We start from the raw sequence: 108,950 nt of genomic DNA on the forward strand, positions 1-108,950 counted from the left end.
CCAGACCGCCGAGCGGGATGACCCGCAGGCCGTTCTCGGGGAGCTCCGGCGGGGCGGACAGCTCGGGGTGCGGGTGCGACATCACAGGAGTCCTGCCGACGTCAGGCCGGCCCGGAGTTCGGCGACTTCGTCGTCGTCCAGTGCCAGCAGAGGGGAACGCACGGTCCGGTTGGACAGCACGCCGGTCAGCTCGAGGGCCGCCTTCGCCGTGGTGGCGCCGTAGTTGGCGACCCCCATGATCGACTCGAAGGCGGGGATCAGCGAGGTGTGGATCCGCAGCGCCTCGGCGTGGTCGCCCGCGAGGAACGCCTCGATCATCGCCCGGAGCTGGGTCCCGGCGACATGGCCGACGACCGAGACCAGACCGGTCGCGCCGTAGGCGAGGTAGCCGAGGGTGTTGGCGTCGTCACCGGAGTAGACGGTGTAGCCCAGGTCGACCAGCTGCGCGGTCCGCGAGAGGTCACCGCTGGCTTCCTTGACCGCGACGACCGACTCCCACTGGCGGGCCTGGCGGTAGGTGTCGAGCGCGATCTTCGTGCCGGTGCGGCTCGGGACGTCGTACAACATCACCGGGACGGCGGTGGCCTCGACGACCTGGCGGAAGTGCTGGAGCACGCCCGCCTGGCTGGGCTTGTTGTAGTAGGGCGTGACGAGCAGCAGGCCGTCCGCCCCGACCTTCTCGGCCTGGCGGGCCAGCTCCACGGAGTGGCGGGTGTCATTGGTGCCGACGCCCGCGACGATCTTCGCGCGGGTGCCGACGGCGTCCCTGACGGCGGCGAGCGTCTCGCCGTCCTCGGCGCCGGTGGTGGTCGGGGACTCACCGGTGGTGCCGGACACGACGATGCCGTCGTTGCCGTGGTCGACCAGGTGCTTGGCGACCCTCTGCACGCCGTCCAGGTCGACGGTGCCGTCCTCGTTGAACGGTGTGACCATGGCGGTCAACACGGTGCCGAAAGGTGCAGATGTCATGGGTCCCAGCCTATCGCTACAGGCTCGGCATGACCTCAGCGGCGACGAGGCGCAGGTGGTCCAGGTCGGTCAGGTCGAGGGTCTGCAGGTAGATCCGCTGGCTGCCCAGCGCCTCGAACCTCTTGATCTTCTCGACGACCTCGGCGGGCGTGCCGGCGAGGCCGTTCTCCCGCAGCTCGTCCGCGTCGCGCCCGATCGCCGCGGCCCGCCGGGCGATCTCGGCCTCGTTCTCCCCCACGCACAGCACCAGTGCGTTGGACCAGACCAGGTCCTCGGGGTCGCGACCGATCTCCTCCGCGGCGCGCCGGACCCGCCCGAACTGGAGCGCCGTGAACTCCTCGTCCACGAACGGCAGGTTGAACTCGTCGGCGTACTGCGCCGCGAGGGCGGGCGTCTTCTTCGGACCCTTGCCCCCGATGAGCAGGGGTACGCCGCCCCGGTGGCCCTCGGTCTGGGCCGGCTTCGGCAGCGCCGGGCTGTCACTGAGCTGGTAGTGCTGACCGTCGAACGCGTAGCGCCCACCGACGGGCGTGGTCCACAGCCCGGTCACCAGCTCGAGCTGCTCGGCGTACCTCTCGAACCGCTCCCCCGTGTCGGGGAACGGGATGCCGTAGGCGGAGTGCTCCTGGCTGAACCAGCCGGCACCGATCCCGAGCTCGACGCGGCCGCCGCTCATCTGGTCGACCTGGGCGACCTGGATGGCGAGCACGCCGGGGTGACGGAAGGTGGCCGAGGTCATCATCGTGCCGAGCCGGATCGTGCTCGTCTCGCGGGCGAGACCAGCCAGCGTCGTCCAGGCGTCCGTCGAGCCGGGCAGCCCGTCCCCACTCATGTGGAGGTAGTGGTCGCTGCGGAAGAAGGCACCGAACCCGAGGCGCTCGGCCTCGAGGGCGACGGCCAGGAGGTCGTCGTAGGTGGCACCTTGTTGGGGTTCGGTGAAGACACGGAGCTCGACTGCCATGGTTCCCACCCTGCCAGCAGCGCTCAACCAACGGACCGGCGACAACGGGCAGGTGGTTGCTCCCGCCACTCGGGAGCAACCATCTGCCCGACCTCGACGGATCAACTGGCCTGCCAGCGGAGGAACCGGGCCCGCTGTCCCGTCGACAGGGCCCGCCGAAGGTCGACGGTGTGGGTCTCCACCCAGCCCGGCGGCGGTACGAGGGTCCATCCGCGCGGTGAGGTGCCTGTCCGGGCTCGCGCGTCCAGCGTGCGCCGCGCGAAGTCCGTCATGTCCCGCTGGTCCGCGGCCACCATCTCGACGTACTCCAGGCCGACGCGACGGAACGCCCCCTCGCGGCGGATGTCCTTCGCGCGCTGGTGCCCCGCGAGGTGGAGCGATCCGTCGTACTCCCCCACCAGCCCGGTCTCGACGTCCAGGAGGTCAGGGGTGCCCAGGAAGGACCCGTCGAGACCGAAGACCGGCCTGTTGCAGACGACGTCGGTGACACCGAGGTCCCGCCAGCACAGGCGCATCACGGACTCCATCGGCGACCAGACGTTCTCGTCGGCGAGCTCGATCGCCGCGTCCAACCGCCTCACCCACCGCGTTCCCGACGACTCCCTCCGGTGGGCGCGGAGCTCGTCCAGCGACACCAGGTCCGCTGCGCAGGCGCGGTCGATCATGGCCACCGCCTCCTGCAGGGAGGCTGCATGACGCACCTCGAACGCCGTCGCCGCCTCGTAGGACGTCAGGGTCAGGCCGTCGACCTCGATCAGACGAGACCGCAGACCCGCCTCCGAGGTGAGGTCGATGCCCGGCCGTCGGTCGCGGGTCGACGGCGGTACGGCGATCGTGACGGAGAGGACCGATCCGCGACGGTGACCGTCCAGATGGCGCGCCCCGCCCCATCTCAGGGCCGCCCAGCCGGTGATCGCGCCGCCCTGCGGCATCACCGCGGCGGCGGTCACGATGCGCTGGTCGACACGAAGCCTGGGCTCGAGTCCGGTCGGGAGGTAGAGACCGTGTGCCTCACGGACCCAGTGCCTGCCGCGCGCCTGTGCCCGCGTCGGACCAGTGATGCCGTCGGGGTCGATGGCGACCGGCCAGAACAGTCCCGGGCGGCTGCCATCCACGGCCGGTGGAGTCATGTGATGGGTACGTCGTGCCACGGGTCGACCCTCCCCGATCCTGTGCGGTCGGGTCGGCCTTCATCCACAGCCTCTCGAGGACGGGCAGGTGGTTGCTCATGAGCCCGACGAGCAGCCACGTGCCCGATGTCGAGGCGTGTCGACCGGCGACGACCGGCGACGATCAGTCGGCGGACCCGCCGCAGGCGAAGACCCGCTCCCACCACACGATCGTGAACCCGGCCCGCGGGTCGCGACGCACCTCGCGCCAGCGCTTGCGGCTGAACTCGGGGTAGTGGGTGTCACCCTCGGGGGACATCGGGATCTCGGAGAGGATCTGCTCGTCGGCGTACGGCAGAGCAGCGTCGTAGACAGCTGCTCCCCCGCCGATCATCACCTGGCGGTCAGCGGGCTGGTCGGCGAGGATCTCGTCGGCGAGCTCGAGGGCAGCGGTGATGGAGTGGGCGACCCGGACGCCGTCGGCGGTCCAGTCGGTGTCGCGGGTCAGGACGATCGTCGTGCGGCCCGGGAGCGGACGGCCGATGCCCTCATGGGTGGTGCGGCCCATGATCAGCACGTGGCCGGTGGTCGTCGCCTTGAAGTGGGCGAAGTCCTCGGAGATCTTCCACGGGATGTCGGCGTCGGCACCGATGACGCCGTTCTCGGCGACGGCGGCGACCATCGTGACCCGCCGTCCAGCAGGGGTGCTCATACGGCGATGGGTGCCTTGATGGCGGGATGGGGGTCGTAGCCCTCGACCGCGATGTCCTCGAGCTCGAACGCGTCGATCTCGGTGATGGCCGGGTTGAGGACGAGCTTGGGCAGCGGTCGCGGCTCACGGGTCAGTTGCAACCGGGCCTGGTCGAGGTGGTTGGAGTAGAGGTGCGCGTCGCCGAGGGTGTGCACGAAGTCGCCGACACCGAGACCGGCGACCTGGGCGACCATGTGGGTGAGCAGGGCGTACGACGCGATGTTGAACGGGACGCCGAGGAAGACGTCGGCCGAGCGCTGGTAGAGCTGGCAGCTCAGGCGTCCGTCGGCGACGTAGAACTGGAAGAGGCTGTGGCACGGCGGCAGCGCCATGTCGTCGACCTGGCTGGGGTTCCACGCCGAGACGATGTGGCGACGGCTGTCGGGGTTGGCCCGCACCTGCTCGATGACCTGCGCGAGCTGGTCGATGTGGCCCCCGTCGGGCGTCGGCCACGAGCGCCACTGTGCGCCGTACACGGGACCGAGGTCGCCGTTCTCGTCCGCCCACTCGTCCCAGATCGAGATGCCTCGCTCCTGGAGCCAGCGCACGTTGGTGTCGCCGCGCAGGAACCACAGCAGCTCCCCGAAGACCGATCGCGTGTGGACCTTCTTCGTGGTGACCAGTGGGAAGCCCTCGTTGAGGTCGAAGCGCATCTGGTGGCCGAACACGCTCAGCGTGCCGGTCCCGGTGCGGTCCCCCTTCTCGGCACCTTCGTCGAGGATTCTCTGGACGAGGTCGAGGTACGCGCGCACGCGATCAGCCTAGTTCTCTGGCGGTGGTCACAGGGAAAGCGTCCCCTGGATGGTCGTCAGGGTGTCGCCGCCCACCCAGATGGTGCCGTCGTCGGCCGTGTGGACGTGGACCCGCCCGCGCCGGCCGAGCGCGGTGCCCTGGGCGGCGACGTACGACGACGGGAGTACGCCGCCGGCGAGCCACTGAGCGAGCGAGGCGTTGAGGGAGCCGGTGACCGGGTCCTCGGTGGTGCCCGCGGCATGCGGGCAGAAGGCGCGCACCTCGACGGCGCACTCCGAACCCTCCGGGTGCGGTCCGATGACGCCGACGTCGACGGGCATCGCCATGAAGTCCGGGGTGAGGGCGAGGACGGCGTCGGCCGAGGCCATCCGGACACCGACCCAGCCCGGACCGTTGTCTGCCCACGCGATGTCGAGCACCTCGGCCCTGGTCACGCCGAGGGCCGCCACGATCTGCGCGGTGAGGTCGTCCTCGACGGGGCCCGACCGGAGCAGGTCGGGTGCGGCGAAGGAGAGCCTGCCGCCGCGACTCGCGATCTCGACCAGCCCGATCTCGCACTCCTGGACGATGCGCTCCCCGGTGGCGACACCGCCGGCCGCGAGCCAGGCGTGCGCCGAGCCGAGCGTCGGGTGGCCGGCGAAGGGCAGCTCCTGGGCCGGCGTGAAGATCCGCAGGCGGTAGTCGGCCGCGGGATCGGTCGGCGGGAGCAGGAAGGTCGTCTCGCTGAGGTTGGTCCAGCGGGCGAACTGCTGCATCTGCTCCTCGCCGAGTCCCTCCGCGTCGTGGACGACGGCGACCGGATTGCCCAGCAGTGGAGCGTCGGTGAAGACGTCGACCTGCCGGAACGCGCGGGTCTCCCCGAGACCGGGCATCGTCAGGCGCTCAGCGACATCGGGCCGTAGACCTCGCGGTCGAGCTCGAAGAGCGTCACCTGGGCCACGCCGAGCTCGGCCAGCTCGGACCAGATCTCGCCGACCCAGGACTCGGCGTCACCCTGGTTGGGGAACGTCTGGCCGGCGTACGTCGTCGCTGCGTCGCCGGTGAGCGTCACCTCGGCACCGGAGGCGTCCTCGAGGCGCCAACGCCAGGAGTGGTCACCGGCACTCGAGCGGAGGGGAGCTGCGGGCTGCTCGGGAAGGTTCATGGTTCAGGACTCCCTGACGGAGGGCTGGACGAACGGCGGCTTGGTGATCTGGAAGACCTCAGGACGGCCACGGACATCGACCATCACCTCGGCCTCGTCGTTGACGGAGGTCGCCACGAGCGCGAGCGCGATGCCCTTCCTGAGCGTCGGGGAGAAGGTTCCGGAGGTGACCTCGCCGAGCGGGACGTCGCGCAGCAGGCGCACGCTCATGTGCGGGCGCGGGATCGCGCGCCCGGTCGAGACGAGGCCGACGAGCTTGCGCCGCGGACCGGCCTCGCGCTCGGCGAGCAGCTTGTCGCGGCCCCAGAACGCGGGCTTCTTCCAGCCGACCGCCCAGCCCAGACGGGCCTCGTTGGGGGTGATCGACGCGGAGATGTCCTGCCCGTGCAGCGGGTAGCCCATCTCGGTCCGGAGGGTGTCGCGGGCACCGAGGCCCGCAGGCACCAGGCCGTGCTCGGCGCCGGAGGCCATCAGCGCGTCCCAGAGGGCCGGTGCGATCGCCGAGGGCGCGATCAGCTCGTAGCCGCGCTCACCGGTGTAGCCCGTGCGGCACACGATGACGAGCGCGTCGGGGTCCGGGTCCGCGTCGCCGGCCTCCCACGGGGTCTCGGCGAAGGTGAGGTAGTCGTGCCCGACCGGCAGCCCGACCGACGCGACGACCTCGTCCGACTTCGTGCCCTGGATGGCCAGCACGACGTAGTCGCGGTGGTGGTCGACCACATCGACGCCCTCGGGGGCAGCGGCCACGAGGCGGCGGCGTACCTCCTCGTTGTTGGAGGCGTTCGGCACGACCAGGACGTGCTCGTCGTCGCGGTAGTAGGTGAAGACGTCATCGATGATGCCGCCGGTCTCGTCGTCGACGACGAGGCTGTACTGCGCCTTGCCGGGGCCGATCCGGTGGAGGTCGTTGCTGAGGGTCGAGTTCAGGAACTCCACGGCACCCGGCCCGCGCACGACCAGCTTGCCGAGGTGGCTGACGTCGAAGATGCCGACGCCCTCGCGCACGCTCGTGTGCTCCTTGACGACGCCGGTGGGGTACTCGAGCGGCATCAGCCAGCCACCGAACTCCGAGAACTTGGCGCCGAGCGCCTCGTGCCGGTCGTGGAGCGGGGAATGCTGGGGGGTCGCGTCGGCCATGGCCGGAATCTATCCCGTCGGTGGTCTGGATAGCCTGAGGTGGTGACGACCTTCGCGCTCCGCACCGCCAGTCCCGCCAAGACCAAGGCGGAGGCGGTCGTCGTCGGCGTGCTCCCGGGCGGCACGCTCGCACCCGGCGGCGAGGACGTCGCGGCCGCCTACGGCCGCAAGCTGTCCGGCCTGCTCGCCACGATCGGTGCGGCCGGCAAGCCCGGCGAGGTCACCAAGGTCCCCACCGGAGGCACCATCGGCTCCCCGCTGCTCGTCCTGGTCGGCCTGGGTGCCGAGGTCGACCCGGCCAGCGTGCGGCGCGCGGCCGGCAACGCCGCCCGCGCCGTCACCAACGCCGCCTCCGTCGCCCTCGCGCTGCCGGCCGACTCCCCCGAGCTGCTGCGGGCCGTCGTGGAGGGCTACCGCCTCGGTGGCTACTCCTTCACGGCGTACAAGAGCAAGCCGGGCACGCCCACGACCCCCGCCGAGGTCGTGGTGCTCACGCCGGCCGCGCGCCGCTCCGAGATCGTGGAGGCACTCACTCCCGCCCAGGTCCTCGTCGACGCCGTGGCCGCGGCCCGCGACTGGGTCAACACGCCGCCGGCCGACCTGACCCCGCCGGCCTTCGCCGACTCCATCGCGGCAGCCGTCAAGGAAGCCAACAAGCACCTGCCCGCCGGCGGTGCCAGGATCCGGGTGACCGTGCTGGACGAGGTGCGCCTGGCGGAGCTCGGCTGCGGGGGCATCCTCGCCGTCGGCGCCGGATCGGCGGCCCCGCCGCGCCTGGTCGAGCTCACCTACCAGCCCAAGGACGCCGTCGCGCACATCGCGCTCGTCGGCAAGGGCATCACCTTCGACTCGGGCGGCCTCTGGATCAAGCCGGCGGGGAGCATGGCGACGATGAAGGAGGACATGGCCGGTGCGGCGGCCGTCGTCCAGGCCACCATCGCCGCCGCGCGCCTCGGCCTGCCGGTGCGGATCTCGGTGTTCGCGGCCCTCGCCGAGAACATGATCGGCGACTCGGCCATGCGCCCCGGCGACGTCCTGACGACGTACGACGGCACGACGGTCGAGGTCAGCAACACCGACGCCGAGGGCCGCCTGGTCCTCGCCGATGCCCTCGGTCGTGCGGTGGCCAGGAAGCCCGACACGATCATCGACATCGCCACGCTGACCGGCCACATGGTGCTCGCGCTGGGCGACAAGATGGCAGGCGTGATGGGCGACGACGACATCGTCGCCGAGGTCCTCGCCGCGGGCGTGAAGGCCGGCGAGGACGCCTGGCCGATGCCGCTGCCGGCCTCGATGGACGAGCGGATCCGCAGCAGCAGGATCGCCGACCTCGCACAGTACGACGGGATCCGCTGGGGCGGGGGCCTGTTCGCAGGAGCGTTCCTGCGCGAGTTCACCGGCGGACTGCCGTGGGGACACCTCGACATCGCCGGCCCGACCTTCAACAAGGGCGGCCCGAGTGGCCACCTCGCCACCGGTGCGACCGGCTACGGCGTGGCGACGCTGGTCGAGCTGCTGCGTGCGCGGTCCGAGGTCACAGCCCCGGCGGACGCTGCTTCTTCTGCTCCTGCCTGACCCGCGAGTTGTAGTCGCGCATCCGCTGCGGCACACCGACCACCGCGGCGTCGTACGACGGCACCTGGTGGCGGTTGCAGAAGTCGTGCGCCCACTTCACCGCAGGCACGCGACGGCGGGTCCACTCTCCGTCGTGCGCGACGAGCAGCAGGGTCACCTCGCTGACCGCGGTCCGGGGCTCGACGAACCCCTCCACGCCACGACGTTCCTGCACCCACGTGCGCAGGTGCTCCTCGTCGGTCCGGTCGGAGGCGCGAACGCGCGTCGAACCCGTGCGTGCGCCATCCTTCGCGGGGTTACTCATGCGTACCTTCGAGCTGCCGCGGAACCGGTCGAACAAACCCATGCGCCCAGTTTGCCCGATCCTTGGGTGACCCGTTGCGTCTTGCATCACCCGGAGTGCAAGGATGAGTCCCATGGCGACCGAAGTCACTCTTCCCGCGCTGGGCGAATCCGTCACCGAGGGCACTGTCACACGCTGGCTCAAGCAGGTCGGCGACACCATTGCGATCGACGAGCCGTTGCTCGAGGTCAGCACCGACAAGGTGGACACGGAGATCCCGAGTCCCGTTGCCGGGACGTTGATCGAGATCCGCGCGAACGAGGACGAAACCGTCGAGATCGGTGCCGTCCTCGCTGTCGTCGGTGAGGCCGGCGAAGGCGGTGGCAGCGCGGCCGAGGAGCCTGCTCCGGCAGAGGAGAGCGCCCCCGCGCCCGCCGCCGAAGAGGCCCCCGCAGCACCCGCCGAGTCGCAGCCCGAACCCGCCGCCCCGGCCCAGGAGCCCGCTGCTGCGGCTCCCGCGGCCTCCGGCGGTTCCGCCGAGGGCACGGCCGTCACGCTCCCCGCACTCGGCGAGTCGGTCACCGAGGGCACCGTCACCCGCTGGCTCAAGCAGGTCGGCGACGCGGTCGCCGTCGACGAGCCGTTGCTCGAGGTCTCCACCGACAAGGTCGACACCGAGATCCCCTCCCCCGTCGCTGGCACCCTGCTGGAGATCAAGGCCGCCGAGGACGAGACCGTCGAGGTCGGCGCCGAGCTGGCCATCATCGGCTCCGGCTCCCCTGCGGCCGCTCCTGCTGCACCCGCCGAACCCGAGCCCACCCCGGAGAAGGCGCCCGAGACCCCCGCGGTCGCCGAGACCCCCGCGGTCGCCGAGGCGCCCGCCGCCGAGGAGGCTGCGGCTGAGGAGGCTCCGGCCGACCAGAAGGCCCCGGAGCCCGAGGCCGTCGACAACGCGCCTGCCCCGGCTGCCTCCGAGCCCGCCACCCCCTCGTCCCGCGTCACCGAGGCCGCCGCCGCCAGCACGGCCGAGGACGGCCCCGGCTACGTCACCCCGCTCGTGCGCAAGCTCGCTGCCCAGCACGGTGTCGACCTGTCCGGTGTCACCGGTTCGGGTGTCGGTGGACGGATCCGCAAGCAGGACGTCCTGGACGCCGCTGCCGCCTCGAAGGCATCGGCACCGGCCGCTGCTGCCGCTGACCCGGCTGCCGCAGCCCCGAAGGCCGCCGCACCGAGCGCCGCGCCGTCGCCGCTGCGTGGCCAGACCGTCAAGGTCACCCGGCTCCGCAAGATCATCGCCGAGCGGATGGTCGAGTCGCTGCACGTCTCCGCGCAGCTGACCCAGGTCGTCGAGGTCGACGTCACCAACATCGCCCGCCTGCGCGAGAGCGTGAAGAACGAGTTCCACGCTCGCGAGGGCGTGAAGCTGTCGTACCTGCCGTTCTTCACCAAGGCGGCGATCGACACCCTCAAGCAGCACCCGGCGCTCAACGCCACCCTCGACCTCGAGGCCGGCGAGATCACCTACTACGACCGCGAGAACGTCGCGTTCGCCGTCGACACCGAGAAGGGCCTGCTCACGCCGGTCGTCAAGGACGCCGGCGACCTGTCGATCTCGGGCCTGGCCAAGAAGATCGCCGATGTCGCCGAGCGGACCCGGACCAACAAGATCGGTCCGGACGAGCTCTCCGGCGGCACCTTCACGATCACCAACCTGGGCAGCTTCGGCGCCCTGTGGGACACGCCGATCATCAACCAGCCGCAGGTCGCCATCCTCGGCCCGGGTGCGGTCGTCAAGCGTCCCGTGGTCATCGACGACGAGGACCTCGGCGAGACGATCGCTGTGCGCCACATGGTCTACCTCGCCCTCACCTACGACCACCGTGTCGTGGACGGCGCGGACGCCGGTCGCTTCCTGCGCGACCTGAAGAAGCGCCTCGAGGCGGGCAAGTTCGAGGTCTGATCCCGCGTCACGCTGACCATCGGCTCAGCAGCACGAAGCCCCGGCCACCCGCCCCCTGCGGGACCGGGGCTTCGTCGTGCTCGGGGACGTCAGCGGGTGGTGAGCTCCATCGTGACCTCGAAGGACGTCTCCACCTCCTGGCCACCGACCTCGACGGCAGAGGTTCCGGTCGAGGAGGACTCGACCCGAACGGGCGCGACGAACCCGCTCCTGCCGGTGACGGTGCCGGTCGACCTGGTCGAGCCACCGAGGACCTTGCCGGCGGGCGTGTCGCCGGGCGCGCTCTCCTGGTCGGCGACGACGGTCACGGTGTAGCCGTCGTCCGTGAGCTCGGTGAGGGTGTAGGTCGAGGTCACGGTCGTGCTCGCTCCGCCCACCTCGAGCTCGGTTGCGGCGCGCCAGCGGGCACCCACCCCGACCTCCTCCTCCGGGAGGGGTACGGCGACCGCGAAGCTCTGCGACGCGATGTTGTCGAGCAGCCGGGCCACCAGGTCGGGTGCGTCGTCACCGAGCTCGAGCTCACTGGACTGCAGGATCCCGTTGCGGGCGTACTCCACCCGGGCGGTCGTGCCCTCGATCAGGTCGAGGGCCTGCGAGATCATCGGCCGGGCCACGGCGGGCAGGCCGGAGGTGTCGACGCTCGCCTTCCCGTAGACGACGTCGGCCGTGTAGCGATCGGACTCGGCGCCGGTCACGGTCGTGGTGAAGGGCATCGAGACGGGGATGGTGAGCTGTCCGGAACCGCCGATGTCGGTGGTCATCGTGATCTCGACCGAGGTCTTCTCGACGTGGCCGGAGTCGACCTCCAGCTCCAGCTGGCGGCGCGTTCCCGTCCCGGCCTCGAGCAGCTCGACCTCGGACGTTGCGGGGAAGCCGGTCGAGGACCCCGACGGGTCGCCGGAGGAGTCGTTGGTGGCAGCACCTCCCACCGGTCGGGAGCCCTGCTCCGGCTCCGGGTCCTCGGAGCAACCGGAGAGTGCGAGGACGGTGACGGCGGCCAGGGCAGCGGCAGCTGCCCGGCGGTGAGGTGCGGTGGACATGGGTCTCCCTCCCGGAGATGTGGTGCCGGGACAGGGTGCCACGCCCACCGGTGCAGTGGCAGGCTTTCGGACATGGCCCTCAACGTCGTCGTCGCCGGTTCCTCGGGATTCCTCGGACAACACCTCGTCGCCGCACTGCGCGACCGGGGCCACGCGGTCACCACCCTCGTGCGTCGACACGCACGCAGTGGCGAGTCGACCTGGGATCCGCAGGGAGGATCGGTCGACACCTCGCTCGTCAACCGCGCCGACGTCGTCGTCAACCTCGCCGGCGCACCGCTCATCGGCAACCCGCACTCGAAGAAGTGGGCGCGCGACGTGAAGCAGAGCCGGATCGCGACCACGTCGCTGCTCGCCACCACGATCGCCGGGGCCGAGGTGCCGCCCGCCCTGGTCAACGCCTCCGGCATCAGCTGGTACGGCGACCACGGGCCCGCCGAGCTCACGGAGGCCTCCGACACCCGTGGCCACGCCTTCCTCACCACGGTCAGTCGGGAGTGGGAGGCTGCCGCCCAGCCGGCAGTGGACGCCGGCGCACGCGTCGTCCTGCTCCGCACGGCGCCGGTGCAGGACCGGAGCAACCCGCCGCTCCAGGCTCAGCGACTGCAGTTCAAGGCCGGCCTCGGCGGACGGATCGGCTCCGGCGAGCAGTACTACCCGCTCATCTCGCTGCGCGACTGGGTCGGCGGCGTGCGCTTCCTCGTCGAGCACCCCACCGCCTCAGGTCCGTTCAACCTCTGCGCGCCGACCACGCCGACCAACGCCGAGTTCACGAAGTCCCTCGCCTCCCTGGTGCGACGCCCCGCCTTCTTCGCGGTGCCCTCCCCCATCATCCGCGCGGCGGCCGGCGCGATGTCGCCCGAGGTCCTGGGCTCGATGAACCTGCGCCCGCAGGCCCTGCTCGACCTCGGCTACTCCTTCGCGGACCGCGACGTCGACGCCGTGCTGGCGACGGGCCTGGCCACCTCCTGAACCGCGGCGAGCACCCAGCGCCCACCGACCTTGCGGAAGGACAGGCGCCGGGTGGTCTCCCCGTCCCGGGGCAGGCTGACCTCACGACCGTCGCCGATCGCGACAGCACCCACGAGCCGGTCCGTCACGACCAGCACCAGGCGACGTCCGGTCCGCTCGTGCAGGGTGAGGGCCACCACCTGCATCGCCATCCCGCGCACCCGAAGGCCCCGCTCGGTCCAGCGCCGCAGCATGGCCACGTCGCGGGCGCCGGCCTCCGAGCCCCGGACGTAGAGCCGGCGCAGCGCCCGGACGTCCCCGTGCTCCCACGCCCCGGCACGCGCCCGGTCCCAGTCGCGCAGGACCACGAGCGAGCTCACGGCACGAGCGGTCCCGACATCGCCCGCGCCCGGAGCGACCACCGCGACGGGAGCAGCGGGCGTCGTACGTGAGGGAGGGGTGGGGCGGTCCTGGAGGGCCGCCCAGGTGACGAGCAGGCAGGCCACGACGACGAGCACGACGGTGCCCGCGAGCACGCGGTGCGATCCCGAGATCGACATGCCCCGATCCTGTGCCAGATCGGATCGATCCGCATCCGCTCGTCCACAGGCCCGCGGGTAGTCTGGAGCCCGTGACGCTCGAGTTCCGCGACGCCGGCATGGGTGAGGACGCGATCGACTACGTGACCGCGTGGGAGCTGCAGCGCGACGTGCACGCGCAGGTCGTCGCGGGCGACCTCCCCGCCACGGTGCTGCTGCTCGAGCACCCACCCGTGTTCACCGCCGGGAAGCGCACCAAGCCGCAGGACCGCCCCGCCGACCCCGGTGGCGCCGACGTCATCGACGTGGACCGCGGCGGCCAGATCACCTTCCACGGTCCCGGCCAGCTCGTCGGCTACCCGATCATGCGGCTGCCCGACCACGTGAAGGTCGTCGACTACGTCCGCCGGGTCGAGGAGGCACTGATCGCGGTGTGCGCCGAGTTCGGTGTGACCACGGCCCGCGTGCCCGGCCGCAGCGGCGTCTGGCTCCGTGCCGACGACGCGACGGGGCGTCCGGAGCGCAAGATCGCCGCCCTCGGCATCCGGGTCAGCAAGGGCGTCACGATGCACGGCTTCTCGCTCAACTGCGACGTCGACCTGGGCTGGTACGACCGCTTCATCCCCTGCGGCATCGACGACGCTGGCGTCACCTCGCTGAGCCACGAGCTCGGACGCGACGTGCCGGTGGCGGAGGTCCTCGACACCGTACGCCGCCACCTGGCCGACCTGCTCGCCTGGGGCGACTATGAGCCCACCCCCGACTACGAACCCCGCCCCGACCCGGCGAAGTCCGCCGGTATCGCCGCGCCGGTCGGCGTGGCGGTCCTCACCTACCCTGCCCGCTGACCCCATACTCGGTATCTACCTGGCCGACTCAGGCCACTGATGCCAAGGGGCAGGCAATGAGCGATCTCGTCATCGAGACCAGCGGGCTGCGCAAGGAGTTCCGCACCCGCAAGGGCGGGATGCGCGTCGCCGTGCAGAACCTCGACCTGGCCGTGCCGGCCGGCGGTGGCGTGCACGGCTTCCTCGGCCCCAACGGATCCGGCAAGACCACGACGATCCGGATGCTGCTCGGCCTGGCCCGCCCGACCCGGGGCACGATGCGGCTCTTCGGTGAGCCCGTCCCCGAGAAGCTCCCGCAGGTCATCGGCCGGGTCGGCGCGGTCGTCGAGTCGCCGAAGTTCTCCCCCAACTTCAGCGGCGCGCTCAACCTCCGCCTGCTCGCCGACGCGATCGGCGCGCCCCGCACCCGCGTCGAGGAGGCCATCGCGACCGTCCAGCTCGACGGACGCGAGAGCGACCGCTACAAGTCCTACTCGCTCGGCATGAAGCAACGCCTGGCCATCGCCGCAACGCTGCTCAAGGACCCCCACCTGCTCATCCTCGACGAGCCGACCAACGGGCTCGACCCGGCCGGCATCCGCGAGATCCGCGAGACGATCCGCGGGCTCGGCGAGGCCGGCGTGACCGTGCTCCTGAGCTCGCACATCCTCGCGGAGGTCCAGCAGGTCTGCACCTCCGCCACCATCATCGGCAACGGCAAGCTCCTCGCATCGGGCCGCGTCGAGGACCTCCTCGGCTCCACCACGGCCCACCGGGTCGTCGTACCCGACAGCGCGCGAGCGGCCGAGGTCCTGGGCCGCGCCGAGCTCGCGGCCACCGTCGAGGGCGACGGTGTGCGGGTCGAGACCGAGGACGCCGCCCGCGTCACCCAGGTCCTCGGTGAGGCCGGGATCTGGCTCACCGAGCTCACGCCGTTGCGACCCGACCTGGAGACGTTCTTCCTCGCGTTGACCGACGCCGAGCGACTCGGAGGAGACAAGTGAACGGCTTCGGACGCCTCGTCCTCGTCGAGCTCAGCCGGCTGGTCCACCGTCGCGCGGCGCTCGTGCTGGTCGCGGCCTGCCTGATCGTGCCGACGATCATCGGCGTGGTCCTGGTCCTCGACACCCGGCCCCCGTCGGCAGCGGCTGTCGCCGAGGCCGAGCGAATGGTCGAGCAGGACCGTCAGAACCCGCAGCTCGAGAAGGACGTCGCCAGCTGCATCGCCGAGCCCCAGAACTGGGGCGTCGACCCGTCCGTCGAGGACGCGGACGAGATCGAGGAGTACTGCCGGGTCAGCATGGAGCCGCAGCTCGACTGGTACCTCTACGATTCCCAGCTCGAGATCGCCAGCGAGCGGGACTCCGGCAGTGGGATCGCCATCACGCTGCTGCTCTCGATGGCGATGATGCTGCTCGGCACCACCTTCACCGGCCACGACTGGGCGAGCGGCTCGGTGAGCAACCAGCTGCTGTTCGAGCCCCGCCGGACCCGCGTGTGGTGCGCCAAGGCCCTGGTGGTCGGCGGCGTGGCCGCACTGCTCGCAGGGGTCGTGCTCACGACGTACTGGCTCGCCATCGGCGCTGTCGCCAGCGCCCGCGACCGACTCGGCGACGGCGTCCTGCTCGACTGCCTCCAGATGGGGTGGCGCGCTGCGGCCGTGGCCGGCGTCGCCGCCCTGCTCGGGTTCGCGCTGACGATGCTGTTCCGCAGCACCGTGGCCACCCTCGGCATCCTGTTCGGCATCGCGCTCGCCGGCGGCATCGTGCTGGGCATCCTCGGCTTCGAGGGCCGCTGGAATCCCGCGTACAACGTGGCGGCGGTCGTCTCCGACGGCGTGGAGTACTACGCCGAGGTGGACTGCTCACCCCAGCAGGCCGAGGAGATGGGCGAGGAGATGGGCTACGGCTACTGCTCGGAGGAGCGCACCCTCACCTTCGCGCAGGGAGCCGGCTACCTCGGTACGGCGGTGCTGGCGACCGGTCTCGGATCGCTGCTGTGGTTCCGCCGTCGCGACGTCCCGTGATGTCGGCCCGGCGAGGACTGCGGAGTACGCTGACGGGGTGACGGCAACACCCGAGGGACGCAAGCTCCTCCGCCTCGAAGTCCGCAACGCCGAGACCCCGATCGAGCGCAAGCCGTCGTGGATCAAGACCACGGCGAAGATGGGTCCGGAGTACACCGCGCTGCAGAAGCTGGTGAAGTCCGAAGGGCTCCACACGGTCTGTCAGGAAGCGGGCTGTCCCAACATCTTCGAGTGCTGGGAGGACCGCGAGGCGACCTTCCTCATCGGTGGTGAGCAGTGCACCCGACGCTGCGACTTCTGCCAGATCGACACCGGCAAGCCCGACGCCCTGGACCGTGACGAGCCCCGTCGCGTCGCGGAGTCGGTGCAGAAGATGCAGCTGAAGTACGCCACCATCACCGGCGTCGCCCGCGACGACCTGCCCGACGGTGGGGCCTGGTTGTACGCCGAGACCGTGCGGATGATCCACGAGCTCAACCCCGGCATCGGCGTGGAGAACCTGATCCCCGACTTCAACGGCAAGCCCGACCTGCTCACCGAGGTCTTCGAGTCACGTCCCGAAGTCCTGGCCCACAACGTCGAGACCGTGCCGCGGATCTTCAAGCGCATCCGCCCCGCGTTCCGCTACGACCGCTCCCTCGACGTGTTGACCCAGGCCCGGGCGTTCGGTCTGGTCACGAAGTCCAACCTGATCCTGGGGATGGGCGAGACCCGCGAGGAGGTCTCGCAGGCGCTGCGCGACCTGCACGAGGCGGGTTGTGAGCTGATCACGATCACGCAGTACCTGCGTCCCTCGCCCCGTCACCACCCTGTCGAGCGGTGGGTCAAGCCGGAGGAGTTCGTCGAGCTCGCGGCCGAGGCCGAGGAGATCGGATTCGCCGGCGTGCTGTCCGGACCGCTGGTCCGTTCGTCGTACCGGGCGGGACGTCTGTATCGTCAGGCGATGGACGCGCGCGACGCGCGCGCCGAAGCCACCGCCTGAGGAGATCGCAGCACCCATGTCGAACACGCCCGTCGACCCCTCCACGATGAGCCGTCGCAAGCAGATCGTCGAGACCTACAAGATGTCTCGCGAGGTCGACCCGGCGATCCGCTGGTGGATGCTCGGTTCGTTCCTCGTCGCCGGCGGTCTGGGCTTCGCGCTCTTCCGTTTCGTCCTGCCGCACAGCGACTCCGTCTTCAGCTGGATCCTGACCGGTCTCGCGACGTTCCTGATCGGCCTGCTGGCCCTGATGGTCGTCTTCGGTCGCCGCGCCCAGAAGGCCGCCTTCAAGCGCCTCGACGGCCAGCTCGGCGCGGCCGCCCGCGCGCTCACGATGCTGCGCCGCGGCTGGGTGATCGAGGAGGTCGTCGGCTTCACCAAGCAGCAGGACATGGTCCACCGCGTGGTCGGCCCTCCCGGCATCGTCCTGGTCGCCGAGGGCAACCCCGGCCGGATCAAGCCGCTGCTCATCAGCGAGCACAAGAAGCACGAGCGGGTCGCCGGGGAGTACCCCGTGCACGACGTCATCGTCGGCAAGGAGGCCGGCCAGGTCCCGATCGACAAGCTGGTCAAGCACGTCCGCAAGCTCGGCCGCCAGGTCAAGCCCGCCGAGATCACCGAGCTGCGCCAGCGGCTGCGTGCGCTCGACGCCCAGCGCCCCAAGATCCCGATCCCCCGCGGTCCGGTTCCCAACTCGATGAAGGGCCAGCGCGGCAACCTCCGCGGTCGCTGACGCACCGCAGCCCTTCTCCACAACCCCGCCACCTCCCGGTGGCGCACGTCGCCCGGATCGGGATAGCGTCCACCCACGCGTCCCCGGTCCGGGCGCTGTCATTCTCGGGAGGACCCATGCGTGTGCGCTCCGCGGCAGCCGTCGTGCTCGTCGCTGCCCTGGCCCTGGCGGGCTGCTCCGACGACGACCCGCCGGATCCGCAGCCCTCGGCCGGCACCAGCGGTACGCCGTCCCCCTCGCCTTCGGCGACACCCACGGCCGAGCCGAAGGAACCAGCGCTGCCCGACGCGGCGACGAAGGCCACGGAGGCCGGGGCACGGGCGTTCATCACGTACTACTGGGACCTGATCAACTACGCGCAGGTCACGGGTGATGTGAAGGCGTTGAAGAAGGTGTCGGGGCCAAACTGCACTGGATGCTCTGCGGGGCTGAAAGGGATCAGCGAGGTCTATCGAGAGGGTGGAAGGGTCGAGGGGGGTGAGTACTCGGTGCAGATCAAGAAGCTCAACGAACTCGACGGGCCGTCCACGACATACCTCCTCGAGGCACTTCTCACTGCAGACAACCAAGCCCAGACCATCGTGAACGCCGATGGATCCGAGCATCGTTCCCGCGCAGGATCTGCCGACATCGCTGTCGCGGTGTCATGGTCGGCTGCGGCTTGGCGCATGGAAGTCATGGATCCACGATGATGCTCCGTGACGCCGCAGTTGCGATCGCCACCGCGTTTCTGCAGATCTCAAGCACCGCCACGGTTGCTGACGACACCGACTCAGGAACCAACGACAATGGGCTGTGGGTAAGTCAGTCGAGTGAGGGGCAGCCGAGCGATCCCCGAGGGCAGGACAGCTCTGAAGGGCATTCGCCGGATGCACCGTTAGCCGACCCTGTCGGACAGGCGGCCTGCGCAGGGGCAAGTCCAGTCGCGGGCGAGATTGTGGCTTTCACGTTCTGCCCCGCCACCCAGCAGTACGCCTCCCCCGTCCTCACCACCGGTCTCATCCGCCGCGCCTTCGCCGAGCTCCCACTGCCTGCGGGCGAGCTCGTCGTCCAGCCACCCGACGGGCTGACGCTGGTCAACTTCGACACGAACTTCTACACGACCAGCACCCGCCCGATCGCGCGCACCGTGACCCTGCTGGGCCAGCAGGTGACCCTGGAGGCGACGCCGGCAACGTTCCACTGGGACTTCGACGACGGGCGGAGCCTGTCCACCGACGAGCCCGGGGCGCCGTACCCACGCCTCGACGTCACCCACAACTACCTGCGCACCGGTACCTACCGGCCGAGCCTCAGCACGACGTACACCGGGCGGTTCCGGGTGGGCGGGGGCGCGTGGCGGCAGATCCCCGGGACGGTGACGATCGACGGCACCGGGCGAGCGCTGCGCGCGATCGAGGCCGAGCCCAAGCTGGTCGGCTACTGAGCCTGCCGCGCGTCCCCTACTTCGAGAGCTCGCGCAGCCGGGCGAAGGTGACCGTGGAGGTGCCGGCGAAGAGGTCGTGCAGGCCACGACCGTCGTTGCGGAAGACCAGGGGCGGGATCACGAGGGCGACGAGGACCTGGCGCCCGAACGCCTTGACCGGGTTCAGGCGGCGCAGGTGACCGTCGGCCGGGACGACGCAGAGCCCGGTGAGCAGCTTGCCGATCGAGCCACCGGCCAGCCAGGTCAACAGGCCGGACTCGACGACGTACACGACCAGCACGATCACCGAGGCGGTCGAGCCGGGTTCGGTGTACTCCTCCAGCCCGAAGATGGCGATGACCACCAGGGTGCAGAGGAGCCAGTCGACGAGCAGGGCGACGATCCGACGGCCCCACGATGCGTTCTCGATCACCCCCCAACGCTACCGGGGCCCCTCGAGCAACCTGTTACATGCCTGAAACATAGGGGCAACCCTGCGAAATGTGGACCTCCTACGGTCTGAACCGTGCCGCTCGTGCGGCGGCACCAGACACGACCACCAGGAGCTAGACATGACTGCGAACCCGACCCGCCTCGGTGCGATCCGCACCATCGAGGCCAGCGAGGCGCCCGCCGCGTTCTTCGACGTGACCGAGAAGACCGGCGCCATCTTCGGCGAGAACGTCTTCAGCCTCTCGGTGATGCAGAAGCGCCTGCCCAAGTCCGTCTTCAGGTCCGTCTACGCCACCATCCAGCGCGGCGAGAAGCTCGACCCGGCCGTGGCCGACATCGTCGCCTCCGCCATGAAGGACTGGGCGATGGAGCGGGGCGTGACGCACTACGCCCACGTGTTCTACCCCCTGACCGGCCTGACCGCCGAGAAGCACGACTCCTTCATGGAGCCGGTCGGCGACGGCACTGCTGTGTGGGAGTTCTCCGGCAAGACCCTCGTCCAGGGCGAGCCCGACGCGTCGTCGTTCCCCAACGGCGGCATCCGCGCGACCTTCGAGGCCCGGGGCTACACCGGCTGGGACGTCCAGTCCCCCGCCTACATCCTCGAGAACCCCAACGGCAACACGCTGTGCATCCCGACGATCTTCGTGTCGATGACCGGCGAGGCCCTCGACCACAAGACGCCGCTCCTGCGCTCCGAGGCCGCGATGTCGGAGCAGGCCCAGCGCGTGCTCGCGCTCTTCGGCCACGAGGACATCGACAAGGTCGTGTCCTACTGCGGCCCCGAGCAGGAGTACTTCCTGGTCGACTCCGCGTTCGTGAACTCCCGCCCCGACCTGCTCAACGCCGGTCGTTCGCTGTTCGGCGCGAAGCCGCCGAAGGGCCAGGAGTTCGACGACCACTACTTCGGTGCCATCCCGGAGCGCGTCCTCGGCTTCATGCACGACACCGAGCGTGCGCTGTTCCGCCTCGGCGTGCCGGCCAAGACCCGCCACAACGAGGTCGCGCCCGGCCAGTTCGAGATCGCTCCGGTCTTCGAGCGCGCCAACCTGGCCTCCGACCACCAGCAGCTGCTGATGTCGACGTTCCGCTCGATCGCCAAGCAGCACGGCTTCGAGTGCCTGTTCCACGAGAAGCCGTTCGCCGGCGTCAACGGCTCCGGCAAGCACGTCAACTTCTCGTTCGGCAACGGCAACCAGGGCAACTTCCTCAGCCCCGGCGACAACCCGCACGACAACGCCCAGTTCCTCGTGTTCTGCGCCGCGATCATCCGTGCGGTCCACCTGTACGGCGGCCTGCTGCGCCTCTCGATCGCGTCGGCCGGCAACGACCACCGTCTCGGGGCCAACGAGGCTCCCCCGGCCATCATCTCGATCTTCCTCGGCGACCAGCTGCAGGACGTGTTCGAGCAGATCGCCGGTGGCGGCGCGACGTCCTCGAAGCAGAAGGGCGTCCTCTCGGTGGGCGTCGACACGCTGCCTGACCTGACCAAGGACGCCGGCGACCGCAACCGCACCTCGCCGATGGCCTTCACCGGCAACCGGTTCGAGTTCCGCGCCGCTGGCTCCAACCAGACCGTCGCCGCGTCGATGGTCATCATCAACACGATCATGGCCGAGGCGCTCGACTTCCTCGCCACCGAGATCGAGACCTCCGTCAAGGGCGGCACCGAGTTCAACGCGGCCGTCCAGGCGGTCCTCGCCAAGGTCGTCGAGCAGCACGGCGCGGTCGTCTTCAACGGCAACGGCTACTCCGAGGAGTGGCACGTCGAGGCCGAGAAGCGTGGCCTGAAGAACCTGCGGACGACGGTCGACGCCCTGCCGGAGTACCAGTCCCCCGAGGCGCGCAAGCTCTTCACGACGTACGGCGTCTTCAGCGAGGCCGAGCTCGAGTCGCGCTTCGAGATCGGCCTCGAGCAGTACGTCATGACGATCAACGTCGAGGCCAACCTCACCGGTGAGATCGCCAAGACGACGATCCTCCCCGCCGCGGTGCGCTACCAGACCGAGCTCGCCACGAACGTCTCCGCCCTCAAGGCTGCCGGTGTCGACGCCGACACCGCCGACCTGCTGCGGGTCAGCGAGATGATCGCCGCCCTCCGTGCGGGCATCGGTGCACTCGACGACGCCAAGGCAACCGGGCACGACCACGAGGGTCTGGCCGAGGCGGCGTACTACCGCGACTCCGTGCTGCCGGCGATGCTGCAGATCCGCGAGGCCGCCGACGAGATCGAGACGTTCATCGCCGACGACCTGTGGCCGCTGCCGACGTACCAGGAGATGCTCTTCATCCGCTGACACCCAGTGGTTGCCGAACGGCCTTCGTCCCCGTCAGGGGGCGGGGGCCGTTCGTGTTCGCGGCGTTGTTTACACGGACGAAACATGGCGGGGCTGTGCGGACCATGGGCCATTCGATAGGTTGCCGGAGAAGCGGGTGTCGGCACCTCCGCCGTGCCGAGGCCCCTTGATCGTCACTGTCTGACCGATGGCTGGGCGCGTCTGCCCCCGCCGAGGAGGAACGAACGAATGTTCAACAACAGCGAAGAGCTGCTCAAGTACATCAAGGACGAAGGCGTCGAGATGGTCGACGTCCGCTTCTGTGACCTGCCCGGCATCATGCAGCACTTCACCGTGCCGGTCTCGTCCTTCGACCAGTCGGTGTTCGACGACGGTCTCGGCTTCGACGGTTCCTCCATCCGTGGCTTCCAGGCCATCAACGAGTCGGACATGTCGCTGTTCCCGGACCCGACCACGGCGTACATCGACCCGTTCCGCAAGGCCAAGACGCTCAACGTCAACTTCTTCATCCACGACCCGATCACGGGTGAGGCGTACTCCCGTGACCCGCGCAACATCGCGAAGAAGGCGCTGGCCTACCTCTCGAGCACCGGCATCGCCGACACCGCGTTCTTCGCGCCCGAGGCCGAGTTCTACATCTTCGACAACGTCCGTTACTCCACCGGCGTCAACGAGGGCTACTACCACATCGACTCCGTCGAGGGCTGGTGGAACTCGGGCAAGGAGGAGGAGAACAACAAGGGCTACAAGACCCGCCTCAAGGGTGGCTACTTCCCCGTCGAGCCGTACGACCACTACAGCGACCTGCGCGCCGACATGGTGAAGAACCTCGAGGCCTGCGGCCTCCAGGTCGAGCGCGCCCACCACGAGGTCGGCACCGCCGGCCAGGCGGAGATCAACTACCGCTTCGACACGCTGCTCAAGGCCGCGGACGACGTGATGAAGTTCAAGTACCTCATCAAGAACACCGCCTGGGAGCAGGGCAAGTCCGTCACGTTCATGCCGAAGCCGATCTTCGGTGACAACGGCTCGGGCATGCACGTGCACTCCTCGCTGTGGAAGGACGGCACGCCGCTGTTCTACGACGAGACCGGCTACGGCGGCCTGTCCGACCTGGCCCGCTGGTACATCGGCGGCATCCTGAAGCACGCGCCCGCGCTGCTGGCGTTCACGAACCCGACGGTGAACTCCTTCCACCGTCTGGTCCCGGGCTACGAGGCACCGATCTCGCTGGTCTACTCCTCGCGCAACCGCTCCGCCTCGATCCGGATCCCGATCACGGGCACCAACCCGAAGGCCAAGCGCGTCGAGGCCCGCTTCCCCGACCCGTCGGCGAACCCGTACCTCGCCTTCTCGGCCCTGATGCTCGCCGGCATCGACGGCATCCAGAACAAGATCGAGCCGCCAGCGCCGGTCGACAAGGACATCTACGAGCTCCCGCCGGACGAGATGGCCGAGATCGCCCAGGTCCCGACGTCGCTCAACGCGGTGCTCGAGGCCCTCGAGGACGACCACGACTTCCTCACCGTGGGCAACGTGTTCACCCCCGACCTCATCGAGACCTGGGTGGACTACAAGCGGGTCCACGAGATCGCGCCCGTGCAGCTGCGGCCGCACCCGCACGAGTTCGAGCTGTATTACGACATCTAGCAGGTCGCCCCGTGGAAATGGGGCCTACTGTCCGATTACTGTCCGGACGGCTTGCGAACGAGGCTCCGAGGGCATCACGCCTTCGGGGCCTCGTTGCCGTTTTCGGCCTTCTCCTGTGCTTCGGCGCGCGCCCGCATGACCTTCTCGCCTGCGGCCCTGATCACCTCGTCGGAGTTCGGCCAGAGGTGGCTGTAGGTGTCGAGCGTCGTCTTGGCCGACGCGTGCCTGAGCGCGGCCTGCACCTTCTTCACGTCGGCCCCGTCCTCGATGAGCATCGAGGCGAAGTAGTGGCGCAAGTCGTGGTAGCTGAAGCCCTCGGGCAGGCCCTCGACTTTCGGTCGAGCCGCTTGCAGCGCTCGCTGGATCGTCCAGGGCGACAACCGGTCACCCCACTGATTCGAGAGCAGCCACTCCCCCTTCCGCTGGTCGCTGGTTGCTCTGATGTGGGCAGCGAGCTCGAGCGCGAGTGATTGCGGAAAGGAGACCGGGGTCTTCGACGTCTCGGTCTTCAGCGGCACGGAGGGGTACTGCGCGGCCGGGGTCCACACGCCACGCATGAGGTCGAGGTCGGCGATCATCAGACCGCCCGCCTCCGCGAGCCGCGCACCCATGAAGGCGCCGATCAGCACGGCTGGCTTCATGTGATCGCCGACCGCGTCGTACAGCGCCCACATCTGCTCGGTCGTGGCGACGTAGGCCTTCTGCTTGCCAGCCGGCGGTGCCGTCTTCCTGGAGCACGGGGACCGCGGCAGCAGCCCGTCGTGAACCGCGTCGTCGAGGATCTGCGAGAGCCGGGCATGGAGGGCGTAGACGTAGGAGTCCGCAAGTCCCTCGGCCTTGAGTCGGGCACACCACGCCTTGACCTGTGATGGCCGCACCGCTCCGAGTTGCTGGGTGCCGAAGGCCGCCTTGATGCGGACGATGTGTGTCTCGGCCTGGCGCACCGTCGACTCACGGTGTGTCCGGTAGCCCTCGATCCAGATGTCGCACCACTCGGTGACTGTGGTCCGCGCGCGCCGTGGCGACACGTGCGTGCCGGTGACGAGCTTCGAAGTCTGCTCGTCCAGCCAGTCCTGGGCGTCTCGCTTCAGCTTGAAGTCCCGGGCGTACTCCTTGCCCGCGTCGTCGACGTAGCGGACCTGCCAGCGCTGAGCGGTCCGCTTCTCCCCCGACCTGGTCGTCCACCGCGCGGTGCGCTTCTTGATCGACGCCATCAGAGCTCCTCAAGACGTCGAGCCAGGTAGTGCCGCTCCGCCGGGTGAAGCCACCGCAGACGATCGCGCAAGACGTCGACGTCCACCATCAGCTCGTCGGCGCACTCTTCCATCGGCCACTGCGATGAGGCCGACCACGCAAGCGCTTCTCCGACGTCCTTGATCCAGGGCAGCATGAGACGAGCCGTCGTCCGGCGTACGACGAGCTCCTCCCGCTCGTAGAGCACACCATCGAGACTCGGGCCGCGTTCGGCGTGCAGCGTCTCGTGCAGCACGGTGCATCGTCGTTCCGCCCACGTCAGGTCCGTACGCAGACTGATCTCGCGAGGGGCATGGCGCGTGACGCCCATGCGGTCGTCCTCGTCAGGGTGATGCCAGAGCAGAGTCCAAGCGTCACCCAGCGCCCTCAGTCGACGCCACGGATGAATCGTTGCCACGACCGGGAAGGTAGGCGCAGGGGCCGACGCAACCAGTCCGGTCACGTGTCTTCCGATCGAGCCTTCTTGCCCGTCGGGCGGGCAGCCTCTTGGACGGGTTGGGCGTATGTCCGCTTCGCGGCACGTTTCTGCCCCAGGGTCGGCAAGCCGGAAACCACGCCGGCGGACGTCCGGATCAGTTCCCGAGCGGCGCGAATGGCCTCCGCTTCGGTGTCGTGGTGAGAGATCTCTTCACCGCGGCTGTTCGTGATCACCCAGTCGCGCGCCGGGTAGTGCCGCAGTTGCGCGACAGCGTGCCGGCGATCCGACTCAGTGGCGACTTTGGCGTCGACGAAGTGCATCGAACCGTCATCGCCCATGTAGAAGAGGTCGACCTCAGCCGGGTTGGCCCTCGCCTCTTCAGCCATGAGGCGATCCATGTGGTTCTCGTGGGCGCGGCGAATCAGCTCATGAGCATCCTCTTCGAGGTAGGCGCAGATGAGCTCGATGTCGTCGAGCGTGAAGGCTTTCTCGTCGCGCAGACGGATGGCCAAGTAGTTGTGCGACTTGAAGCCGGCAGCCAGCGCGAGCTCTCGTCCGGTGATCCGGCGAGCGGCCATAACCGCCCGGATCTCGGCGGAGACGGAGCGCGCGAAGGCAGTCGCTGTGCCGTCGGGGAAGGGAGGCATGGGGACAAACTACTCGAAAAGTGAGTAGATGTCTCTAGGTAGTTGCTCGCGTACCGACCCTGTGCCTACTGTACCGACATGGGTACACAGTCACTCACTCTCCGGCAGGTTGTCGCCGCTGAACTGCGAGCCGAGATGGCCCGCCAGAGGCGTACTGGTGTCGAGCTCGCAGTCGTCCTCCAGTGTAGCCAGCAGTCGGCCTCCCGCCGGCTCAACGGCGGGCAAGGCCTCGACCTCGACGACCTGCCGCTGATCGCCGAGTGGCTCGGCATCAGCGTCATGGATCTGATCGCCCCTGCCCGCGAACGAGTGGCGTCGTGACCGAGCTGCTGCGCATGAACGAGGTGTCGGAGCGCACCGGCGTGCCGCTCGAGACGCTCCGCTACTGGCGCAAGCAGGGCCGCGGCCCGAAGGCAGCGCGCATCGGACGGCGAGTGGTCTATCGGGCCGCCGACGTAGAGACCTGGATCGACCAGCAGTTCGCGGAGTCGGCATGAACACCGACGAGCGCGAGGGCTGGGACGACTGGACCCGCGAGGTCGGCTTCGGCCTGGTTCTCCTCGTGGCCAGCCCGGTGCTCGCGGCTGGTCTCGCCGCCTGGTTCGTCGCCAGGGCGCTCGGTCTCAGCACTCCCTGACTTTCACCACCCGCAAACGCCAGCGGGTCCGGCTCATCGCCTGGCAGCGACCGGACCCACCAACACACGAAGGATCCCACATGTCCCACACGCACATTCCCCGCCGCTCCGGATCGGTGGGCACGCTCCGTGACCTGGGCGCCCGGCAGGTCCTCGCGCCAGCCAAGTCGACAGTGAAGCGGCGCCAGCGAGGCTCCCTGCTGCCGAGCTACGTCAACGACGACAAGGACCGCTCGCTCCCGGGCAAGGCCCGGCGTCGGGCACGCAAGGCGGCTCGGGCATGAGCGCCGTCGACGTAACGGCGGCGCAGGACGAGCTCGGCAACCTGAAGTCGAACCTGTGGCAGGCAGTCCGTGACCTCCGCAATGCGCCCACCGCCGACAACTACGACGCAGTCGCGGGCATCGCCCGGGCGCTCGAATCGGCCTGCGAGGAGTTCCGCAAGACGAACGTGCCGAACGCCCTCGAGGTCTTCGTGACCTGCGACCACAAGATCGGCCAGCCGCTCTCCATCTGGGCGCGCTTCGCGAGCGGCGTCGAGTGCATCTACGAAGCCGCGGTGTCGGCATGAACGGCCCGGATCACTACCGCGAGTCTGAGCGGCTGATCGCCGCGGGCGAGGCTGTGGTCGAGGAGATCCGCGCTGCCAAGGGCGACGAGGCCCGACGCGACGCGCTCGGCAAGCAGGCAGGCGGGATCTGGGCTCAGGCTCAGGTGCACGCGACGCTCGCGCTCACCGCTGCAACGGTCGCACCGACCGCAACCTTCGACGGCGGGGACGGTCGCACCGAGACGTTCACGGGCGTCGAGTGGTCGGAGGCGACCTCGTGACGACCGCCGAAGTGCAGGACGTCCGCTACTGGCTGACGCCCGAGGGCTGCACGGCGGCCGGCGGCCACGTCCTGGTCGTCAGCTCCTGGGCCTGCCTGTCCTGCGGCACCTCGCTAGGGCCGATGTGCCCCGAGTGCCGCAACGGCAAGCACGCCAACTGCGACCAGATCGCCATGGACGAGAACGACGAGCTCACCGAGTGCACCTGCACCGATCCCACCCACTCCCCCGACCCGTCCACCGAGAGGACCACCCCGTGACCACCCCGACCACGCCCGAGCCGGGCGCCTTCGCCATCGAGCCATCGGCCGAGTCCCGGCTGGCCCAACTGCACGCGTCGTACGCCGACGCCAAGGCTGCCGCCGACGCAGCGGCCGAGCGGTTGAAGACCATCACCGACGGCATCAAGGCCGAGCTCACCGCTCTGGCACCCGACGGCACGACACGCGTCGACCTCGGCGGCGCCTTCGGCCCGACCCTGCGCCTGGCCTACGCCGAGCGCGTCACCTTCGACAGCCGCAAGCTGAAGGTCGACGACCCCGAGCTCTACGTGCGCTACGCGAAGTTCGGCGGCGCCTGGTCCCTGCGCGCTGTCTCGGGTGAGCAGCCGTGATGCGCGCCTACCTCGCGGCGCCGTACGCCGCCCGGGAGCAGGTCTTCAACTACGCCCGCGACCTGGTGCGGCTCGAGTTCGACGTCACCGCGTCGTGGATCGAGGAGCTGCACGACATCAACGCCGGCACGATCGGCGCGGCCAAGGACCTGCACCCCGGCGAGGTCGCCGGGCACGCGCTGACCGACCTCGACGACATCGAGCGCTGCGACGTGCTGGTGGTCTTCACCGGCAACTACATCGAGTCCTTCGGGTTCGACGCCGCGCTGCTCCACACCGGCGGCCGGCACGTCGAGACCGGCTACGCGCTGGCCAAGGGCAAGCCCGTGTTCGTGGTCGGCGAGCCCGAGAACGTCTTCCACCGCCTGCCCCAGGTCACCGTCGCGGACTCGTGGCTCGAGCTCGTCGGCGCGCTGGTCGAGCACCGGGATGCGGGGCTCGCGACGTGAGCGTCCCGACAGTGCTGGGCGCTCAGGGCAGGCGACGACGGAGCGCCCGAGTTTGCCGCCATCTCGGCAGTGAGAAGCGCCGAGAATGCGCCGGAAGCTGCGGCTTGCGTCCGTCCGGAAGTCCCGTTTCCTCGGGTTCGTTGCCCTCGATCATCTTCGAGTACCCGTCATCGCCTGTGGTCTGGACCATGTACGTGGGCCGCGGCGCCAACTGTGTCAACTTGATGCGCTCGACCCTGCGTCGATTCCGGATGCTCGGAGTGGGCCTCCATGTCACAACGACTTCGGCGTCGTTCCATGCACTGGCCTCGGAGAGCACCACGACATGCACCTGGTCTCCGGATCGCATCGCCGGCACCAAGCTGACATCGCTCCGCGCGACGCCCCATGACGCACTCCGAGCCTCGCCCTGGAGTTGCACCCAGCACCCCGCGCCGACGACTCGCACTGCCAGTGCTGCTCCGCTGCCGACGTTGGCCAACTCGAACGCCGCGAACGGCTCCTGCGTCGGGCCGCGGTCCGTTGTCCCGTGCCACTCGCTCTTCTCGTCGAAAGTGATCCAAGCAGCCTGTTGCCGATCGATCAGCCGCCATAGCCAGGAGAAGCCAACAGCGGCCGCAGTGGCTATCGCCGTCGCGATCGCCGCGACAACGCCGACGATCTGCCATTGCTCGGTCGTCCAGTCCTGCCAAAGGTCCACGGCGCGCAGCCTAGGCGGTGCGGCATGACTGCGCCGGCGATCACGGCCTCCGAGTTCATGTCGGCGGCGCCGAAGTCGGTGTCCGGCTCGTCGCCCTGGGCGTCGCGCTACGCCAGCGAGCTGCGCCGGGTCCTGCACGAGCACGCCGCCCGCGCGCCCCGCACGCTGCAGCAGCACCTCGGACCCTCGGAGATCGGCGTGGAGTGCGACCGGCAGGTGGTCGGCAAGCTCGCGGCCCTGCCCACGACCAACCACGTCTCGGACCCGTGGCCGAGCATCGTCGGGACGGCCTGCCACGCCTACGCCGAGGAGGCGTTCAAGGGCGACAACCACCGCCGCAACGTCCTGCGCTGGGTGGCCGAGACCCGCGTGACGCCGCACCCCGACCACCCTGGCACCGCTGACCTCTACGACGCCCAGGAGCAGGCGGTCGTCGACCACAAGTTCCTCGGTGAGTCGAGCATGGCCAAGATCCGCAAGGAGCCGCCGCGCAAGTACCAGGTGCAGCTGCTGCTCTACGGGCTCGGCTACTACAAGCTCGGCCTGCCCGTGCGCCGCGTCGTGGTGGCGGCCTACCCCCGCACCGCCGGGTCCCTGGACGGGATCTACGTGTGGGAGCGCGAGTTCTCCGACGCCAACGGGATCAAGCCCGACGTCGTCGAGCTTCTCGGCACCGTGTTCGACCAGACGGCCGAGCGCAAGCGACTCGCGTACCAGCTGCTCAACCAGCAGATCCGCATCGAGGACGTGCCGGTCTCGCCCGACGACGGCGAGTGCTACTTCTGCCCGTTCTACCGGCCCCAGTCGGCCCGAGATGGCGGCCCTGGCTGCCCCGGGACGGTCGCGCCCACCCTCTCCCCCGCCTGACGCGGGGTCTGTCAGCCCTGCCTGGGCTGGCCGCTTCACCGATCACCCATCAACCCAAACCAGAGATCGAGAGACCCATGACCCAGCAGCCGTTCTACCCGCAGGCCCAGCAGCCTGCGCAGCCGCAGTACGCCCAGCCCGTTCCCCAGCAGCAGTACGCCCCGGTCCAGCCGGGCTACCCGCAGCAGGCGTACCCGCCGGCACAGCCGCAGCAGTACGCCCCGCAGGTGCCCCAGCAGCCGGCCGCTCCGCTCGCTGACGGATCGCTCGACGCGTTCTACTCCCAGCCGACCATGGGCGGCGGCCCCGGGATCTCGTGGAAGGGCAAGCCCGACGGCTACACCGTCCAGGGTGTCGTCCCCCGCGACGTGACCAACGCCGACGTCTCGCAGGAGGTCGGCGCGCCGAACACCCGCGACGCTGGAGTGCCGCAGTTCTACCGCGATGGCCGGCCGAAGTTCGTCATGGCCGTGCCGCTCCAGGTCCCCGCCTCGGCGGAGTACCCCGAGGGCGAGGCCAAGCTCTACATCCGTGGTCAGCTTCGCGAGGAGCTCACCCGGGCAATGGGCGAGGCCGGCGTCTCCGGTGCCCCGACGGCTGGCGCGATCATCACGACCACGCTGGTCCAGCGCAAGCAGGGGCGCGGCACGATCCCGCAGAACATCTTCGCCGTCACCTACACCCCGCCCGGGGTTCCTGCGCCGCAGGTTCCCCAGGCCCAGCCCCAGCCCGTGCAGCAGCCGGTGCAGCAGTACGCCCCGGCGCCGCAGCAGCAGTTCGTGCAGCAGCCCGTTGCGCAGCCGCAGTACGCCCAGCACGTTCCCCAGCAGGCTCCCGCTCAGCAGCCGGTCCAGCAGTACGCGCCCCAGGCGCAGGCCCCGGTCCAGCAGTCGGTGCAGCAGCCCGTCCCGCAGGACCCGAACGCCTTCGCGGCGGCCGGTGCCCCGGGCGTGCCCGCCGGTCTCTCCGACCAGCAGGCGCAGCTGCTCGCCAAGCTGACGGGACAGCAGGGCTGATCCATGGTCCCCATCCACGGGGAGCTGACCGCCGGCGGGGAGTCCATCGTGCTCCTCGCCGGCGGGCCGGACTTCGCTGTCGCGGTCGCCGCGAAGTCGCTCCAGACACTCACTCCGCTCTTCTCCAAGAGCGACCCCCCGGGCGCGCTGACCGTGCCCGCGACCTGGCCCGCCGTCGTCCAGCTCGCCGCCTGCTTCGGTGACTTCTGGCTGCCGGGCCCGCGGCTGCAGGCGTGGATCAACGACCGCGCCGCCGAGCGGGTCGCTCCCGCCCTCACGATCTCCTACGTCCCGCCCGCCGGCCTGACGCCGTACCCCTGGCAGACCGAGGGCGCCGCGCTGATTGCCGCCACCGGCAAGGCGCTCATCACTGACGAGCCCGGGACCGGCAAGACCATGACCACGATCCTCGGTCTGGTCGAGCGCGCCCTGCACGCTCCAGGCCACAACCCGGTCTTCCCCGTGCTGGTCATCGCACCGGCCTCCGTCGTCGATCCGTGGGTCAGCGCGTGGAACGCCTGGGCTCCGATGCTCACAGCTGTCGCGTACCGCGGCCCGAAGCGCAAGGCCCTGCTGGGCACCGCCGACGTCTACGTGACGTCCTACGACACCGCCCGCATCGACGCGACCGAGATGAACGGCAAGAACATCTCGCCGCTGCGCGACCTGGCACCCAGGGCCGTGGTGATCGACGAGTGCCACATGATCAAGAACCAGCAGGCCGCGCGCTCGAAGGCGGTACGCCGCCTGACCAAGCATGCTGACGCCGTCGTCGCGCTGTCCGGCACGCCGATCACCCACCACCCGGGCGACCTGTGGCCGACGCTGGCCGCGATCGAGCACGACGCCTGGCCGGCCCGCGAGCGCTGGGTGCGCCGCTACTGCCAGGTGCTGCCCGGTGAGTACGACGACGACATCCTCGGGCTGCTCCCCGCCCACGAGGACGAGTTCCGCCTGGCGCTGCTCGGCCAGCTGCGCCGCGTCTCGAAGGCCGACGTCCTCGCCGACCTGCCGCCCAAGGTGCACAGCGTGCGAACGGTCGAGCTGCCGGCGAAGTGGCGCAAGGCGTACGACGACATGGAGACGCAGATGCTCGCCGAGCTGCCCGACACCGGCAACGGCGTGGAGGAGCTGGCCGTCATGTCGACCCTGGCGAAGATGACCCGGCTCAACCAGCTGGCCAGCGCGCCGGCCAGGGTCGACGTCACCACCGAGACCAAGCTCAACGAGCAGACCGGCGAGCTCGAGGACCGCGAGCACGTCACCGTCACGCTGCAGGCACCCAGCTGGAAGGTCGACGCTCTCCTCGAGATCCTGGCCGAGCGCCCCGGGCAGCCCGTGGTCGCCTTCGCGCCGAGCAAGCAGCTGATCAAGCTGGCCGGCGCCGCTGCGGCCGCTGAGGGCCTGAAGGTCGGCTACCTCACCGGCGACGTCACCGGGGCCGCGCGCTCGGAGGTCGTCGCGTCCTTCCAGCGCGGCGAGCTCGATCTGATCTGCGTGACTACGGGCGCCGGCGGCGTTGGCATCACGCTCACGGCGGCCAGCACCTGCGTCTTCCTCCAGCGGCCCTGGTCGTTCGTCGAGGCATCGCAGGCCGAGGACCGCCTGCACCGCATCGGCGCCGAGGGCCACGCCTCCATCGAGGTCATCGACATCGTCGCCAAGAACACCATCGACTCCCGCGTGCGCGCCGTTCTGCGCGAGCGCGGTCAGCAACTCGCCGACCTGCTGCAGGACCCGCGCATCGCCAGCGAGGTCCTCGGCGGCACATCGACCGCCACCACCGACAACGCCGCGGCCTGACCGCGCACGAGAACGGAGACACCCATGCCTGACCTGAAGCCCGGAGAGTTCCGGGCGACCTGCCGACGCTCGACTTGGGTGCCGCTCGACGTACTCACCCCGGTCGAGCGGGCCGAGATCGACCGCCTCGAGGCGCAGCGGGCGATCGACCGCTTCACGGTGAGCCTGTTTCGGTACGACTCGAAGCTGAAGTGCGAGGTCGTCGCACTGACGTGCTCGCTCGAGACGACGGACCGCGACGAGTACCTCGCGCACATGAAGCGGATCCACCCCAAAGAGACCGCAGCTCGTCTGCGTGACAGCCCTGACCTCGCGTTCTGCAAGCGGATCAAGGCCGGGTGGCCGAAGCTGCGTCTGCCCAACGAGGGCAAGCCCTTCAAGGCGACCAAGTCGGACGCCTCGATGCTGGTGACCTGCGGCTGCGGCCTCGTGATGGAGCGCGGCACCTCGAGCGCCGAGCTCTACATCCGGGAGCACCTCGAGCGCTGTGTCGCCCAGGCGGGTGCAGCGTGAAGACCCCGCCCGTCGTCGAGGGACACCGCGTCACCGTGACGCCGGTCGGCCCTCGCCACGTCACCGAGTGCTCGTGCGGGCTGCCCGTGCGGCGCTTCGCCAGCAAGCGTGCGGCGAACGACTCCGGCATCGCTCACCTCGAAGCCCTGCAGCGCGGTGAGTCGTCGTGACTGTTCAGCACCTCGCTCAGAAGCGCCACCGCCTCCGCAAGCTCCGCGGCGAGACCGCCTACATCGACGCCGCTGCTGCGCGCCTGCACCTGGCGACCCTGCTCGGGGCAGGCTGGTCCCTGCGCTCGATCGCGGGAACGTCTGGCGTCTCGGCCACCACGCTGTCGCGGCTCAACCGAGGCGGTCAGACCAACGCGTCCCCGCAGACGATCACGGCAGTGCTCAAGGTCGACCCGAAGACGATCGCGAACCTGACCAACCGCCGGGCTGCGGAGCCCTTCGTCTCCCGGACGGGCACCACGCGCCGCCTGCAGGCGCTCCTCTTCCTTGGCTGGGGCCACCAGCAGATGCGCGAGCACTGCGGACTCAACACGGCCGCTCTGCTGCACCAGCAAGGCCGATGGGTCACCCGCTCGACTCACGACGCGGTCGCCACGATGTACCGAGAGCTGTCGTCACGCCGGGGGCCCTCGACCAAGGCGAACGCCTTCGCGGTGAGGCTCGGTTACCGCGGACCGGCCGACTGGTCCGACATCGACCGTGACGTCGAGCCCGACACCCTCGAGGAGATCGTCGGCGACGTCGACGAGGTCGCAGTCGAGCGCGTCCTGGCAGGCGACACCCACCTCAGCCTGACCCCCGCAGAGAAGCGCCTGGTCGTCGCCCGATGGCACGAGACCGGTCGACCCCTGGCTGACCTCGAGCGCGCGGGCTGGAACACCAGCCGATACCGGGCGGAGGCGTCATGAGGACCCGGCACTTCATCGGCATCGACCCCGGCCCGATCCCCGGCATCGTCATGCTGACGCCCCGCGGCTTCGAGACCCGCTACGACGTTGACGTCATCCAGTGCTCTGCCCACACCGCGCCGCTCGTGCTCGAGGCGCTGCTGAGCGACAACCGGGCCGACCTCGGCACTGCGCCCGTCGTCGTGGCGCTGGAGCGCTTCGTCATCGGCAAGACGTCCATGAAGTCCGGCGGCCCGGGTGCGGTCACCCGCGACCTGGTCGGCCAGCTGGAGAACGTCGCGCGCCGGCACGAGGGCGTCTCGATCGCCAAGCGCTCGGCGGCCGACGTGAAGGCCTGGGCCACCGACATCCGCCTGGCTCACGCCGGTCTCCTCGAGCCGACCAAGGGCATGCGCCACGCCAAGGACGCCGCTCGCCACGCGCTGTACGCCGCCGTGAAAGACGGCGGGCTCCCCGACCCCCTCTCCCGAAAGGCACACCGATGACCACGCCCAGCCCCGCAGAGTTCCTCGCCGCGTCGTACCCCGACGACGAGCACGAGGAGCCGATCACCCTCGACGACCTGGTGCACGACCTCGAGCGGCGCGTTACGGCACTGGAGTCCAGCACGCCCACCTGCGATGACCCGGTCTGCTCACCGGAGCAGTCGAACGAGATCGAGGCCACCGGCCTCCGCACCCGCGAGGACTGGCTCGACGAGCACCTGGCTGACCTCGAGGAGAAGCACCGCGTCGTGCTTGAGCTCGTCGGGGAGATCGGCGGCATCGTCAAGAAGTCCACCAGCAAGGTCTCGCTCGAGGTCAAGGCCGCGATCGATGCCTGGGCGGACCCCCAGACCCCCTCCCCGGCGCCGGGTGACGACGCACCCGAGCCTGCTGTTGACGAGGCCGCGGCGGTTGAGATCCAGCCGCAGGACGTCCAGCAGCGCGCCGGGGAGGGCTCGCAGACGATGGGCGGGTTCGACGGACAGCCGACCCACGACGCCGACGTGGAGGCGTGGCGCGCCTACGCCGGGGGCCAGGGCTGGTCTGACGTCGATCACTACAACCGCTCGCAGATCCGCACTCTGCTGGGCATCGAGCAGCCGGCGGGTGCGTGATGGCTACCAGTGAAATCCAGATCCACGTCTGCGATCGCTGCGGAGCTGAGCGGCAGCAACCTGTTCGTCAAGAATTCCCTGCCGACTGGAGCAGGATCAGCCGGCAGCGGGTGGCCGGCGCTGCGCTCGAGCGCTGGGACCTGTGCGGGGGCTGCTCCGCCGGCTTCAGAAGCTGGATTCAGAGCCCTCCTCAAGGTCCGTCGTGACCTGCCTGCTGAGCCATCAAGGCGTCGAGCTCGTAGGCGAGGACCAGCAACTGCTCGGTGAAAGTGGCTACGTCCGTTGCCAGCTCGAGCGTGATGGGGCTGAGCTCGTGGTTAGCGTCGTTGCCGACGTCCTTGATCCGATCGACCCATGGGCGCATCTTGGGCGTGACCAGACCCTGCTCCTGGAGGTGCTCGACCGCTTCGTAGAAGGTCGGGGATCGATCCTTGTCGTTCTTCGCTGGGAGGTCGTGCGCCACGGCGATGTGGAAGAGCAGTTTGCGGCACAGCATCACGGTGGCCGCATAGGCGCCCGAGCCCAGGCAGGTCCGGACCTCAGTCCAGATCTGCAGGTCGAGAGGCGGCAGACCGGCCGGGGTGCGCAACGGCTTCGCCGACGGGCTGACGATCTCGTCGTTCTTGACAGCTCCCTTCAGGCAGGTGACGCAGCGGTACCACCGAGTGCCGCCGCCGCCGCCTTCGTTGACGTAGGCGACGCACAGCGCCTGATTCCCCCCACAGTGAGGACATGGCGTCGACGCCCATGCGCCGGGGACGTCGAAGCTGCCGATCGATTGCGAGTTGTGGAGAGCCTTGAGATTCGATGTCGCGCTCATTACTCGTCGTCACTCGCCCGACGCGGAACCGCCCGGCTGGGGCCCGCCTGCTGCGTGACGGTAGGCCGCGGCCAAGTCCCGGAGGGCCGCGGCCTTGCTGGGTGCGCCGATACCCACGGTGCTCATCGCGCTCACCTGTCGCTTGATCTCGGAGAAGAGGGCAGCCTGCGTGTCAGCGGAGGTGGCCATGTTGGTCCCTTTCGTCTGAGCGGCCCGTCGCCGCTCGCTGTGCCGGACCGTACGCCGACCCCCCGACTTTGGCGAGCCGTCTCATGACCGCCTGCGCCGACAAGGTCGCCTACCTCTCCGAGCACCTGGCCACCAACGCCGCCACGCTGCACGGCTTCGTTCACCCGGACTGTCCCGGGATCGAGGCCTACGCGTGCCCGGACTGCCCCGACTGGCACATCGGCCACCCGCACCGCGGCGCGTCGTGCAAGACCGAGGCGCCCATCCGCCCGAAGTGGCCGAAGAAGCGGCTCTACCGAGCCAACCCCCACACCCAGAACCGTCCCAGAGGAGCAGCGTGAGCATCCCCTACCCCGAGCAGGCCGAGGTCAGCCGATCAGGCCCAGGACTGGCGGCGCACCGCGAAGTAGGTCTGCCCCTTGTGCTGCTTGAACTCGAGCGCGAAGCGGGCGCTGCAGGTTTCACACCAGCCCGTCAGCGAGATGACGTGGCGGCGCCCGATCTGGCCCTCCGGAATCGGGAGGTCGACCGAGTGGTCAGCGCGCACCTGGCCGCTGTCGTCCACGTGGACCGGGAACACCTCGCTGTCCTCCCGCGGCCGACCGGCGACGTATGCGTTGTCGACGTGCACGTAGTCGCCCTTGCAGTGGGGGCAGAGGAGGCGGCTGTCCTCGTCGAACGCGAGGCCCTGGGGCGCGAAAGCAGTCATGGCGTTTTGAACTCCCGTTCATCAGTGTCGCCGGCACCCGCCGGCGAGGTCATCTCCGATTCTACTCCCGAGGAGCACGCCGCGTGAGCGTCCAGCCCCATCAGCCCATGCAGGTCTTCGCGGACCACGTCGCCGACTACGCCTTGGCCGGCTGGCCCTGCGTCTTCCCGGTGCCCAGCCAGGAGAAGCACCCGCCGCCGGTCGGCTTCACCGGCGCGGCCGGGCGCGACACCGAGCCCGCGCAGCTCGTCGCGTGGGTTGGCAGCCACCCAGGTCACTCGATCGCGCTGCGGATGCCGGACGGTGTCCTTGGGATCGATGTTGACCAGTACGTGAAGAAAGGTGTCCAGAAGCGCGGAGCCGAGACGCTGGCCGCCTGCGAGCAGCGCTGGGGACCACTGCCGGCGACCTGGTCGAGCACCGCCCGCGGCACCGAGGCTGGCCCGGGGCTGTCCCGGATCATGCTGTTCCGGGCACCGCCCCAGCGCTACGCCACCAAGCTGCAGGGCACCCAGCCCGACGGCACGGTGACCGGCGACATCGAGATCATCCAGCGCCACCACCGCTACACCGTCGTGGCCCCGTCACCGCACGAGGTCGGCGGCGCCTACCGCTGGTACGACCCTGCCGGTCGGCCCGTCGACACTCCCCCGAGGCCCGAGGAGCTCGCCGAGCTGCCCGCCACCTGGGTGCAGGGCCTCCTCGAGCACGCGACCGAGCAGGGACCGGCCGCTGCGGACCATGCCAGCGGTCACGCCCTGCTCGACCAGCTGCTCGACGACTGGCGTCCGGAGTGCGCCGAGATCACCGACGTCCGGCTCATCGCGCTCGAGGAGCTCACCCGGGCCGACGCTGGTTCCCGCCACGACGCGATGACCGCGAGGGTCCACCACCTGGTGCAGATCGCTGCGTCGGGACATGCCGGCTTCGCGAGCGCCGTGCTCGAGCTGCGCACCGTGTGGGACCGGGTCACCGAGGGTGAGGACCGCAGCGCCGAGTTCGACCAGATGCTGCTCACCAGCGCCCGCAAGGCCGTCACGGCCCACGGCGCCGTGCAGCAGCCGAACGAGCCCTGTCTGACCGGTGGCACGGTGCTGCAGATCCAGGCTCCGACGCCGGGCGACGACCGGCCAGCGGACCCCACGCGGCCCGAGCTGATGGGCGTCGAGCCCGACCAGCAGTGGAGCATCCGCAGCTACATCGGCGTCGAGGCGTTCGACCCCTTGGCACAGCTCGACCAGAAGCTCGCCGACCACGTGCTGGCGCGCACCGCGCCAGCGGTTCGGTACGCCTACGACTCCAGGACGTGGCTCATGCGCCTCAACGACCGCTGGGAGACGCGCCGTGAGCTCGCCCCGTGGCTCGTCGCGGAGGTTGCCTGGCTGATGCCTCTCGGCGACCCGACGGCCGAGAAGGGCTCGGACCCCCACACCCGTGCGGCCGTGCGCCAGCGGCTCATGACCAACGCCGGCGCCAAGGCCGTCGCTGGGAAGATCGACGCCCTGGTCGCAGCCGGCACCTACCCCGGCTCGGTCGCCCTCGGTGATCTCGACGCCGACCCGGAGGTGCTTTGGGCAGGAGGTGTGCCGTGGTCCCTGCGGTTCAGCGACACCGTGCCAGTGCTGGCCGAGCACATCGACCCGAACACCCCGCACATGCACAGCTGCGGCGTCACACCGGCCGTCGTACCGACCCCGATGTGGGACGCCTTCGTGGCCGCGGTGTGGCCCGACCCCGGCACCCGGGCGTGGGCGCTGCGCGTGCTCTCAATCGCGTTCACCGGCTACGCCGACCGCGCGCTGCCGGTGCTGCTCGGCGAGACCGGTCGCGGCAAGACCCAGGTCGTCGACCTGCTGATGAGCGTGCTGGGGTCCTACGCCCACGCGGCCAACCCGAAGCTGCTCACCAACACCGGCGCCCACGACACCATCCGCTACTCGCTCAAGGGCCGCAGGTTGTCCTTCATCGACGAGGCACCGGCCGAGAACCGCGCCGGCCAGGAGCACCTCAAGCAGCTCACCGGCGGCGGCGAGATCACCGCCAACCAGATGCACAAGGACCCGATCACCTTCCGGCCCACCCACACCCTCGTGCTCACCGCCAATGACGAGCCGCTGCTCACCGACCCGGCCGTGCGGGCCCGCGTCCGGCTCATCCCGTGCGAGGGCGACCCCGAGCAGGTCCGGGCCAGCCGTGCGGCCATCGGGTCGGTGCGCTCGTCCGGCTGGCGCACCGAAGCGCCCGGAGTCCTGGCCTCGATGCTGCGCGAGGCCGCCGGATGGTTGTCGGACCCCAGCACCGGGTCCATGGCGGCGGCGCCGGAGCACCTGATGTACCTCGCCGAGCACCTCGGCGCCGAGCAGGACCCGGTCACCGTGTGGCTCGAGGAGGAGACCGAGCCTTTCGCAGCCGGCACCCCAAGCCGCGAGCTCTACCAGGCCTTCCGGGCCTCCTGCCAGCGATCAGGCCACCGCAACGACCTGATCCCCACGGAGACCCGCTGGGGGCGCGAGCTTCACCGCCGCGGTTACCCGAGCGTCCACACCAAGAACGGCAAGCGCAGGGCGCTCAGGATTCGCTCCGGCGGCTTCCTGCCCGGTATGCCTGACCCGTCACCCTCCGTGGCCGCTCAGGACGCCAGCACGAATCCGCTGCCGCCTCAGACCGCCCCCGTTCTGTCGACGGGTGACGGGTTGAGCCCCAAAGGTGACGGGTTGGTGACGGGTTTGAACCCCAACCCGTCACCCCTGTTTCCGCAGGTCAACCCCGGTGTTTCTGTGGAGGGTGACGGGTATGACGGGTTGAACCCAACTCTTACACGCACGCACACGCCCGCACACACGCAGGAGCGGCAACCCGGAAGTACCCGTCAACCCGTCACCCCGACTGTGCCAGCGAGCCCCGCGAGGCGCTGCCGCGAATGCGGCGGGACGACTGGCGCGAAGGGGACGCACGACAGCGACTGCGCCATCGGGCTGGCTGCCCAGGCGAAAACCGAGGCGGCCCGGGCGAAGCGGTCCGAGGCAGCAGCAGCGAAGCGTCTGGAGGCGATCGCAGCTGCTGCTGGCGCGAAGGTCAGCCTGCCCGCCCTGCTGACCAGGGACGGCACGATCCGCTCGATCACCCTCGAGCAGGCCGACGCCCTGCTCGCCACCATCACCGGCGAGGACGGAACCGGCGAACTCACGGTCGACGTCGAGCACACGGGCTACCCGATCGGGCACCGCCACTACGCACTGCGCACGATCCAGCTCGGTGACGAGAACCTCGCTGTGGTCCTTGACCACGAGGGTCCCGATGCCTTCGCGCACGACGAGATCGCTCGCCGGCACCTCGCTGCGGCCCGCGTCCTGCACGCCCACTCCGCCAGCGCTGACATCGTGCCGCTGGCCGTGGCCGGCCTGGTCGAGGCCGAGGAGGCGTGGAGCCGGATGGTCGATACCGGCACGCTCGCCAAGATCGCCGACCCCGCCCTGACCGGCAACAGCGACGACCTCAAGGGCCTGGCCAAGTCGATGCTCGGAGACCTCGCGCTCGCCCCCACCGCGGACGCAGCCAGGGCCGAGCTGTTCAGGGCCGGCAAGTGGAAGACCGACATCGAGGTCACCCACGAGATCGAGCAGTCTGGATGGGCCCAGGTAGACCACCACAGCGAGACCATGGCCCGCTACGACGGAGCCGACGTGCTCGACTGCGCGGCCCTCGCGCGGCGGCTCCCGGCGCTCGAGCCCGAGCAACTGCACCGCGAACGGACGGCGCAGCGGATGACCGCGCGCGTGGCACACACCGGCTTCCGGTTCGTGCCCGAGCAGATCGACCGCCTCCACGAGGAACACGCGACCGCCAAGGCCCAGCTTGCCGCCCTGATCCCGGTGGAGAACCCCGGCAGCAACACCCAGCTCGGCGGCATGCTCACCGCGATGGGTGCCGCGTTGCCTCGCACCAGCACCGGCAAGCCCTCGGTCGCCAAGGGCGTGCTCGAGCCGATCGCCGGCCCTCGCGGGTCCGAGCGCACTTGGGCAACCGAGGCGATCAGCGACGTCCAGCACCTGGCGCGGGTGATCCTCGACTGGCGGCACGCAGACACCGCGCTCAAGCTATTCCTCGACCCCTGGCGCGACATGGTGCACAACGGGGACGGCCGTGCCCGCTCGACCGTGCACACCCTCGGCGCTGACACCGGACGCATGTCCTCGGTCCGGTTCAACCTGCAGCAGATCAGCCGCGAAGGCGGCATGCGCGCGTGCATCTCTGCCGACCCCGGGCACCTGCTCATCACCGCCGACTTCGCCTCGGTCGAGATCCGGGTAGCAGCGGCCCTGAGCCAGGACCAGGCACTGATCGAGATGCTGCTCAACGGCGTGGACCTTCACGCCGAGATCGCCAAGCTCGTGTGGGGCGCCAGTTTCACGAAGTCCAACCGCTACATGGCCAAGCGCAAGGTCTTCGGCCGGATCTATGGCCAGGGAGTCGAGGGCATGGCCCGAACGGACGGCGCCGGGGTGGACGTGGCTCGCAGCGTCATCTCAGCCATGGACGCGATGACGCCCGGCCTGACCCAGTGGAGTCACATGATCCGCGGCGGTGTCGAAGCTGGGCGGACCCGCTACCCGACGTACGCCGGTCGCGTGATCCACCTGCCCAAGATCGCGCCTCACGCCGGCCCGAACTACGCCATCCAAGGCACCGCTCGCGAACTCCTGATCGACGCACTCCTGCGCTGGGAGCAGACCCCTTGGGGCCACTGCACGCTGATGCCGGTACACGACGAGATCCTCGCGATGGTGCCCGAGAGCGAGGCTGCGGAGGCGACCGAGGCGCTGAAGGCGTGCATGGCCACCGAGCTCTACGGCGTCCCGATCGTGGCCGAGGCCGACGAGCCGAGCTTCGAGTGGAAGGACTCAGCTTGAGCACCCCGACCTGCCAGCACTGCCGCTGCGAGACGACCGACGATCTCGCGCTGTGCCCTCGTTGCCTGCGCACCGGCCGGCACGCCTTGAGCAACATCGCGGCGTACTACGCCGACCTCGATCGCGTCCCGACCGGCGGCGCGCCAAGGCGCAGCAGGAGCGCGACCCCGGACCCGACAGCGGTCGCAGCTGCGGCCATCGTGCTCGACCCGGTCACGGCCGCTGACGCCGACGCGACGAACACGCTGCGGACGTGGGCGCGGGCGCTGGTCGACGACCGGCCCGGCATCAGCCCGCCGCCGGCACGAGTCCCCGAGCTCACCGCCTGGCTCGCCGAGCACCTGGCCTCAGTGGCCACGCTGCCCTGGGCCGGCGACCTGAACCGCGACCTGCTCGGTGTCGAGCGACTGCTGAAGCGGGTGGCCGAGCGGGCGCGCACCGGGAACTACCTCGGTACCTGCGGCCATGACCTGGACGAGCAGCCGTGCCTGCAGCCGCTGTACGCCAGCCACGACGAGCGCTGGGTCACCTGCCGATGCGGCATGCGCTGGGACGTGGGCGTACGACGCCAGCAGCTGGTGCGAGCAGCCGAGGACGAACTGGCCCCGGTGGCCGTGATCGCGCGTCTCGCCGCCGTGTTCACGGGCGAGGTGAGCGTGGGCCGGCTCGAGGTGCGCATCCGGCAGTGGAGTGCGAGGGGCAAGGTCACCCACGTCACGACGAAGGTCATCGACGGCAGGCCGCGCAAGGTCTACCGAGTGGGCGACGTGCTCGACCTGTTGACCTCGGACACGCCGAGTCGGGGTGCGCGGTGAGCAGTCGTGCTACGGTTTGTCACGTCCAACTGTTGGTGGCAAACCCTGCCCTGAACACGTTGGACGTTCTGCATTTCAGGGGCGCCCACCGTGGCTAAGCCCAGGTACGGCTGGTCTCATCAGCAAGAGCGCGAGCAGTGGCGGGCCGTGGTGGCTGCAGGCCAGGCCTACTGCGCTGAGCCTGTGTGCTTGATGCGATCGCGGTTCATCCCGCCGGCCCTCGCCCCGACGCAGCTCTGGCACGTGTGCCATGACCCGAGTGGCCAAGTGGTCATCGGCGTGGGGCACCGCAGGTGCAACCTCGCGGAGGCAGCGCGCCGGGGCAACCGGATGCGCCGCCGGCGCCCGCCCCGCGCCCAAAAATCGGGCCGCTGGGTGATCTGAGCTCGACCCCCGGGGCCCCTCGGAAGTTCAGGCCGAGGCCTTCCTGACCGCCGCCGTCTTGCGGCTTCTCTCTCCGACCCATCAGCCCGATCGTCTCGGGACACCGAGGAGGTACCGGGTGCCGTCGTACACGCTGGAGTGCGGCTGTGGCTGTGGCACGTTCGAGGCCAAGAGCCCGCGGGCCCGCTGGAAGACGCCCGGGTGCAAGAAGCGCGCCCAGCGCGAGGCCGCCGGCACCGCAGGCGCTGACCCGACCGCTGGCCTGAAGCCGGAGGACCCGCTGGTCACGGCCGTGCGCAAGGACCTCGCCGCAGCGAACCAGCTCGAGACCGTCGACGGGCAGATCGCGCTGCACCTGGCCAAGCAGGTCAAGGCCGCCACCGGCACCGCTGCCGGCTCGCTCGCCAAGGAGCTGCGCCAGGTGCTCGACCGCATCGGCGCGACGCCGGCCCCTACTCCGGCCGGCGACCAGCCGAAGACGGCCGAGGTCGAGGACGACGAGGTAACCGAAGCCAGGAGGCGACGTGAGGCCAAGGCCCGCGAAGCGGCTGATCGAGCCTGACTTCTGGACGTGCCCGCACGGCGTTCGGCAGCGCCCCGAGCCGTCGCTGACCTACGGGCCCGAGGTCGCGGAGGTCTGCGCCGCAGCCGGCTACGAGCCGGACGCCCAGCAGGAGCTCGGCCTGGACATGATCTTCGCGATCCGCCCCGACGGCTCGCCAGCCACGTTCGAGTTCTGCGTGATCTGCTCGCGGCAGAACCTCAAGACCGGGCTCTTCCTGCAGACCGTCATCGGGTGGCTCTACGTGCTCGACGTGCCGGAGATCGTCTGGTCCGCCCACGAGATGTCGACGACTCGCGCGGCACAGCGCGACCTCGCGAACCTGCTGCGCGCGGCCCCGAGCCTGCAGAAGCGGATGCTCGCCCAGAAGAACGAGGGCATCTACGACGCCAACGGCGAGGAGCGGATCGAGCTCGCCAACGGCCAGACGATCTGGTTCAAGGCCCGAACCCGCGACGGCGGTCGCGGCCTGGGCAAGCCCAAGCTGGTGCTCGACGAGGCCTTCGCACTGAAGAAGTCGATGATGGGCGCGGTCATCCCGATTCTGCTGGCTCAGCACGAGCCGCAGGTGCTTTATGGCTCCTCGCCCGGCAAGGCCGACAGCGAGCAACTGCGCGACCTCCGCGAGCGCGGCCGCAAGCATCTCTCGCCGACGATGACGTACCTCGAGTGGGGCGGCAAGCCGCTCCCGCCGTGCGAGGACGAGAAGTGCCAGCACCCGAAGACCGGCCTCGAGCAGGGCGCGCCGTGCGTGCTCAACCGCATCGAGATCATCGTCGAGCGCAACCCGGCGACGGCGACGGGCCGGATGCCGATCGAGAACCTGGCCAACGTCCGCCAGGCGATGCCGACCGACGAGTGGCGCCGCGAGTGCATGGGCGAGTGGGAGGAGCCGGCATCCGCTGGCGCCACATCGATCTTCCCGAACTGGTCCGACGGAATCGGCGAGCCGATCGAGCTGCCCGAGACCCCGGCCGCAATCGGCATCGCGGTGTCGGTCAGCCGGGCCTGGGCCTCGATCGCCGCGGGCTCCCCCGTCGAGGTGCTCGAGGACCCCGACGACCCCGAGTCCGAGCCCGTCGAGCGCTCCTACGTGGCCCCGGTCGACCGCCGCGAGGGAGTCGGCTGGCTTGTGGCCGAGGTGAAGCGCATCCAGGACGCCACCGACTGCGTTGTGGTCATGGACTCCAAGGGCCCAGGCAAGAGCCTCATCAAGGACTTCGAGGAGGCCGACGTCGCGCTCGAGCTCATCGACGTCGACGAGGTCGCCGAAGCCACGGCGCGCTTCTCGGACAAGGTCCGCGAGACCCGCCTGCTGCACCCCGAAGCCGCCGAGCTCGACGAGGCCGTCGAGGGCGCGGTGTGGCGCTACTACAACGACCGCCCGCTCGTCGGGCGCCGCCAGTCCGGCGGCGAGGTCGACATGCTCGAAGCGGCGATCCTCGCCGACTACGGCGCCGGCAAGTACGGCGCAATCACTCTCGGCTGAGGAGGCCCCATGAGCACCACCACCAGCGCACCGAAGCCCGGAGTCGGCCCCCTGGTCGAGCTCCTCGGCGTGCTCGTGGTCGTGCTCGGCGCCGGCTTCATCGTGGCCGCAGCCGCCCAGGTCTCCACCGCCCTGGCCTGCCTGGCCGCCGGCGTCTTCCTGATCGTGGGAGGCATCGTTGCGGTCTACGTCGCCGCGGTGCTCGAGGCCAAGCCCCCGGCGAAGGCCGCGCCGTGACCGTCTTCGGAAGCGTGCGAAGCGCACGCGCACCTCGGGCCGCGGTGGCCGCAGAGAACCCTGCGGTGCCGCTGACGGACACGACGCTGCTCGACGCGCTGGGCATCAGCAAGAACCTCAGCGGCACCAACGTCACCGAGATCACCGCGCTCGGCGTGCCGGCGGTCTGGCGCGCCATGCAGGTCAGTTGCAACGTGCCGGCCGCGCTCCCGCTGCACGGCTACCGCGAGGTCGAGAACGCCCGGGTTCGCGCGGTCGGACACAGCGCCCGGCTGCTGGACGACCCGCACCCCGACATGACGCCGTTTGAGCTGTGGCAGACCGCGTTCTTCCACAAGCGCGGCTGGGGCAACGCCTACCTGCGCAAGCTGCGCAACCCGCTCGGACAGGTGGTCGAGCTGTGGCCGATCTACCCGAACCGGGTCAAGGTCGGCCGAGAGTCCGAGGGCGGACGCAAGGTCTACTCGATCGACGGCGGCCGTGAGGTGCTTTCAGACAACGAGATCCTCCACCTGCCCGGGCTCGGGTACGACGGGATCTGCGGCGTCTCCCCCATCCGCGCGGCCCGCGAGTCGATCGGCATGGCACTGGCCGCGCAGGAGTACGGCGCTCGGCTCTTCGGCTCCGGCTCGCTCGCCACCGGCGTGCTGCAGACCGAGCAGCGCCTCACCCAGCGCCAGGCGGACCAGCTCGCCGCGCGGTGGAAGGACAAGCGCACCGGTCTCGAGTCCGCACACGGAACCGTCGTGCTCGACAAGGGCGCCACCTTCCAGCAGCTCTCCATCAACCCCGACGACGCGCAGTTCCTCGAGTCACGTCGCTTCCAGGTCGTCGAGGTCTGCCGCTGGTTCGGCATCCCCCCGTTCCTGATGTTCGAGACCGAGAAGTCCACCAGCTGGGGCACCGGCCTCGAGCAGCAGGCGCTCGGCTGGGTGAAGTTCGACCTCGGCCCCGAGCTCACTGCGATGGAGCAGCGCTTAACCAAGCACGTGCTGCGCCCGACGCCGATCTACGCGAAGTACGCGCTCGAGGGCCTGCTCCGCGGCGACTCGGCAGCCCGGGCCGCCTTCTACAAGTCCATGTGGGAACTCGGCGCGCTGTCGACCAACGAGATCCGCGCCTACGAGGAGCAGTCTCCGGTCGAGGGCGGCGACGTGCGCTACCGACCCCTCAACTTCGGCGAGCTCGGCACCACCGACAACGGCAGCACCGACGAGTCAGCGCCGGCCGCCCCCGACCGCCCAGAGCCCGCGCGCCCCGCACAGCTCGCCCCCGTACCCACGATCCAGGAGGAGCGCTATGCGTGACATCCCCGGCCTGATGCCCCTGCTCAACCGCGCCTCGGCCCGCGCCGAGGAGCACCCGCGCTACCGCTTCCACGGCCGCCGGTCACCCGCCAACCGGCAACTGACCCCGGTGCGCGCTGAGGTGCCGGGCGGGAACATCACCGACGGCGTCGCAACCCTGCGCCTCTACGAGCCCATCGACTCCTGGGGTGCCCCGTGGGGCGTGTCGGCCCTGGAGTTCCTGGACGCCCTCGACCAGGTGCCGAGCGATGTCGACGAGATCCGCCTGCACATCAACTGCCCCGGCGGGGAGGTGTGGGAGGCCCTGGCGATCCTGAACAACCTGCGCGAGCACGCGGCTCCCGTCACCGCGATCGTCGACGGCATCGCCGCCTCGGCGGCAAGCTTCATCGCCTGCGCCGCCGACAAGACCATCATGCGGCCCAACAGCCAGCTGATGATCCACGACGCATGGGGCATGTGCGTCGGCAACGCCGGCGACATGCACTCGACGGGCGACCTTCTCGGCCAGATCAGCGACAACATCGCCGCGGTCTACGCCGACAAGTCCGGGGGCAGCACCGAGGATTGGCGCGCGATCATGCTCGACGAAGGCTGGTACGTCGCCCAGGAGGCGGTCGACGCCGGGCTCGCCGACGTGGTCGAGGGCGCCCAGATCGACGGGGACCCCGCCGCCGCCTTCGACCTCAAGGGCGCCGGGATGAAGTTCGCCGGCCGAGCAGAGGCCCCGGCCCCGAAGATCCCCAAGCCTCCGCGGCAGCAGGCCCCCGCCCCTGCGGAGGACGCCGACGACCGCCAAGCCCGCTTCCACGCGCTGCGGGAGCGGCGCCACCAGAAGCGAGCGGGCTGATCAACGACTCTCCCGTCCAGCACAGGGCTGGCCAGGAGCACGACCCGCCGCGTCCGCGTGCGGGCAATCCGCAACGCGGAAGAGAGGAAGCCGACCATGGCATCGAGCAAGGAGCTGCGTGAGCAGCGCGCCGGCATCTGGGAGCAGATGAAGGCGATCATGGCCGCCCCCGCCGGCGAGGGCGACAAGCTGTCGGCCGACCAGGAGCAGACCTACGACCGTCTCGAGACGTCGTACGACAAGCTCGACGTGGACATCGAGCGCCAGGAGCGCTTCGAGGCCAACGACGCGGCCAACTCCAAGGTCGACCGCTCTGGCGTCGTCGCCCCGAGCGACGAGGTCGACGACGAGGAGTTCGCCAAGGGCTACACCGAGGCCTTCAACCGATGGATGCGCGGCGGCATGAACGTGCTCGGCCACGACGACCAGCGGGTCCTTGCGTCCGGCTTCGTCAAGGACGACGCCATCCGCAACGCCCAGGGCGTCGGCACCGGTGCTGCCGGCGGCTACGCCGTCCCCCCGGCGTTCCGCCAGAAGGTCGTCGAGAAGCTGCGTGCGATGGCCTCGATGCGGCAGTACGCCGAGGTCATCACGACCGAGACCGGTGCCACCCTGCCGTGGCCCACGGAGGACGACGCCACGGAGGGCGCCATCCTCGGCGAGAACACCGCGGCCTCGGAGCAGGACCTCGAGCTGGGCACCAACGACATCGGCTCGTACATGTACCACTCCAAGATCGTCCGCACCTCGCTGCAGCTGATCCAGGACAGCTTCTTCGACATCGACGACTGGCTGTCGACCCGCCTGGCCCGCCGCATCGCTCGGGTCCAGAACCGGCACTTCACCGTGGGTACCGGCACCGGTCAGCCGGACGGGCTCATCACCTCGGCGCCCGTGGGTGTCACGGCCGCGGCGATCGCTGCCGTGACCTACGACGAGCTCGTCGACCTCACGGAGTCGCTGGACGCCGCCTACACCGAGGGCAACGACAACCTGCGGTTCATGTACAACCAGAAGTTCCGCAAGGGCCTGCGCAAGCTCAAAGACGGTAACCAGCGCCCCCTGTGGGAGCCGTCCATGCAGGCCGGCACGCCGGCGCTCCTGATGGGCTACCCGGTCGCGATCAACAACTACGTCCCGGAGCCGGCGGCCGGGGCGAAGACGGTCGCCTTCGGCGACTTCCGCGAGAGCTACCTCATCCGAGACGTCTCCGACTTCGCGCTCCTGCGGCTCACCGAGCGGTATGCCGAGTTCCTGCAGGTCGGATTCCTGGGCTTCCAGCGCTCTGACGGCACCCTGCAGAACTCCAGCTCGGTGCGCACGCTGCAGCAGGCCGCGGCCTGATCGTCACGGCTCCGGCAGGCCCGGCCTCGACGCCAGGCCTGCCGGAGTCCCCAGCACCACCACCGCACCGAAGAAGGGACATCGCCATGGCGACCAGCACCAGCAAGCCGAAGACCACCGACATCGACACGGCCAACACCGCCGTCAAGCACGAGGGCGACCACGACCGCGTGCAGATGCTCTCCCTGCGCGCCGACGGCACTCCGGACCAGCACAACCCGGAGATCATCGGCGACAAGGAGGCCGCCGTGAAGGCGGCCCAGGAGCAGTTCAAGCAGCAGGCGGTCTCCGCAGCCGACGCCAAGAACGCCGGTGACGGCGGCTCGACGGTCGAGGACGCTCCCCAGGACCCGACCATCGAGGCGGCCAAGGCCGAGCACGACAAGGTCGCCGCCGCGGCCGAGAAGGCCGCCGAGAAGGTCGTCAGCGCTCTCCACGAGGGCTGACCCCCAGCGCCGCTCGCCCTGCGCCCCGTTCCGCGGGGCGAGCGGCTCCCCCACCTCTTCGAGTCCAGGAAGGCACCGCCGTGGCCGTCACCAAGGAACAGCTCCGCACCGAGGTCGGTGCCGGACCTGGCGACGACGCACTGCTGGAGCGCTGCCTTGCCGAGGCCGTGGAGGACATCACGACGTACCTCGCCGACAACGACGTGCTCGACACCGACCTCCCGCCGACCGTCCTGGACCGCGCGGTACGGGTCGCCGCCGCGGACGCCTTCCACACCTCGAAGGCTCCCAACGGCATCGCCAACCAGGAGTTCGACGTCGGCAACGGTGAGATCTCCTCAACGCCGATCCGCGTCAGCCGCGATCCGCTGCGCGGGGCCCGCAGGGTGCTCGAGCTCTACGTGGGGCCGGTGATCGCATGAGCGCGCTCTCCCAGCTCCGGACCGAGCTGCGCGACAAGCTCACCGAGGCAGACCTCTTCGCCTTCACCATCGTGCCGGAGAAGGTCACGCCGCCGTTCGTCTACGCGGCCCCCGACGAGCCGTACATCAGCTTCGAGGCTGGCGCCGACCTGGCCTTCGGCGAGGCCGTGGTCCGCCACCGCCTCGGCCTGGTGGTGGCCGCCGGTGTCAACGAGGTCGAGGCCGATGCGCTCGACGAGCTGCTGCTGAAGGTCCTCGCCATCGACTTCAGTCCTCACGTCATCGACACGGTTGACGAGCCGGGCCAGATCCGCGTCAACCAGCAGACCCACCTCGCCGCCGCCGTACACCTCTCGGTGGCCGTCAACCTTCTGGAGGCTCCGTGATCACCATCGAGGACACCCTCAAGCACCTCGCCGAAAACAGCATCGCCGGCGCTTGGGACGACGAGCGGGTGACCGCTGTGCTGGCCGCTGAGCGCGCCGCACAGCGCTCGGTGCTCGACCTCCCCTCCCCGCGTCCGGCCGAGGCCGACGAGGCACTCCTGGCCCGCGTGGTGCACAACCTGACCACCTCGACGTCGAAGACCGTCGAGCGGATCGGAGTCCAGGGAGACGGTGTGCGCGAGCTCGAGCAGCGCTGGAGCCGCCGGCGCCGTGCCGAGCCGGTCGAGGACTCCTCCCCCAAGCCTCGCCGCAAGCGCGCGGCGAAGAAGACGGCTGCCACGCCGGCCGACACCAACAAGAAGGAGAACCGCTGATGGCCGCCATCGGAACGCGCAAGCTCAAGCTGGAGATCGACGGGACGAACTACACCCCGCAGGTCTCCAACGTCCGCATCACCTCGGGCGAGGCCGACTCGGACTTCGTCACCTTCGAGGACGCCGCCAACGGCGGAGCCCGGGACTACGCCCTCGTGATCACGCTCGTGCAGGACGCCGCGGCGGGCACGCTGTGGCGCGAGATCTTCGACAGCGCCGGCACCGACGTGCCCTACACGGTGATGCCCTACGGCAACGCAGCGCCGACCGCCGGCGAGCCGCACTTCGAGGGCACCGCCACCATCACCGAGCCCGACGGTGACCTGCTCGGTGGCGAGGCCAACAAGTCCAACACGGCGAAGATGACTATCGAGGTCACCTTCCCCTGCACCGCCAAGCCGACTCTGGTCTCGGCCTGAGAGCCGCCTGACCCATGAGCGAGTACGTCAGCATCCGGATCGACGGCCTGAACGGCGTCGTGCGGGATCTGATCGCCATGGGTCTCGAGGTCGAGGACCTCAAGGGAGCGTTCTCCGAGATCGCCCGGTTCGGCGCCATCGTGGCCGCACGCCACGCACCGCGCCGGACCGGGCGCCTCGCCGGAGACATCCGCGGCAACCGGGCACGCAACAAGGCCGTTGTGGCGGCCGGCCGGACGGCAGTGCCGTACGCCGGCCCCATCAACTACGGCTGGGCCGCCCGCGGCATCCAGGCATCGGGCTTCATGCAGCGAGCCGACGACGAGCTGCAGCCCTACGCCCTACGCGTCCTCGAGCAGAACATCAACGCCAGCATCCGCGCCCGCGGGCTGGCCTGAGCACCGAACGGAACGGATCACCATGAGCACCAGCACCGCAACGCCACCGGCCGAGACCGCCGACGACAGCGCCTCGACCAGCACGAAGGTCTCCTTCTCCGAGACGGTCGCCAGCCTCACCGGCCACGAGGAGATCGCCATCGAGGAGCGATTCGGCGAGCCGATCGGCCGGTTGATGGCCTCGGCTCTCTCCAAGGCCGGCCGGGCCCTGCTCTTCGTGGTCGAGACGCGCACCGGCACGAAGGCCGCCGAGGCCCACAAGACCGTGATGGCCATGCGTCTGGACGAGGTCAACGCGCGGTTCTTCGACGACGACGAGGACGACGACGCCGACGAGGACACGGACAGCCCCGAGGGAAAAGACGAATCGCCCTCCGCCTGAGGGCCTACGACCAGGCGGCCTGGTGCTTGATGACTCGACAGTCGGTCGACATCTACCGGTCGCTCACCCGCCTCGAGCGGGACGCATTTCTCGATCTCGTGACGACGCCCAACAGGAGGTGACCAGTGGCCGGACCAATCCGCATCGCGATCCTCGCCAACGGTCGCCAGGCGCGCCGTGAGACCGAGCTCGTGGCCAGCGCGTTCGAGCAGCTCGGCAGTGTGGTCAAGGGCATCGGCCTTGGCCTCCTCACCGGTGGAATCGCAGGCTTCGCTGCCAGCGCGGTTGACGCCGAGCGGAAGTTCTCGACCTCGATGCGGCTCATCCAGGCATCGACCGGAGCCTCGAGCGAGCAGATCAAGCTGCTGAACAACGAGGCGGTCCGGCTCGGCCAGGACACTTCGTTCTCCGCCGGCGAGGCCGCCGACGCCATGCTCGAGCTCGGCAAGTCCGGCCTCAGCACGGCGAAGATCATGGCTGCGGTGCCCGAGGTGATGAACCTCGCTGCGACCGAAGGCCTCGACCTGGCGCAGGCAGCGGGGATCGTCACCTCATCGCTCGCGCAGTTCCGCCTCCGGGCCAACCAGTCCTCCGTGGTGGTCAACGCCCTCGCCGGAGCCAGCAACGCCTCGCGCTCCTCGGTCGCCTCGCTCGGCGAGTCCCTGAAGCTGGTCGGCTCCGCCGGCGCGGGCATCGGCCTCTCGGTCAACGAGACCGCCGCGGCGCTCGCGGCCCTCAGTGATGCCGGCCTTGACGGCTCCGTGGCAGGCACGTCGCTGGCCGCCGTTTTCAACCGGCTCGTCCCCCAGACCGACCGAGCCCGCACAGCGATGTCGGAGCTGGGCCTCAACTTCGTCAAGAGCAACGGCGACTTCAAGAACATCGTCCAGATCGCCGGAGAGCTGCAGGGAGCACTCGGCAAGGTCCGAGGCGAGGCCAATCGGAAGACGAAGATCAGCGCGATCTTCGGCAACGACGCCTCGACCATCGCCGCCGTCAACGCGCTGGTCAACGCCGGCGCCGACGGCCTCAAGGACTACACCCAGGCCACCAAGGACCAGGGCGCCGCGCAGAAGCTGGCGACCGCGCGCATGTCCGGCACCGAGGGAGCCCTCGAGCGCTTGGCGGGCTCGGTCGAGACCGCGAAGCTCCGACTCGGCCAGGAACTCGCGCCGGCCGTTTCCGCTGGTGCGGACGCCCTCGACGACAAGCTGGTACCCGCGATGGAGGCCGGCATCAAGGCCGGCAAGGACATCGCGCGCGCCCTCGTCCCCGCGGCGAAGGAGATCACCGAGGCCCTGAGCAACCTTGCGGGCGAGGGCGACGTCGTCGCTCGGGTCTTCGACGATGTCTTCCTTCCTGCTCTCGAGACCACTGCTGACGCAGTCGCTGGACTGGTCAACTTCGTCGACGAGCTGCCGGGACCGATCAAGGACATCGGCGTCCAGGTCGGCATCGCCGCCCTCGTCATGCCCCGACTCGCGGCCGGCTTCGGTCTCGTGCAGGCCCGAGCGACAGCGGCGGGGGTCTCGATGCTCACGTTCGGTCAGAAGCTCGCTCAGAACCGCGCAGCCATGACCTACGCGACCGGCGCCATCGGCAAGGCGCAGGCAGCGCTGCACGGCTTCGGCGGCGCCGCTCGAAGCGTCGCCGGCATTGGCGGCATGCTGGCGCTCTCGCAGGGTATGAGCTCGACCAACGACAAGACCAAGGTCCTCATGACCACACTGGGCGCTGCCGCGTTCGGGTTCTCGGTAGCAGGTCCATGGGGTGGGGCCCTCGTGGGCGCGGCCGGCCTGTTGATGAGCCTCAAGTCGGCTACCGGCTCCGCCGAAAAGGCAGCCAAGGACAGCCAGACGACGTGGGAGAACTACGCCGCAACCCTGGACAAGGTGACGGCCGCGACCACTGCCGCAACCCGCGAGATGATCGCCCAGGACCTGCAGAACTCAGACCTGCTGAAGTCCGCCGCGGAGTTCGGCGTGTCGAAGCAGACGCTGGTCGACGGCATTCTCGGAGAGAAGAAGGCCCGCGGCGAGCTGACGGGAATCCTGAAGGACCAGCGGTCCGCCATCGAGGCGCTGAAGGCCGACCCTCGCGCCAACGAGCAGAGCCTCACCGGCAAGGCGATTCAGCAGGAGATCGCGGATCGCAAGCGGCTGGTCAAGGGCATCGAGAGCGAGACCGGCGAACTCCGTGAGGCCACCAAGGCGACCATCGAGCTCGCCGCGATCGCCAACCGGATCCCCGAAGAGGTCCAGACCAAGATCACGTCGAACGCGGTCCAGTCCGCCCGCGACATCGCGAACCTGGCCGTCTCCTACAAGCTCACGCCGAAGCAGATCAAGACCGTGCTCCAGCTGACCGGGGCCGAGGCCTCGGTCAAGAAGATCCAAGCGATCGCGCGACGGATGACCGAGCTCGCTCCCGAGGCAAAGAAGGAGGGTGCGAAGGCCGGCAAGGCGCTCAGCGACGGCGTGGGCACCGCGCCCAAGCCGAACCTCGCGGGGTTCCGCGGTGCGCTCTCTGGCCAGATCAACACTCTGGTGGGGACGGCCCGCACTGGCGGTGACCGTGTGGGCAGCAACCTCGGCTCTGGCATGTACGCCGGGCTCGGTCGGTGGATCAGCCCCATCGCCGCACGCTCCGCGGGCATGGTGTCGGCTGCCATCAAATCGGCCCAGACCGCGGGGCAGATCCAGTCCCCGTCACGGAAGACCCGCTACCTGGGCGAGATGCTCGGCGAGGGCCTGGCAGCGGGTCTCCGCGCCTCACAGCCCCGGGCACGGACCGCTGGGCAGCAGCTGATGGACTCGGTTCTCGCGGGCGTCGTGAAGGGCTCGGCCGGAGTCGACGCCGCGCTGTCGAAGATCACCGCGCAGATCGAGAAGTCGATCACCGGCAAGAAGCAGACCGCGCGCGAGAAGGCCCTGCTGAAGCGGTACGCCTCGCAGTACAAGGCGCTGCGCGACAACGCCAGGGCGCAGGACCGGGTCAACGCCCGGCTCGAGGCGGCCCGCGACAAGCTCAAGCTCCTGACCGAGGAGTACAAGGACTACGCCGCCACGATCAAGACCGCGATCACCACCACGGGCGACGTCACGCAGCTCGGCCGCAGCGACGACGGCACGGTCTCGATCACGACCCTCTTGACCGAGCTCAAGAACAAGGTGGCCAACGCCCAGCGCTTCGCCCTGCTGATCCAGGACCTCACGAAGAAGGGACTCTCCCGAGCATCCATCCAGCAGATGCTCGACGCGGGCCCGGAGGCCGCCCTCGCCACGGCTGAAGCGATCGCCTCCGGTGGTGCCGCGGCGATCACCGAGATCAACGCACTCCAGGCACAACTCGCCCTGACCGGCTCCCAGCTCGGCAACGCGATGGCGGACAAGTACTACGGCGCCGGCGTGCAGGCCGCCCAGGGCATCGTGCGGGGGCTGGAGGCGGAGGCCAAGACCCTCGACGCCGCCGCCGTACGCCTGGCGAACAGCTTGGTCGCGGCTGTGAAGAAGGCCCTAGGCATCCGGTCGCCCTCGCGCGTGTTCGCTGGCATCGGTGCCAACGTCACCAAGGGACTCGACGAGGGCATCGACGACAGCTACGTGCAGCGGGTCGGCAGGAGTGCGGCGACGTCGCTGCAGAAGGGCTTCGGCACACCGGCACTCGACACCTACGCCAAGCGGGCCGGCTTCGCTCAGGACCAGCCAATCCGCGTGGAGCTCCGGCTGACCGCCGAGCAGATTGACCGACTCTCGCGGGGTGCCTCGCTTCAGGCGGACCTCGACTACGCCCGATCCAACGGCGTGCGCGGGGTGACGTTCTGATGGCCCAGCAGTTCAAGACTGTCGACTTCGTCCGCCTCGAGGTCGAGACCGACACCGACGGCCTGTCCAACATGCTGCAGAACCCCTCCGGCGAGCTGGGCGGGTGGGGCTGGGTGACGCCGCTCGGCAGCTCGTTCATGCAGGCCTTCAGCGGGCAGCTCGGATTCGTCAACCTCCTGGCGGGTGCGTCGTACTTCTACTCCGAGGCCATGCCCATCAACGCAGGCCAGTGGGCGTCAGCGTCATGGGTCGCGCTGTCCGGGCAGATCGGCCTTCCCCCGAGCAACGTCCCGGGCGGCTGGTTCCGTGCCCGGTTCGAGTGGCTCGACGCGAGTCAGGCCGTCCTGTCTGCCGCACCGCAGACTCCCTACCTCGCGCGGAACGGTGGTCGCACGACTCTCGCGCCGGCGCAGGCTCCCGCATCGACTGCCTACGTCCGTCTGAGGTTCGACCTGTTCGCCACGAACACCGGGACGAATCACGTCGGCGCGCACACGTTGAACTTCAACGAGGCAACGGTCGCCAAAGCAGCCACGTCGGATGAGCTCGGCTCGTTGCGGGTCAACTTGGTGACGAACCCGTCGTTCGAGACCAACACGACCGGATGGCTCGCCTCGACCGCAACCCTGGCGAGCAGCACCGACTTCGCGGCTGTCGGATCCCGGAGCCTCAAGGCGACGAAGACGAGCAGCCCAGGCTCGCCTGTGACCGTCCGGAGCGACCCGATGTTCCCGGTCGTCGGCAACACGTCCTACACGCTGCAGGCTCGCTTCCGGCCGACGGTCGCCGGGCGAAGCGCGAGCTTGGTCGCGAACTGGTACAACGGCGCGACCTTCGTCTCCTCAAGGACGATCTCGGCCGCCGCCGCTGCGAACGCCTGGTCGACTTTGTCGAACACCGTCATCAGCCCACCGACCGCGACCTTCGTGCAGATCTGGGCAGTGCTGGAGGGCCCGTCTGGGATGCCATTGACGGAGGTCTGCTATTTCGACGCGGTGATGCTCGAGCAGGCCTCGACGGTCGAGGCCTACTTCGACGGCTCCACGGCCGACGCCGGCGGGTGGGAGTACGACTGGACCGGCGCGGCGAACGCGTCGACGTCGACAGCGATCTCGAGCAACCTGCCCTACATCGCGCCGGTGTCGTACTTCGACGTCCTCCCCGACTCGCACCAGATCCGGATCTCCCGCGAGGGGCTTAACGTGGGCCGTCTCGGCGCCACCATCCTTTCCAGCGAGCTGGACCCATCGCAATCAACCCTGATCCGCCCGGGCAAACGCGCGCGACTGTCGAGTCTGGTGGACGGCGGCTGGGAGACGATCCTGGGCGGCAAGCTGCTCGAGGCCGACGTCACCTACGAGCTCAAGGACCCGAAGGTCCCAGAGAGCAAGCGCGCCCGGATCGAGGTCGTGATCGTCGACCCCACTCAGATCCTCGCCAACGCCGGCCGCCCTGAGGGCGTCGCAACGATCCCCGCACTGCCCTTCGTGCTCGAGGGCGCAGGCGTCCCATGGTCGGTCAACGGATCCGGCAACCAGATCGCGACCGCCCCGGTGACGACCTATAACGAGTCTGCCAAGGCCCTCGACCAGGTGGCCCTCACCCGCGACACCGCCCTGGGCTTTGCGTGGGTCTCCCGCGTAGGTGTGCTGAATGTGTGGGACCGCGACGAGATCGCCTCCGGCTCGCCCGTCCTGCTCAATGAGTCGGCGTACAGCTCGATCGACCTGTCCTTCTCCACCAAGGATGCGATCAACGAAGTCCAGATCACTGTGCAGTCTGCGGGCACGGACGGCTCGACCATCGAGACTGTCTACGGCCCCTACGTAGACGCCGCCTCGGTCGAGGAGTGGGGCCGGTACCGCAAGGAGTTCACCGTCACCGGGCTGGACTCCGCAGCCGTGGATGCCCTGGCCGCGACCATCCTGACAGCGAACGTGCAACCGCGTATCCGCGTCAACTCGATCACGATCCCGATCGACACTGTCGAACGACTCGAGGCGCACGCGCTGCGCGACCTGTACGACGAGGTGAATGTCGTGCTCGACCAGCTCGGCGTGGACGACACCCTGCGCGTGACGGGCATCGATCACACGATCGACACCACGAAGTGGCTCCTGACCCTGCGCTTCTCCGAGGACGGCGGCGTTGCTCAGCCCACCGTGCAGCCCCCCGTGCAGTCAGGCGCCCGACCCGACGTCGGCGTGGTCGAGCTCTTCGCCGGTCCCGTGGACCAGATCCCCACGACCAAGCTGCTCTGCGACGGCTCGTCACACGCCGTCGCCGACTACCCCTATCTCTTCGCGGTCATCGGCTACACCTTCGGCGGCGCGGGAGCGAACTTCAGCGTCCCGAACCTCACCGACCGGTTCCCGATCGGCGCCGGCACGAAGGCGCGCGGCACCACCGGCGGCGCCCCGTCGGTGACCCTCGCCGCGAACAATCTCCCGCCCCACGTTCACGGCATCGCCCGGCAGGCCGGGGCGAACACCGGCGGCGGCACCAACATCGCGCTCGGTAACGCGGTCGCTGGGCCGTTGGGCGGCACCCAGGCCAACGCCACCACGCACGATCCCGTCGACATCCTCAACCCGTGGTTGTCGCTCTGGTTCATCATCCGGGCTGCCTGAGGAGCGACCATGACCCTTCCCGCAGGCGTGCAGACCCGCACTGTCACCATCGCCGTCCCGATCGACGTACTGGGCGGCAGCGCCAAGGCCTACTCCGGCACGGTCAAGACCGACCGCCCGCTGGTCTGGGCCGCTACCGGCGAGCCCATCTGGCCAGTGCCCGCCAAGCTGCCGGCACCCGTCGACGGCCTCATCACCTTCGAGGCCCCGGTCGTGGATCAGCCAGGCCTGCTCGACGCGAGCGGCGCTCCGATCACCAACTGGTCCTGCCAGGTCACGATGAGCGGGACCTGGACAGGCGCCCTACGCTCGCGAAGCCGCCGCTTCCAGATCGTCGAGGCAGACGTCTCCCCCGTGGCGCTCGACGTGCTCCTCGATGCCGGTGTCAACCCGCCAGTGGCCGAGCCGAACCCCTACGTGAAGTCGATCGCAGGCGTCACCGACGTCGTGACCGGCGTCCAGCTCGCCAACGCCATGGCCGCCAGGCTCGACGCTGGCGACTCCTCGTTCTCCGACGCACTGAGCGACGCCGTCGCCGGAGAGATCGAGGGGCACGAGGCAGGTATCGACCTCGGGACCGCGAACCGCACGACGTCGGTACCTCCCATGACCAGCACAGCGACCAGTGTCGCGGCTGCCGCCGCGATCTCCGGACTGTCGCGCACCGTGACGGGGAAGGGCCGGTCGGTCGACGTCGAGTTCTACGCCCCGATCGTCTACAACTCCGGTGCCGCGAACGTTGGCGTCAGCTGCATGATCGTGCGCGACAACAACCCGGCCAGCACCGACAACCAGATCGGGACGAGATTCTCACCAGCCACCAACAACGGGCCCGACATGTACATCCGGCGGCGGACAGGGATCCTCCTCGACGGCGTCGAGTACACCTTCACCGTCCGGATGTGGACCCCGTCCGGGACCGCCGTCATCGTTCCGGGAGGCAACTACCCGGCCCAGCTCATGGTCACGGCGGTCTGATGAACCGTCTCGCGACCGCCGCTGTCTTCGGGCAGGGCTACTCCCCCACCGTCCCGACCGAGTCGCAGTACGTCGCGGCCACTGTCGCAGGGCAGCGCGGGGAACGGACGCTGCTCGTCTACTGCCACGGCTCCGGCGGCTCGGCGACCGGGCTTCTCACGACCCCGCTTGAGAGGGCGTTCGTCGACGCCCTCGCGCAGCGGAACCCCGTGATCGCGGCCGACCTCGCGTTGCAGGCGTGGGGCAGTGACCGTCACGTCCAGGCGATTGGCGAGGCGATCGCCTACGCCGAGAGCCTGCTCATCACCCCGTTCGGGCCGGCCGGGAAGATCTTCATCGTCGCCGGATCGATGGGCAACCTCGGCGGGCTCGGCTACGTCCTCGCCCACCCTGAGAAGGTCCGGGCGTACGCCGGGCTGATCCCGGCGCTCGATCTCGCGTCGCTGAACACCATGCCGCCGATCCCGAGTGAGATCGCGGTCGCCTACGGGGCGCCATACAACGACGCGACGATGGGTCCGACGCATTCGCCCGTGCGGTACGCCGCGGCGCTCGACCCTGACGTGCCGATCCGGCTGTGGACGGCGTCCAACGACACCATCTGCCTACCCTCCACGGCCACGGCGTTCGTCGCTGCACGGCCGCAGACGGAGCGGGTGGACCTCGGCCCCCTCGGGCACACAGCCGCCGCCGTAGCCGCCGCACAGCCATCGATCCTGTCCTGGCTCCGGACGGTCTGAGAGGAGTCACGATGCTCGACAACGTCCCTTGGCAGGCGCTTACCGGCGCTGGTGCCGGATGGGCTCTCGCGGGCTTCGCGGTGTGGGCGATCATCACCGGTCGACTCGTGCCCCGCACCACCCACGAAGAGGTCATCCACGACCGCAACGAGTGGCGTGCGGAGTCGCGGATCAAGGACCAGCAGCTCCTCGAGAAGGACATCCAGCTGCGCCACATGGGCGAGGTCGGGCAGACCGTCAACACGATCATGCGGTCACTCGGGGCCGCAGTGGACCGGGAGGCGTCATGAGGAAGTTCTGGCGTCGGCGACGTGAGCCGACCGAGGGCGAGCAGGCTCGCCAGCAGGCCGAAGTTGAGCTCGAGCGCACCCGCGCCGAGACCCCGCTCTACGTCGCACTCGGCGCGGAGGTTCGCGAGATCCGCGAGCGCAACCACCTGACCGAGCTCTTCCTGAGCCTGCACAACAACCCGAGGAGTCACTGATGGGCGTCATGGAGGTGCTGCTGCCGTCGTCATCGGTGCTGGTGCTCGCGGTGACTGGAGCGTTCCTCCTGGTCTTCGTTCGCGAACCGTGGATCCGGCACCCGTTCGGGCAGTCGGTGCTCGTGCTGACCCTCGGCGTGCTGCTCCTGGCCGGCCTCGGGCTGGCTGTCTACGTCCTCGGGCCCGACTACCCCGGCCGGGAGTACGCCGTACTCACCGGCCGTCTTCTGATCGCGACCGCGATGGCGCAGCGGCTCGTCGTGCTGATCCGCGAGCGACGCAAGGACCGACACAACCAAGGAGATCCCCGATGACTCGACAGGCCCGCTCGCTCGACGTCGCACTCGCTGAGATCAACGCCGCCGCCCCACGACGCTCCAAGGCCTCGGATGGCGGCATCGGGGACCCGGACCACGCCTCCCGCGACTCCGACCACAACCCCAACGCTGCAGGCGTCTGGCGGGCTCGCGACTTCACCCACGATCCTGCAGGCGGCTTCGACGCCGGCGAGTTCGCAGCCTTCGTCGCGTCCAAGCTCGGCAAGCACCCCGCGCTCGGCTCCGGCGCCTACGTCATCTTCAACCGCCGGATCATCTCCACCGACCGGCTTCGCGAGGGCTGGCGGTATTACGGCGGCGTCAACGCTCACAAGCAGCACGTCCACGTCTCGGTGGCCACCCGGGCCGCCGGCTACGACTCGACCGCCCCCTGGGGCTGGGAGGTACCCGTGAAGGTCCCGACGTACAAGCCCCTTGCCGCGGCCGACGCCGTGTTCTGGAACATGAACAACGGCGCCCGCCCCGGGGTGCGCAACGCGCTTGAGGCAATCAACAAGTCCGGTGCTCGCGTCATCGCCCTCAACGAGTGCTCCGGCCACTGGTCCGTGCTCCGCGACTTCGCCAAGGACCGCGGCTTCTCGGTCATCACCGGCAAGGGCGAGCTCGGCACCGCCTCCGCGATCCTCGCCCGTCACCGTTCTGGCCACGTCTCGAGCGGCGTGCTGACCGTCCGCGTCCCGTGGAAGGGGCCGCAGGGCAAGACCATCGACGGTCGCACCCTGCTCTACGAGAAGGCCGTCTTCGAGGACCGTCGGATCATGACCGTCGACATGCACCAAGTCTGGGGCCCGAACCGCGACAGCAACGACGAGGCCAAGCGCGCCGTCGTCGAGAACCTGCGCCGCTGGGCCGATAAGAACCCGACCTGGGACCTGTACATCGGCCCGGACCACAACGAGTCCCGCACCTCGAAGGCGCCGTTCTCCCCGCTCGGCACCGCGAACGCGATCGGTGGCCGGATCCTCGCCGGCGGCGACGGCCCGGACTACATCATCTACCGGCCGGCGATCGTCACCCCCGACGGCGCACGACCGGCCGTCCCCCGCGTCGTCGCTGGCCCGGACTTCGACTCCGACCACCACGCCCTGCGCGTCAACTACTGAGCCCGTGGGCGACGCACGGTTCGACCAAGTCGGCTGCCTGCCGACGCTGTTCGGGTTGCGCCTCGCCCTCACCTGCTTTGCCCTCGCCCGCTACCTCAAGGAGTAACCGTGAAGTATCTGAAGTACGTCGCCAAGGCCACCACGGCCGCCGCCATCGCCGGTGTTGGCGGGGTCGCCGTCGGGTACGCCGACGACTCCCTGACCCGTGGCGAGCTGTGGGCCGCGATCGCTGCGGCCGTGGTCGCCGGCGGCGGGGTGTTCGGCGTCCGTAACGGCGACCGCCCCTAGCCCGATCCAGCCCTACGAGTCGAGGTCGCCGAGGTAGAGAGCTGCGGCCCCGGGGGCCTCCGCCAGTTCAGCGAGTGTTGTTAGGACTGTCCAGGCAGGCTCGCCAGCCAGCTGAACATTCAGCACGCCGGTCTCATCGACGGGCACCTCTGCGGACCAGGTCATGATGCAAGCGCCCCCGGTCGCTCCTCGCTTCCACCCCCAGGTGCTGTCCATCTGACCAAGGGCGACCGCCTCGCCAGTGCTGTCGGTGATCAGCACCTCCGCTTGGCTGCCGAGCCCCTCTGCGTCGCCCACGCCGTAGCACTCTGAGCCGTCGCACTCCGGCTCACCGTCACACCGGTTCCACTCCGAGTTAGGGATGGTCTCGAACGCCGTGTTGGTGTAGATACTGATGTTCCCGGCTATGGCTTGGGTTGGCACGTCCGGCAGGTCAGTCGGTTCGAAGACCTCGGGCCTAGCGTCAGGCTCGTCGCCGTCTTGCACCGCCGTGGCGATGAGCACAGCGGCGATCGCCACAACACCCAACGCGATCACGGAGAGAAGCACGATCATGGCCCGGGACGACTTCATGGCGGGCAGCCTACGACGTCAGCGCCGGGCGCACCTGCTCCATCGTCAACCACTGCGTGACTGCGCGGTTGTCGACCTCGACCCAGTAGTTCACGAGGAACTCCCGACCCGTCTCGCCGTCACGCCAGGACAGCAGCAGCCCTGGGTGGTCAACGACCGCGAACGGCGGCCGCACCCACACGTGCCTGATCAGCCCTGTCACTAGCTACTCGGACCCACCGAACTGGCGGAGCACCTCCCGCGCATCGGGGTCTGCCAGCGCCTCGAAGTAGGCGGTCTCGCGCCGCAGCTGTAGCTCGGCCAGTCCGCGGTCGGGCACCTTGCTGAGCAGCGTTCGCTCCAACATCGTGGTGAGGGGTTCTCCGATCGCTCGCCGGAAGTTGAAGCCCACCAGCTGGAGGATCGTCATCGTCTCCTTGGTCACCAGGCCCTTGACGATATCCACCATCTCGGCGGACTTCTCGTCGTCAGCGAGCACGGCGAACTGCTCCACCAGGGGCATGAGCTTCGTCGTGATATAGGTCAGGTCGCCGTCTGAAATCTGCTGGGCGACCAACTCCTGCTCGAAGCCTTGGGCGATCGCGATGAGCTCGTTCTTGTCTGCGATCAGGTCGTTCACGAGCTCGACCAGCTCGTTCATGACGTCTTGGTCGAGCTTCCTCGCACGCATCGCCGTAATCTTGCTGAACACCGCACCGGCCGCGTTCTTCGCGACGGCCTGAGCCAGTTGCGTTGCAAGCTGGGTCAACTCCGGAGACATCATCGGCCGCCACCCCACTCCTCGAGCACCTTGTAGACCGTCGGTCGGCTCAGTCCGGTCAGCTCTGCGATCTGGGAGATCGGCACGACGTCGGCGAATGCGCGGATGCTGACCTGCAGTCGCTGCATCGCCAACTGCCGCTCACCCTCGGCCTTCGCGAAGCCAGCTCCGATCTGCTGCAGGAGCTGCCTCGCCTCCTCCGGCGTGTAGTCGTCGCTCATGCCCGTGCCGCCTGTCCAACGGCCACGCAGCCAAGCACGGCCCACGCGGCCCAGGTCCACCACGGCAGCCCCGGTCCAGCCTGCAACGCCGCTAGGACGACGCCCGTCACGGCCGTTGCCAGCACGCTCGGGTGGGTCAGTTTCTCAGTCATGTCTTGCTCCTCTCTTGTGCGAAGATGGGGGTTGAGGCCCGGGGAACTATCTCTTCCCCGGGCCTCTCTGGTCAGTCCCGCTTGCGGTTCTGCCAGATGGTGATGCCTTGGAGTATCACTCCGACGGCAGCGATTGCTATCGCAATCTGGGAATCTGTCATCCCTTTCCCCCTCTCTTCTCTTGTGTAAAAGAGTTTACACTTTTCCGATAGGGGTGTCAACGACTTTACACGAGAAAATTCAGGGGCTCGTGCTGAGTCGGTGTGTCGAACGCCGCTGCCGACGGGCGGCGCGTTGCCGCTGCAGGCGCCTCACCAGCATCGGCTGGTATGCCAGCGCCTCCGGCTTCTCGATCAGCACGTTGAGCCGCTGGTAGTACCTGGTCGACGACATACCGAGCTCGACGAAGATCGCGCCTTCCTTCGCGCCGGCGTACTTCCACCAGCCGCGGTTCTCGAAGTCGAGGATGGCCTTCTCGATGTCGGTGAGTTCACCCATGCCGCGGACGCTACGGAGGGGGTCCGACACTGGTGCGATGACCACCGAACCCCGGCTGAGCCCATCCGAGTACGGCGCCCTGCTCGCTGCGGAGGCGCCACCCCTCCCGCCTGACCAAGTCGAGCGAGCAGCCCGCATCTTGGCGTCAGTCTCCGCGGCCGACGGTCCGGAGACGCCGTAGGACGTAGGCCTCGACGTCCTCCTGCGGCAGCCGCGTCTTGGAGCGCCCAGCGATCCCGATGTCAACGACACGGAACTCCCCGGCGGCGACCAGGTTGTAGACGTGGCCTCGGGAGCAGGACAGCATGTCGGCGGCCTCGGTGATCGACAGGAGTTTCACGGTTCTACTGTCCGGTTACTGTCCGATCCGGTCCAACTGGAGGCACCTAGCATCCACCCGTGGCACCCCAAGAACCCGCAGGTCAGCGCCGGTATTCACCAGCCCCAACCCCTAGCCACCCACGCGAGGACTGTTCGAGCTGTATTACGACATCTAGTCGGGCCGCCTTCTGCGGTCGTGAAGCAACCACGAACGACCGCAAGAAACAGCCTCTGACCTGCACAAACGCCGCCGGGCGACCTTCTGGTCGCTCGGCGGCGTTTGCCATTGTTAGCCGCTCGCTTGTTACATTTTTGGTACATTTTTGGCTTCCCCGGCGCGGGCATGTCCGCCGCTGGCCGGCCCAGACGCCGTGGCTCAGATCCGGCCGCAGGCGACCGATGCCGTTCCGCGCCGTGTGTGCAATCCACCATGGGGCCCGACTTGGGTCGGTCCCGCCACCCAACGCCGAGGCCACAAGATCCAGCGTGGCCGTGATCGCTCCCGGTGCGTTCGCCGACTTTGGTGTCCAGAGGCCCAGCGGCCGTCGGCACCACGAGGAGGGGCTGAACCATGGCGAGCGAATCCAACACACCGACAGCCGTCACGCGCGCCTTCGGGCCACGACGGCGGTCCACGACAACCGCCACCCCGAGGCTGGTCGACGCGCAAGAACTGTGGGACATCGACGACGTCGCGGCCTATCTCGGCGTGACCAAGCAGACCATCTATTCCTGGCGTACCTCAGGCTACGGGCCAGCGGGATTCCGGGTCGGCAAGCATCTGCGTTGGCGGGCGGCAACGGTCATCACCTGGACAGTGAGGCTCGAGGAAGCGCAGTGAACCGCTGCAGCCCCGTGTCGCAACGGCTGGACTTCTCCCCCACCATCCCCATGATTCGGCCCCTGGCCGGCGTGACCCAAGCAACAACCGCGGCAAGCGACGCCCCACATGGCTAGCGTCGGCGCCGGCACGCCTGCCGCGGACGGAAGCCCTCGCTACGTCGTCAACTATCGCGACCCCGAAGGTCGGCAGCGGCGCAAAACCTTTCGACGTAAAGCCGAGGCGGTCGCCTTTCGTAGCACCGTCGAGGCAGACAAGCTGCGCGGCACCTACCTCGATGTCGACGCTGGGCGGATCACGTTCCGTGCCTACGCAGACGAGTGGCTCGCAAGTCGCACCTTCAGCCTGCTCAGCTACGAAGCAACCGAGATACGGCTCCGGCTCCACGTCAGCCCAGTCATCGGAGACCTGCAGCTGCGCCAGATCAAACCGTCCACCATCCAGAAGTGGCTTCGCTCCATGGAGCTTGCCGAGACCACTCGCCGAGTCATCTTCTCCAACGTGTCCGCAATCTTCTCCGCAGCCGTGGACGATGACCTCATCGCCAAGAACCCGTGCAAGGCCAGCTCCGTCACACGGCCCGGCACCTCGCGACGCAAAGTTGTGCCCTGGTCTGCCGAGTGGGTCGCCGCCATGCATGACGCCCTTCCCGCGAAGTACCGGATCGCGGTCACACTTGGATCCGGCCTTGGCCTACGCCAGGGCGAGATCTTCGGGCTCGCCGTTGAGGATGTCGACTTCCTGCGCGGTGTGGTCGAGGTGCGACGCCAGGTCCAGGTCCACTACGGCAACAAGCTGGCTTTCAGTCGCCCCAAGGGCACCAAGACCAGAACAGTCCCACTTCCCGAAAGCGTCGCAGCGGAGCTCAGCAGCCACATCGCGACCTTCCCGCCCCGACGTGTCAGCCTCCCGCAGGAAGTGCCCAGATCCGAAACGGGCGTGTCTGCCAACCTCCTGTTGACCACGCGGGAGAGAGGGGCCCTCAACCGGAACTACTTCAACACACGCGTCTGGAGACTGGGGCAAGCCAAGGTTGGAATCGAACAGTCACGCGACAACGGCATGCACGCATTACGGCACTGGTACGCGTCCGTCCTCCTCGATGCCGGTGAATCCATCCGTGCCGTCTCGGAGTATTTGGGACACAGTGATCCCGGTTTCACTCTCCGTACGTACACCCACCTCATGCCTACGAGTGCCGACCGAACACGCGTCGCGGTCGACGCTGCCTTCGCCCGTGGCCGCGACGCAGAGGCGATCCCCACGACAGGTGCGGACTCGGACGTGCGGCGAACTCAATGAAGGGCCGACACAGGACCGCCGGCTGGCCGCTGTGTTCTGGCCCAGGATTTGAATCTGCGACCCCCTGAGCCACCGCACCCAAGAAGCTCAAGCGCCCTGACTTTGCTGCGTCATGAGCATTCGCGCTCTGACCTGCGCAAACACTCGAGCCGACGGCCCGTCGGGGCACTAGCCCTTTGCGCGGACATGACCTCAAAAGGCCCTTTTGGCTGGGGTTTTCGGTACATAAACGTGACACGACTCAAATCGACGACCGACGAGCCGGGCATCACGACGATCAGCCAGAAGCTCGCTCCGACACGGCCAGCCACTCGTTGCTGTTCCACCGATTCGATGACGCGATGCTGCTTGCAACCACGACCCCAAGACGTGGAATCGCGTCGATCCACAGATGCTGAGTGTCGGACAGACACGACATCAACGGCGAGGCGAGCAGCGCGGCACTTCCGATCGCCTTCAGCAGCACGCGCCGGATCCGAGGCAGTCCGAGCGCTGTCACGGACTCGATCGCAAGCTCCGTGGAGCGGTCGTCACGTGGGCCTTCGGTGAGCGCGGTGAAACTGGGATGTGCATCATCGCGAACGTCCACTTCTCGCTCGGCGAGCACGTCCGACTTTCGCACTCGCATGGCTCGCAGACTCGAGTCCGACGCCGGGGAAGAAACGACCGACACTGTGCAGATAGTGCTCATACATCGCGCCGTGCTGGCGCCGCAGATAGGGCTCCTCGACCACACGCACCTGCAGTTGGATCGCCACGAGAAGGAGTGCCCAGCCGACCACCGCAAGGGCGTTGGGAACGGCGAGCGCGATACCACCTCCGGTCAATAGCGTGGTGGTAAAGAAGGGGTTGCGGACGACAGCGAAGGGGCCGCGAGCGACGAACTCAGTGCACTCGGACTCCTCCACCCCAACCCGCCAGCTCTGGCCCATGGCAACTTGAGTGACCAGAACGCCGGCGATGCCTCCGACGGCGATCGCAATGCCGACGGCCTGGACTCCAACGTGGTCGAGCAATGGAAGTACCGGCAGACCGGCGATACCGGCGAGAGGCCCGAATATACCGACCAGGAGCGCTGCCGCGAAGAGCACGCCAGCCCACCACTCGGCCGAGCCAGGCGTACCGGTGAGTCCGCGGAAGCCACTGTCACCCGTGTGCCAGACGTGCACCGCGGTGCGGATCACGAATCCGATCAGGAAATAGGTGCAGAACAACACCAGCGCGACCCAGGCCATGGCGATCACTGGCTCTCTTCGAATGCGCGGCAACCGCCGGCGATGAAGCGATCCCTGGCTGGCGCGTCGCATTGAGCGCCACCCGCGGCCGTGGGAGCGCAGCCTTCGCCGCGCCGCGCCTGCAGCTTCTCGAATACGGCAGGGATGGCGATGCCCACGATGGGGTGTGTCAGGGTGACCAGCGAGGCGCGACCGGTCGCCTGCGAGGCCACGAGCCCGCGATCACGAAGGCACCCGAGGTGCTTCGATCCTGTCGGTGCGCCGGATGTGTAACGAGGTCCGAAACGCCGTCGCTCCCCTAGCGACAGGATGACCGCCCGAGAGGTGTCTCTCAGTCCCTGGAACAACGACGAAGCCGCTCGCAACACGGCGGATTCGTCGACCTCCAGGAGGGAAACGGTAACCGGCCCCATGATCGTCATTTAGCGATGATAGCGTCATTTGGCGTGCCTTGTCGACAGCCAGGGGTGGATCTACGCGTTGGCGGGTGGGGCGTACATGATGATCGCTACCCCGACCAGGCAGATGACCGCGCCGGCGATGTCGTAGCGGTCGGGCCGGAACCCATCGAGCGCCATTCCCCAGGCCAGGGAGCCGGCGACGAAGACTCCTCCGTAAGCGGCGAGGATGCGACCGAAGTTGGGGTCGGACTGCAGGGTCGCGACGAATCCGTAGAGGCCGAGGGCAATGATGCCGGCTCCGATCCAGGCGATGCCGCGGTGTTCCCGGACACCTTGCCAGACCAACCAGGCCCCACCGATCTCGGCCACGGCCGCGAGCAGGAACAGTCCGACGCTTCGGACGATTTCCATGGTCGGCACCCTTTTCCAGACGGCTCTGAGTCATCGCGCTGGCGGCGCGTGACGCGCGTCGCGCGGTGATCATGCGCGGCGATCGCCAAAGTGACGCCCTAGGTACAGGATGCAACCTCTGAGTTGGTGCGCGCCGTCAGGGCAGCCGCTGGTCCAGTTGTCGAAGGAGGCGGCCGATCAGCGGCCAGTCGTGGATGCCAAGTCGGATGACCTGTGCTCTGACGACCCGCAGGGCCTGCCTGCCGTGCACGCCGATTCCGGCGCGACCGGCATCGGCCTGCTCCACCGCACGGCGATGGGTCCATCGGGCGCAGTCGAAGCACAGCCCGACTTCCGGGTGTGCCCCGAGGCGGACGAGGGTCGATTCATCGAAGGTCGCGCCGCAGCACCAGCAAGCGAGGCCGTGCCCCGCATCGCGACTGTTCGTCGTACTCACTCCCCGATTTTCCCTCACCGCGCAAGACGTGCCGGCCACTGCAGGGCTATGACGCACCAGACACCTCGCCGTGGAACGGTGCAGCGCAAGGTGCGTCGGTGGGGGGTGGCTGGTGGTTGACGACGGGCCACATTCGGAGCCGCCCTTGGCGAGCCAACGCCCAGGGTGACGTGCGCCTCACTCCCTTGTGGCTCAAAGCCGCCGCACCTAGATTCCGCACTGAGTCAGTCTCACCTCCTCAGGGAGGTGTAGGGAATCCGGTGAGAATCCGGAACTGTCGCGCAGCGGTGAGGGCGACGAACGAAGCAACACAGCCACTGGATCTTCGGGTCTGGGAAGGCGCTCCGTTCGCTTGACCCCGAGTCCGAAAACCTGCTGGCTCGCTGTGTCCACAGCGCTTCGCGATCTGAGCGCCTGACTCCCCTAGGTGTTGCCTTGCATGAAGTTGATGCCGTCGTTCGTCGGCAGAACTCGCGACGGCTCAGCATGCCCGTGCTCGTGACGGTCCTGCTGCCGCTCACCGGTCTGACGGTCGTCCTCGCCACTGGCTTCGGCGCCGAGCCACTGCCGGTCCACGTCGTGGTCGACGCGCTGAGGGGCCGATTCGGCGGGGCGCCCGTCGACACGGCGTACGACACGATCGTCTGGGACATCCGGTTGCCCCGCACCCTGCTCGGACTAGTCGTCGGGGCCGGTCTGGCGGTCGCGGGTGCGGCGGTCCAGACGTTGGTCCGCAACCCGCTCGCCGACCCCTACCTCCTCGGGGTCTCCTCAGGCGCGAGTGTCGGGGCCACTGCAGTGATCACGCTCGGGGTGCTGTCCAGCGCCGGTCTGTGGGCACTGTCTCTCGGAGCCCTCACGGGTGCGCTGCTTGCGTCCGTGCTGGTCTTTGGGATCGCCATGCTCCAAGGCGGGCTCACTCCGCTCCGGCTCGTGCTGACCGGGACCGTGCTGTCGGCGGCGTTCTCCTCGGTTGCCAGCTTCCTGGTCTTCAAGAGCGCCGAGCCCCAGGCCGCTCAGTCGGTGCTGTTCTGGCTGCTGGGCTCGCTGTCCGGGGCAACCTGGGAGATGCTGTGGCTACCGACCGCGACACTCGCGACTTCCTTCGTACTGCTCATGGCGGCCAGTGGCTGGCTGGACGCGCTCGCGGTCGGTCCGGACACGGCAGCAGCCCTTGGCGTCCCCGTCCCGGCGCTACGGACCGGACTCTTCGTGCTCACCGCGGTACTGGTCGGGGTACTCGTCGCCGTGGCCGGTGGCATCGGGTTCGTGGGCCTGGTACTGCCCCACCTTTCGCGGCTGTTGGTCGGTCCCCGCCACCGGGCTTCGCTCCCGGTAGCAGCGCTCGCCGGCGGCATCTTCCTGGTCTGGGTGGACGTCGCAGCGCGCATCGCCGTACGCCCGACGGAGATCCCGTTGAGCGTGGTGACCGGCCTGATCGGGGCACCAGTCTTCCTCATCCTCCTGGGCCGCCGCACGTATCGCTTCGGAGGCGAATCGTGACGATCACTGAATCGCGGGTAGCCACGACGTCCGTACTCGCTGCATCCGGACTCGCCTGTAACGCAGGCAAGCGCACCGTCTTGTCCGATATCGACTTCGACGTCCGGGCCGGCGAGGTGCTCGGACTCATCGGATCCAACGGCACCGGCAAGTCCACGCTCCTGCGGGTGCTCGCCGGAGTCCGCCCTGCGGCCGCGGGCCAGGTCTTGCTCAAGGGCCGTCCCCTGTCCTCGGTGAGCTCGCGCGAGCGAGCCCGTCAGATCGCCTTCGTGGCGCAGGAGGAGGCGGCACCGTCGGACCTGCTCGTCTCGGAGATGGTCGCGCTCGGCCGGGTGCCGCACGCCCGCGCCTGGGGCGGGATCGACGAGGCGTCGAGACTGGCCGTGGCCAACGCATTGCGACTGGTCGACCTCGAGTACGCCGTGCAACAGTCCATGGACCGCCTGTCCGGAGGTGAGCGTCGACGCGCCCTTCTCGCCCGTGGGCTTGCCCAGGAGGCGCCGGTCCTGCTGCTCGACGAGCCGACCAATCATCTCGACATCAAGCACCAACTCGCTTTGATGCGACTGGTCCGGCGTCTGTGCCAGACCTTGGACCGGACCGTCGTCGTCGCCCTGCACGACCTCGATCTCGCAGCTACCTTCTGCGACCGGATCGCGGTCCTGCACGACGGCGGCCTCTTCGCTCTCGGATCACCTGACGAGGTTCTCACCCCCTCGGTCCTCCATGACGCGTTCGGCGTCCTGGCCACCCGCGTGAGGCACCCCCTCACCGGCCGGACCCACCTGTTGTTCAGTCACGATGAAAGAGAGATCCACCCATGAAGACTCCGAACAAAATACGGCGTGCTCGCCATCGCAGTGGTCCTCGGCCTCTCCGGTTGTGGCGCAGCGACGACAGCTGGTCCGCAGGCCGACGGCACGGTGTCCATCACGAACTGCGGCGAGAAGGTCGAGTTCCCGGCGCCGGCGCAGAAGCTCTTCGTCAACGACAGCAACCTGATCTCGATGGTGCTGGCCCTTGGGGCCGAGGACCAGGTCGCCGCGGTGTCCAGCATCGGCCGCGACGAGAAGGTGCTCACCGAGCACTACGGCGACGCGGTCGCGGGTTTGAACCAGGTCTCCAACGACTACCCGGGTCTGGAGACGGTGATCGCCGCGAAGCCCGACGTGATGGTTGCGGGCTGGAACTACGGCTACGACGAGACCAAGCAACTCACCCCGAACTCCCTTGGCCAGCGTGACATCGCGGCCTACATCCTCACCGAGTCCTGCCGCCAGGAAGGCAGCGACGCCCGCGGCATCGTCGACCCGTGGACCGCGCTTCGTGACGACATGACCAACCTCGGCGCGATCACCGGACGAACCGATGAGGCGGCCGCGGTCGTGGCCGACTTCGACGACCGGCTCGCGACGCTGGCCGACGCGCCGAAGGCGAAGACGCCTCCCGTGCTCTTCGTCTTCGACAGTGGCGAGAAGGCCGTCTTCACCAGCGGCGCGTTCGGGGCGCCGCAGGCGATCCTCGAGGCCGGCGGCGGAAACAACGCGATGGTCGACCTGAAGGACACCTGGACCGAGGTCTCCTGGGAGTCGCTCGCGGCCTCAAAGCCTGACGCGTTCGTTTTCGTCGACTACCCGGGCCAGACCTTCGCGCAGAAGGTCGCCGTCCTCAAGGCCAACCCGGCCACCCGCGACCTGCCCGCGGTCAAGGAGGACCGGTTCCTCAACCTCCCCTACGCGATGTGGACCAGCGGGCCGCTCAACATCGACGCCGCCGAGGAAGTGCGCGCCACCCTCGAGAAGTGGGGCATGGTGCCAACCAGGTGACCGCGCCGAGACCCGGCGTCCCGCCCTTCAACAACCGCCAGGTCAGATCGGCGTCTGCCAATTCGCGACAATGCCCTGCAGCCGAGTCATGAGCTCCAGCCACAGTCCGCTCACCTGCAGAGCACCAAGAGCAACCATCGCCAGCCCGCCGACCAAAGCAATGCGGGCCGCGTTACGCCTGGCCCACTGCAACCGATGCACGACGCGAGAGATGGAGAAGGCGGCCACGATGAACGGAATGCCGAGGCCAACGCTGTAGGCGAACGACAGTAGGGCGCCTCGCTCGGCACCGGCCGTAGACGTGGCAAGCGTCAGCACTGCGGCCAGGGTTGGGCCGATGCACGGGGTCCAGCCCAGGCCGAACATCACTCCCAACATCGGAGCGCCAGCCAGACCTACCTTCGGTTGATACCGAAGGCGAAGTGTCCGGTTGAGCATGGGAATGCGCCAGAGCAGTCCGCTGAACACCAACCCGAATGCGATGGTCGCTACACCAAGGACCCGCACAAGCGCAGCCTGATGGTCGATGAGTAACGCTCCGAGTGCGCCGAATGCAATGCCGTAACTGGTGAAGACCGCAGCGAACCCGGCGACAAAAAGCACCGCGCCCAGCACCGCTGGACCGGTGCGTGCAGGCGCCCGCGCCCCTGGCCCCGCACCTGGTCCATCACTCGTGCCAATCCCGTCAGCGCCCGAGATCCCCGTGACGTAGGCAAGGTAACCCGGCACGAGCGGGAGGCTGCAGGGCGAAAGGAAGGAAACCAGCCCGGCAGCGATCGCCAAGGCGATCGCCACGACAAGTGGCCCATCCATCACAATGTCGTTCAAAGCCATGGTTCGATACCAACTCGCGTCGTTGCTCGCCTCGACACCGCGGGCGAACCGCGACGCACCTACTATCGTCCTTAGGATACAACGACGGACCGGGCGCATTGTCGAAAGGGGAGGGTCGCATGAAGGGTCTCGGGGAGCTCGAGGCACAGGTCATGGGAGTGCTGTGGTCTGCCGACGGCGCCCTGTCGGTACGTCAAGTCCTGGAGACACTCCCCCAGGACCGCCATCGCGCCTACACGACAGTGATGACCGTTCTGGACAATCTGCACCGCAAGGAGTTTGTACGGCGCGAGCGGGTCGGGCGAGCATGGCACTACCTGCCCGTGCAATCGCGGGATCTGCACGTAGCCGGCCTGATGACTGACGCACTCGACACCGGCGCGGATCGATCCGCAGCGCTGTTGCACTTCGTCGAACAGTTGCCTGCTGACGAGTTGGCTCAACTCAAGGCATTGCTGGACTCACCCGGAATGGACTAACACGGTCGACTTGACCTAGGCCCGCCCGGTAGCGCTATCATCGCTGCATGGCGATATATGTTCAGGGCCTCGGCTCCTCGGCTGATGTTGACGTCGACGAGCAGGCAGCGGCCGCCGCGGCGTCGTGCCTGTTCCGAGCGATGGGCGATCCGTCGCGAGTGGCGATCTTGCGACACCTGCTCCTGGGCGAGCACAACGTGGGTGAGTTGACCACTCACCTCGGCCTGGCGCAATCGACTGTGTCCAAACACCTCGCCTGCCTCCGCGACTGCGACTTGGTGGCTTCGCGCCCAGTTGGTCGGGCCTCGGTATTCAGCCTGACTCATCCCGGTGCTGTGTTGAAGGTCTTCGCTGCAGCTGAAGAACTGCTGTCTGCGACCGGCGATGCGGTCATGCTTTGCCCCAGCACCGGCGTGGGATCAACGCGATGACGGCGAGCACCGCATGGGCGCCGGTCACCTTGCAACGACGGAACCAGTTGATGCGTCAGGCGCAGTTCCTGGCCGGTGCGTCCGTGCTCTACAACCTGGTTGAATCCGTCATTGCGATCACTGCCGGCCTGATTGCCGGTTCAGTAGCACTGGTCGGCTTCGGTCTGGACTCGATCGTCGAGGTCAGCAGCGGTCTGATCATCCTGTGGCAGTTCCGCCACCGATTGCCTGAGTCTCGGGAGCGGCAAGCGCTGCGGCTGATGGCCTTGTCGTTCTTTGCTCTTGCCGGATACGTGACCTTCGAATCCGTGCGGGCCCTCTTGGGTGGGCACCAGCCCGAGCAGTCGGCAGTCGGGATGGGCCTGGCAGCGGTGTCGCTGGCCATCATGCCTTTTCTGTCCTGGGCGCAGCGGCGCACAGGTCGTGAGCTGGGATCGGGTGCAGTTGTTGCAGATTCCACCCAAACCCTGTTGTGCACCTACCTCTCGACGGTTTTGCTGGCGGGCCTCGTGTTGAACGCAACGCTCGGCTGGTCCTGGGCAGATCCAGTGGCGGGCCTGGTCATTGCCGCGGTGGCGCTCCGCGAGGGAATCGAGGCCTGGCGCGGAAACGGCTGCGCTTGCGGCCCGGTTGCTGTCACTGAAGTTTCGACATCGACGCCGGCCACGTCAGGCGAATCGGCAGAGGAATGCGGGTCCGCCTGCTGCCCCCCACTCTCCCCCACACCATCGAACGACGACCGGAGCGGACACTGATGGGCACTGGACACGGACACGGACACGGACACGCCGGCGGTCGTCACAGGTGGCGTCTGGCAGTAGCGTTCGGCTTGGTCGCGTCGTTCTTCGGCGTCGAGCTGGCGGTCGGATTGTGGTCGGGATCGCTGGCTTTGCTCTCAGACGCTGGCCACATGGCTGCCGACGTCGTCGCCCTGGGAGCGGCCTTGGCAGCGACCCGCATCGCAACGATGAAGGACCGCACCGGCCGCAAGACCTTCGGCTCGTACCGTGCCGAGGTCTTCGCTTCCGGACTCACCGTGTTGTTGATGCTCGGTGCAGGCGTGTACGTCACCATTGAGAGCATCAACCGCATCGGCGAGCCTGTCGAACTCGACACGGGCGCGGTGATGCTGGTCGGCGTCATTGGGCTTCTTATCAACCTCGCGGCGCTCCTCCTTCTTCGCGGCGGCGCTGGAGACAGTCTCAACGTCAAGGGCGCCTACCTCGAGGTCATGGCCGACACGCTTGGCTCGGTCGGCGTCATTGCGGCGGGCGTCATGGTGGCGCTCACCAACAACGGCTGGTGGGACACCGTCATCGCCTTGGCCATCGCGATCTTCGTCGTTGTTCGCGCATGCATCCTCGGTCGCGAGGTGCTGGCCGTACTCGGCCAGCACGCCCCCGCCGGGATGGAGCCTGCTGGAGTCGAGAAGGTCCTCGCCGCACTCGAGGGCGTCGCCGAGGTCCACGATCTCCACCTCTGGACACTGACCTCGGGAATGAACGTGGCAACCGCCCATCTCGTCGCGGTTGCCGGCGCCGATTCCACGATCGTCCTGGCGCAAGCGCAGGCCGCATTGCGCGCTCAGTTCGGCGTGGAGCATGCCACCCTGCAGGTCGAGTCGGACGCCAGCGCATGCAACGAGTTGTCATGGTGACCTCGGGGCATGTGCGACGACGGCGGTTGTTCCGATGATCGCTGCCTTCGCGCTGTTGGCCTTCGCCGCCATCGTGCGAACCGTGGCCCTGCGCGTCCTTCCCGGTGCCGACTGGACCCGTCAGGCGCCGCGGCTCGGCGTCATTGCGTGGCAAACCGTCAGTGTTGTCGTACCCGCCTCGATCGTCATGGCTGGCGTTGCGCTTGCGGTTCCCAGCCTGCCGAAGGCATCGGGCGATCTCGCCGGGCTACTGGGCGCATGTGAGTTCATGTTGCGAGAGCACTACAAGACTCCCGGAGGCGTGGTCATCGGCATCGCCGGCCTTGTCGGCGCTACGACCCTGTCCGCCCGATTGCTTTCCAGCTTGATCCGCGAGATCTACGCCGTGCGACGCCAACGTGTCCGGCAACGCGATGGGCTGGCGTTGGTCAGCCGCACGGACCTCGTACTTGGCGCATGGGTGATCGAGGACGATCGACCAGCTGTGTTCTGTATCCCAGGACGTCAGGCCAAGGTGGTCATCACCAGCGGCGCTGTGTCAATCCTCACCCCCCAGCAGCGAGGTCTTGCGCTTGCCCACGAGCGCGCGCACCTGTCTGGACGCCACCACCTGCCACTGACCTTCGCGGCAGCCATGCGCCGAGCGGTCCCGTGGAGCCGCCTGTTCGGTGTGGCTGAGGAGGAGACCGCGGCGCTGGTCGAGATGCACGCCGACGACCGTGCCGCGGGCCTGGAGGAGCGACCTCACCTGGCGGCCGCGTTGGTCAAACTTGCCCAGGGGCCGCGCCTCGCCGGAACCCTAGCTGCAAACGGCGGACCCGCCGTCCAACGCGTTCGCCGGCTCCTTACTGTCGCCCCTCGCATCTCCACCGGGCAACGGTGGGGTGTTCAAGTTGGCTTTGTCGCGCTTGCCCTCGCGCCCGCGTTCCTTGCCGCTGCACCAGCTCTGGAATCGGTGCTCCTCGACTACTGCACGGTCAGTCTGCACGCGGCCTGACTGAGCTCTGCCCTGCTACGGGCGCCGGTCAGGTCGTCTGTCTGGGCCTTGCCTTTGGTGAGCCGACTGCAAGTACTCGTTGTAGCGAGCGAGTGCCTGGTCGTTATCGCGGTCGGCTTGGCGATCAAGCCGCTTGGCCTCCCGCTGGTCATCACGGACCCAGGCCCACACGAGGGCGACGGCAAGAATGACGAGTGGGTACTCGCCGAGTACCCAGCCGAGCGAGGCACCAACGTATTGGTCGGCGGCTGGGCTTGGCCCCCAGTCACGGTCGAGGGCGGTGAACCAGTCTTCGGCGAGTAGCTCCGTTGCACTCATCAGTGCAATAGCAAACAGGGCATGGAAACTGAACACGACCATGACGAGCACGACGCGCAGCGGGTAGATCGGGCGGCGAGGTCCGGGATCAACACCGCACACGACGTTGGCGAACAGGTAGCCCGTGAGCAGGAAGTGGGCGGTCATGAGGAGGTGCATGGTGTGACCGCGTAGCGATTGCTCGAACAGCGAAGAGTAGTAGAACGCGATCATTCCGACGACGAACAAGATGCCGGCGACGATCGGGTGGCCCAGGATGCGCATCGGTCCCGAGTGGACAACACGGAGCAGCCATTCACGAGGCCCCATGGAGCCGTCAGCACGGCGCGCGACCGTTCGCAGGGCAAGGCTGACCGGAGCGCCGAGCACGAAGAAGGTCGGTACCGCAGTGGCGATGGTCATGTGCTGGATCATGTGCATGCTGAACAGCAGGTCACCGTAGGCGCCCGGCGGCCCGCTGGTGGCCCAAAGCAGTCCCGCGCACCCCATGAGCCATGCCGACGTGCGTCCTTTCGACCACCGGTCGCCGCGGCGGCGGAGCCGGCGAACCCCGATGAGGTAGCCCACGGCCAAGAGGAGCGCGACCGGCGCCCAGAACGAGTCGATTCGCCACTCGGTGAACCATTGGGCGAGGCCAAGAGGCGGTGGCTCGGCGTGGCCCAGCAGGGCCTCGGTCGGCGTCGGAAGGGCGGCCTCGGACGATTGGGGCGGTTGGGTACGACTCAGCGCGACTCCCGCTCCTGTCGCGAACGCCATGAGCAGGATTTCGGCGATTGCCAAACGACGGAACAAGGTGCTGGCTGTCTGGGAGTCGCCGTCAGATCTGAGCCGTTGGATGGCGCGGGCGCGCTGGGTCCAACCGAGGGCGCCGAGCGTCAGGAACACACCGACCTTGGCTGCCAGGATCAGGCCATAGGAACTTGTCAGGCTGCTCAGATCCTGCACACGCAGCAGGGTCGCGAGTAGTCCGGAACCCGCCACCACGACGAAACTCCACGCGGCGAGCCGCGAGTACCGCACGACCACGTCGACGAGTTGAGTGTCGGGGTCGTTGCGAATCCACCAAAATGCGGCGAGGCAGCCTGTCCAGAGCCCAATGCCGACCAGGTGGATGAACTGAACGTTGACGGCCAGGTCATGGTTGGCATCGGCAGCGGCATGGCCCGAGAGAGCAACCGACCAGATCCCCGCGACGGTCAGCAACGCTGCAATGCCGATGCCAGCGGTAGTTCTGGCTGCCAGTGCGATAAAGGTGACGAGCGCCGCGAACGCGAGGTTCCATGCCAGATAGGTCCCGCCCAGGTTCACCTCGGTCGCGAAGAATCGTAGCTGCGCTTGAGTGGCTGTTTGGGGCATCTGTCCGGAGACATCCGCGTAGGCGAGGACGAACTCGACGATGGCGGCACACAACCATGCAGATCCGGCAATCACGGCCAATGCGGTGAGTCGCAACTGCAGACTGCTGAGGATCCCCCCCTTTGAGGTCCTGACGAACGTTGCGGCGACGACCAGGGCTCCGAGGGTCATGAAGGTCGACGCGTCACGGATGCCGCGGGCGGCAGGTAGTCCCCACCGTGTCAGCGCCCCCGGGTCCGGGAGTCCGACCGCCGGTGCCGTCTCGATCCCGCCGGTGACGGCGAGCAAGCCCACGGCGGCGCCAGCCGTAAGGAACAGGACCGCGAGTGGAAGGACTGCGTGTCGCTTCCGTCTCACGCGTGATGCCACTGGCTCGTAGCCTGGCTCAGCGGACCGGGTGCTCACTCCAGGTCACTCCGCCGCCGGAGCAAGATGAGCGCACCGACAGTCGCCACCAGCGCGATCCCACCGAGGACCATGGTCGAGACCCACGAAGAGTCACCCGAGGGGCGCGAGGGTTTCTGCGTGCTAGGCGTCGCCGCACTCGATTCGCTTGTTGACGAACTCGCCGACGAACTCGCACCGTCAGTCGCTCCGGCTTCCGAGTCGCCCGGCGCCGTGGGTTTGGGTTGATACTTGAAGTCGACTGTCCCGCTGATGGGGTGGCCGTCGGCCGACGTGACCCGGTAGGCGACCCGCCAGGTACCGGAAGTCTGGTTCTCCCTTGAGTCGATGCCTACCGCTGCCGTCACCGTCGGACCGTTCACGGTGACAGTGAGCGGCAGCGCTTCGCCTTGTCTGGGGCCGAGGGCAACTGCCGCGAACTCCAGGGCGATCGCCTGGTTGAAGGTCAGTTCGATCCGGTCGGGGAGTTCCTTGATCACGGCATTAGCTGCGGGGTTGGAACTGGCCAGTTCGCTGTGAGCCATTGCCCGCGGGGCCAGGGCCACGAGTGCCACCGTCGTGGCGAGCAGCAGCATCGCTGCAGAGCGGCAAGCATGCGTCGATGGAGACATCGGGTTTCTCAAGTTTCTACTCGGTGTGATCGAACTCAGACGCCGGCGTACGAGTGCAGCCCGGAGATCCACAGGTTGACGCCGAAGAAGTTGAAGAGGAAGGCGGCGTAACCGGCCAGAGCAAACCAGGTCGCGCGTACACCTCTCCAGCCGGCTGTGGCCTGGGCATGGAGGTAGGCGGCATAGAACACCCACGTGATGAAGGCCCACGTTTCCTTGGGGTCCCAGCCCCAGTATCGGCCCCAGGAGTTCTCTGCCCAGATGGCGCCGGCGATCACTGCGAAGGTCCAAATGGGAAAGGCGAACATGTGCGCGGTGTGAGCGACCTGTTCGAGAGTCTTCGCGGGAGGCAGGCTTGCCGCATATCCCCGCCGCCGGGCGTCGGGTGCTGCGGCGTTGAGTCGTTCCAGCCGGTGGCGTAGCAGGAAGAGCCCCGAGGCGACCGCACCTACGGTCAGGACCCCACCCCCGGTGATCGCAGCAGCGACGTGGATGACCAGCCAGTACGAGTCAAGGACGGGTACGAGATCACCAGCCGGCGTGTACAGGACGGTGACGGCCAGTCCGAGTGCAAGGAGAATGAGACCGACGATCCACACACCAAGCGCTCGCACGGGTTGGCGGGACAGGAAGGCGAGGTAGGCGCCTCCGGCTGCCACTCCGCAAACGAGAACGAACTCATACATGTTGCCCCACGGCGCCCGGTCGGCCGCGAGCCCTCGAGCCGCAACGCCGCCGACGCTCAGCGTGAAGGCGAGAACTGTCAAGGAAGTCCCGACTGCGCCCAGGACTCTGGTGCGTTCGGCAGCTTTGGGCCGGGGGTCGGTGGGCTCTGCGCGGGGCAGACCGAGTTGGTCTGGCGTCATCCGCGCTCCCCCGGCCGGTGACGGGATCATCCTGGACCCCTGGAGCACTGCATTGGAGTTCGTCGATGTCGCGCGACGTGCCGTCTCGGCCGCATAGGCCAGCATCGCGAGGGCATAAACCGCGATGCTGGCGTACACAAGCCCGTTGGAAATCTCGGCGAAGCTGGCATTGTCGACGGTCATGTTGAGGTCTCCTTGTGGGATGCCGTGTCAGCGTGAGGGTCTACGAGCCCGGGCCCGGTCAGGCCTTTGAGAGCCGCCAGCAGGTCCCCGATCTCCCCGGGCGGCGCCTGACGACGAGTCAGGGAATAGCCCGCGACCTCGATCAGCGATCGTTTCCCGCTGAGGTCATTCTCCGACTCGTCTTGGGTTCCGGGCCGTGGTTCGTCGTTGGTGCACGGCAGAATCCGCACCCAAATCCGACGACGGCGGATTGCCAACGATGAAGTGAGGCCGACGAGGATGAGGATGGCAGCTGCGAGCGTGATTTCCTTGCCAGGGTCATAGGCGATCTGGAAGTTCGCGAACCGCGAAACACCGTCGAAGGTAAGTGATCCTTGACCATCGGGAAGCACCAGGCTCTCTCCTACAGAGAGTGCTTGGTTGATGGGCTGCCCGTCGACCTCGACTTGGGAGAGTTCGTCCCGGTCGAGGGCGAACACGGACTGCGGGACACCGTCACCCATTCCGAGATCGCCGGTATAGGCCGTAAGGAACAACTGTGGGTCGAGGGTGTCGGGGAACATGGAATAGGGGCCTTGTGGGCCCACATCAGCCGTGGGGAGGAACAAGCCCTCGAAGGCGAGTTGCGTCGGCTGTGCGTCGGGGGCCTTGACGACACCTTCGGAACTGTTGTTCGCATCGAGCGGCAGGAAGAGAACGGGACCCGTGAACACGACCTCGCCGCGGCCGTCGCGAACCGTCACGACCGGCGCATAGCCATTGCCCGTGAGGAAGAACTTGGTCTCATTGATGTCCAGGGGACGATTGGGCTGCACTGTCTCCTGAGACGGTGTCGGGTCATTTCCGCGCTGGACGGTGACCTTCGCCGTGAAGTCAGTGGGTTGCCCTGGATTCGCACCCGCTACCTGGTAGTCCACATCGAACTCGTCGAGGCGGAACGAGAGTGACTCCAGATCGTCCACGTCGGTCCACGCAGACGGGGTGAAGACGTCGTATTGCGAGCGGTCGTTGGCGAAGGTCCCTCCCTCAGCAATCGCGACACGGCCCTCGAAACCGAACAACTTTCCGGCGGCGATCCCGACCAACAGGACCAGCAGCGAAAGGTGGAAGGTCAGATTGCCCGCCTCGCGCAGATAGCCGCGCTCGGCTCGCACCTCGGTAGCAGTAACGACGACTCGGAAGCGACGCTTGCGCAGGTGCCGCGCAGCTGCCTCAAGGAGCATGGGGGCCTCGCGGTCGGTTTCCCAACCATGGTGATCCTCGAGACGGGCCAAGTTACGCGGCGCCACCGGTGGTGGGGTCCGGGTGGCGCGCCACAGTCGCAGCGAGCGAGGTAGTACGCAGCCTGTCATCGAAACGAGGAGCAGGACGTAGATCGCAGCGAACCAGGGCGAGGCGTAGGCATCGAAGAACCCGATGCGGTCCAGCCACGGGGCGAGATTCGGGTTCTCGGCGGCGTACTTGTCAACCGCTGCTGGGTCGGTGGCCACGTTGCGCTGGGGGAAGAGAGATCCCGGAATGGCCGCGAGCGCCAAGAGCACCAGCAGTATCACCGCGGTGCGCATGGACGTCAGCGTGCGCCAGATCCAGCGGAACCAGCCCCAACCCACGCGGGCCCGGCGGGGTTCACGATCGTCCTGTTTGCCATCGTCGGGCGCCAGACTCGGGCCAGCGTTCCGCCCAACGTTACGAACCGACGTCATCGTGCAGGCTCGGCAGTTCCGTCGGTCGCCTCGGCCAGCGTGTCAGAGATCAATGTGCCAAGGGTCGTGGCGTCAACCGGCCCGATGATGCGTACGGCGAGTCGGCCTTCCGCATCCACGATCATGGTGCTGGGAACAGCGCTGGGGGGCAGCGCTGGCCCGAAGGCGAGCAGTGCCTTGCCCGAGGTGTCCGTGCTGATGCTCGAGTAGGCGATGCCGTACCGGTCTTCGAAGGCTCGGGCGGCGGCGTCGTTGTCCCGGACGTTGACGCCGACGAACTGAACGCCAAGTTCCTTGGTCTCCTGCGACACCTGTTCGAGGTTCGCAGCCTCAGAGCGACACGGCGCGCACCAGGAGCCCCAGACGTTGTAGACAACAACCTTTCCAGCCAGGTCCCGGCTGTCGAAACGCTTCCCGTCAAGCAGAGTTCCCGTGAATGGTTCGACGCTGATCCGATCATCGACGGCGACCTCGTCGACGACGCCACGGGTCGCTGTCGGCGAACCTCCTGTGTTGACACCGCAAGCGGACAGGGCGCCAACAGCGACGAGAATCGTACCGACCGCGTTGATCCCTCGCCCGCTCACCGAAAAGGTCACGACCGAGCCTGGGTGGAGCGTCCGCGGTCTGCTGCCCGCGCGACCCCGATCAGCGCGCTAAGCGCAACACAATGCGAGTCACACACGCGCAACGATCCTGTCGTCGGGGCCGGCATCATCGACTGCCGCCGGAGCGGTTCCAACTGCATGTTTACTATGCTACCTAGTAGTGGGAGGTGGCTGCGACTTGGCCGCTCTGCTGGACATCAGCCGCTTGCGTCCAGCACGAAGGAGGAAGGACCTGTCTTGGCGCGACCAACCGCCGCCGGCCGTACGGCCGTCACGCTGGCGCTTCTTCTGGTCGCTACGGTCGGATGCCAAGTTGACGCCCCAGGTCACCCCGAACCGGACCCCGTCACTGACAGCCTTCCGCTCCATGTCGACGGCCTCGACGTCTGTTCCGGACTCGAACGCCGGAACGTGGTGGCGACGGATTCAGGCAGCGACCTCCCGGGGCTACAGCTGCCCTGCCTCAACGAGGAAAGTCGGATCGACCTGACGGCTCTCGGGCAGCGCCCCACGCTGATCAACCTTTGGGCGACTTGGTGTGGACCGTGCCGCAAAGAGATGCCCCGCCTGGCCCGCGCCGCACAAGCGAACCAATCCGTTCAGTTCTTGGGGGTCAATACGAAAGACGACCCCGAGTTGGCTGCTGCCTTTCTGGCTGAAGCCGGCGTCACCTTTCCGCAACTGGTCGACATCGAGGGTTCGTTGCTTGACTCCACGAGAATCCGCGGCCTGCCCGTGACCCTGGCGATCGACGTGGACGGCCGCATCGTCGACCGGTCGATCGGAGAGGTCTCGGATGCAGAACTTGCAACCTTGATCGCCACGCTCGGCAACACAAGTTGACGGCCAACCTGTGACCCAATCGGACGTCGGCTCATCACAGTCGGCGACATACGGGCGCTGGAGACGGATCGAACGGTCGTCGTGGAACCCTTCAACCGCATCATCGAACCTGACGGCGCCATGAGCGGGCGTCACCGTGCACAGTCAAGTCCTCGGGCACCGATCCAATCTGGGCGACGACGCAAGCCACAGCCGGCTCGGCGGCTAGGCACAACGGCGATCGGCATTGCTTCCGTCGCCGCGATCACGATCTGCACGTTCATTGCAGTCATGAGCACGGACCACCCCCCGCCACAGTCGCCCCAAACGACGACGAGTACGACCGCACACGCAGCGTCGACCGGATCGCAGAAGAAAGCAGCGGCGCCCAGGACAGCACCGCCGGTCCCGAGCGCTCCCCCGGCAAGCACGCCGTTAGTCCAGGGGCCGCCAGCGAGTGTTCCCGAGAACGGTCCGGCCGTATTCAACACTGCACCCGGCAGGACGGACGCCACCGGCGCAGGACGGTTGGTCACCTACACCGTGGAACTGGAACAAGGACTCCCGTTCAACGCCAAGACTGTCGCATCTCTGATCGATCGAACACTCGCCGACCCTCGCGGCTGGACGGCCGGCGGCCTGCAGTCAGTTCGGCGCGTCGCGGACAACGCGGACCTTCGCATTCTGATCGCCAGCCCCAAGACCACCGACGAGCTGTGCGCGCCGCTGATCACGGGTGGCCGACTCTCGTGCCGCAACGGCGCTCGGGTGGTGCTCAACGCCTGGCGCTGGGCCCATGGGGCAGACGCGTACAAGAGCATCCAGGAGTACCGCCGATATTTGGTCAACCACGAGGTCGGACACGCGCTCGGGAACGCACACGAAGGCTGCATCAGTTCGGGCCGTCGCGCATCGGTCATGTTGCAACAGACAAAGGGACTACAGGGGTGCTTGCCGAACCCGTGGCCATTCCCATGACGGGGACAGCCACGATCCCGCGCACACCGAACGCGCTGTTCCAGCAAGCCAACCTAGAGGCCGAAGAGCAAGTACAGGCCCGCGAATGTGTACGAGACCATGACGAACAGCAACGGGAGTTGTGCCGTCGAGTGGTCTCGAGAAGGCAACAGGGTGATCGCACGGTCGTGGGCCGCGATCACCCCGAGGACGTGGCCGATGACGATCGCGAGCACCTTGATGCTGGCGAGCACCGTTGGGTGCAACGACAGCCAGATGTCGACCTGCAGGTCAGCGGTCCCGAACAGGTTCTGGCCGGTTCCCAACGGATCGCTTGCCTGGATCAATGTCTGCTGCCCGGTCTCCACCAACAGCGTGAGGTAATGGGCGGTCATGTAGCCCACGATGATGGGGACCAGGGAGTGGGCCAGCCGGCCCGGCATCTCGCGTCTGGGCACCCGCGCTGAGCGAGCAGGAATGCTGGTCGCAGTCCAGAACAGCCCGGCAACCAGTGCGCAGACGCCGAGGAGGAGACCGGTCTCCAGCAAGGCCACGTCGAGAGACGTCGACTGGGTGAACCGGAGCCACGTTGTCGAACCAGCGAAACTGTCGAATGCGGTCGATCCAAGCAGGACGGATGTAACAGCGAGTAGCCCCGGCCGCGCAGTGAGGCCGGCGAGGTTGCGCAAGGGCGCAACGACTTCAAGCACACCATGGGTGTTTCGGCGCCAGATCGACAGGTGAGCGACCAGCGTGGAGTAGACCTCGAAAGGGTCCGCTTGCTCGAACCAGTCAGTCCCGAACAAGCACCCGCCTACAACCATGGCCGCGACATAGACAAGTAACCAGGTCGAAACGGTTGCGAGAGTCGAGCCGTCGGGCGAAACCAACTCGGTCCATACGAAGGCCAACAATCCAACGGCCGCGGGCCACATCCCCACCCACTGCGGCAGCCGGACCCGGGGTCGGCCAGAGTCGATCCGCAGCGCTGCCGAGACCGCGAAGGTCAGGCTCCGTGCCGGGCTGACCGCCTTGACAACAGGTCCCAGGGCCAGTGACGCCGGTACGAGCCCAACCCACAAGAGCACGTAGAACATGCCGAACAGTGGATTGACGCTGGGCTCGTCAGGCCCGGCTGCAGCGACCCACACTGCGAAGCCGAGGGCGACAAGACCGAACAGTCGCAGCATGATCCGCGTCACGGTGGCGTCGACGAAGCGTGTCAGCTTAGGAACAAGGAGCCGCGATCCGGCGGCGCCCTCGAACCGCGGCGTCCGCCAGGCCAGCAGGAGGACCGTGAACGACACGGTCAGTGCGGCACACCCACCGATGACAGCGCTGGATGCGGAGATCGGCAGATCGCTGCCCCCGCCCAGCCCGTGGGCGAGGATCATTTCTACTTCACCGTCACTACGGCAACAACGGCCTCGGAGTCGTGCTCCTCGATCTCAACCGTACCGGGCGTCCTGATCACCAACTCCTTCGATGAAGTGCCTGCCGGGAAGTCAACGAACTGCTCGGGTTTGGAGTGCACGTGGAGCTGGCCCGCCCTGTCGGCATCGAAGGCAATGGTGATCGCCTCACCGGGTGCCGCGCTCACCCCCTGGGCGTTCGGTCCGACCTTGCTGCCCTTGATCGTCACTGCGAACCCGGGTCCGGTGGGCTCGACGGGCGCCGTGCTCGTAGCATCGGAGCTCGCTGGCGTCGGCGCCGTCGACGATGGAGTGGCCGTGTTGGAACCCGGCGCCCCGTCGTTGGTCTCGGCAGGTCCGCCGCAAGCAGTCAGGGCGAGCGCTGCCATCAGCGCCATGGCGGGCGCAACCGGGTGAGGGATCTTCATTGTTTCTTCTCCAATCTGTTGGTGTGTTGGGAAGGCATGGCGACCTTCACCGTCGACAGCCATTCGATGGCCAACTGGACTCACGCCGAGAACAGGAGGAGCAGGCCACCGGTCGTGAAAGCAACCATCATGACCATCAGTGGAAGTTGCGATGTCACGCGTCGGCCCGGCGGGAAGACTGTCAGTGCCCTGTCGTGAGCTGAGACCGCGGCGGCAACGTGCCCCACAACGACTGCTGCGACCTTGATCGTGGCCAGCAGTGTCGGGTGGTAGCTGAACCAGAAGCTGGGCGTGAGTCCGGCCGTGCCAAACAGGTTCCACTCCTTGCCGAGCGGATCGCTCACCAGGGCAAGGGTCTGCCAGCCGTAGTCGACAAACAGAGTCAGATAGTGGGCGACGATGTAGCCGGCGATGATCGGCACCAGCGAGTGCGCGAACCGATCAGGCAACTCCGCGCGCGTGACCGACGTTCCCGGCCGCGTCAGCACGCACCCAGCTGCAAACAAGATCCCAACCCCCACGCAGAAGCCTGCGAGAGCGAGGTTGTTGAGCGTGGCTGCCGAGAACGAACTGCCGTAGACCGTGCGCAACCACCACGAGGAGTCAGCGAAGGAATCGAACGCAGTACTGCCGAACAAGACCGCGACAACACCCCACACCCCAGGGACCAACGGAGTGGTTGAAAGATTCGCCAGCGGACTCCTGAGCACGATCCGGGCATCGGGGGTGCCCGCTCCTCTGACGTGCCAGGGCGAAAGCCTGGCAGCGAGTGAGGAGTAGACCTCGAATGGGTCGGCCTTGGCGTAGAACGCCGGTCCGAACACAGCCCCGCCGACCAGCATGATCGCCAGGTAGATCGCGCACCACAACCGCAGGTCACCGAGTTGGCTGCTGTTGTCGTAGACGAGTTCGAGCCACACGAACGCATACAGGCCAAGCGCCGCGGGCCACACGCCGAGCCGGGCAGGGAAATCGTACAAGCCACGTTCGCGGTCTCCACCGCTCAGCGTCAGCAAGGTGGCATGAATCGTGCGCACCGGACTGATCGCCTTCCACACCGGTCCCAGCAGCAGGGAGGCGAAGACCAGGCCGACCCACCACCAGACGTACACCATTCCGAAGAGAGGGTTCGTCAGGTCATTCCGGCCGAACAGCGCTGCCGTCGCAGCGAGCAGGAGCAGCGCGACACCGATGACTCGCAAGGCGATGGCCAGTGCGGGCGCCAGGATCAAGCTGGAGAACGGCTTCGGGAGAACCCATTCGCCCACCGCCCGGGACGATGTCGTACCACCGTCGTATCGCGGCGTGCGCCACGCAGTGGCGAGGATGACGAACGACACGACCAATGCCACGCCGGCACCACCAACGGCTAGCGACAGCGGGATCGGCAAGTCAGCCTGACCTCCGACTCCATGGGCCTCGATCACCCCGCCACCGGCTCCTCAGTCTGAGGACCTCCGGAGGGTCCGCCCGTTCGCGACGCCAGGGCGGCCGCGAGCGCTTCGGGTCGACGAGAGCACACCAACCAGTAGGGGGTTGGATCGCCGGGATCAGCGATGCAAATCCGGACCCCGGTAGCAACGTAGGGCCGCAGCACGAGGAAGGCGCGGGCATCGGCGTCACGGCCAGAGACATCCCGCATCAGTTGGGCACCAAGGATGTCCACGTCGCCGACGTGGTGCCTCTCGATCCGGGCTCGTCCGGCGTGGAGCCATCCGTCGGTAACCGTGATCTTCACTGACCCGTAGGAGGTGAGGAGAACGATCTGCATCAGCAGGAGGACGCCGGTAATGCCCCAAGCAAGGGACTCGGGAATGGAGACGATCATCGCCAACCAGAAGCTGGCGAGCATCAATCCCCACAGGAGCCACCACCTCAGTGGGGCACGCAGACGTTCGCGGTAAAGCACCCGCCCATCTCTGCTCACCGCAGGCATGTCGCGCCAACCACGTTGCTCCGTAGCGGCATTGGCTGGGAAGTCACCGGCGGGGGCGCAGGCAGACCCACGCCAACGCGACACCAAGACCGCCCAGGATGGGCCCGACCGCGCCGAGAGATCGAGATGGGGCTTCGTCGCCCACGACCCCCCAAGACAACAGAGTCCAGTAGCCGCCGAGGAACATCAGGAACAACGCCGGGGGCAAGCCCAGCACAATCCCTCTCGAACGAGGTGCCTTGCCATACCGTGACTCGTCCATCGCAACTAGCTCGCATCTTCTTGGGTGAGGCGGTCGGTGTATTCCCAATGCCAAGGCTCAGGCCTCGACCCACTGGGCCGCGCCCATGTGGGATTGATCCAACCAAAGCGGTTGGCGTTGTCTAGCATCCACTCGTGTTCGCGAGCGCCAAAACGCTCGACTCCGCCGCACAGGTCGACGGCGACCCCCCAACCATGATTGCTGGTTCCCGGCGTGGCGGCGAGTCCCGGCTTGCTCGAGTACAAGCGGCGCTGAGCGTCGAGAGATCGGTAGCCGTCGGTCATGCATGGCAAGTCACCGAACTGTTGCTGGTAGCGGGCACTCAGTCGTGCCCATGCAGCCGCGGCATCTCCCCGCAAGTGGAACCCGGCCGGCAACTCGCACAGATTCTCGTCCTGGACCAACCCATTCGCATCCTGGGACTGTTGAGTCTCCGTCTGGCAGGTGGCGAGCCAATCGGGTTGTCGCTTGGACCTCACTGAGTCAGCTCGAGTTGCACTGCGGCTGAGAGAGAGTTCGCGGTAACCAGTTCCGAGTCGTTCTTGGGGATCCCTGGTTGGCGCCGGAGTCGGCGCAGCGCGTTCTCCCGGACCACGGATCGAAGCATTGTTCGTCGCAGGGTCCTCGTCGCGCCAACCGCCTGGATCGGCTGCCGCTGTCATGGCACTGATGGTTGCCATGACAGCGACCGCTGTGATGGCAGTGCGAGGCGTCCGCCGCGGCACCTGCACGGTTCGGTGACGTCCCTGAGTCTCAGCACCGCGGCCAGGGTTGCTCTGGGCCGTCTTCGGGCTTGCCCGCCGGTGAAACGGGGAGCGCGCAGGCGCCCGATGCCGTCGAGCACCCACCAGAACCGCTCCTCGAAATCTGTGATTCAACCGACCAAGTCCCCGACTACTATAAAAAGTAGTAGTAGAAGGTCCAAATCGCGCCCTGGTCACCTACGGTGGCCCGGTGAAAGAGTTCTGGACCTACACCGCTCTGCGCGGCTTGCTGTTCCTCATAGCCTTCGCCGTTGCGCTCGGAGTGTGGTTGGCAGTTGATGACTCGGTGAAACTGTTGCCGGTGACCGCGATCGCGTTCGTCGTCAGTAGCGCAGGTTCGTACTTCCTGCTTCGCGGACAGCGCCTCGCGTTCAGTGAACGGGTGAACCAGCGCGCGACGCTGGCAGTGCATCGGCACGGCGAGGCGCAGCCAGGGGACGCCGTCAGGTAGCAATCCGCCGCAACCACTGCCGCACGTCAAGCCCGCGGGCATCTACGTGACTCCGGTTCGCGTGCGCACGGCACGGGGCCAACTGGACGCACCACTTGGCCAGCCGCCTACGATGCAGCGTAGTAGTTTCGACACGAAGGAAGCACCGAGTGAAGTCTCAGGTCAAGTTGTCTCTCCTCCTCGTCGCAGTGGTGGCGGTCGTCATCGCAGGATTGCTCGCGTTCGCGGGCCGCGACTCAAGTGACGCGAATCCGTCGGCCGGGGCTTCCGACACCCGCCTCGTGCGTGAGGACAGCCGCGTCATCGGGCAGCCGGGTTCCACCGATGTCGTGTTGGTCGAGTTCCTCGACTTTGAATGCGAGGCGTGCCGCGCCGCATATCCCATCGTCGAGCAGCTCCGAGAAAAGTACGGCGACCAAGTGACCTTCGTGGCCCGTTACTTCCCCCTGCCCGGCCACTACAACTCCGAACGCGCAGCTCGCGCCGTCGAATCAGCCGCGCGGCAGGGCAAGTTCGACCAGATGTACCAGAAGATGTACGAAACGCAAGAGTCCTGGGGGGAACAGCGAGTACCGCTCGACGACTTCTTCCGCGATCTGGCTCAGGGCATCGGCCTCGACATGGAAACGTTCGATGCGGACTACGGTTCAGCTGAGGTCGCTGAGCGCGTCCAGCGCGACGTCGCTGACGGCACGTCGCTCGGGGTCCAGGGAACTCCGACGTTCTTCCTGGATGGCGAACGCCTGCAGCCCGAATCAAGTGCAGACTTCGAAAACGCCATCGCGGACGCTCTTGCAAGTCGATGACAGCCAGGTCCAAGGAGGGCGACCGGGCTCTCGGAGGCCTCCTGCTTCTTGGTGGGACGCTGGGCTTGGTAGCGGCCTTCATTCTCACCATCGAGAAGATCGCGCTGCTCAAGGACGTCGGCTATGCACCGTCATGCAACCTCAACCCGATCCTGAGTTGCGGTTCCGTCATGGAATCAGCGCAAGCTGAACTGTTTGGCTTTCCCAATCCGCTGATTGGCCTCATCGCTTTCCCCATTGTTGCGGCCACGGGCGCGGGGCTGCTAGCAGGCGCCCACTTCGCCACCTGGTATTGGCGCGGCCTTCAAGTCGGGGTCTCGCTGGCAGCCATGCTCGTCGGCTGGCTGATCTTCCAAAGCCTGTACCGGATCGGCGCCCTTTGTCCCTACTGCATGGCAGTGTGGGCTGTGGTCATCCCCATCTTCTGGTACGTGTCATTGCGCAACGCGACGTCGGGAGTGCTCGGAGCTCGGATCGCGAGAACTACTGCCGTGCAAACACTTAGCGAGTGGCGGATGCCCCTTGTCGTCGCGACAATGCTGATCGTGATCGTCCTGATCACCGAGCAGTTCTGGTACTACTGGCAGACCATCGTCTGATTGCAGGGCGCTGGAAGAATGGACATTGACATGCGCCGGAGGCGCTCCAAGGTGGCGAACTCATGAGGCTGCTCCATATGGGCACGCTCCATCCGGCCGAGCAAGCAGCGACAATCGCGTTGCTTTTTGGGCCGTTCCTCATTCTCGGCGTCGTCGTGTTCATCCGGCGCCGCGAAGAGGCGACAGCGACGAAGCGCGCACGCCTTAAGCCGAGTATCGACGCCTTCGACGACGACCTCGCCCCATAGGAAGTCAGAGAACCCGGCACAAACGCACGGGGAGAGCTGGGAGGTCCTCCGCATCGGTCAGGCAGCACGGGTGGCCTATCCCCCAAGCAAGCGGTTGTTGTTACCTTCGATCCGTTCCTGCCGAAGTATGTGTTGTGCGCTCACAGACCGACACCGGCTCCCACCGCTTCGCCCGCAACGGGCAGGACTTGGCCACAACGCCACCCCATGACTCGGCCGACGCGTCTCGGCCGACGGCGACAGATGATGATCAGCTGCGAACCACCAGATCCAAGAACGCCAAACGACGCCGCCGGACCGTCGACGACCTTGCCTGGCTTCGGGGCAGGCCGACCCTCAACGCTCTCATCGAGCGGTTCCCATCCGAGTGGCAGGCTGTCCGCCGGGAGGTCGCGAGCCTGGTCGCACGCAACGACGTTGACGACATCCAGGTACGCATCATCGCCGCGTCTCTACCCGCTCAGACTCTTCCAGGCAGCCGGGTTCGCCCCGCCCGAGAGCGCGTCGCAGCCGAAGTCCATCGTCAGATGACCGTCCATCTCCTCAAGGATGCAATCCTGCGCTCCTCGACGGGAGTCAATGAGGGCCGGATCCGCTTCAACCTGGCGAATGGATACATCGCTCAGAAGTTGCTGTTCAGACGCGATCTTGAGCGGAAGCCGGTCTCCATCCGACTCTTCCGCCTGATCTGGCCAATGTTGAACCAGCGGCGACTCCTGATGCCGTTGGTTCAGCCCAAGGGCATTTGGTGCTTCTACTCATCGCGCCTCGTGTCACAGCTCGCCGAGATGATCGGCGACCGTGCGTGCCTGGAGATTGCGGCGGGAGACGGAACACTCTCCCGATTCCTTGCCAAGGCCGGCGTCAACGTGACCGCGACCGACAACTACAGCTGGGATGACAGCATCGACTTTCCCAGCAGCGTAATCCGCCAAGACGCCCGAACGGCGCTACGTGAACACCGCCCTCAGGTCGTGATCTGCTCCTGGCCGCCAGCCGGCAACCACTTCGAGCAACACGTGTTCTCCACTGCCAGCGTGGAGCTCTACATCGTGATCTCCTCCACGAATGAGCTCAGCACTGGGAACTGGGCCTCGTACCGGCGACAGGAAACCTTCGACCTCGCCATGGACGAGCGAATGAGCAAATTGGTCCTGCCACCAGAGGTAGCACATGGGGTCTATGTCTTCCGGCGGCGGCCTTCCGACAACGTCGTCTCGAAGCAGCCATAAGAAGCGCTCGGATGCAGACGGTCACACCCACCGTTGCAACGGGTTTACAGGCGAGGCACCACGTACATTCAGGCGGCGCCGCACGCGCCCGGCGCCAGTGCCACGGACGGACCGTTCCCTGCACCCTCCGGTCGATCGTGCCCCCCACTCTCGCTCAGGGCACGTGGCGTGTCACGTGCCGGGCTTCATTGACTTCGCCGGTGTCCAGCTCGAATCTATGCCAGGCGAGGTCGCCCAACGGGCTCCTACTCGCCAAAGCGCACAATGGCGACGATGCCCGATCCGGCATCTCCCCGGCCGGCCGTCCTGTCGCCCACGTTGGCTTGACCACAGACTCATTGAGTCACGAACTCGACGAAGTAGCTGTCGAGCACTTCAGCGGGGTACATCTTGGTGAGCACGCTGGTCAGGTCGGCCTTCAGTTTGTCGCGTTCCTCGGCCCCGTCGACAGCCGAAAGGGGAAGACCGGAGAACGTGGTGATCGCCGCGTCGAGCGCACGAGATCCATCGACTTCCTTCACGCCCTCAGCCAACTGGAGAGCAAGGCCGATCCGGAGATACCTGCCAGCCGCAAGATTCAGTTGCACGGGGTCGAGCACCATCACCTCGCCTGGCTCTGGCACGGAATCTGACCCCGCCTGAAGCGTCAGCCCAGTGGCGCCCAGGGCAACCGCGCCGAACACAACCAACCACTTCGACTTCCCCTTTTCGACGCGGGTGGATTTCGTTGGGGGCTCGGAATCTTTGGTCGCCGCCGCCTGGGACATGGCACCCGCTCCTATGTGTCGTCTGTCGTGTGGTTGCCTATGTATTCGGCTCGACGGGCGGCGTTCTTGAGGGTAACTACTAATCCCAGTAGGAGATGCTGCTTTCCCTTGCGCTATGCCGAAGGGTGAACCTCGTAGTCCAGCGCCGCGCAGTGCCGATCGCTTGCATCGGGGGTAGCCGAACTCGCATTCCGGTCCAGGCTTGGCGGTGGCGGAGTACGCCCGAGGGCGACACCCAACGCCATAGCCAGGCACATGATGAGCAGTTCACCTCCGGCGAGTGCGGCGAATCTTCGGCGAGCATGCTCGGTCCATGTAGGCGACTTGTCGACGAGGCGGCGACGATGGAGGTACCCGATCGCTCCCAGGGCAAGAAGGACGCCAACCTTGATGAGAATTACGACACCATACGGAGACCCAAGTTCTGACCACGTTCCGAGGCGTAACCACGCCCCAACCACCCCCGACACAGCTACGGCCGTCAGACAGCAAGCTGCCGTGACCGAGTAGCGCCGGAGCACCGCGTCTCGGTATCTGCCGACCTCACCCTGAAGGAAGGCAAGGGCCGCCAATCCGCCAATCCAGATGGTGACGGCGACGAGGTGGACGAACAAAAGCAGAACGGCCTGCTGATGGTTGTCATCGGTGGACACGTGGCCCGTCGACGACAACGGCCACAGTGCCGCAAGAGAGAGCAGGAGGATCGCAACCTCTGCACCCTCGAAGCGTCGCGCGGCGAGGCAGCCGACGGCCACCACTCCCACCAGGACCGTGCAAATCATGTTGGCTTGACCGACGTCGGTGTCTTTGACGAACGCGGGCAACTCGGACCAGAGCGCCGGGCTAACGACCGGCACGCCGGCGACGTCGGAGCAGGAGAACACAACGACCACTGCGCTTGCGAAGGCCCACAGCCCTGCGCAGAGGCCAGCGGCTCCGAGGCCCTGAGCCCTTGCGCCGGACAATCGTGACCGGGCCCGGGAGTCCTGTGGAAGCAGCACCGCAACCACAAACACCAGACCGATGGTCAATGCAGCCGAAAGGTCACGCATGCCTTGCGCCACAGGAAGTCCCCAGCGGGTAACTACACCAGGATCCGGCAGGCCTGTCGCGGGCGAAGGTTGAGGGTCCGTCACGGTCAAGACAGCCAATGCCGCGCTGCCGATCAGTACCGAGCCGATCAAGAACGCCAATGTCGCAGACCGACGTGTCACGGCGCGCCTCCACCCTCTGCCGATCTCTGCAACCGCGAGCACCTCGGGGAGTCGAAGTAGCGTTCTAGATCGGCCGAATCCTGCCGCTACTACACATCATAGTATTGGCAGCGATGCTCGGCTCACTGAGTGGGTGCGTGTCAAACGGCCACGGCGGGAGTACCTGGATCCGCGCACGCCGCCACGGCCGTTCTACCCGTTGGGCGTCGTGCTCTCAACAGTCGGCGTTGACCCAGAACGCGGGGTCGGCCTACGGCGTGACGCCGTGCTGTCGCAGCGCAGCGTCAGGGTCGACCGGGTCACCACCGCCGGGGCGGACCTCGAGGTGCAGGTGCGGGCCGGTCACGTTCCCTGTGCTGCCGACGTACCCAATGATCTCGCCGGATCGGACAGTCTCACCGGCGGAGACTTCGAAGGACGACTGGTGGCAGAACCACAGCTCAGTACCGTCCTCGAGGGTGAGCACGGTCTTGTTGCCGTAGGCGCCGTCCGAGCCGGCCGAGGTGACCACACCGTTCGCGACGGCGCGAATCGGGGTGCCGCTCTGAGCAGCGAAGTCGAGGCCGGTGTGGTAGTTGGACCACAGGCCGTACTCACCGAAGGTCGCCGTAAGGCGGTAGCTCTCGAGCGGGAGCACCCAGCGGTTCAGGGCGATCTCGGCGGCTTCCTTCTCGGCAGCCTGAGCGAGCTGGCCAAGCGCACTGTTGCGCTCCTCGGCGGAACGCTCGGCCTCGGCGACGAGGTCGGTGCCAGCAGGCTGTGCGGGGGTGTCGCGGTCCGAGTCGCGGCTGACGATCTGGGTGCGGCCGCCGACGACGCCGTTGCCGAAGGATCCGGTCATGGCGTTCGAGGCGGTGAGGTGGTCGCTGGCCGACGCGAGCTCGGGCTCGGTCGAGACGACGGCGCCACCGATGGCGATAGCGAGGGTCGCCACGCCGACAGCTACCGGCAGGGTAGGGAGGCCACGGAACAGAGGCCCGCGGGCGCCGGCGTGCTTGACAGCGCGGCGTTTACCGGCGGGCCGGATCGCCCGCAGCGTGGCAGTGGTATCGATCATGGGATCTAACACAGCGATGTCACGCAGGGACGGCAGAACGACCGTCGGCGGCCGCTCCAGGTGGTGGTATTGCGACTCTTCCGCGACGTGAGGATCCGCTGTGAACGTGGCAAGGGACGCCGTACGCACGACCGCGCTCGGGTTGACCGTCTCGCGTGGCAATCCAAGTTCGACCGGCTGAACCGCGCGCTCGACGCGCCTTCCGACGTACGTTGAGGGCGTATCGAACTCCGAGCGCTGAGCGGCGCGTTTGCCGACGTACGACGCAGTGCCGACGAGTGGAGCGAGGGGTCGCGGCGAGCGGTTGTCCGCTCGGGGTCTAGCCATCGACTACTTACTCCATCCTGGATACAGGGCTGACGGGTTTCGGTGCCCTTCGCTCGTCCAGGCAGCAACAGATCGCCCGACCGATTCAACCGTCAACTCGTGGCCGGACGAAATGTTCGTGCCACGATAGCGGAGCCCGTAACAATGCTTCATGTTGGCGACAGCAGCACCATCGTCGCCGCGGCCCATCGATTTGCTCAACCGGCGTTGAGTCAGTTCCCATAACCGCCCGGTCAGGGGACCACGTGAATGTGTCCGACGGAGCGATCGTCACTCGCCAGGGGTATCGGTGCGTCCTGCTCGTCGGCTGCACACCCGGCGAGGAGTAGAGCCGAGGCCGGCAGGCTGACGGGAACAATTGGTCACACGAACGTCACGCTTCCTTGGCGTCTGACCGGGCGGCGGGCAAGTTGGTCTGCCCGCTACCCGTCGGTCGAGAAGAGGATCAGGAACCGAGGAACTTGGTCATTGCGGTGATCTCGGAGGCCTGCGCCTTCTCGATCTCTTCGGCCAGGGTGATGGCGTCGGCGTACTCGCCGTCTTCCTGCTCAGTCTTGGCCATCTCAATGGCGCCCTCGTGGTGCTCGATCATCATGGTGAGGAACATCTGCTCGAACGCTGGACCGGAGGCGGCCTCAAGTTCGGCCATTTGCTCGTTGCTCATCATGCCGGGCATGTCGGTGTCCACGTCGGTCTGACCGTCGCCGTGCCCGTTGACATGGTCACGCATCGTCTCGGGGATGGGCTGGTTCCAGTCGTTGAGGAAGTCGACCATGGTCTCGATCTCGGGGCCTTGGGCCATCCGGATTTGCTCGGCGAGCGTGGTTAGTTCGGGAGAGAGGTCGCGGCCGTCGGTGAGGTCGACCATTGACAGTGCCTGGGCATGGTGCTGGATCATTTCGGTTGCGAAGTCGACGTCGGTTTGGTTGAACTCTTCGCTCGCCGTGATTTTCGAGGCACTGGGGCCGTCGTGTCCGCCGTCGTCGGAGCAGGCGGCGAGGGTCAGCAGGGATGCCGCGAACAGGGCTGTGGTCAGGGTCTTACGCATGGGACGTGTCTCCTTGGTCTGGGCGATCTGTGCGGGCAGCGGCGTAGGCGAGACACCCGTGGGGTGTCTCGTCGTCGGCGACTGTCAGCAGCGGATCACGCAGAAGCGGAAAATGTCCGGTGGGTCGCGGTCTCTGCTCATTGGGACCGGGTTCCGGAACGTCGGCCGTATCGTTCGCAACAGCGGCATGCATCGACGAAGCACTAGCAAAGCGACAGCAAGGACGAGTAATCCGCCGAGAATCGCTAAGCAGAGTCCGAGCAGGCCCGTGCCGGAACCAGAGGCGCCGCAACCGTCATCGCAACTGACCGTCTCGGAATAAGTCGGCGCGGCGCCACTCACCAATGAGTTGTGGTGTGGGGCCGCGAGTACATCTGGGTGGCCGTCGTCCTGCGAAGGTGCGATCTGGGCCGGCGAGTGGCTGGTTTCGGTGTGCATGCCGGCGTGGGTGCCCCAACCGTGCATCGAGAGGAGCCCGAAGAGCGCCAGCGCAGCCACCACGATCGCGTAACGCGCCCTTGATGCCCCAGGAGTGCTTCGGAGCTTCCCCACGGACTCGATGATAGGCAATCGAGCCCAGATCGCTATCGCGAGGATGCTGGGCACTGAACTCGATCTCGACGGGTGCGGTCCTGGATCGCGGCAACTGCGCATCGAGCAATACAGATGGCGGCTCGTCGCACGGCGGGGTGCCGTGCGGCGGCACGGAGGGATGCGGATCTCGAGCGTTGCACGGGTTCAGGGGCCACGGTTCTGGTCGTTGCTTGAACCGTGGCTCGGGGCCGGTGCGTTGTCGTCCTCCAGTTCGGCGGCGATCGAAACAGTGAGACCTCCGAGGAGGAAGCCGATGACGGCGGCCGCGAGCGTGTTGGTGTTCATCTGTGCGTCTCCTTTCAGGGGTGGTTGGTGTGGTCGCCAGAGCCGGGATGCCCGCTGAGCTCACCGTTGCCAAGCTCATCGTTGCCCGGTTCCCCGGTTCCGTGCTCGTCAGGGTGGCCGGGGTGAGCAGCGTGGGCTTGGTGTTCTGCTCCCTGGTGGTACTGGTGGGTGAGGGCGTGGCCCTTGCCCTTGTCGATGAGGTAGCGGTTGACGGGGAATGCGGCAATGAACGCCACGCTGAGCGCGATCATCATGCCGATCCAAAAGATTGGGTTTACCAGACCGGAGTCCATGGCGCCGGGGATGAACGCCATGACTAGGTTGTCGACGAGCTCCATTACGGCGATCGACAGCGTGTCGGCGGCGAAGACGACGCTGAGTGCGGCGCCGAAGCCGAGGCCTGCCTTGATGAGGGGCAGTGTTGAGAGTGCGTAGCCGAACAGGAACGCGAGCGCGACCGCGAGGGCGATGGTGGCGCCGGTGCTCAGGCCGATCGCGGTACCGATCATCAGGCCAGCGATCTCGCCGATGGCGCAGCCGGTGAGGCAGTGCAGGGTGGCGTTGGCGGCCATGGAGTTGCGGGAATTCATACCGAGGATCCTCTCATTGGATACCCCCCTACCGTATATGGAGGGTTGGGCGGATGACAAGGCGGGCTGGCATCGTGCCGGGAACCAGGACAGCGTCGCTACCGCATTCGGCGGCGACGCTGCCCTGGTCGGGTGGCCGGTGGTCAGCCGACCCGATAGCCGGCGTCGGCGATGGCAGTGCGGACCTCGGTGTCCTCGACCGCGGGACCGGTGACCTTCAAGGTGCCGGTGGCGAGGTCGACGTCGGTGGCGATCACGCCGACGACCTGGCTGACAGCGGCGCTGACCTTGGTTGCGCAGCTGGAGCAGGTCATGCCCTGGACGGCGTACTCGTTGGTGTCGCTCATGGAGGACGGTTCCTTTCGGTGGTGGAACGAGCCGTAGTTGGGGCTCGACGTGGTCCGGCTCCGTGGTCCGGGCCGGAGGATGTGGCGTCAGGCGATCTGCCGGGCCTGGTCCTCGGCCCCCACCTGCGCTCTCGCGGGCCTGCGGAAGAGCGCGAGGGTGGCGAGTGCACCGGCGCCGGCGACGATGGCTGCCCCGATGAAGGCAGCCGAGAAGCCGTCGGTGAGCGCCGCCTTGTCGCCGATCTGGTCCGCGCCGTTGGCGGCGGCGATCGCCGTCATCACGGCCAGGCCGAGGGCAGAGCCGACCTGGTAGCTGGTGTTGACGATGCCCGAGGCCAGGCCGCCCTCCTCGGGCCGTGCCGCGGAGATCGCCGTGCCCAGGGTGGGGATGAAGGCCAGCGACATGCCGAGCGCCGCGACGAGCGAGGCCGGGAGGACATCGACCGCATAGGAACCATCAGGATCAATCAGGGCGAGCCAGGCCAGGCCAGCGGAGAGCAGGACCAGGCCGGCCACCGTGGCCGACTTGGGCCCAACGGCCGCCAGCACCCGTGGGGCGATCGCGATCATCCCGACCATGATCAGCAACGTCATCGGCAACAGCGCCGCTCCACTGGGGAACGCGGTGTAGCCGAGAACCTGCTGAAGGTAGAGGTTCAGGAAGAACCACATCGGAATCCACGCCGCGCCCAGCAGGAGCTGGGCGATGTTGGCAGCGGCCAGATTCGGCGCCCGGAAGATCCCGAGACGCACCAACGGATCGCGACCCTTTGCCTGCCCGATGACGAACCCGACCAGCAGCACAGCGGCGACGGCAAGGACACCCCCGGTCTGGCCCGAGTCCCAGCCGACCTCGGGTGCCTGGACGACGGCGTACACCGCGGCACCCAGACCAGCAGTGACAATGAGGGCACCCAGCAGGTCCACCCGCCGGCCGGCCCCGGCACCACCGGCGGGCATGACGGAGGGAACGATCGCGAGAACCAGAAGCGCGATCGGGACGTTGATGTAGAACACCCACGGCCAGGACAGGTACTCGGTGATCACGCCGCCGAGGAAGACCCCGGCGGTGCCACCGGCCGGTGCTGCGGCGCCGTACAAGGCAAGTGCCTTGGGCAGTTCCTTCGGGTTGGCACCGAAGAGCATGAAGAGCAGCGTGAGGGCTGAGGGAGCGATCAGCGCCGACCCGACGCCCTGGACAGCACGGCCGAGCAGCTCGACCTCGACATTGCCAGCGAGGCCAGCGACCAGGGAGCCACCCAGCAGGACAACCCAGCCCGCGGAGAAGACCCGGCGGGCGCCGAACACGTCGGACAGCTTCCCGCCGAGCAGCAGCAGACCGGCGAGAGCGACGACATAGGCGTTGAACACCCACGACAGGTTCTCCTGGGTGAAGCCGAGCTCGGCCTGCATGCGGGGCAGCGCGACCCCAATGATCGAGGTGTCCATGATGACCATGAACTGGGCCGCTGCAATGACCGCGAGCCCTAGCCAGCGGCGATTCACGCCCGGCGAGGTGGTGGTTGACATCAGATTCTCCTTTTGAGGGTGCCCGGCCGTTCCGGACGTCGTACTTGCGGTAAATACCCTAGGGGGGTACTGTATTCCACGAAGGCGGACGCTACCACGAAATACCGGAGGGGGGTACCCTGAGAATGACCAAGACACTCACCGAGAAGGACAGCCCGATGACCGAGGCCCACCAGCACAGCTACATCGCCAACAACACCAAGGCGGACTACCTCAAGCGACTGCGCCGCATCGAGGGCCAGGCTCGCGGGCTGCAGCGGATGGTCGAGGAGGAGAAGTACTGCATCGACATCCTCACCCAGATCTCCGCGATGACGAAGGCGCTCGAAGCCGTCGCTCTCGGCCTGCTCGACGAGCACATGTCGCACTGCGTCGTGAATGCCGTCGCCGCCGGCGGCGACGAGGCGCAGATCAAGCTCAAGGAAGCCTCCGACGCGATCGCCCGCCTCGTCCGCTCCTGAACCCAACCACCCGCACCACCTGAATCCCGGAAGGAATCAGCCATGACCCAGACCGCCCCGCACACCGCCACCTACACCGTCACCGGCATGACCTGCGGCCACTGCGTCGCCTCGGTCACCGAAGAGGTCCAGGAGATCCCCGGCGTCCAGGACGTCGCGGTCGACCTGCCGACCGGTGCCGTCACCATCACCAGCGCCGAGCTCCTCGACGACGCCGCCGTCAGGGCGGCCGTCGAGGAAGCCGGCTACCAACTCGCATGAGCACCCCCATCAAGGTCACCGGGTTCCTGGCCGCCATCGCCGCGATCTTCGGACTCGCCCTCCTCGTCGGCCGGGCCGTCGGGCCCGTGGACGACGCACCCACCGGTGCGCACGACACCGCCCACGAAGGCAAGAAGGCCGAGGCCGGCGAACACGACGGCGGCCACGGCGACGAGTCGCCGAACCCATCCACAGGTGAAGAGTTCCCCGGAGGACTCATGGTCTCCCAGAACGGCTACACCCTCGCCCTCACCGAGCCGAGCTCCGCGGCCGGTCGGGACCGGCCGGTCGCGTTCACGATCACCGGACCGGACGGCAACCCGGTGACGTCGTACGACGTCGAGCACGAGAAGCAACTCCACCTGATCGCCGTACGACGCGACTTCACCGGCTTCCAGCACGTCCACCCCGTCCTCGACGAGAAGACCGGGGTCTGGTCGATCGACCTCGACCTCACGCCTGGTACGTGGCGCCTCTTCGCCGACTTCAAGGCGACCGGTGCCGACGCGCTCACCCTCGGCACGGACCTGGCCGTCGACGGTGACTACCGGCCCGCCGGGCCCGCCCCCGAGAACCGCACCGCTTCGGTCGACGACTACGAGGTCACCCTCGAAGGAGACCTGACGGCAGGAGCCGACGCGAAGCTCACCCTGAGCGTCACCAAGGACGGCACGCCGGTCACTGACCTGCAGCCCTACCTCGGCGCGTACGGCCACCTCGTCGCCCTGCGCGACGGCGACCTCGCCTACCTCCACGTCCACCCCGACGGCGAGCCCGACGACGGCACCACGAAGCCCGGTCCCGATGTGGTCTTCTACGCCGCCGTCCCCAGCGCAGGGGCCTACCACCTCTACCTGGACTTCCAGCACAACGGCGTCGTTCGCACCGCGGCCTTCACCGTCAGCGCAGGTGACTCCATCCCGAGCGACACCCCATCCGATACGAACACCCCCGCCGAGACCGGCGGCCATGCCGGTCACTGACCAGCAGCCGCCCACCAGGAGACAACCATGACCACGCAGAGTCAGTCAGGCACCCCCGCCGCCGGTTCGATCGAGCTGGCGATCACCGGGATGACCTGCGCGTCCTGCGCCAACCGGATCGAGCGCAAGCTCAACAAGCTCGAGGGCGTCACCGCCACGGTCAACTACGCCACCGAAAAGGCGAAGGTCACCTTCGACCCCGACGTGGCACCCGAGGCCCTGGTCGCAGCCGTGGAACAGGCCGGGTACGGCGCGCGCCTCCCCCAGCCGCCCCAGACAGCCGCAGGGGCGGGCGCGGGAGCCGGCGAAGAGTCGCCAGAGGACCTCGCGCTCCGCACCCTGCGCCAGCGACTCGTCATCTCGACGGTCCTGACCGTCCCGGTGATCGCCATGGCGATGATCCCAGCGCTGCAGTTCACCAACTGGCAGTGGCTCTCGTTGACCCTGGCCGCGCCGGTGGTGGCATGGGGCGCCTGGCCGTTCCACAAGGCAGCGTGGACCAACCTGCGCCACGGCACCTCCACCATGGACACGCTCATCTCCCTCGGCACCCTGGCCGCTCTGGGATGGTCGGTGTCCGCCCTGTTCTGGGGCACGGCCGGCACCCCGGGGATGACGCACCCGTTCGAGCTGACGATCCAGCGCAGTGACGGCAGCGGCAACATCTACCTCGAAGCAGCGTCGGGCGTCACCACGTTCATCCTCGCCGGCCGCTACTTCGAGCAGCGGTCCAAGCGCCGGGCCGGCGCCGCGCTCCGTGCCCTGCTCTCCCTCGGCGCCAAGGACGTCACGGTGCTCGGACCCGACGGCACCACCGAGACCAATGTGCCGGTCGAGCAGCTCGCGGTCGGCGACCTGTTCGTCGTACGACCGGGCGAGAAGATCGCCACCGACGGCGTGATCGAACGCGGCACGTCCGCGGTGGATGCGTCGATGCTCACCGGCGAGTCCGTGCCGGTCGAGGTCGGCCCCGGGGACCCCGTGGTCGGAGCAACGCTCAACGCCGGCGGCCGCCTCGTCGTGCGGGCGACGCGCATCGGCGGTGACACCCAGCTCGCGCAGATGGCGCGGCTGGTCGAGGACGCCCAGAACGGCAAGGCCCAGGTCCAGCGCCTGGCCGACCGGATCTCCGGCATCTTCGTCCCGATCGTCATCCTCCTCGCGACCGGAACCCTCGGCTTCTGGCTCGGCACCGGCAACGGCCTGGGGACGGCGTTCACCGCGACCGTCGCCGTGCTGATCATCGCCTGCCCGTGTGCCCTCGGCCTGGCCACACCGACCGCCCTCATGGTCGGCACCGGACGCGGCGCGCAGCTCGGCATCCTGATCAAGGGCCCCGAGGTGCTGGAGTCCACCCGCACCGTCGACACCGTCGTGCTCGACAAGACCGGCACCGTCACCACCGGGAAGATGACCCTGCGGGACGTGATCGCGGCCGACGGCGAGGACGCCGGCGAGGTGTTGCGGTACGCCGGCGCACTCGAGGACGCCTCCGAGCACCCGATCGCCCGGGCCATCGCCGACGCCGCCCGGGACGCGCACGGCACGCTCCCCGAGGTCGAGGACTTCACCAACGTCGAAGGACTCGGCGTCCAGGGAGTCCTGACCGGTCCCGACGAAGGGGCGAGCCACGCCGTGCTCGTCGGGCGCCCGCAGCTCCTCGCCGAGTGGTCCCAACACCTCACCCCCGAGCTGCAGAAGGCGCTCGAGAACGCCCAGTCGACGGGCGGCACCGCCGTCGCGGTCGGCTGGGACGGCAAGGCGCGCGGAGTCGTCGTGGTCGCCGACGCGGTCAAGCCGACCTCGGCCACCGCGATCCGCGAACTGCGCGCACTCGGCCTGCGACCGGTGCTCCTCACCGGCGACAACGCCGCGGTCGCGCGGACCGTGGCAGCCGAGGTGGGCATCGATGCGGCCGACGTGTTCGCCGACGTCCTGCCTGCGGACAAGGTCGCCGTGGTCAAGCGGCTCCAGGGCGAGGGCAGGGTCGTCGCGATGGTCGGCGACGGCGTCAACGACGCCGCGGCCCTGGCGCAGGCCGACCTCGGTCTGGCCATGGGCACCGGCACGGACGTCGCGATCGAGGCCAGTGACCTCACCCTGGTCCGTGGGGACCTGCGGGTGGCGGTCGACGCGATCCGGCTCTCCCGCAGGACCCTGACGACCATCAAGGGCAACCTGTTCTGGGCGTTCGCCTACAACGTCGCCGCACTGCCCCTGGCTGCCGCGGGCCTGCTCAACCCGATGCTGGCCGGTGCCGCGATGGCGTTCTCGTCGGTCTTCGTGGTCTCCAACAGCCTGCGCCTGCGCAGGTTCAAGGCCCAGTCTGCCGACGCCTTCAACTCCCCAGTGGTCGCCTCGTAGCCGTTTCCCGCCCTCGGATACATGGAGCCGCTCGAAGGGAGCTCCGTCAGACAGGTGGTCGTCCAACTACTCACCGCACCACAGGCGGCCCCACCACCGCACACCGCTCTCGTGATCTTCGCTTCAACCTCGGCAGGAGCGCTGACGAGAAGACCCTGTTCGCGTCGACCCAACGTGAACTCGACCTACTGGCCGGGCTTTGAGTGCACGTGTAGCTGACCGGCACGGCCGGACACGATCGAAACAGTGAGCGTGTCAGTTGGAACCGAGTCTGATCTCGACGGCGTTCGGCGAAACCTAACCGCCTTCAGGTCCACTGGGCCGATGCCCACCTACACAGAATTTCCGACAGTCCCGCACATGGTGATCCAAATACTATGCAAGATAGGATTGGACGCGATGGACGTAGCGGCCATCAAGGAGGGACGATGCAGGGACTCGGGCAACTCGAGGCCACCGTCATGACAATCGTTTGGTCGGCGGGCGAGCCGCAGATCGTGCACGACGTGCTTGAGACATTGCGGCGTGACCGTGCGATCGCCTACACGACGGTGATGACCGTCATGGACAACCTGCACTCCAAGGGCTTTCTAGCTCGCGAGCGTAGCGGCCGGACGTTTCTGTATCGGGCGACCAGGCCGCGCGAGCAGTACGAAGCGGAGCTGATGGAGGAGGTCCTGGCATCGAGCAGTGATCGGTCCGCGACTCTGGTCCACTTCGTGGAGAGGATCTCTCCTGATGCGTTAGCTGAGTTGCGGTCGCTGGTCGCCGGTCTCGACGAGCAGAGTCGCCCGTGATCGGGTCGGCGCTACTGCTTGCGTTCGCTGCTGCGGTGGGAGTCATCTCACCGCGCCTGCTGAGGAGTCTCACCGTTATGGAGTCCTCCCCACGGATCGGCATTCTCTCGTGGCAGCTAGCGACCGTGTCGGCGATACTGTCGTTCGCGACGGGGGCCGGCTCTTTGTGCCTGACTCTGTGGAGCAACCACACTCCCGCCGTCCTCGTCCGGACATGCTTCGACCTTGTGGCGCAGGGCGACGTGGACTCGCCGATGATCTTAGTGGGCTCGGCTGGAGTGTTTGCTGCCGCGGCAGTCAGCCTCCGTATCGCCTACTGCGCTGGCCGGGCAGCGCGGGCCATCAGGCGAGAGCGGAGCCGCCTGCGGCGAGGGTTGGCCGTTGTGGCGCGATGCGACCCGGCGTGGCCGGGCACGGTCGTGATCGATCGTCCGGAGGCGACTGCGTTCTGTCTGCCCGGGCGACGGGGCGGCACCGTGGTGTTGTCGACCGGAGCCCTTTCTCGGCTTTCACCACCTGAGGTGCAGACGGTCCTGGCTCACGAACGTGCCCATCTGCAGGGACATCATGACGTTGTCGTCTGGGCGGCCCAGTCGCTGCGCGAGGCGTTCCCATTCGTGCCGCTGTTCACAGCGGCGGCGGCCGCGCTCCCTGGGCTGGTGGAGATGGCGGCCGACGATGTGGCGTCGCGCGCGTCGAGCCGCCGAGTCCTGGCCTTCGCGCTGTTACGCATGGCGGATGTGACGGCGCCTGCATCCTCAATGGGGGTAGGGGGTTCGGCGATCTCTCGCCGGGTTCGGCGTCTCTTGCAGCCCACGCCCTCCGGCCGCGTGCGTCGTACGGCGGCAGTAGCCGTGGGCGTGATCCTGCTGGTCGCGCCGATGGCTACGTTCGCCTCTGCGGTCACGGCAGGGTGTCGGCTCGGAATGACATCTTGATCGGTCACCCGGGACTGTCCGGCTGGATGGGATCGGCGATGGATCCGCATACCGCGTCGATCTCCTGGATGGCCGGGGCGATATCGCTGCCGCTCGCCGAGTCAGTCTCGTCGTTTTGCGGTTCATCGAAGAGAATCCAATCGAGGCACCACCAGCATGACGGCGCATGGGACCCCGGCAGAACAGGTAGTCAGTGCTCGTGCGGTTCGGCTGCCTCGGGGTAGATCAGGGTTCTGGTGACGAGGTGGTGCGGAGCGGCGAGGACCTCGCGGACGATCCGGTCGTGGTCGTCGAGGGTGAGGCGGACATAGGTGCCCTCGGCTGGATATGCGAGCGCCAGGGTGGTCTCGCCGGCTGTCCGGTCGATGACGATGACGATGGGCGCCACTCCAGATCCGTAGGGTCCGACGGTCACGTAGTCCGGACCAGTCATGTTGAACTCCGCAGGGTCGCCGAGTCCTGCGTTGGTGTTGCTGGTGACGCGCTCATGAACGTCTACTCGCGGCACGGCCAGCATGGCGTTGCGCGCTGAGCGGAGGAGTCGTGGGTGGGAGTCGGCCGGCCATGGGAGGGTCAGCGCGACCTTCCCACCCGCGAACCGTTCTGACCCGGTATCCAGAGTTAATGTGTTCGTGCCGGGCGCCCATTCCACCGGTGCGACGAAGCAGCCAACGCCGCAGCGACGAAAGCGCAGGACCGCAGACCGGCCGGCGCCGGGCAGTGTGAGGTTGGCCGAGAGTCTGTAGGAGGTTTCGCTTTGTGCCTCGGTCGTCGAGTCCATGCGCGGAGTGGTCAGCCGAACCACGAGTTGCCCCTGGCTGGCCGTGGCGCCGATGCCGACCCATCCAGCACGGCCGCCGACCGCTACTACTTGCCCGACCGCCGGTGGTGGGAACGGGAGAGCGCCTTCTCCGAGGTTGGGGGGTGCTGATGCGGTGAGGCCGGCCGAGGCGAGCAGCACCACCAGCAGTACCGACACCTCTAGCCTGGCCGCGGCGGAGGGCTGGGGGCGGTGGCGCAGGCGCCGGCGGGCCACCATGGCGAGCCCCAATGCCATCAGAACGAGCGTGAGCTTGAAGATCATCCAGCGGTCATACGTCGTACTGCGGAAGACCTCAAGCACCTCGCTGGGGGCGACGAGCCTGAGCCCGGCCAGCGATCCTGCGGTCACCACGATTACCACCAGCCAGATCGCCATTCGGGCGTACGCCGCGACCAGCGGGCGCGCGTCGAGTCCTCGCCTGCGCCGCCACATGGCAGCCCGCACCACGTGCACGAGGGCACCGATCCAGACGGCGGCGGCGAGCAGGTGCACGGCGACGAGGATGGCTCCCCAGCCCGCCAGGTCAGCCTGAGGATGCGCGCGGAAGCCCTCGGCCGCGGTCACCCCGCAGGCCAGAAGGAGCACGACCTGGGTGGCCCAGCGGGTTGGCAGCCGCAGCGCCAACAGGACGAGCACTAGGAGCCCCACCTCAAGGCCGGCGATCCTACCCGGTGGCGAGTCGAGGAGCGGGGACCAGGACTCGCCGCTCAAACCACGGACGATCGAACCTCCGCCGATCTGATTGAGGACGAGGCCGACAGCCGCAATCAGGGCGACCAACGCCCCACCGGTCAGCCAGGCTTGCGGCTGGTCGTCCTGGCCCGTCCCGGGAGCGGCGGTACGCCGTGCCAACCGGGCACCGACAGCACCTCCCAGTAGGAGCGCCAGACCGGCGAACAGCAGCCAGCGCAGCGCAACAAGGGTCGGCGCCGCACCAGTCTCGGAGGAGGCGGGGGTGAGGCTGAGCCCGGCGGTGGATCCGACGGCGAAGTGGAACTCGCCGGTCATCGTGTCGCCGTCGGCTGCCGTCACGAACCACTCGACGACGTACTCCCCCGTCTTCAGGGTTTCGCCGACCGGTGCTGTGACGGTCTGGCCACCATGGCCGGAGGCGACCTCACCCAGCGGCACCTCGTTGGCGTCGGGGCCGGTGACCGTGATCGTCGACGAGGCGGGAACGACAGGCTGGTCGAAGACGAACTGGATCTCCGCGGGCGAGGTCGGCACTGCACCGTCGACCGTGGGGGTGGTGAAGAGCAGGGTTGCGTGTGCGCTGGCTGGTCCAGGTGCCGCGACCAGCAGAACGACCGCTGCGAGCAGGATCGCTCCCAGCCGGACGCCGGCCCTGCGTCCGGAATGCCGGTTCACCCGGTGAAGCTGCTCGGCTGGAACCGGCGCAGGCCCAGGCTGACCACGAACACCGACGCGCTGGCCATCGCCGCACCAGCAATCAGCGGGTTGATCGCATCGACCGCACCGCGCAGATCGCCCTCGACCAGAGTCAGGTCCGCGGCGGCGATCACCGCGTCGGTGCCGGTACCCATCGCCAGGCCCAGATCGGCCTGCGACAGCGCAGC

General features: G+C 68.0%; 129 protein-coding genes and 1 riboswitch (2 of these 130 cut by a window edge). Of the genes, 77 read left to right on the plus strand and 52 right to left on the minus strand.

What is annotated here, in order from left to right:
* From ASE01_RS20795 to gcvT, 9 genes are all read right to left on the minus strand, one after another.
* Nucleotides 1-82, minus strand: the 5' end (the start) of a protein-coding gene (locus ASE01_RS20795) for a ribonuclease J (RefSeq protein WP_056757172.1). The gene continues 1,604 nt to the left of window position 1, outside the view; only the first 82 of its 1,686 coding nucleotides appear in the window; the start codon lies at nucleotides 80-82; the stop codon falls past the left edge of the window.
* A complete protein-coding gene (dapA, locus tag ASE01_RS20800; protein ID WP_056757175.1) occupies nucleotides 82-969 on the minus strand; it encodes a 4-hydroxy-tetrahydrodipicolinate synthase in 888 nt (295 codons plus the stop codon). Before dapA ends, ASE01_RS20795 begins: the two co-directional genes overlap by 1 nt.
* 16 nt (nucleotides 970-985) lie before the next feature.
* A complete protein-coding gene (locus ASE01_RS20805) occupies nucleotides 986-1,930 on the minus strand; it encodes an LLM class F420-dependent oxidoreductase (RefSeq protein WP_056757177.1) in 945 nt (314 codons plus the stop codon).
* A gap of 101 nt (nucleotides 1,931-2,031) precedes the next feature.
* Nucleotides 2,032-3,081, minus strand: coding sequence for a hypothetical protein (locus ASE01_RS20810; protein WP_157537655.1), 1,050 nt, complete (start codon nucleotides 3,079-3,081; stop codon nucleotides 2,032-2,034).
* A 142-nt stretch (nucleotides 3,082-3,223) separates the two neighbouring features.
* On the minus strand, nucleotides 3,224-3,751 hold the full coding sequence (locus ASE01_RS20815; RefSeq protein WP_056757183.1) for a dihydrofolate reductase: 528 nt from the start codon (nucleotides 3,749-3,751) through the stop codon (nucleotides 3,224-3,226).
* Nucleotides 3,748-4,542, minus strand: a complete 795-nt coding sequence (locus ASE01_RS20820) for a thymidylate synthase (RefSeq protein ID WP_056757186.1) — start codon at nucleotides 4,540-4,542, stop codon at nucleotides 3,748-3,750. The genes ASE01_RS20815 and ASE01_RS20820 overlap by 4 nt, the downstream gene beginning before the upstream one ends.
* A 27-nt stretch (nucleotides 4,543-4,569) precedes the next feature.
* Nucleotides 4,570-5,415, minus strand: a complete 846-nt coding sequence (locus ASE01_RS20825) for a PhzF family phenazine biosynthesis protein (protein ID WP_056757189.1) — start codon at nucleotides 5,413-5,415, stop codon at nucleotides 4,570-4,572.
* Nucleotides 5,416-5,417: 2 nt separating this feature from the next.
* Nucleotides 5,418-5,687: a hypothetical protein gene (locus tag ASE01_RS20830; protein WP_056757193.1), complete on the minus strand. Its 270-nt coding sequence runs from the start codon at nucleotides 5,685-5,687 to the stop codon at nucleotides 5,418-5,420.
* A gap of 3 nt (nucleotides 5,688-5,690) precedes the next feature.
* Nucleotides 5,691-6,824: a glycine cleavage system aminomethyltransferase GcvT gene (gene gcvT / locus ASE01_RS20835; protein WP_056757197.1), complete on the minus strand. Its 1,134-nt coding sequence runs from the start codon at nucleotides 6,822-6,824 to the stop codon at nucleotides 5,691-5,693.
* A gap of 42 nt (nucleotides 6,825-6,866) precedes the next feature.
* Between gcvT and ASE01_RS20840 the strand changes: the two genes are divergently transcribed.
* A complete protein-coding gene (locus ASE01_RS20840; RefSeq protein ID WP_056758153.1) occupies nucleotides 6,867-8,402 on the plus strand; it encodes a leucyl aminopeptidase in 1,536 nt (511 codons plus the stop codon).
* Here ASE01_RS20840 and ASE01_RS20845 read toward each other — a convergent pair.
* The gene (locus tag ASE01_RS20845; RefSeq protein WP_056758156.1) at nucleotides 8,362-8,706 is read right to left on the minus strand and encodes a hypothetical protein; all 345 of its coding nucleotides are present in this window, start codon (nucleotides 8,704-8,706) and stop codon (nucleotides 8,362-8,364) included. The two genes, ASE01_RS20840 and ASE01_RS20845, sit on opposite strands and share 41 nt — an antisense overlap.
* A 112-nt stretch (nucleotides 8,707-8,818) precedes the next feature.
* Here ASE01_RS20845 and sucB point away from each other — a divergent pair, with 112 nt between their 5' ends.
* On the plus strand, nucleotides 8,819-10,645 hold the full coding sequence (gene sucB, locus ASE01_RS20850; RefSeq protein ID WP_056757202.1) for a 2-oxoglutarate dehydrogenase, E2 component, dihydrolipoamide succinyltransferase: 1,827 nt from the start codon (nucleotides 8,819-8,821) through the stop codon (nucleotides 10,643-10,645).
* 89 nt (nucleotides 10,646-10,734) lie between these two features.
* On the opposite strand, the gene ASE01_RS20855 is transcribed toward sucB, so the two are convergent.
* On the minus strand, nucleotides 10,735-11,685 hold the full coding sequence (locus ASE01_RS20855; protein WP_056757205.1) for a DUF6263 family protein: 951 nt from the start codon (nucleotides 11,683-11,685) through the stop codon (nucleotides 10,735-10,737).
* 72 nt (nucleotides 11,686-11,757) lie between these two features.
* Between ASE01_RS20855 and ASE01_RS20860 the strand changes: the two genes are divergently transcribed.
* On the plus strand, nucleotides 11,758-12,657 hold the full coding sequence (locus tag ASE01_RS20860; RefSeq protein ID WP_056757208.1) for a TIGR01777 family oxidoreductase: 900 nt from the start codon (nucleotides 11,758-11,760) through the stop codon (nucleotides 12,655-12,657).
* On the opposite strand, the gene ASE01_RS20865 is transcribed toward ASE01_RS20860, so the two are convergent.
* A complete protein-coding gene (locus ASE01_RS20865) occupies nucleotides 12,597-13,196 on the minus strand; it encodes a hypothetical protein (RefSeq protein WP_056757211.1) in 600 nt (199 codons plus the stop codon). The two genes, ASE01_RS20860 and ASE01_RS20865, sit on opposite strands and share 61 nt — an antisense overlap.
* A 71-nt stretch (nucleotides 13,197-13,267) precedes the next feature.
* Here ASE01_RS20865 and lipB point away from each other — a divergent pair, with 71 nt between their 5' ends.
* From lipB to ASE01_RS20900, 7 genes are all read left to right on the plus strand, one after another.
* The gene (lipB, locus tag ASE01_RS20870; protein ID WP_200958939.1) at nucleotides 13,268-14,023 is read left to right on the plus strand and encodes a lipoyl(octanoyl) transferase LipB; all 756 of its coding nucleotides are present in this window, start codon (nucleotides 13,268-13,270) and stop codon (nucleotides 14,021-14,023) included.
* A gap of 56 nt (nucleotides 14,024-14,079) precedes the next feature.
* The gene (locus ASE01_RS20875) at nucleotides 14,080-15,006 is read left to right on the plus strand and encodes an ABC transporter ATP-binding protein (RefSeq protein WP_056757214.1); all 927 of its coding nucleotides are present in this window, start codon (nucleotides 14,080-14,082) and stop codon (nucleotides 15,004-15,006) included.
* Nucleotides 15,003-16,028, plus strand: coding sequence for an ABC transporter permease (locus ASE01_RS20880; RefSeq protein WP_056757218.1), 1,026 nt, complete (start codon nucleotides 15,003-15,005; stop codon nucleotides 16,026-16,028). The genes ASE01_RS20875 and ASE01_RS20880 overlap by 4 nt, the downstream gene beginning before the upstream one ends.
* A 37-nt stretch (nucleotides 16,029-16,065) precedes the next feature.
* Nucleotides 16,066-17,010 carry a lipoyl synthase gene (gene lipA / locus ASE01_RS20885; RefSeq protein WP_056757221.1) on the plus strand — a complete coding sequence of 315 codons (945 nt, stop codon included), beginning with the start codon at nucleotides 16,066-16,068 and terminating at the stop codon, nucleotides 17,008-17,010.
* A 16-nt stretch (nucleotides 17,011-17,026) separates the two neighbouring features.
* Nucleotides 17,027-17,743: a DUF4191 domain-containing protein gene (locus ASE01_RS20890; protein ID WP_056757224.1), complete on the plus strand. Its 717-nt coding sequence runs from the start codon at nucleotides 17,027-17,029 to the stop codon at nucleotides 17,741-17,743.
* A gap of 116 nt (nucleotides 17,744-17,859) precedes the next feature.
* The gene (locus tag ASE01_RS20895; RefSeq protein ID WP_056757227.1) at nucleotides 17,860-18,435 is read left to right on the plus strand and encodes a DUF6318 family protein; all 576 of its coding nucleotides are present in this window, start codon (nucleotides 17,860-17,862) and stop codon (nucleotides 18,433-18,435) included.
* 245 nt (nucleotides 18,436-18,680) lie between these two features.
* Complete coding sequence (locus ASE01_RS20900; RefSeq protein ID WP_056757230.1) at nucleotides 18,681-19,169, plus strand: PKD domain-containing protein; 489 nt, start codon at nucleotides 18,681-18,683, stop codon at nucleotides 19,167-19,169.
* Nucleotides 19,170-19,185: 16 nt separating this feature from the next.
* On the opposite strand, the gene ASE01_RS20905 is transcribed toward ASE01_RS20900, so the two are convergent.
* A complete protein-coding gene (locus tag ASE01_RS20905) occupies nucleotides 19,186-19,581 on the minus strand; it encodes an RDD family protein (protein ID WP_056757232.1) in 396 nt (131 codons plus the stop codon).
* A gap of 139 nt (nucleotides 19,582-19,720) precedes the next feature.
* Between ASE01_RS20905 and ASE01_RS20910 the strand changes: the two genes are divergently transcribed.
* A complete protein-coding gene (locus ASE01_RS20910; protein WP_056757234.1) occupies nucleotides 19,721-21,898 on the plus strand; it encodes a glutamine synthetase III in 2,178 nt (725 codons plus the stop codon).
* 228 nt (nucleotides 21,899-22,126) lie between these two features.
* On the plus strand, nucleotides 22,127-23,548 hold the full coding sequence (glnA, locus tag ASE01_RS20915) for a type I glutamate--ammonia ligase (RefSeq protein WP_056757238.1): 1,422 nt from the start codon (nucleotides 22,127-22,129) through the stop codon (nucleotides 23,546-23,548).
* A gap of 74 nt (nucleotides 23,549-23,622) precedes the next feature.
* Here glnA and ASE01_RS20920 read toward each other — a convergent pair whose 3' ends face one another.
* The 3 genes from ASE01_RS20920 to ASE01_RS20930 all read right to left on the minus strand — a co-directional run bounded on the left by ASE01_RS20920 (nucleotide 23,623) and on the right by ASE01_RS20930 (nucleotide 25,867).
* The gene (locus ASE01_RS20920; RefSeq protein WP_056757240.1) at nucleotides 23,623-24,762 is read right to left on the minus strand and encodes a tyrosine-type recombinase/integrase; all 1,140 of its coding nucleotides are present in this window, start codon (nucleotides 24,760-24,762) and stop codon (nucleotides 23,623-23,625) included.
* On the minus strand, nucleotides 24,762-25,112 hold the full coding sequence (locus ASE01_RS20925; protein ID WP_056757243.1) for a hypothetical protein: 351 nt from the start codon (nucleotides 25,110-25,112) through the stop codon (nucleotides 24,762-24,764). Before ASE01_RS20925 ends, ASE01_RS20920 begins: the two co-directional genes overlap by 1 nt.
* 128 nt (nucleotides 25,113-25,240) lie before the next feature.
* Nucleotides 25,241-25,867, minus strand: coding sequence for a helix-turn-helix domain-containing protein (locus ASE01_RS20930; protein WP_056757247.1), 627 nt, complete (start codon nucleotides 25,865-25,867; stop codon nucleotides 25,241-25,243).
* A gap of 78 nt (nucleotides 25,868-25,945) precedes the next feature.
* Here ASE01_RS20930 and ASE01_RS20935 point away from each other — a divergent pair, with 78 nt between their 5' ends.
* The 9 genes from ASE01_RS20935 to ASE01_RS20970 all read left to right on the plus strand — a co-directional run bounded on the left by ASE01_RS20935 (nucleotide 25,946) and on the right by ASE01_RS20970 (nucleotide 28,397).
* Complete coding sequence (locus tag ASE01_RS20935; protein ID WP_157537657.1) at nucleotides 25,946-26,188, plus strand: XRE family transcriptional regulator; 243 nt, start codon at nucleotides 25,946-25,948, stop codon at nucleotides 26,186-26,188.
* Complete coding sequence (locus ASE01_RS20940) at nucleotides 26,185-26,364, plus strand: helix-turn-helix transcriptional regulator (RefSeq protein ID WP_056757252.1); 180 nt, start codon at nucleotides 26,185-26,187, stop codon at nucleotides 26,362-26,364. The genes ASE01_RS20935 and ASE01_RS20940 overlap by 4 nt, the downstream gene beginning before the upstream one ends.
* On the plus strand, nucleotides 26,361-26,504 hold the full coding sequence (locus ASE01_RS24595; protein WP_157537658.1) for a hypothetical protein: 144 nt from the start codon (nucleotides 26,361-26,363) through the stop codon (nucleotides 26,502-26,504). The genes ASE01_RS20940 and ASE01_RS24595 overlap by 4 nt, the downstream gene beginning before the upstream one ends.
* 80 nt (nucleotides 26,505-26,584) lie before the next feature.
* On the plus strand, nucleotides 26,585-26,788 hold the full coding sequence (locus ASE01_RS20945; RefSeq protein ID WP_056757254.1) for a hypothetical protein: 204 nt from the start codon (nucleotides 26,585-26,587) through the stop codon (nucleotides 26,786-26,788).
* A complete protein-coding gene (locus tag ASE01_RS20950; RefSeq protein ID WP_056757257.1) occupies nucleotides 26,785-27,075 on the plus strand; it encodes a hypothetical protein in 291 nt (96 codons plus the stop codon). The genes ASE01_RS20945 and ASE01_RS20950 overlap by 4 nt, the downstream gene beginning before the upstream one ends.
* A complete protein-coding gene (locus ASE01_RS20955) occupies nucleotides 27,072-27,335 on the plus strand; it encodes a hypothetical protein (RefSeq protein ID WP_056757260.1) in 264 nt (87 codons plus the stop codon). Before ASE01_RS20950 ends, ASE01_RS20955 begins: the two co-directional genes overlap by 4 nt.
* On the plus strand, nucleotides 27,332-27,595 hold the full coding sequence (locus ASE01_RS20960; protein WP_157537659.1) for a hypothetical protein: 264 nt from the start codon (nucleotides 27,332-27,334) through the stop codon (nucleotides 27,593-27,595). Before ASE01_RS20955 ends, ASE01_RS20960 begins: the two co-directional genes overlap by 4 nt.
* A complete protein-coding gene (locus tag ASE01_RS20965; RefSeq protein ID WP_056757266.1) occupies nucleotides 27,592-27,948 on the plus strand; it encodes a hypothetical protein in 357 nt (118 codons plus the stop codon). The genes ASE01_RS20960 and ASE01_RS20965 overlap by 4 nt, the downstream gene beginning before the upstream one ends.
* Entirely contained in the window at nucleotides 27,948-28,397 is a 450-nt protein-coding gene (locus ASE01_RS20970; RefSeq protein ID WP_056757269.1) for a hypothetical protein, read from the plus strand. Before ASE01_RS20965 ends, ASE01_RS20970 begins: the two co-directional genes overlap by 1 nt.
* Before the next feature lie 22 nt (nucleotides 28,398-28,419).
* Here the strand turns inward: ASE01_RS20970 and ASE01_RS20975 are convergent, their stop codons facing one another.
* Nucleotides 28,420-29,097 carry a hypothetical protein gene (locus tag ASE01_RS20975; RefSeq protein WP_056757272.1) on the minus strand — a complete coding sequence of 226 codons (678 nt, stop codon included), beginning with the start codon at nucleotides 29,095-29,097 and terminating at the stop codon, nucleotides 28,420-28,422.
* A 24-nt stretch (nucleotides 29,098-29,121) separates the two neighbouring features.
* On the opposite strand from ASE01_RS20975, the gene ASE01_RS20980 reads away from it, so the two are divergent.
* From ASE01_RS20980 to ASE01_RS21010, 8 genes are all read left to right on the plus strand, one after another.
* Nucleotides 29,122-29,964: a hypothetical protein gene (locus ASE01_RS20980; RefSeq protein WP_056757275.1), complete on the plus strand. Its 843-nt coding sequence runs from the start codon at nucleotides 29,122-29,124 to the stop codon at nucleotides 29,962-29,964.
* Nucleotides 29,965-30,041: 77 nt separating this feature from the next.
* The gene (locus ASE01_RS20985) at nucleotides 30,042-30,980 is read left to right on the plus strand and encodes a hypothetical protein (RefSeq protein ID WP_056757278.1); all 939 of its coding nucleotides are present in this window, start codon (nucleotides 30,042-30,044) and stop codon (nucleotides 30,978-30,980) included.
* Between the two features lie 3 nt (nucleotides 30,981-30,983).
* Nucleotides 30,984-32,783 carry a DEAD/DEAH box helicase gene (locus ASE01_RS20990; RefSeq protein ID WP_056757281.1) on the plus strand — a complete coding sequence of 600 codons (1,800 nt, stop codon included), beginning with the start codon at nucleotides 30,984-30,986 and terminating at the stop codon, nucleotides 32,781-32,783.
* 24 nt (nucleotides 32,784-32,807) lie between these two features.
* The gene (locus ASE01_RS20995; RefSeq protein ID WP_056757284.1) at nucleotides 32,808-33,296 is read left to right on the plus strand and encodes a hypothetical protein; all 489 of its coding nucleotides are present in this window, start codon (nucleotides 32,808-32,810) and stop codon (nucleotides 33,294-33,296) included.
* Nucleotides 33,293-33,466, plus strand: a complete 174-nt coding sequence (locus tag ASE01_RS24600; RefSeq protein ID WP_157537660.1) for a hypothetical protein — start codon at nucleotides 33,293-33,295, stop codon at nucleotides 33,464-33,466. Before ASE01_RS20995 ends, ASE01_RS24600 begins: the two co-directional genes overlap by 4 nt.
* Complete coding sequence (locus ASE01_RS21000) at nucleotides 33,463-34,215, plus strand: hypothetical protein (RefSeq protein ID WP_056757287.1); 753 nt, start codon at nucleotides 33,463-33,465, stop codon at nucleotides 34,213-34,215. Before ASE01_RS24600 ends, ASE01_RS21000 begins: the two co-directional genes overlap by 4 nt.
* On the plus strand, nucleotides 34,212-34,700 hold the full coding sequence (locus tag ASE01_RS21005; protein WP_056757289.1) for a hypothetical protein: 489 nt from the start codon (nucleotides 34,212-34,214) through the stop codon (nucleotides 34,698-34,700). Before ASE01_RS21000 ends, ASE01_RS21005 begins: the two co-directional genes overlap by 4 nt.
* A complete protein-coding gene (locus tag ASE01_RS21010) occupies nucleotides 34,697-35,314 on the plus strand; it encodes a hypothetical protein (RefSeq protein ID WP_056757292.1) in 618 nt (205 codons plus the stop codon). The genes ASE01_RS21005 and ASE01_RS21010 overlap by 4 nt, the downstream gene beginning before the upstream one ends.
* A gap of 190 nt (nucleotides 35,315-35,504) precedes the next feature.
* Here ASE01_RS21010 and ASE01_RS21015 read toward each other — a convergent pair whose 3' ends face one another.
* Both ASE01_RS21015 and ASE01_RS21020 read right to left on the minus strand, forming a co-directional pair.
* Entirely contained in the window at nucleotides 35,505-36,134 is a 630-nt protein-coding gene (locus tag ASE01_RS21015) for a DUF4145 domain-containing protein (protein ID WP_056757295.1), read from the minus strand.
* Between the two features lie 9 nt (nucleotides 36,135-36,143).
* Complete coding sequence (locus tag ASE01_RS21020; RefSeq protein WP_056757298.1) at nucleotides 36,144-36,323, minus strand: hypothetical protein; 180 nt, start codon at nucleotides 36,321-36,323, stop codon at nucleotides 36,144-36,146.
* A gap of 83 nt (nucleotides 36,324-36,406) precedes the next feature.
* Here ASE01_RS21020 and ASE01_RS21025 point away from each other — a divergent pair, with 83 nt between their 5' ends.
* Entirely contained in the window at nucleotides 36,407-36,664 is a 258-nt protein-coding gene (locus tag ASE01_RS21025) for a hypothetical protein (RefSeq protein WP_056757301.1), read from the plus strand.
* Nucleotides 36,665-36,699: 35 nt separating this feature from the next.
* On the opposite strand, the gene ASE01_RS24135 is transcribed toward ASE01_RS21025, so the two are convergent.
* On the minus strand, nucleotides 36,700-37,032 hold the full coding sequence (locus ASE01_RS24135; RefSeq protein ID WP_056757304.1) for a hypothetical protein: 333 nt from the start codon (nucleotides 37,030-37,032) through the stop codon (nucleotides 36,700-36,702).
* Nucleotides 37,033-37,115: 83 nt separating this feature from the next.
* Here ASE01_RS24135 and ASE01_RS21035 point away from each other — a divergent pair, with 83 nt between their 5' ends.
* The 24 genes from ASE01_RS21035 to ASE01_RS21150 all read left to right on the plus strand — a co-directional run bounded on the left by ASE01_RS21035 (nucleotide 37,116) and on the right by ASE01_RS21150 (nucleotide 62,142).
* Nucleotides 37,116-41,942, plus strand: coding sequence for a DNA polymerase (locus ASE01_RS21035; RefSeq protein ID WP_162260325.1), 4,827 nt, complete (start codon nucleotides 37,116-37,118; stop codon nucleotides 41,940-41,942).
* On the plus strand, nucleotides 41,939-42,757 hold the full coding sequence (locus ASE01_RS21040) for a hypothetical protein (protein ID WP_056757310.1): 819 nt from the start codon (nucleotides 41,939-41,941) through the stop codon (nucleotides 42,755-42,757). The genes ASE01_RS21035 and ASE01_RS21040 overlap by 4 nt, the downstream gene beginning before the upstream one ends.
* Before the next feature lie 502 nt (nucleotides 42,758-43,259).
* Complete coding sequence (locus ASE01_RS21045; protein WP_056757313.1) at nucleotides 43,260-43,703, plus strand: hypothetical protein; 444 nt, start codon at nucleotides 43,260-43,262, stop codon at nucleotides 43,701-43,703.
* The gene (locus ASE01_RS21050; protein ID WP_056757314.1) at nucleotides 43,666-45,192 is read left to right on the plus strand and encodes a hypothetical protein; all 1,527 of its coding nucleotides are present in this window, start codon (nucleotides 43,666-43,668) and stop codon (nucleotides 45,190-45,192) included. Before ASE01_RS21045 ends, ASE01_RS21050 begins: the two co-directional genes overlap by 38 nt.
* A gap of 9 nt (nucleotides 45,193-45,201) precedes the next feature.
* On the plus strand, nucleotides 45,202-45,429 hold the full coding sequence (locus ASE01_RS21055; protein ID WP_056757317.1) for a hypothetical protein: 228 nt from the start codon (nucleotides 45,202-45,204) through the stop codon (nucleotides 45,427-45,429).
* A 65-nt stretch (nucleotides 45,430-45,494) separates the two neighbouring features.
* On the plus strand, nucleotides 45,495-46,736 hold the full coding sequence (locus ASE01_RS21060; protein ID WP_200958941.1) for a phage portal protein: 1,242 nt from the start codon (nucleotides 45,495-45,497) through the stop codon (nucleotides 46,734-46,736).
* Entirely contained in the window at nucleotides 46,729-47,586 is an 858-nt protein-coding gene (locus ASE01_RS21065) for a head maturation protease, ClpP-related (protein WP_056757320.1), read from the plus strand. The genes ASE01_RS21060 and ASE01_RS21065 overlap by 8 nt, the downstream gene beginning before the upstream one ends.
* Nucleotides 47,587-47,682: 96 nt before the next feature.
* Nucleotides 47,683-48,930 carry a phage major capsid protein gene (locus ASE01_RS21070; protein ID WP_056757323.1) on the plus strand — a complete coding sequence of 416 codons (1,248 nt, stop codon included), beginning with the start codon at nucleotides 47,683-47,685 and terminating at the stop codon, nucleotides 48,928-48,930.
* Nucleotides 48,931-49,016: 86 nt separating this feature from the next.
* The gene (locus ASE01_RS21075; RefSeq protein ID WP_056757326.1) at nucleotides 49,017-49,376 is read left to right on the plus strand and encodes a hypothetical protein; all 360 of its coding nucleotides are present in this window, start codon (nucleotides 49,017-49,019) and stop codon (nucleotides 49,374-49,376) included.
* Nucleotides 49,377-49,456: 80 nt separating this feature from the next.
* On the plus strand, nucleotides 49,457-49,798 hold the full coding sequence (locus tag ASE01_RS21080) for a hypothetical protein (RefSeq protein WP_056757329.1): 342 nt from the start codon (nucleotides 49,457-49,459) through the stop codon (nucleotides 49,796-49,798).
* On the plus strand, nucleotides 49,795-50,184 hold the full coding sequence (locus ASE01_RS21085; protein WP_056757332.1) for a hypothetical protein: 390 nt from the start codon (nucleotides 49,795-49,797) through the stop codon (nucleotides 50,182-50,184). Before ASE01_RS21080 ends, ASE01_RS21085 begins: the two co-directional genes overlap by 4 nt.
* The gene (locus tag ASE01_RS21090; protein ID WP_056757335.1) at nucleotides 50,181-50,558 is read left to right on the plus strand and encodes a hypothetical protein; all 378 of its coding nucleotides are present in this window, start codon (nucleotides 50,181-50,183) and stop codon (nucleotides 50,556-50,558) included. Before ASE01_RS21085 ends, ASE01_RS21090 begins: the two co-directional genes overlap by 4 nt.
* A complete protein-coding gene (locus ASE01_RS21095) occupies nucleotides 50,558-50,977 on the plus strand; it encodes a hypothetical protein (protein ID WP_056757338.1) in 420 nt (139 codons plus the stop codon). The genes ASE01_RS21090 and ASE01_RS21095 overlap by 1 nt, the downstream gene beginning before the upstream one ends.
* Before the next feature lie 14 nt (nucleotides 50,978-50,991).
* Complete coding sequence (locus ASE01_RS21100; protein WP_056757341.1) at nucleotides 50,992-51,375, plus strand: hypothetical protein; 384 nt, start codon at nucleotides 50,992-50,994, stop codon at nucleotides 51,373-51,375.
* A 22-nt stretch (nucleotides 51,376-51,397) separates the two neighbouring features.
* Nucleotides 51,398-51,757: a hypothetical protein gene (locus ASE01_RS21105; RefSeq protein WP_056757344.1), complete on the plus strand. Its 360-nt coding sequence runs from the start codon at nucleotides 51,398-51,400 to the stop codon at nucleotides 51,755-51,757.
* A gap of 125 nt (nucleotides 51,758-51,882) precedes the next feature.
* Nucleotides 51,883-55,581, plus strand: a complete 3,699-nt coding sequence (locus ASE01_RS21110) for a phage tail tape measure protein (protein WP_056757349.1) — start codon at nucleotides 51,883-51,885, stop codon at nucleotides 55,579-55,581.
* Entirely contained in the window at nucleotides 55,581-58,211 is a 2,631-nt protein-coding gene (locus ASE01_RS21115; RefSeq protein ID WP_056757351.1) for a tail fiber protein, read from the plus strand. Before ASE01_RS21110 ends, ASE01_RS21115 begins: the two co-directional genes overlap by 1 nt.
* 9 nt (nucleotides 58,212-58,220) lie before the next feature.
* Nucleotides 58,221-59,189 carry a hypothetical protein gene (locus tag ASE01_RS21120; protein ID WP_056757354.1) on the plus strand — a complete coding sequence of 323 codons (969 nt, stop codon included), beginning with the start codon at nucleotides 58,221-58,223 and terminating at the stop codon, nucleotides 59,187-59,189.
* Nucleotides 59,189-59,929, plus strand: a complete 741-nt coding sequence (locus ASE01_RS21125) for an alpha/beta hydrolase family protein (protein WP_056757357.1) — start codon at nucleotides 59,189-59,191, stop codon at nucleotides 59,927-59,929. The genes ASE01_RS21120 and ASE01_RS21125 overlap by 1 nt, the downstream gene beginning before the upstream one ends.
* Nucleotides 59,930-59,940: 11 nt before the next feature.
* Nucleotides 59,941-60,219, plus strand: coding sequence for a hypothetical protein (locus ASE01_RS21130; RefSeq protein WP_056757359.1), 279 nt, complete (start codon nucleotides 59,941-59,943; stop codon nucleotides 60,217-60,219).
* Nucleotides 60,216-60,413 carry a hypothetical protein gene (locus tag ASE01_RS21135; protein WP_056757361.1) on the plus strand — a complete coding sequence of 66 codons (198 nt, stop codon included), beginning with the start codon at nucleotides 60,216-60,218 and terminating at the stop codon, nucleotides 60,411-60,413. Before ASE01_RS21130 ends, ASE01_RS21135 begins: the two co-directional genes overlap by 4 nt.
* Entirely contained in the window at nucleotides 60,413-60,727 is a 315-nt protein-coding gene (locus tag ASE01_RS21140; RefSeq protein WP_056757364.1) for a hypothetical protein, read from the plus strand. The genes ASE01_RS21135 and ASE01_RS21140 overlap by 1 nt, the downstream gene beginning before the upstream one ends.
* Nucleotides 60,724-61,854 carry a hypothetical protein gene (locus tag ASE01_RS21145; protein WP_056757366.1) on the plus strand — a complete coding sequence of 377 codons (1,131 nt, stop codon included), beginning with the start codon at nucleotides 60,724-60,726 and terminating at the stop codon, nucleotides 61,852-61,854. Before ASE01_RS21140 ends, ASE01_RS21145 begins: the two co-directional genes overlap by 4 nt.
* Before the next feature lie 108 nt (nucleotides 61,855-61,962).
* Nucleotides 61,963-62,142, plus strand: a complete 180-nt coding sequence (locus tag ASE01_RS21150) for a hypothetical protein (protein WP_056757369.1) — start codon at nucleotides 61,963-61,965, stop codon at nucleotides 62,140-62,142.
* Nucleotides 62,143-62,154: 12 nt separating this feature from the next.
* Here the strand turns inward: ASE01_RS21150 and ASE01_RS21155 are convergent, their stop codons facing one another.
* From ASE01_RS21155 to ASE01_RS21175, 6 genes are all read right to left on the minus strand, one after another.
* On the minus strand, nucleotides 62,155-62,715 hold the full coding sequence (locus tag ASE01_RS21155; RefSeq protein ID WP_056757371.1) for a hypothetical protein: 561 nt from the start codon (nucleotides 62,713-62,715) through the stop codon (nucleotides 62,155-62,157).
* A gap of 10 nt (nucleotides 62,716-62,725) precedes the next feature.
* Nucleotides 62,726-62,890, minus strand: a complete 165-nt coding sequence (locus ASE01_RS24605) for a hypothetical protein (RefSeq protein ID WP_157537662.1) — start codon at nucleotides 62,888-62,890, stop codon at nucleotides 62,726-62,728.
* A 30-nt stretch (nucleotides 62,891-62,920) separates the two neighbouring features.
* Complete coding sequence (locus ASE01_RS21160; protein ID WP_157537663.1) at nucleotides 62,921-63,463, minus strand: hypothetical protein; 543 nt, start codon at nucleotides 63,461-63,463, stop codon at nucleotides 62,921-62,923.
* Between the two features lie 11 nt (nucleotides 63,464-63,474).
* On the minus strand, nucleotides 63,475-63,696 hold the full coding sequence (locus tag ASE01_RS21165) for a helix-turn-helix domain-containing protein (protein ID WP_056757377.1): 222 nt from the start codon (nucleotides 63,694-63,696) through the stop codon (nucleotides 63,475-63,477).
* Between the two features lie 392 nt (nucleotides 63,697-64,088).
* On the minus strand, nucleotides 64,089-64,346 hold the full coding sequence (locus tag ASE01_RS21170; protein ID WP_056757381.1) for a DUF3263 domain-containing protein: 258 nt from the start codon (nucleotides 64,344-64,346) through the stop codon (nucleotides 64,089-64,091).
* Between the two features lie 145 nt (nucleotides 64,347-64,491).
* Nucleotides 64,492-64,686: a helix-turn-helix domain-containing protein gene (locus ASE01_RS21175; RefSeq protein ID WP_056757383.1), complete on the minus strand. Its 195-nt coding sequence runs from the start codon at nucleotides 64,684-64,686 to the stop codon at nucleotides 64,492-64,494.
* A 552-nt stretch (nucleotides 64,687-65,238) separates the two neighbouring features.
* On the opposite strand from ASE01_RS21175, the gene ASE01_RS21180 reads away from it, so the two are divergent.
* Nucleotides 65,239-65,508 carry a helix-turn-helix transcriptional regulator gene (locus ASE01_RS21180; RefSeq protein ID WP_082606280.1) on the plus strand — a complete coding sequence of 90 codons (270 nt, stop codon included), beginning with the start codon at nucleotides 65,239-65,241 and terminating at the stop codon, nucleotides 65,506-65,508.
* 108 nt (nucleotides 65,509-65,616) lie between these two features.
* Nucleotides 65,617-66,810, plus strand: coding sequence for a tyrosine-type recombinase/integrase (locus tag ASE01_RS21185; protein ID WP_056757386.1), 1,194 nt, complete (start codon nucleotides 65,617-65,619; stop codon nucleotides 66,808-66,810).
* Between the two features lie 277 nt (nucleotides 66,811-67,087).
* Here the strand turns inward: ASE01_RS21185 and ASE01_RS25325 are convergent, their stop codons facing one another.
* From ASE01_RS25325 to ASE01_RS21205, 5 genes are all read right to left on the minus strand, one after another.
* Nucleotides 67,088-67,417 carry a hypothetical protein gene (locus tag ASE01_RS25325; protein WP_157537665.1) on the minus strand — a complete coding sequence of 110 codons (330 nt, stop codon included), beginning with the start codon at nucleotides 67,415-67,417 and terminating at the stop codon, nucleotides 67,088-67,090.
* A complete protein-coding gene (locus ASE01_RS21190) occupies nucleotides 67,383-68,045 on the minus strand; it encodes a methyltransferase family protein (protein WP_082606327.1) in 663 nt (220 codons plus the stop codon). Before ASE01_RS21190 ends, ASE01_RS25325 begins: the two co-directional genes overlap by 35 nt.
* 5 nt (nucleotides 68,046-68,050) lie before the next feature.
* Nucleotides 68,051-68,467, minus strand: a complete 417-nt coding sequence (locus ASE01_RS24615) for an ArsR family transcriptional regulator (protein WP_157537667.1) — start codon at nucleotides 68,465-68,467, stop codon at nucleotides 68,051-68,053.
* Between the two features lie 51 nt (nucleotides 68,468-68,518).
* Complete coding sequence (locus tag ASE01_RS21200; protein WP_056757392.1) at nucleotides 68,519-68,857, minus strand: YnfA family protein; 339 nt, start codon at nucleotides 68,855-68,857, stop codon at nucleotides 68,519-68,521.
* Nucleotides 68,858-68,993: 136 nt separating this feature from the next.
* On the minus strand, nucleotides 68,994-69,293 hold the full coding sequence (locus ASE01_RS21205) for a hypothetical protein (protein ID WP_056757395.1): 300 nt from the start codon (nucleotides 69,291-69,293) through the stop codon (nucleotides 68,994-68,996).
* Nucleotides 69,294-69,501: 208 nt separating this feature from the next.
* A riboswitch (cobalamin riboswitch) is annotated at nucleotides 69,502-69,688 on the plus strand.
* 91 nt (nucleotides 69,689-69,779) lie between these two features.
* Between ASE01_RS21205 and ASE01_RS21210 the strand changes: the two genes are divergently transcribed.
* The 3 genes from ASE01_RS21210 (at nucleotide 69,780) to ASE01_RS21220 (ending at nucleotide 72,622) form a co-directional block, all read left to right on the plus strand.
* Nucleotides 69,780-70,796 (plus strand): FecCD family ABC transporter permease, encoded by a 1,017-nt coding sequence (locus ASE01_RS21210; protein ID WP_056757396.1) that lies wholly within the window; start codon nucleotides 69,780-69,782, stop codon nucleotides 70,794-70,796.
* Between the two features lie 80 nt (nucleotides 70,797-70,876).
* Entirely contained in the window at nucleotides 70,877-71,620 is a 744-nt protein-coding gene (locus ASE01_RS21215) for an ABC transporter ATP-binding protein (RefSeq protein ID WP_235536139.1), read from the plus strand.
* Nucleotides 71,621-71,641: 21 nt separating this feature from the next.
* Nucleotides 71,642-72,622: an ABC transporter substrate-binding protein gene (locus ASE01_RS21220; protein WP_056757399.1), complete on the plus strand. Its 981-nt coding sequence runs from the start codon at nucleotides 71,642-71,644 to the stop codon at nucleotides 72,620-72,622.
* Between the two features lie 42 nt (nucleotides 72,623-72,664).
* Here the strand turns inward: ASE01_RS21220 and ASE01_RS21225 are convergent, their stop codons facing one another.
* Nucleotides 72,665-73,456, minus strand: a complete 792-nt coding sequence (locus tag ASE01_RS21225; RefSeq protein WP_056757404.1) for a cytochrome c biogenesis CcdA family protein — start codon at nucleotides 73,454-73,456, stop codon at nucleotides 72,665-72,667.
* 119 nt (nucleotides 73,457-73,575) lie between these two features.
* Between ASE01_RS21225 and ASE01_RS21230 the strand changes: the two genes are divergently transcribed.
* Genes ASE01_RS21230 through ASE01_RS21250 form a run of 5 tightly spaced genes read left to right on the plus strand, consistent with a single transcriptional unit; the run spans nucleotide 73,576 to nucleotide 77,020 of the window.
* The gene (locus tag ASE01_RS21230) at nucleotides 73,576-73,935 is read left to right on the plus strand and encodes a BlaI/MecI/CopY family transcriptional regulator (RefSeq protein ID WP_056757406.1); all 360 of its coding nucleotides are present in this window, start codon (nucleotides 73,576-73,578) and stop codon (nucleotides 73,933-73,935) included.
* Between the two features lie 47 nt (nucleotides 73,936-73,982).
* Complete coding sequence (locus ASE01_RS21235) at nucleotides 73,983-74,366, plus strand: ArsR/SmtB family transcription factor (protein ID WP_056757409.1); 384 nt, start codon at nucleotides 73,983-73,985, stop codon at nucleotides 74,364-74,366.
* Complete coding sequence (locus ASE01_RS21240) at nucleotides 74,363-75,121, plus strand: cation diffusion facilitator family transporter (protein ID WP_056757412.1); 759 nt, start codon at nucleotides 74,363-74,365, stop codon at nucleotides 75,119-75,121. The genes ASE01_RS21235 and ASE01_RS21240 overlap by 4 nt, the downstream gene beginning before the upstream one ends.
* Nucleotides 75,121-76,023, plus strand: a complete 903-nt coding sequence (locus ASE01_RS21245) for a cation diffusion facilitator family transporter (protein ID WP_056757415.1) — start codon at nucleotides 75,121-75,123, stop codon at nucleotides 76,021-76,023. Before ASE01_RS21240 ends, ASE01_RS21245 begins: the two co-directional genes overlap by 1 nt.
* A gap of 34 nt (nucleotides 76,024-76,057) precedes the next feature.
* On the plus strand, nucleotides 76,058-77,020 hold the full coding sequence (locus ASE01_RS21250) for a M56 family metallopeptidase (RefSeq protein ID WP_056757417.1): 963 nt from the start codon (nucleotides 76,058-76,060) through the stop codon (nucleotides 77,018-77,020).
* A gap of 15 nt (nucleotides 77,021-77,035) precedes the next feature.
* On the opposite strand, the gene ASE01_RS21255 is transcribed toward ASE01_RS21250, so the two are convergent.
* From ASE01_RS21255 to ASE01_RS21275, 5 genes are all read right to left on the minus strand, one after another.
* Nucleotides 77,036-78,988, minus strand: coding sequence for a cytochrome c oxidase assembly protein (locus ASE01_RS21255; protein ID WP_157537671.1), 1,953 nt, complete (start codon nucleotides 78,986-78,988; stop codon nucleotides 77,036-77,038).
* A gap of 107 nt (nucleotides 78,989-79,095) precedes the next feature.
* A complete protein-coding gene (locus ASE01_RS21260) occupies nucleotides 79,096-79,674 on the minus strand; it encodes a copper resistance protein CopC (RefSeq protein WP_056757423.1) in 579 nt (192 codons plus the stop codon).
* Nucleotides 79,675-79,745: 71 nt separating this feature from the next.
* Nucleotides 79,746-80,759 (minus strand): c-type cytochrome biogenesis protein CcsB, encoded by a 1,014-nt coding sequence (ccsB, locus tag ASE01_RS21265; protein WP_056757427.1) that lies wholly within the window; start codon nucleotides 80,757-80,759, stop codon nucleotides 79,746-79,748.
* The gene (locus ASE01_RS21270; protein WP_235536140.1) at nucleotides 80,756-82,324 is read right to left on the minus strand and encodes a cytochrome c biogenesis protein ResB; all 1,569 of its coding nucleotides are present in this window, start codon (nucleotides 82,322-82,324) and stop codon (nucleotides 80,756-80,758) included. The genes ccsB and ASE01_RS21270 overlap by 4 nt, the downstream gene beginning before the upstream one ends.
* Nucleotides 82,325-82,458: 134 nt before the next feature.
* Nucleotides 82,459-83,061, minus strand: a complete 603-nt coding sequence (locus ASE01_RS21275) for a TlpA family protein disulfide reductase (RefSeq protein ID WP_082606283.1) — start codon at nucleotides 83,059-83,061, stop codon at nucleotides 82,459-82,461.
* A 246-nt stretch (nucleotides 83,062-83,307) separates the two neighbouring features.
* Between ASE01_RS21275 and ASE01_RS24140 the strand changes: the two genes are divergently transcribed.
* Nucleotides 83,308-83,913, plus strand: coding sequence for a TlpA family protein disulfide reductase (locus tag ASE01_RS24140; protein WP_162260327.1), 606 nt, complete (start codon nucleotides 83,308-83,310; stop codon nucleotides 83,911-83,913).
* Between the two features lie 270 nt (nucleotides 83,914-84,183).
* On the plus strand, nucleotides 84,184-84,870 hold the full coding sequence (locus tag ASE01_RS24145; protein WP_082606285.1) for a DUF3152 domain-containing protein: 687 nt from the start codon (nucleotides 84,184-84,186) through the stop codon (nucleotides 84,868-84,870).
* A gap of 53 nt (nucleotides 84,871-84,923) precedes the next feature.
* Here ASE01_RS24145 and ASE01_RS21285 read toward each other — a convergent pair whose 3' ends face one another.
* The 5 genes from ASE01_RS21285 to ASE01_RS25615 form a co-directional block, all read right to left on the minus strand.
* On the minus strand, nucleotides 84,924-86,243 hold the full coding sequence (locus ASE01_RS21285) for a hypothetical protein (protein WP_056757436.1): 1,320 nt from the start codon (nucleotides 86,241-86,243) through the stop codon (nucleotides 84,924-84,926).
* Between the two features lie 2 nt (nucleotides 86,244-86,245).
* Nucleotides 86,246-86,689, minus strand: a complete 444-nt coding sequence (locus ASE01_RS24620; protein WP_157537677.1) for a hypothetical protein — start codon at nucleotides 86,687-86,689, stop codon at nucleotides 86,246-86,248.
* An 80-nt stretch (nucleotides 86,690-86,769) separates the two neighbouring features.
* A complete protein-coding gene (locus tag ASE01_RS21295; RefSeq protein WP_056757442.1) occupies nucleotides 86,770-88,116 on the minus strand; it encodes a hypothetical protein in 1,347 nt (448 codons plus the stop codon).
* Complete coding sequence (locus ASE01_RS21300; protein ID WP_082606286.1) at nucleotides 88,113-88,625, minus strand: DUF3093 domain-containing protein; 513 nt, start codon at nucleotides 88,623-88,625, stop codon at nucleotides 88,113-88,115. The genes ASE01_RS21295 and ASE01_RS21300 overlap by 4 nt, the downstream gene beginning before the upstream one ends.
* Before the next feature lie 267 nt (nucleotides 88,626-88,892).
* The gene (locus tag ASE01_RS25615) at nucleotides 88,893-89,567 is read right to left on the minus strand and encodes a M15 family metallopeptidase (RefSeq protein ID WP_157537679.1); all 675 of its coding nucleotides are present in this window, start codon (nucleotides 89,565-89,567) and stop codon (nucleotides 88,893-88,895) included.
* Between the two features lie 274 nt (nucleotides 89,568-89,841).
* On the opposite strand from ASE01_RS25615, the gene ASE01_RS21305 reads away from it, so the two are divergent.
* The 5 genes from ASE01_RS21305 to ASE01_RS24625 all read left to right on the plus strand — a co-directional run bounded on the left by ASE01_RS21305 (nucleotide 89,842) and on the right by ASE01_RS24625 (nucleotide 92,987).
* Nucleotides 89,842-90,102: a DUF4229 domain-containing protein gene (locus tag ASE01_RS21305; protein WP_056757448.1), complete on the plus strand. Its 261-nt coding sequence runs from the start codon at nucleotides 89,842-89,844 to the stop codon at nucleotides 90,100-90,102.
* A gap of 149 nt (nucleotides 90,103-90,251) precedes the next feature.
* Entirely contained in the window at nucleotides 90,252-90,908 is a 657-nt protein-coding gene (locus ASE01_RS21310) for a DsbA family protein (protein WP_056757451.1), read from the plus strand.
* Nucleotides 90,905-91,507 carry a vitamin K epoxide reductase family protein gene (locus ASE01_RS21315; RefSeq protein WP_056757454.1) on the plus strand — a complete coding sequence of 201 codons (603 nt, stop codon included), beginning with the start codon at nucleotides 90,905-90,907 and terminating at the stop codon, nucleotides 91,505-91,507. Before ASE01_RS21310 ends, ASE01_RS21315 begins: the two co-directional genes overlap by 4 nt.
* Nucleotides 91,508-91,584: 77 nt before the next feature.
* Nucleotides 91,585-91,755, plus strand: coding sequence for a hypothetical protein (locus ASE01_RS21320; RefSeq protein WP_157537681.1), 171 nt, complete (start codon nucleotides 91,585-91,587; stop codon nucleotides 91,753-91,755).
* Between the two features lie 134 nt (nucleotides 91,756-91,889).
* Entirely contained in the window at nucleotides 91,890-92,987 is a 1,098-nt protein-coding gene (locus tag ASE01_RS24625) for a class I SAM-dependent methyltransferase (RefSeq protein ID WP_157537683.1), read from the plus strand.
* Between the two features lie 335 nt (nucleotides 92,988-93,322).
* On the opposite strand, the gene fliL is transcribed toward ASE01_RS24625, so the two are convergent.
* The 8 genes from fliL to ASE01_RS21360 all read right to left on the minus strand — a co-directional run bounded on the left by fliL (nucleotide 93,323) and on the right by ASE01_RS21360 (nucleotide 100,746).
* The gene (gene fliL / locus ASE01_RS21330; protein ID WP_056757465.1) at nucleotides 93,323-93,754 is read right to left on the minus strand and encodes a flagellar basal body-associated protein FliL; all 432 of its coding nucleotides are present in this window, start codon (nucleotides 93,752-93,754) and stop codon (nucleotides 93,323-93,325) included.
* Between the two features lie 113 nt (nucleotides 93,755-93,867).
* A complete protein-coding gene (locus ASE01_RS21335) occupies nucleotides 93,868-94,938 on the minus strand; it encodes a copper resistance D family protein (RefSeq protein WP_157537685.1) in 1,071 nt (356 codons plus the stop codon).
* A gap of 280 nt (nucleotides 94,939-95,218) precedes the next feature.
* The gene (locus ASE01_RS21340) at nucleotides 95,219-95,902 is read right to left on the minus strand and encodes a M23 family metallopeptidase (protein ID WP_056757469.1); all 684 of its coding nucleotides are present in this window, start codon (nucleotides 95,900-95,902) and stop codon (nucleotides 95,219-95,221) included.
* A gap of 895 nt (nucleotides 95,903-96,797) precedes the next feature.
* A complete protein-coding gene (locus tag ASE01_RS21345) occupies nucleotides 96,798-97,400 on the minus strand; it encodes a DUF305 domain-containing protein (RefSeq protein ID WP_056757471.1) in 603 nt (200 codons plus the stop codon).
* 738 nt (nucleotides 97,401-98,138) lie between these two features.
* Nucleotides 98,139-98,279 carry a hypothetical protein gene (locus ASE01_RS24630; protein WP_157537687.1) on the minus strand — a complete coding sequence of 47 codons (141 nt, stop codon included), beginning with the start codon at nucleotides 98,277-98,279 and terminating at the stop codon, nucleotides 98,139-98,141.
* Between the two features lie 14 nt (nucleotides 98,280-98,293).
* Nucleotides 98,294-98,869, minus strand: a complete 576-nt coding sequence (locus ASE01_RS21350) for a DUF4396 domain-containing protein (protein WP_235536141.1) — start codon at nucleotides 98,867-98,869, stop codon at nucleotides 98,294-98,296.
* Between the two features lie 143 nt (nucleotides 98,870-99,012).
* Entirely contained in the window at nucleotides 99,013-99,216 is a 204-nt protein-coding gene (locus ASE01_RS21355; RefSeq protein ID WP_056757474.1) for a heavy-metal-associated domain-containing protein, read from the minus strand.
* Between the two features lie 87 nt (nucleotides 99,217-99,303).
* Nucleotides 99,304-100,746: a DHA2 family efflux MFS transporter permease subunit gene (locus ASE01_RS21360; protein WP_056757477.1), complete on the minus strand. Its 1,443-nt coding sequence runs from the start codon at nucleotides 100,744-100,746 to the stop codon at nucleotides 99,304-99,306.
* A 158-nt stretch (nucleotides 100,747-100,904) separates the two neighbouring features.
* Here ASE01_RS21360 and ASE01_RS21365 point away from each other — a divergent pair, with 158 nt between their 5' ends.
* From ASE01_RS21365 to ASE01_RS25620, 6 genes are all read left to right on the plus strand, one after another.
* Nucleotides 100,905-101,207, plus strand: coding sequence for a metal-sensitive transcriptional regulator (locus ASE01_RS21365; protein WP_200958973.1), 303 nt, complete (start codon nucleotides 100,905-100,907; stop codon nucleotides 101,205-101,207).
* 42 nt (nucleotides 101,208-101,249) lie between these two features.
* The gene (locus ASE01_RS21370) at nucleotides 101,250-101,468 is read left to right on the plus strand and encodes a heavy-metal-associated domain-containing protein (RefSeq protein ID WP_056757482.1); all 219 of its coding nucleotides are present in this window, start codon (nucleotides 101,250-101,252) and stop codon (nucleotides 101,466-101,468) included.
* Complete coding sequence (locus tag ASE01_RS21375) at nucleotides 101,465-102,451, plus strand: hypothetical protein (protein WP_056757485.1); 987 nt, start codon at nucleotides 101,465-101,467, stop codon at nucleotides 102,449-102,451. Before ASE01_RS21370 ends, ASE01_RS21375 begins: the two co-directional genes overlap by 4 nt.
* A 27-nt stretch (nucleotides 102,452-102,478) precedes the next feature.
* A complete protein-coding gene (locus ASE01_RS21380; RefSeq protein WP_056757487.1) occupies nucleotides 102,479-104,815 on the plus strand; it encodes a heavy metal translocating P-type ATPase in 2,337 nt (778 codons plus the stop codon).
* Nucleotides 104,816-105,243: 428 nt separating this feature from the next.
* On the plus strand, nucleotides 105,244-105,612 hold the full coding sequence (locus ASE01_RS21385; protein ID WP_056757489.1) for a BlaI/MecI/CopY family transcriptional regulator: 369 nt from the start codon (nucleotides 105,244-105,246) through the stop codon (nucleotides 105,610-105,612).
* 254 nt (nucleotides 105,613-105,866) lie between these two features.
* Nucleotides 105,867-106,550, plus strand: a complete 684-nt coding sequence (locus tag ASE01_RS25620; RefSeq protein ID WP_414858545.1) for a M56 family metallopeptidase — start codon at nucleotides 105,867-105,869, stop codon at nucleotides 106,548-106,550.
* Nucleotides 106,551-106,740: 190 nt separating this feature from the next.
* On the opposite strand, the gene ASE01_RS21395 is transcribed toward ASE01_RS25620, so the two are convergent.
* Nucleotides 106,741-108,741 carry a copper resistance CopC/CopD family protein gene (locus ASE01_RS21395; RefSeq protein ID WP_082606292.1) on the minus strand — a complete coding sequence of 667 codons (2,001 nt, stop codon included), beginning with the start codon at nucleotides 108,739-108,741 and terminating at the stop codon, nucleotides 106,741-106,743.
* On the minus strand, nucleotides 108,738-108,950 hold the final stretch of the coding sequence (locus ASE01_RS21400; protein ID WP_082606293.1) for an HAD-IC family P-type ATPase. Its footprint extends 549 nt past the window's final position; only the last 213 of its 762 coding nucleotides appear in the window; its start codon lies off the right edge, out of view — the gene reads right to left on this strand; it ends in the stop codon at nucleotides 108,738-108,740. The genes ASE01_RS21395 and ASE01_RS21400 overlap by 4 nt, the downstream gene beginning before the upstream one ends.

The sequence above is a fragment of the Nocardioides sp. Root190 genome, from assembly GCF_001428565.1.
Lineage (GTDB): Bacteria > Actinomycetota > Actinomycetes > Propionibacteriales > Nocardioidaceae > Nocardioides.

Excerpts from the sequence above, each read along its gene's own strand:
- gcvT (WP_056757197.1), bottom strand. The coding sequence starts at position 6,824 with ATGGCCGACGCGACCCCCCAGCATTCCCCGCTCCACGACCGGCACGAG.
- ASE01_RS21125 (WP_056757357.1), top strand. The coding sequence starts at position 59,189 with ATGAACCGTCTCGCGACCGCCGCTGTCTTCGGGCAGGGCTACTCCCCC.
- ASE01_RS21375 (WP_056757485.1), top strand. The coding sequence starts at position 101,465 with ATGAGCACCCCCATCAAGGTCACCGGGTTCCTGGCCGCCATCGCCGCG.
- ASE01_RS21385 (WP_056757489.1), top strand. The coding sequence starts at position 105,244 with ATGCAGGGACTCGGGCAACTCGAGGCCACCGTCATGACAATCGTTTGG.
- ASE01_RS20935 (WP_157537657.1), top strand. The coding sequence starts at position 25,946 with ATGGGTACACAGTCACTCACTCTCCGGCAGGTTGTCGCCGCTGAACTG.
- fliL (WP_056757465.1), bottom strand. The coding sequence starts at position 93,754 with ATGTCCCAGGCGGCGGCGACCAAAGATTCCGAGCCCCCAACGAAATCC.
- ASE01_RS21170 (WP_056757381.1), bottom strand. The coding sequence starts at position 64,346 with ATGGGTGAACTCACCGACATCGAGAAGGCCATCCTCGACTTCGAGAAC.
- ASE01_RS21095 (WP_056757338.1), top strand. The coding sequence starts at position 50,558 with ATGGCCGCCATCGGAACGCGCAAGCTCAAGCTGGAGATCGACGGGACG.
- ASE01_RS21200 (WP_056757392.1), bottom strand. The coding sequence starts at position 68,857 with ATGGAAATCGTCCGAAGCGTCGGACTGTTCCTGCTCGCGGCCGTGGCC.
- ASE01_RS20925 (WP_056757243.1), bottom strand. The coding sequence starts at position 25,112 with ATGGGCGTCACGCGCCATGCCCCTCGCGAGATCAGTCTGCGTACGGAC.
- sucB (WP_056757202.1), top strand. The coding sequence starts at position 8,819 with ATGGCGACCGAAGTCACTCTTCCCGCGCTGGGCGAATCCGTCACCGAG.
- ASE01_RS21370 (WP_056757482.1), top strand. The coding sequence starts at position 101,250 with ATGACCCAGACCGCCCCGCACACCGCCACCTACACCGTCACCGGCATG.
- ASE01_RS20955 (WP_056757260.1), top strand. The coding sequence starts at position 27,072 with ATGAACGGCCCGGATCACTACCGCGAGTCTGAGCGGCTGATCGCCGCG.
- ASE01_RS20895 (WP_056757227.1), top strand. The coding sequence starts at position 17,860 with ATGCGTGTGCGCTCCGCGGCAGCCGTCGTGCTCGTCGCTGCCCTGGCC.
- ASE01_RS20825 (WP_056757189.1), bottom strand. The coding sequence starts at position 5,415 with ATGCCCGGTCTCGGGGAGACCCGCGCGTTCCGGCAGGTCGACGTCTTC.
- ASE01_RS21210 (WP_056757396.1), top strand. The coding sequence starts at position 69,780 with ATGCCCGTGCTCGTGACGGTCCTGCTGCCGCTCACCGGTCTGACGGTC.
- ASE01_RS21155 (WP_056757371.1), bottom strand. The coding sequence starts at position 62,715 with ATGAAGTCGTCCCGGGCCATGATCGTGCTTCTCTCCGTGATCGCGTTG.
- dapA (WP_056757175.1), bottom strand. The coding sequence starts at position 969 with ATGACATCTGCACCTTTCGGCACCGTGTTGACCGCCATGGTCACACCG.
- ASE01_RS21315 (WP_056757454.1), top strand. The coding sequence starts at position 90,905 with ATGACAGCCAGGTCCAAGGAGGGCGACCGGGCTCTCGGAGGCCTCCTG.
- ASE01_RS24615 (WP_157537667.1), bottom strand. The coding sequence starts at position 68,467 with ATGACGATCATGGGGCCGGTTACCGTTTCCCTCCTGGAGGTCGACGAA.
- ASE01_RS20950 (WP_056757257.1), top strand. The coding sequence starts at position 26,785 with ATGAGCGCCGTCGACGTAACGGCGGCGCAGGACGAGCTCGGCAACCTG.
- ASE01_RS21020 (WP_056757298.1), bottom strand. The coding sequence starts at position 36,323 with ATGGCCACCTCCGCTGACACGCAGGCTGCCCTCTTCTCCGAGATCAAG.
- ASE01_RS21355 (WP_056757474.1), bottom strand. The coding sequence starts at position 99,216 with ATGAGCGACACCAACGAGTACGCCGTCCAGGGCATGACCTGCTCCAGC.
- ASE01_RS20995 (WP_056757284.1), top strand. The coding sequence starts at position 32,808 with ATGCCTGACCTGAAGCCCGGAGAGTTCCGGGCGACCTGCCGACGCTCG.
- ASE01_RS21360 (WP_056757477.1), bottom strand. The coding sequence starts at position 100,746 with ATGTCAACCACCACCTCGCCGGGCGTGAATCGCCGCTGGCTAGGGCTC.
- ASE01_RS21070 (WP_056757323.1), top strand. The coding sequence starts at position 47,683 with ATGGCATCGAGCAAGGAGCTGCGTGAGCAGCGCGCCGGCATCTGGGAG.
- ASE01_RS21105 (WP_056757344.1), top strand. The coding sequence starts at position 51,398 with ATGAGCACCAGCACCGCAACGCCACCGGCCGAGACCGCCGACGACAGC.
- ASE01_RS20855 (WP_056757205.1), bottom strand. The coding sequence starts at position 11,685 with ATGTCCACCGCACCTCACCGCCGGGCAGCTGCCGCTGCCCTGGCCGCC.
- ASE01_RS21010 (WP_056757292.1), top strand. The coding sequence starts at position 34,697 with ATGACCACGCCCAGCCCCGCAGAGTTCCTCGCCGCGTCGTACCCCGAC.
- ASE01_RS20985 (WP_056757278.1), top strand. The coding sequence starts at position 30,042 with ATGACCCAGCAGCCGTTCTACCCGCAGGCCCAGCAGCCTGCGCAGCCG.
- ASE01_RS21180 (WP_082606280.1), top strand. The coding sequence starts at position 65,239 with ATGGCGAGCGAATCCAACACACCGACAGCCGTCACGCGCGCCTTCGGG.
- ASE01_RS21260 (WP_056757423.1), bottom strand. The coding sequence starts at position 79,674 with ATGCTGCTGCTCGCCACGACGGTGGCACTCGTGGCCCTGGCCCCGCGG.
- ASE01_RS21115 (WP_056757351.1), top strand. The coding sequence starts at position 55,581 with ATGGCCCAGCAGTTCAAGACTGTCGACTTCGTCCGCCTCGAGGTCGAG.
- ASE01_RS20805 (WP_056757177.1), bottom strand. The coding sequence starts at position 1,930 with ATGGCAGTCGAGCTCCGTGTCTTCACCGAACCCCAACAAGGTGCCACC.
- ASE01_RS21285 (WP_056757436.1), bottom strand. The coding sequence starts at position 86,243 with ATGATCCTCGCCCACGGGCTGGGCGGGGGCAGCGATCTGCCGATCTCC.
- ASE01_RS21140 (WP_056757364.1), top strand. The coding sequence starts at position 60,413 with ATGGGCGTCATGGAGGTGCTGCTGCCGTCGTCATCGGTGCTGGTGCTC.
- ASE01_RS20845 (WP_056758156.1), bottom strand. The coding sequence starts at position 8,706 with ATGAGTAACCCCGCGAAGGATGGCGCACGCACGGGTTCGACGCGCGTT.
- ASE01_RS21130 (WP_056757359.1), top strand. The coding sequence starts at position 59,941 with ATGCTCGACAACGTCCCTTGGCAGGCGCTTACCGGCGCTGGTGCCGGA.
- ASE01_RS25615 (WP_157537679.1), bottom strand. The coding sequence starts at position 89,567 with ATGGCAACCATCAGTGCCATGACAGCGGCAGCCGATCCAGGCGGTTGG.
- ASE01_RS21005 (WP_056757289.1), top strand. The coding sequence starts at position 34,212 with ATGAGGACCCGGCACTTCATCGGCATCGACCCCGGCCCGATCCCCGGC.
- ASE01_RS20875 (WP_056757214.1), top strand. The coding sequence starts at position 14,080 with ATGAGCGATCTCGTCATCGAGACCAGCGGGCTGCGCAAGGAGTTCCGC.
- ASE01_RS20920 (WP_056757240.1), bottom strand. The coding sequence starts at position 24,762 with ATGGCGTCGATCAAGAAGCGCACCGCGCGGTGGACGACCAGGTCGGGG.
- ASE01_RS21085 (WP_056757332.1), top strand. The coding sequence starts at position 49,795 with ATGAGCGCGCTCTCCCAGCTCCGGACCGAGCTGCGCGACAAGCTCACC.
- ASE01_RS21270 (WP_235536140.1), bottom strand. The coding sequence starts at position 82,324 with ATGCGCACCGCGGTGATACTGCTGGTGCTCTTGGCGCTCGCGGCCATT.
- ASE01_RS24595 (WP_157537658.1), top strand. The coding sequence starts at position 26,361 with ATGAACACCGACGAGCGCGAGGGCTGGGACGACTGGACCCGCGAGGTC.
- ASE01_RS21145 (WP_056757366.1), top strand. The coding sequence starts at position 60,724 with ATGACTCGACAGGCCCGCTCGCTCGACGTCGCACTCGCTGAGATCAAC.
- ASE01_RS21240 (WP_056757412.1), top strand. The coding sequence starts at position 74,363 with ATGACGGCGAGCACCGCATGGGCGCCGGTCACCTTGCAACGACGGAAC.
- ASE01_RS21245 (WP_056757415.1), top strand. The coding sequence starts at position 75,121 with ATGGGCACTGGACACGGACACGGACACGGACACGCCGGCGGTCGTCAC.
- ASE01_RS20990 (WP_056757281.1), top strand. The coding sequence starts at position 30,984 with ATGGTCCCCATCCACGGGGAGCTGACCGCCGGCGGGGAGTCCATCGTG.
- ASE01_RS21015 (WP_056757295.1), bottom strand. The coding sequence starts at position 36,134 with ATGAGCGCGACATCGAATCTCAAGGCTCTCCACAACTCGCAATCGATC.
- ASE01_RS21075 (WP_056757326.1), top strand. The coding sequence starts at position 49,017 with ATGGCGACCAGCACCAGCAAGCCGAAGACCACCGACATCGACACGGCC.
- ASE01_RS21250 (WP_056757417.1), top strand. The coding sequence starts at position 76,058 with ATGATCGCTGCCTTCGCGCTGTTGGCCTTCGCCGCCATCGTGCGAACC.
- ASE01_RS21190 (WP_082606327.1), bottom strand. The coding sequence starts at position 68,045 with ATGGCCTGGGTCGCGCTGGTGTTGTTCTGCACCTATTTCCTGATCGGA.
- ASE01_RS21055 (WP_056757317.1), top strand. The coding sequence starts at position 45,202 with ATGAGCACCACCACCAGCGCACCGAAGCCCGGAGTCGGCCCCCTGGTC.
- ASE01_RS20830 (WP_056757193.1), bottom strand. The coding sequence starts at position 5,687 with ATGAACCTTCCCGAGCAGCCCGCAGCTCCCCTCCGCTCGAGTGCCGGT.
- ASE01_RS20860 (WP_056757208.1), top strand. The coding sequence starts at position 11,758 with ATGGCCCTCAACGTCGTCGTCGCCGGTTCCTCGGGATTCCTCGGACAA.
- ASE01_RS21025 (WP_056757301.1), top strand. The coding sequence starts at position 36,407 with ATGACCGCCTGCGCCGACAAGGTCGCCTACCTCTCCGAGCACCTGGCC.
- ASE01_RS24145 (WP_082606285.1), top strand. The coding sequence starts at position 84,184 with ATGAGCACGGACCACCCCCCGCCACAGTCGCCCCAAACGACGACGAGT.
- ASE01_RS20970 (WP_056757269.1), top strand. The coding sequence starts at position 27,948 with ATGCGCGCCTACCTCGCGGCGCCGTACGCCGCCCGGGAGCAGGTCTTC.
- ASE01_RS24630 (WP_157537687.1), bottom strand. The coding sequence starts at position 98,279 with ATGAACACCAACACGCTCGCGGCCGCCGTCATCGGCTTCCTCCTCGGA.
- ASE01_RS20890 (WP_056757224.1), top strand. The coding sequence starts at position 17,027 with ATGTCGAACACGCCCGTCGACCCCTCCACGATGAGCCGTCGCAAGCAG.
- ASE01_RS20865 (WP_056757211.1), bottom strand. The coding sequence starts at position 13,196 with ATGTCGATCTCGGGATCGCACCGCGTGCTCGCGGGCACCGTCGTGCTC.
- ASE01_RS21225 (WP_056757404.1), bottom strand. The coding sequence starts at position 73,456 with ATGGCTTTGAACGACATTGTGATGGATGGGCCACTTGTCGTGGCGATC.
- ASE01_RS21165 (WP_056757377.1), bottom strand. The coding sequence starts at position 63,696 with ATGAGCGACGACTACACGCCGGAGGAGGCGAGGCAGCTCCTGCAGCAG.
- ASE01_RS21230 (WP_056757406.1), top strand. The coding sequence starts at position 73,576 with ATGAAGGGTCTCGGGGAGCTCGAGGCACAGGTCATGGGAGTGCTGTGG.
- ASE01_RS21120 (WP_056757354.1), top strand. The coding sequence starts at position 58,221 with ATGACCCTTCCCGCAGGCGTGCAGACCCGCACTGTCACCATCGCCGTC.
- ASE01_RS21345 (WP_056757471.1), bottom strand. The coding sequence starts at position 97,400 with ATGCGTAAGACCCTGACCACAGCCCTGTTCGCGGCATCCCTGCTGACC.
- ASE01_RS21300 (WP_082606286.1), bottom strand. The coding sequence starts at position 88,625 with ATGCCTGCGGTGAGCAGAGATGGGCGGGTGCTTTACCGCGAACGTCTG.
- ASE01_RS20945 (WP_056757254.1), top strand. The coding sequence starts at position 26,585 with ATGTCCCACACGCACATTCCCCGCCGCTCCGGATCGGTGGGCACGCTC.
- ASE01_RS21100 (WP_056757341.1), top strand. The coding sequence starts at position 50,992 with ATGAGCGAGTACGTCAGCATCCGGATCGACGGCCTGAACGGCGTCGTG.
- ASE01_RS21235 (WP_056757409.1), top strand. The coding sequence starts at position 73,983 with ATGGCGATATATGTTCAGGGCCTCGGCTCCTCGGCTGATGTTGACGTC.
- ASE01_RS20930 (WP_056757247.1), bottom strand. The coding sequence starts at position 25,867 with ATGCCTCCCTTCCCCGACGGCACAGCGACTGCCTTCGCGCGCTCCGTC.
- ASE01_RS21185 (WP_056757386.1), top strand. The coding sequence starts at position 65,617 with ATGGCTAGCGTCGGCGCCGGCACGCCTGCCGCGGACGGAAGCCCTCGC.
- ASE01_RS24620 (WP_157537677.1), bottom strand. The coding sequence starts at position 86,689 with ATGAAGATCCCTCACCCGGTTGCGCCCGCCATGGCGCTGATGGCAGCG.
- ASE01_RS21135 (WP_056757361.1), top strand. The coding sequence starts at position 60,216 with ATGAGGAAGTTCTGGCGTCGGCGACGTGAGCCGACCGAGGGCGAGCAG.
- ASE01_RS21065 (WP_056757320.1), top strand. The coding sequence starts at position 46,729 with ATGCGTGACATCCCCGGCCTGATGCCCCTGCTCAACCGCGCCTCGGCC.
- ASE01_RS25620 (WP_414858545.1), top strand. The coding sequence starts at position 105,867 with ATGATCTTAGTGGGCTCGGCTGGAGTGTTTGCTGCCGCGGCAGTCAGC.
- ASE01_RS21365 (WP_200958973.1), top strand. The coding sequence starts at position 100,905 with ATGACCGAGGCCCACCAGCACAGCTACATCGCCAACAACACCAAGGCG.
- ASE01_RS21320 (WP_157537681.1), top strand. The coding sequence starts at position 91,585 with ATGGGCACGCTCCATCCGGCCGAGCAAGCAGCGACAATCGCGTTGCTT.
- ASE01_RS20815 (WP_056757183.1), bottom strand. The coding sequence starts at position 3,751 with ATGAGCACCCCTGCTGGACGGCGGGTCACGATGGTCGCCGCCGTCGCC.
- ccsB (WP_056757427.1), bottom strand. The coding sequence starts at position 80,759 with ATGACCGTCGACAATGCCAGCTTCGCCGAGATTTCCAACGGGCTTGTG.
- ASE01_RS20910 (WP_056757234.1), top strand. The coding sequence starts at position 19,721 with ATGACTGCGAACCCGACCCGCCTCGGTGCGATCCGCACCATCGAGGCC.
- ASE01_RS21380 (WP_056757487.1), top strand. The coding sequence starts at position 102,479 with ATGACCACGCAGAGTCAGTCAGGCACCCCCGCCGCCGGTTCGATCGAG.
- ASE01_RS24135 (WP_056757304.1), bottom strand. The coding sequence starts at position 37,032 with ATGACTGCTTTCGCGCCCCAGGGCCTCGCGTTCGACGAGGACAGCCGC.
- ASE01_RS20980 (WP_056757275.1), top strand. The coding sequence starts at position 29,122 with ATGACTGCGCCGGCGATCACGGCCTCCGAGTTCATGTCGGCGGCGCCG.
- glnA (WP_056757238.1), top strand. The coding sequence starts at position 22,127 with ATGTTCAACAACAGCGAAGAGCTGCTCAAGTACATCAAGGACGAAGGC.
- ASE01_RS21350 (WP_235536141.1), bottom strand. The coding sequence starts at position 98,869 with ATGAATTCCCGCAACTCCATGGCCGCCAACGCCACCCTGCACTGCCTC.